Source organism: Polaromonas sp. CF318, assembly GCF_000282655.1.
GTDB lineage: Bacteria > Pseudomonadota > Gammaproteobacteria > Burkholderiales > Burkholderiaceae_C > Polaromonas.
The window spans coordinates 112601-216842 of sequence record NZ_AKIV01000039.1; the positions used below are offsets into that span (position 1 = coordinate 112601).

Annotated in this window: 95 protein-coding genes and 1 tRNA gene (1 of these 96 only partly in view); 50 read left to right on the forward strand and 46 right to left on the reverse strand. The window is 65.4% G+C overall.

Going from position 1 to position 104242, the window contains the following annotated elements:
* The 12 genes from murF to PMI15_RS25065 form a co-directional block, all read left to right on the forward strand.
* Nucleotides 1-469 carry the 3' portion of a UDP-N-acetylmuramoyl-tripeptide--D-alanyl-D-alanine ligase gene (gene murF, locus PMI15_RS05320; protein ID WP_007864779.1) on the forward strand. The gene continues 932 nt to the left of window position 1, outside the view, so the window shows 469 of its 1401 coding nt (coding positions 933-1401); the start codon falls outside the window, past its left edge; it ends in the stop codon at nt 467-469.
* A complete protein-coding gene (gene mraY / locus PMI15_RS05325; protein WP_007864781.1) occupies nt 459-1637 on the forward strand; it encodes a phospho-N-acetylmuramoyl-pentapeptide-transferase in 1179 nt (392 codons plus the stop codon). The genes murF and mraY overlap by 11 nt, the downstream gene beginning before the upstream one ends.
* Nucleotides 1638-1643: 6 nt before the next feature.
* Complete coding sequence (murD, locus tag PMI15_RS05330) at nt 1644-3473, forward strand: UDP-N-acetylmuramoyl-L-alanine--D-glutamate ligase (RefSeq protein ID WP_007864783.1); 1830 nt, start codon at nt 1644-1646, stop codon at nt 3471-3473.
* The gene (gene ftsW / locus PMI15_RS05335) at nt 3470-4726 is read left to right on the forward strand and encodes a putative lipid II flippase FtsW (protein WP_007864784.1); all 1257 of its coding nucleotides are present in this window, start codon (nt 3470-3472) and stop codon (nt 4724-4726) included. The genes murD and ftsW overlap by 4 nt, the downstream gene beginning before the upstream one ends.
* Complete coding sequence (gene murG / locus PMI15_RS05340; protein ID WP_007864785.1) at nt 4723-5805, forward strand: undecaprenyldiphospho-muramoylpentapeptide beta-N-acetylglucosaminyltransferase; 1083 nt, start codon at nt 4723-4725, stop codon at nt 5803-5805. Before ftsW ends, murG begins: the two co-directional genes overlap by 4 nt.
* On the forward strand, nt 5802-7211 hold the full coding sequence (gene murC / locus PMI15_RS05345) for a UDP-N-acetylmuramate--L-alanine ligase (protein WP_007864788.1): 1410 nt from the start codon (nt 5802-5804) through the stop codon (nt 7209-7211). Before murG ends, murC begins: the two co-directional genes overlap by 4 nt.
* Nucleotides 7208-8185, forward strand: coding sequence for a D-alanine--D-alanine ligase (locus tag PMI15_RS05350; protein ID WP_007864791.1), 978 nt, complete (start codon nt 7208-7210; stop codon nt 8183-8185). Before murC ends, PMI15_RS05350 begins: the two co-directional genes overlap by 4 nt.
* Nucleotides 8186-8199: 14 nt before the next feature.
* Nucleotides 8200-8985 (forward strand): cell division protein FtsQ/DivIB, encoded by a 786-nt coding sequence (locus PMI15_RS05355; RefSeq protein WP_007864794.1) that lies wholly within the window; start codon nt 8200-8202, stop codon nt 8983-8985.
* Nucleotides 8986-8989: 4 nt separating this feature from the next.
* The gene (ftsA, locus tag PMI15_RS05360; protein WP_007864797.1) at nt 8990-10219 is read left to right on the forward strand and encodes a cell division protein FtsA; all 1230 of its coding nucleotides are present in this window, start codon (nt 8990-8992) and stop codon (nt 10217-10219) included.
* 149 nt (nt 10220-10368) lie between these two features.
* The gene (gene ftsZ, locus PMI15_RS05365; RefSeq protein ID WP_007864800.1) at nt 10369-11598 is read left to right on the forward strand and encodes a cell division protein FtsZ; all 1230 of its coding nucleotides are present in this window, start codon (nt 10369-10371) and stop codon (nt 11596-11598) included.
* 244 nt (nt 11599-11842) lie between these two features.
* Nucleotides 11843-12766, forward strand: coding sequence for a UDP-3-O-acyl-N-acetylglucosamine deacetylase (gene lpxC, locus PMI15_RS05370; protein WP_007864807.1), 924 nt, complete (start codon nt 11843-11845; stop codon nt 12764-12766).
* Nucleotides 12767-12790: 24 nt separating this feature from the next.
* Entirely contained in the window at nt 12791-12967 is a 177-nt protein-coding gene (locus tag PMI15_RS25065) for a hypothetical protein (protein WP_007864810.1), read from the forward strand.
* A gap of 9 nt (nt 12968-12976) precedes the next feature.
* Here the strand turns inward: PMI15_RS25065 and ruvC are convergent, their stop codons facing one another.
* The 8 genes from ruvC to PMI15_RS05410 form a co-directional block, all read right to left on the reverse strand.
* Entirely contained in the window at nt 12977-13525 is a 549-nt protein-coding gene (ruvC, locus tag PMI15_RS05375; RefSeq protein WP_007864813.1) for a crossover junction endodeoxyribonuclease RuvC, read from the reverse strand.
* A gap of 14 nt (nt 13526-13539) precedes the next feature.
* Nucleotides 13540-14520, reverse strand: a complete 981-nt coding sequence (locus tag PMI15_RS05380) for a phosphatidate cytidylyltransferase (RefSeq protein WP_007864816.1) — start codon at nt 14518-14520, stop codon at nt 13540-13542.
* Nucleotides 14520-15152, reverse strand: coding sequence for a 1-acyl-sn-glycerol-3-phosphate acyltransferase (locus PMI15_RS05385; protein WP_007864817.1), 633 nt, complete (start codon nt 15150-15152; stop codon nt 14520-14522). Before PMI15_RS05385 ends, PMI15_RS05380 begins: the two co-directional genes overlap by 1 nt.
* 22 nt (nt 15153-15174) lie before the next feature.
* Nucleotides 15175-15924 (reverse strand): transglycosylase domain-containing protein, encoded by a 750-nt coding sequence (locus tag PMI15_RS05390; RefSeq protein ID WP_007864820.1) that lies wholly within the window; start codon nt 15922-15924, stop codon nt 15175-15177.
* Complete coding sequence (gene aroE, locus PMI15_RS05395) at nt 15921-16760, reverse strand: shikimate dehydrogenase (RefSeq protein WP_007864822.1); 840 nt, start codon at nt 16758-16760, stop codon at nt 15921-15923. Before aroE ends, PMI15_RS05390 begins: the two co-directional genes overlap by 4 nt.
* Nucleotides 16761-16767: 7 nt before the next feature.
* Complete coding sequence (locus PMI15_RS05400; protein WP_007864825.1) at nt 16768-17616, reverse strand: TonB family protein; 849 nt, start codon at nt 17614-17616, stop codon at nt 16768-16770.
* A gap of 37 nt (nt 17617-17653) precedes the next feature.
* Entirely contained in the window at nt 17654-19714 is a 2061-nt protein-coding gene (locus PMI15_RS05405) for a ribonuclease catalytic domain-containing protein (RefSeq protein WP_007864827.1), read from the reverse strand.
* A 68-nt stretch (nt 19715-19782) separates the two neighbouring features.
* Complete coding sequence (locus PMI15_RS05410; protein WP_007864829.1) at nt 19783-20379, reverse strand: YqiA/YcfP family alpha/beta fold hydrolase; 597 nt, start codon at nt 20377-20379, stop codon at nt 19783-19785.
* Nucleotides 20380-20448: 69 nt separating this feature from the next.
* Between PMI15_RS05410 and rodA the strand changes: the two genes are divergently transcribed.
* The 5 genes from rodA to PMI15_RS05435 all read left to right on the forward strand — a co-directional run bounded on the left by rodA (nt 20449) and on the right by PMI15_RS05435 (nt 25886).
* A complete protein-coding gene (rodA, locus tag PMI15_RS05415) occupies nt 20449-21603 on the forward strand; it encodes a rod shape-determining protein RodA (RefSeq protein WP_007864831.1) in 1155 nt (384 codons plus the stop codon).
* A gap of 13 nt (nt 21604-21616) precedes the next feature.
* A complete protein-coding gene (locus PMI15_RS05420) occupies nt 21617-22498 on the forward strand; it encodes an NAD(P)-dependent oxidoreductase (protein WP_238541077.1) in 882 nt (293 codons plus the stop codon).
* 84 nt (nt 22499-22582) lie between these two features.
* The gene (tldD, locus tag PMI15_RS05425) at nt 22583-24106 is read left to right on the forward strand and encodes a metalloprotease TldD (protein ID WP_007864836.1); all 1524 of its coding nucleotides are present in this window, start codon (nt 22583-22585) and stop codon (nt 24104-24106) included.
* Nucleotides 24107-24357: 251 nt separating this feature from the next.
* Nucleotides 24358-25482 (forward strand): 3-deoxy-7-phosphoheptulonate synthase, encoded by a 1125-nt coding sequence (locus PMI15_RS05430; RefSeq protein ID WP_007864838.1) that lies wholly within the window; start codon nt 24358-24360, stop codon nt 25480-25482.
* Between the two features lie 92 nt (nt 25483-25574).
* A complete protein-coding gene (locus PMI15_RS05435; RefSeq protein ID WP_007864840.1) occupies nt 25575-25886 on the forward strand; it encodes a hypothetical protein in 312 nt (103 codons plus the stop codon).
* 15 nt (nt 25887-25901) lie between these two features.
* On the opposite strand, the gene mpl is transcribed toward PMI15_RS05435, so the two are convergent.
* Nucleotides 25902-27329: a UDP-N-acetylmuramate:L-alanyl-gamma-D-glutamyl-meso-diaminopimelate ligase gene (gene mpl, locus PMI15_RS05440; protein WP_036837569.1), complete on the reverse strand. Its 1428-nt coding sequence runs from the start codon at nt 27327-27329 to the stop codon at nt 25902-25904.
* A gap of 164 nt (nt 27330-27493) precedes the next feature.
* Between mpl and PMI15_RS05445 the strand changes: the two genes are divergently transcribed.
* From PMI15_RS05445 to PMI15_RS05475, 7 genes are all read left to right on the forward strand, one after another.
* Nucleotides 27494-28105 carry a hypothetical protein gene (locus PMI15_RS05445; RefSeq protein WP_036837572.1) on the forward strand — a complete coding sequence of 204 codons (612 nt, stop codon included), beginning with the start codon at nt 27494-27496 and terminating at the stop codon, nt 28103-28105.
* A complete protein-coding gene (locus PMI15_RS05450; RefSeq protein ID WP_238541078.1) occupies nt 28102-28659 on the forward strand; it encodes a TlpA disulfide reductase family protein in 558 nt (185 codons plus the stop codon). The genes PMI15_RS05445 and PMI15_RS05450 overlap by 4 nt, the downstream gene beginning before the upstream one ends.
* A gap of 335 nt (nt 28660-28994) precedes the next feature.
* Entirely contained in the window at nt 28995-29450 is a 456-nt protein-coding gene (gene accB / locus PMI15_RS05455; protein WP_007864853.1) for an acetyl-CoA carboxylase biotin carboxyl carrier protein, read from the forward strand.
* Nucleotides 29451-29492: 42 nt separating this feature from the next.
* Complete coding sequence (accC, locus tag PMI15_RS05460; RefSeq protein ID WP_007864860.1) at nt 29493-30842, forward strand: acetyl-CoA carboxylase biotin carboxylase subunit; 1350 nt, start codon at nt 29493-29495, stop codon at nt 30840-30842.
* A gap of 138 nt (nt 30843-30980) precedes the next feature.
* Nucleotides 30981-31865 (forward strand): 50S ribosomal protein L11 methyltransferase, encoded by an 885-nt coding sequence (gene prmA / locus PMI15_RS05465; protein WP_007864862.1) that lies wholly within the window; start codon nt 30981-30983, stop codon nt 31863-31865.
* Between the two features lie 52 nt (nt 31866-31917).
* A complete protein-coding gene (locus PMI15_RS05470; RefSeq protein ID WP_036837574.1) occupies nt 31918-33039 on the forward strand; it encodes a DUF3426 domain-containing protein in 1122 nt (373 codons plus the stop codon).
* 18 nt (nt 33040-33057) lie between these two features.
* Nucleotides 33058-33960, forward strand: a complete 903-nt coding sequence (locus tag PMI15_RS05475) for a carbohydrate kinase family protein (RefSeq protein ID WP_007864866.1) — start codon at nt 33058-33060, stop codon at nt 33958-33960.
* Nucleotides 33961-33970: 10 nt separating this feature from the next.
* Here PMI15_RS05475 and PMI15_RS05480 read toward each other — a convergent pair whose 3' ends face one another.
* The 9 genes from PMI15_RS05480 to PMI15_RS05520 all read right to left on the reverse strand — a co-directional run bounded on the left by PMI15_RS05480 (nt 33971) and on the right by PMI15_RS05520 (nt 44714).
* The gene (locus tag PMI15_RS05480; protein WP_036837647.1) at nt 33971-34318 is read right to left on the reverse strand and encodes a DUF167 domain-containing protein; all 348 of its coding nucleotides are present in this window, start codon (nt 34316-34318) and stop codon (nt 33971-33973) included.
* A gap of 75 nt (nt 34319-34393) precedes the next feature.
* Nucleotides 34394-34867: a histone H1-like DNA-binding protein gene (locus PMI15_RS24305; protein ID WP_036837576.1), complete on the reverse strand. Its 474-nt coding sequence runs from the start codon at nt 34865-34867 to the stop codon at nt 34394-34396.
* Between the two features lie 196 nt (nt 34868-35063).
* Nucleotides 35064-36290 carry a ribonucleotide-diphosphate reductase subunit beta gene (locus PMI15_RS05490; RefSeq protein WP_007864874.1) on the reverse strand — a complete coding sequence of 409 codons (1227 nt, stop codon included), beginning with the start codon at nt 36288-36290 and terminating at the stop codon, nt 35064-35066.
* Between the two features lie 133 nt (nt 36291-36423).
* Nucleotides 36424-39333 (reverse strand): ribonucleoside-diphosphate reductase subunit alpha, encoded by a 2910-nt coding sequence (locus PMI15_RS05495; RefSeq protein ID WP_007864877.1) that lies wholly within the window; start codon nt 39331-39333, stop codon nt 36424-36426.
* A gap of 442 nt (nt 39334-39775) precedes the next feature.
* Nucleotides 39776-40378 (reverse strand): 1,6-anhydro-N-acetylmuramyl-L-alanine amidase AmpD, encoded by a 603-nt coding sequence (ampD, locus tag PMI15_RS05500; protein ID WP_036837649.1) that lies wholly within the window; start codon nt 40376-40378, stop codon nt 39776-39778.
* The gene (locus tag PMI15_RS05505; protein ID WP_007864892.1) at nt 40365-41822 is read right to left on the reverse strand and encodes a sigma-54 dependent transcriptional regulator; all 1458 of its coding nucleotides are present in this window, start codon (nt 41820-41822) and stop codon (nt 40365-40367) included. The genes ampD and PMI15_RS05505 overlap by 14 nt, the downstream gene beginning before the upstream one ends.
* Before the next feature lie 3 nt (nt 41823-41825).
* Nucleotides 41826-43544: a PAS domain-containing sensor histidine kinase gene (locus tag PMI15_RS05510; RefSeq protein WP_007864895.1), complete on the reverse strand. Its 1719-nt coding sequence runs from the start codon at nt 43542-43544 to the stop codon at nt 41826-41828.
* 124 nt (nt 43545-43668) lie between these two features.
* Nucleotides 43669-43917, reverse strand: a complete 249-nt coding sequence (locus tag PMI15_RS05515) for a PP0621 family protein (RefSeq protein WP_007864897.1) — start codon at nt 43915-43917, stop codon at nt 43669-43671.
* Nucleotides 43914-44714 (reverse strand): inner membrane protein YpjD, encoded by an 801-nt coding sequence (locus PMI15_RS05520; protein ID WP_007864900.1) that lies wholly within the window; start codon nt 44712-44714, stop codon nt 43914-43916. Before PMI15_RS05520 ends, PMI15_RS05515 begins: the two co-directional genes overlap by 4 nt.
* A gap of 113 nt (nt 44715-44827) precedes the next feature.
* Between PMI15_RS05520 and ffh the strand changes: the two genes are divergently transcribed.
* On the forward strand, nt 44828-46186 hold the full coding sequence (ffh, locus tag PMI15_RS05525) for a signal recognition particle protein (protein WP_007864903.1): 1359 nt from the start codon (nt 44828-44830) through the stop codon (nt 46184-46186).
* 61 nt (nt 46187-46247) lie between these two features.
* Here the strand turns inward: ffh and mdoH are convergent, their stop codons facing one another.
* The 9 genes from mdoH to PMI15_RS05570 all read right to left on the reverse strand — a co-directional run bounded on the left by mdoH (nt 46248) and on the right by PMI15_RS05570 (nt 56702).
* Nucleotides 46248-48248, reverse strand: a complete 2001-nt coding sequence (gene mdoH, locus PMI15_RS05530; protein WP_007864906.1) for a glucans biosynthesis glucosyltransferase MdoH — start codon at nt 48246-48248, stop codon at nt 46248-46250.
* Nucleotides 48224-49804, reverse strand: a complete 1581-nt coding sequence (locus PMI15_RS05535) for a glucan biosynthesis protein G (RefSeq protein WP_007864909.1) — start codon at nt 49802-49804, stop codon at nt 48224-48226. The genes mdoH and PMI15_RS05535 overlap by 25 nt, the downstream gene beginning before the upstream one ends.
* Before the next feature lie 228 nt (nt 49805-50032).
* On the reverse strand, nt 50033-51418 hold the full coding sequence (locus PMI15_RS05540) for a sigma 54-interacting transcriptional regulator (RefSeq protein WP_007864912.1): 1386 nt from the start codon (nt 51416-51418) through the stop codon (nt 50033-50035).
* Nucleotides 51415-52092 (reverse strand): hypothetical protein, encoded by a 678-nt coding sequence (locus PMI15_RS05545; RefSeq protein WP_007864915.1) that lies wholly within the window; start codon nt 52090-52092, stop codon nt 51415-51417. The genes PMI15_RS05540 and PMI15_RS05545 overlap by 4 nt, the downstream gene beginning before the upstream one ends.
* On the reverse strand, nt 52079-53497 hold the full coding sequence (locus tag PMI15_RS05550; RefSeq protein WP_007864919.1) for a sensor histidine kinase KdpD: 1419 nt from the start codon (nt 53495-53497) through the stop codon (nt 52079-52081). Before PMI15_RS05550 ends, PMI15_RS05545 begins: the two co-directional genes overlap by 14 nt.
* 29 nt (nt 53498-53526) lie before the next feature.
* Nucleotides 53527-54882 (reverse strand): tRNA (N6-isopentenyl adenosine(37)-C2)-methylthiotransferase MiaB, encoded by a 1356-nt coding sequence (gene miaB, locus PMI15_RS05555; RefSeq protein WP_007864922.1) that lies wholly within the window; start codon nt 54880-54882, stop codon nt 53527-53529.
* A 108-nt stretch (nt 54883-54990) separates the two neighbouring features.
* Nucleotides 54991-55470, reverse strand: a complete 480-nt coding sequence (locus PMI15_RS05560; RefSeq protein ID WP_007864925.1) for a hypothetical protein — start codon at nt 55468-55470, stop codon at nt 54991-54993.
* A 139-nt stretch (nt 55471-55609) separates the two neighbouring features.
* Nucleotides 55610-55686, reverse strand: a tRNA-Met gene (locus PMI15_RS05565).
* A 227-nt stretch (nt 55687-55913) separates the two neighbouring features.
* Nucleotides 55914-56702 carry an enoyl-CoA hydratase gene (locus tag PMI15_RS05570; protein ID WP_007864928.1) on the reverse strand — a complete coding sequence of 263 codons (789 nt, stop codon included), beginning with the start codon at nt 56700-56702 and terminating at the stop codon, nt 55914-55916.
* Nucleotides 56703-56814: 112 nt separating this feature from the next.
* Between PMI15_RS05570 and PMI15_RS05575 the strand changes: the two genes are divergently transcribed.
* Complete coding sequence (locus PMI15_RS05575) at nt 56815-57636, forward strand: enoyl-CoA hydratase-related protein (RefSeq protein ID WP_007864931.1); 822 nt, start codon at nt 56815-56817, stop codon at nt 57634-57636.
* A 3-nt stretch (nt 57637-57639) separates the two neighbouring features.
* Here the strand turns inward: PMI15_RS05575 and PMI15_RS05580 are convergent, their stop codons facing one another.
* The 3 genes from PMI15_RS05580 to PMI15_RS05590 are packed head-to-tail and all read right to left on the reverse strand — an operon-like array spanning nt 57640 to nt 61388.
* Nucleotides 57640-59454, reverse strand: coding sequence for a M61 family metallopeptidase (locus PMI15_RS05580; protein ID WP_007864934.1), 1815 nt, complete (start codon nt 59452-59454; stop codon nt 57640-57642).
* 38 nt (nt 59455-59492) lie between these two features.
* Nucleotides 59493-60212: a DsbC family protein gene (locus tag PMI15_RS05585; RefSeq protein ID WP_007864937.1), complete on the reverse strand. Its 720-nt coding sequence runs from the start codon at nt 60210-60212 to the stop codon at nt 59493-59495.
* 57 nt (nt 60213-60269) lie between these two features.
* Nucleotides 60270-61388: an FAD-dependent monooxygenase gene (locus PMI15_RS05590; protein WP_007864938.1), complete on the reverse strand. Its 1119-nt coding sequence runs from the start codon at nt 61386-61388 to the stop codon at nt 60270-60272.
* Nucleotides 61389-61521: 133 nt separating this feature from the next.
* On the opposite strand from PMI15_RS05590, the gene PMI15_RS05595 reads away from it, so the two are divergent.
* Nucleotides 61522-62406: an MOSC domain-containing protein gene (locus PMI15_RS05595; protein ID WP_007864940.1), complete on the forward strand. Its 885-nt coding sequence runs from the start codon at nt 61522-61524 to the stop codon at nt 62404-62406.
* Here the strand turns inward: PMI15_RS05595 and PMI15_RS05600 are convergent.
* Nucleotides 62391-64214, reverse strand: a complete 1824-nt coding sequence (locus PMI15_RS05600) for a 7TM diverse intracellular signaling domain-containing protein (protein WP_157214539.1) — start codon at nt 64212-64214, stop codon at nt 62391-62393. The genes PMI15_RS05595 and PMI15_RS05600 overlap by 16 nt on opposite strands.
* A gap of 103 nt (nt 64215-64317) precedes the next feature.
* On the opposite strand from PMI15_RS05600, the gene ychF reads away from it, so the two are divergent.
* From ychF to PMI15_RS05615, 3 genes are all read left to right on the forward strand, one after another.
* Nucleotides 64318-65409, forward strand: a complete 1092-nt coding sequence (gene ychF / locus PMI15_RS05605) for a redox-regulated ATPase YchF (protein WP_007864944.1) — start codon at nt 64318-64320, stop codon at nt 65407-65409.
* Between the two features lie 208 nt (nt 65410-65617).
* Nucleotides 65618-65974, forward strand: a complete 357-nt coding sequence (locus PMI15_RS05610) for a RidA family protein (RefSeq protein WP_007864946.1) — start codon at nt 65618-65620, stop codon at nt 65972-65974.
* 34 nt (nt 65975-66008) lie between these two features.
* Nucleotides 66009-66746 carry an rRNA pseudouridine synthase gene (locus tag PMI15_RS05615; protein WP_007864960.1) on the forward strand — a complete coding sequence of 246 codons (738 nt, stop codon included), beginning with the start codon at nt 66009-66011 and terminating at the stop codon, nt 66744-66746.
* 12 nt (nt 66747-66758) lie between these two features.
* Here PMI15_RS05615 and PMI15_RS05620 read toward each other — a convergent pair whose 3' ends face one another.
* Nucleotides 66759-67241: a YqaA family protein gene (locus tag PMI15_RS05620; RefSeq protein ID WP_007864963.1), complete on the reverse strand. Its 483-nt coding sequence runs from the start codon at nt 67239-67241 to the stop codon at nt 66759-66761.
* Nucleotides 67242-67383: 142 nt separating this feature from the next.
* Here PMI15_RS05620 and dusB point away from each other — a divergent pair, with 142 nt between their 5' ends.
* The 3 genes from dusB to purH all read left to right on the forward strand — a co-directional run bounded on the left by dusB (nt 67384) and on the right by purH (nt 70350).
* Complete coding sequence (dusB, locus tag PMI15_RS05625; protein ID WP_007864967.1) at nt 67384-68472, forward strand: tRNA dihydrouridine synthase DusB; 1089 nt, start codon at nt 67384-67386, stop codon at nt 68470-68472.
* Nucleotides 68469-68705 (forward strand): Fis family transcriptional regulator, encoded by a 237-nt coding sequence (locus PMI15_RS05630; RefSeq protein WP_007864972.1) that lies wholly within the window; start codon nt 68469-68471, stop codon nt 68703-68705. Before dusB ends, PMI15_RS05630 begins: the two co-directional genes overlap by 4 nt.
* A gap of 61 nt (nt 68706-68766) precedes the next feature.
* Nucleotides 68767-70350, forward strand: coding sequence for a bifunctional phosphoribosylaminoimidazolecarboxamide formyltransferase/IMP cyclohydrolase (purH, locus tag PMI15_RS05635; RefSeq protein WP_007864974.1), 1584 nt, complete (start codon nt 68767-68769; stop codon nt 70348-70350).
* Between the two features lie 63 nt (nt 70351-70413).
* On the opposite strand, the gene hemL is transcribed toward purH, so the two are convergent.
* Nucleotides 70414-71745 (reverse strand): glutamate-1-semialdehyde 2,1-aminomutase, encoded by a 1332-nt coding sequence (gene hemL, locus PMI15_RS05640; protein WP_007864976.1) that lies wholly within the window; start codon nt 71743-71745, stop codon nt 70414-70416.
* Nucleotides 71726-72694 carry a bifunctional hydroxymethylpyrimidine kinase/phosphomethylpyrimidine kinase gene (locus PMI15_RS05645; RefSeq protein WP_051001919.1) on the reverse strand — a complete coding sequence of 323 codons (969 nt, stop codon included), beginning with the start codon at nt 72692-72694 and terminating at the stop codon, nt 71726-71728. The genes hemL and PMI15_RS05645 overlap by 20 nt, the downstream gene beginning before the upstream one ends.
* Nucleotides 72695-72776: 82 nt before the next feature.
* Here PMI15_RS05645 and PMI15_RS24310 point away from each other — a divergent pair, with 82 nt between their 5' ends.
* From PMI15_RS24310 to PMI15_RS05670, 6 genes are all read left to right on the forward strand, one after another.
* Nucleotides 72777-72950, forward strand: a complete 174-nt coding sequence (locus PMI15_RS24310) for a rubredoxin (RefSeq protein WP_074576308.1) — start codon at nt 72777-72779, stop codon at nt 72948-72950.
* A gap of 74 nt (nt 72951-73024) precedes the next feature.
* Nucleotides 73025-73423: a PleD family two-component system response regulator gene (locus PMI15_RS05650; protein WP_007864980.1), complete on the forward strand. Its 399-nt coding sequence runs from the start codon at nt 73025-73027 to the stop codon at nt 73421-73423.
* Nucleotides 73423-73788: a response regulator transcription factor gene (locus tag PMI15_RS05655; RefSeq protein WP_007864987.1), complete on the forward strand. Its 366-nt coding sequence runs from the start codon at nt 73423-73425 to the stop codon at nt 73786-73788. The genes PMI15_RS05650 and PMI15_RS05655 overlap by 1 nt, the downstream gene beginning before the upstream one ends.
* A 21-nt stretch (nt 73789-73809) precedes the next feature.
* The gene (locus PMI15_RS05660) at nt 73810-74340 is read left to right on the forward strand and encodes a chemotaxis protein CheW (RefSeq protein WP_007864988.1); all 531 of its coding nucleotides are present in this window, start codon (nt 73810-73812) and stop codon (nt 74338-74340) included.
* Between the two features lie 30 nt (nt 74341-74370).
* Entirely contained in the window at nt 74371-76662 is a 2292-nt protein-coding gene (locus PMI15_RS05665) for a methyl-accepting chemotaxis protein (RefSeq protein WP_007864990.1), read from the forward strand.
* A 78-nt stretch (nt 76663-76740) separates the two neighbouring features.
* On the forward strand, nt 76741-82968 hold the full coding sequence (locus tag PMI15_RS05670; protein ID WP_007864992.1) for an Hpt domain-containing protein: 6228 nt from the start codon (nt 76741-76743) through the stop codon (nt 82966-82968).
* A 42-nt stretch (nt 82969-83010) separates the two neighbouring features.
* Here PMI15_RS05670 and PMI15_RS05675 read toward each other — a convergent pair whose 3' ends face one another.
* Entirely contained in the window at nt 83011-84483 is a 1473-nt protein-coding gene (locus PMI15_RS05675) for a deoxyribodipyrimidine photo-lyase (RefSeq protein ID WP_036837665.1), read from the reverse strand.
* A 65-nt stretch (nt 84484-84548) separates the two neighbouring features.
* Between PMI15_RS05675 and PMI15_RS05680 the strand changes: the two genes are divergently transcribed.
* The 6 genes from PMI15_RS05680 (at nt 84549) to PMI15_RS05705 (ending at nt 89174) form a co-directional block, all read left to right on the forward strand.
* The gene (locus PMI15_RS05680) at nt 84549-85136 is read left to right on the forward strand and encodes a YqgE/AlgH family protein (RefSeq protein ID WP_007864998.1); all 588 of its coding nucleotides are present in this window, start codon (nt 84549-84551) and stop codon (nt 85134-85136) included.
* Complete coding sequence (gene ruvX / locus PMI15_RS05685) at nt 85133-85564, forward strand: Holliday junction resolvase RuvX (RefSeq protein WP_007865000.1); 432 nt, start codon at nt 85133-85135, stop codon at nt 85562-85564. The genes PMI15_RS05680 and ruvX overlap by 4 nt, the downstream gene beginning before the upstream one ends.
* The gene (gene pyrR, locus PMI15_RS05690) at nt 85561-86073 is read left to right on the forward strand and encodes a bifunctional pyr operon transcriptional regulator/uracil phosphoribosyltransferase PyrR (protein ID WP_007865001.1); all 513 of its coding nucleotides are present in this window, start codon (nt 85561-85563) and stop codon (nt 86071-86073) included. Before ruvX ends, pyrR begins: the two co-directional genes overlap by 4 nt.
* A 69-nt stretch (nt 86074-86142) precedes the next feature.
* Nucleotides 86143-87105, forward strand: a complete 963-nt coding sequence (locus PMI15_RS05695; protein WP_007865003.1) for an aspartate carbamoyltransferase catalytic subunit — start codon at nt 86143-86145, stop codon at nt 87103-87105.
* A gap of 14 nt (nt 87106-87119) precedes the next feature.
* A complete protein-coding gene (locus PMI15_RS05700; protein WP_007865005.1) occupies nt 87120-88418 on the forward strand; it encodes a dihydroorotase in 1299 nt (432 codons plus the stop codon).
* Nucleotides 88419-88433: 15 nt separating this feature from the next.
* Complete coding sequence (locus tag PMI15_RS05705) at nt 88434-89174, forward strand: 1-acyl-sn-glycerol-3-phosphate acyltransferase (protein ID WP_007865007.1); 741 nt, start codon at nt 88434-88436, stop codon at nt 89172-89174.
* Between the two features lie 14 nt (nt 89175-89188).
* Here the strand turns inward: PMI15_RS05705 and PMI15_RS05710 are convergent, their stop codons facing one another.
* A complete protein-coding gene (locus tag PMI15_RS05710; protein ID WP_007865009.1) occupies nt 89189-90262 on the reverse strand; it encodes an ABC transporter ATP-binding protein in 1074 nt (357 codons plus the stop codon).
* Nucleotides 90263-90371: 109 nt separating this feature from the next.
* Here PMI15_RS05710 and PMI15_RS05715 point away from each other — a divergent pair, with 109 nt between their 5' ends.
* Nucleotides 90372-91991, forward strand: coding sequence for an iron ABC transporter permease (locus PMI15_RS05715; RefSeq protein WP_007865012.1), 1620 nt, complete (start codon nt 90372-90374; stop codon nt 91989-91991).
* Here PMI15_RS05715 and PMI15_RS05720 read toward each other — a convergent pair whose 3' ends face one another.
* A complete protein-coding gene (locus PMI15_RS05720) occupies nt 91992-92390 on the reverse strand; it encodes a 4-oxalocrotonate tautomerase family protein (protein ID WP_007865016.1) in 399 nt (132 codons plus the stop codon). It abuts the gene before it with no gap.
* Between the two features lie 80 nt (nt 92391-92470).
* Nucleotides 92471-92887 (reverse strand): MarR family winged helix-turn-helix transcriptional regulator, encoded by a 417-nt coding sequence (locus PMI15_RS05725; RefSeq protein WP_007865019.1) that lies wholly within the window; start codon nt 92885-92887, stop codon nt 92471-92473.
* Between the two features lie 223 nt (nt 92888-93110).
* Here PMI15_RS05725 and PMI15_RS05730 point away from each other — a divergent pair, with 223 nt between their 5' ends.
* The 3 genes from PMI15_RS05730 to PMI15_RS05740 all read left to right on the forward strand — a co-directional run bounded on the left by PMI15_RS05730 (nt 93111) and on the right by PMI15_RS05740 (nt 95595).
* The gene (locus PMI15_RS05730) at nt 93111-93332 is read left to right on the forward strand and encodes a CsbD family protein (protein ID WP_007865022.1); all 222 of its coding nucleotides are present in this window, start codon (nt 93111-93113) and stop codon (nt 93330-93332) included.
* Nucleotides 93333-93391: 59 nt separating this feature from the next.
* Nucleotides 93392-93964, forward strand: a complete 573-nt coding sequence (locus tag PMI15_RS05735; protein ID WP_007865025.1) for a hypothetical protein — start codon at nt 93392-93394, stop codon at nt 93962-93964.
* Between the two features lie 236 nt (nt 93965-94200).
* Nucleotides 94201-95595, forward strand: a complete 1395-nt coding sequence (locus tag PMI15_RS05740; protein ID WP_007865028.1) for an MFS transporter — start codon at nt 94201-94203, stop codon at nt 95593-95595.
* On the opposite strand, the gene PMI15_RS05745 is transcribed toward PMI15_RS05740, so the two are convergent.
* From PMI15_RS05745 to PMI15_RS05765, 5 genes are read right to left on the reverse strand one after another with little or no spacing between them, the layout of a single operon-like run.
* Nucleotides 95592-96542 carry an ABC transporter ATP-binding protein gene (locus tag PMI15_RS05745; RefSeq protein ID WP_007865031.1) on the reverse strand — a complete coding sequence of 317 codons (951 nt, stop codon included), beginning with the start codon at nt 96540-96542 and terminating at the stop codon, nt 95592-95594. The two genes, PMI15_RS05740 and PMI15_RS05745, sit on opposite strands and share 4 nt — an antisense overlap.
* On the reverse strand, nt 96539-97180 hold the full coding sequence (locus tag PMI15_RS05750; RefSeq protein WP_007865034.1) for an ABC transporter permease: 642 nt from the start codon (nt 97178-97180) through the stop codon (nt 96539-96541). The genes PMI15_RS05745 and PMI15_RS05750 overlap by 4 nt, the downstream gene beginning before the upstream one ends.
* 16 nt (nt 97181-97196) lie before the next feature.
* Nucleotides 97197-97820: an ABC transporter permease gene (locus PMI15_RS05755; protein ID WP_007865037.1), complete on the reverse strand. Its 624-nt coding sequence runs from the start codon at nt 97818-97820 to the stop codon at nt 97197-97199.
* Nucleotides 97817-99337 (reverse strand): histidine ammonia-lyase, encoded by a 1521-nt coding sequence (gene hutH / locus PMI15_RS05760; protein WP_007865038.1) that lies wholly within the window; start codon nt 99335-99337, stop codon nt 97817-97819. The genes PMI15_RS05755 and hutH overlap by 4 nt, the downstream gene beginning before the upstream one ends.
* Before the next feature lie 51 nt (nt 99338-99388).
* Entirely contained in the window at nt 99389-100270 is an 882-nt protein-coding gene (locus PMI15_RS05765; RefSeq protein WP_007865040.1) for a glycine betaine ABC transporter substrate-binding protein, read from the reverse strand.
* Nucleotides 100271-100594: 324 nt separating this feature from the next.
* Between PMI15_RS05765 and PMI15_RS05770 the strand changes: the two genes are divergently transcribed.
* Nucleotides 100595-101557 (forward strand): YeiH family protein, encoded by a 963-nt coding sequence (locus PMI15_RS05770; RefSeq protein ID WP_007865043.1) that lies wholly within the window; start codon nt 100595-100597, stop codon nt 101555-101557.
* A 9-nt stretch (nt 101558-101566) separates the two neighbouring features.
* Here PMI15_RS05770 and PMI15_RS05775 read toward each other — a convergent pair whose 3' ends face one another.
* From PMI15_RS05775 to PMI15_RS05785, 3 genes are read right to left on the reverse strand one after another with little or no spacing between them, the layout of a single operon-like run.
* A complete protein-coding gene (locus PMI15_RS05775; RefSeq protein WP_007865045.1) occupies nt 101567-102376 on the reverse strand; it encodes an ABC transporter ATP-binding protein in 810 nt (269 codons plus the stop codon).
* Nucleotides 102373-103152 carry an ABC transporter permease gene (locus PMI15_RS05780; protein WP_007865047.1) on the reverse strand — a complete coding sequence of 260 codons (780 nt, stop codon included), beginning with the start codon at nt 103150-103152 and terminating at the stop codon, nt 102373-102375. Before PMI15_RS05780 ends, PMI15_RS05775 begins: the two co-directional genes overlap by 4 nt.
* 12 nt (nt 103153-103164) lie before the next feature.
* Nucleotides 103165-104121, reverse strand: a complete 957-nt coding sequence (locus PMI15_RS05785; protein WP_007865053.1) for an ABC transporter substrate-binding protein — start codon at nt 104119-104121, stop codon at nt 103165-103167.
* Nucleotides 104122-104242 lie beyond the last annotated feature (121 nt).

The window sequence follows — 104242 nt, forward strand, 5'->3', positions numbered from 1 at the left end:
TGTGCCGGTCAAGGGCCGTTCACGCGCCATTGCCGTGGCCTTGCCGGGCCGGGTGCTGACGCTGGTCGACGACAGCTACAACGCCAATCCCGATTCCATGCGCGCCGCGCTGGAGGTCCTGGCCGAGCTGCCCGGCCCGCGCCTGATGGTGATGGGCGACATGGGCGAGGTCGGCGACCAGGGGCCGCAGTTCCACGACGAGGCCGGGCGCCATGCGCGCGCGCTGGGCATTGAAAAACTGTTCACCCTGGGCGAGCAGTCGAAGCAGGCCGCGGCCGCTTTCGGCGGCGCGCAGGTTTTCGGCGGCATGGACGAACTCTCCGACGCCGTGCTGGCAGCACTTCCGAACACCGGCAGCGTGCTGGTCAAGGGCTCGCGCTTCATGAAGATGGAGCGTGTGGTCCAGGCCATCACGGCCCACGCAGATCAAACACATTATCAAAACAAGGGAGGGCCCCATGCTGCTTAGCCTGGCCCAGTGGCTCCAGTCGATTTCGCCCGAGTTCGGGTTCTTCAGGGTGTTCCAGTACCTGACCTTCCGCGCCGTCATGGCCGCGCTCACGGCGCTGCTGATAGGCCTGCTCGCCGGTCCCTTTGTGATCCGGCGCCTGGTGTCGCTCAAGATCGGCCAGCCCATACGCCAGTACGCGATGCAGACGCATTTGAGCAAGAGCGGCACGCCCACCATGGGCGGCGTGCTGATCCTGCTGGCCATAGGCATCTCCACATTGTTGTGGTTCGACCTGTCCAACCGCTTTGTCTGGATCGTCCTCATCGTCACGCTGGGCTTTGGCGCCATCGGCTGGGCGGACGACTGGCGCAAAGTGGTGCTCAAGGACCCGGAAGGCATGCGCTCGCGCGAGAAATACCTGTGGCAGTCCCTGATCGGCCTGGTCGCGGCGCTGTACCTGGTGTTCAGCATTTCCGAGAGCTCCAACATGCGCGTGCTCGAGCTGTTCTTCAGCTGGGTGCAGTCGGGCTTTGACGTGAACCTGCCGCCCAAGGCCGGCCTGCTGGTGCCCTTTGTCAAGGAAATCAGCTACCCGCTGGGCGTTTTTGGTTTTGTGATCCTGACCTACCTGGTGATCGTGGGTTCCAGCAACGCCGTCAACCTGACCGACGGCCTGGACGGCCTGGCCATCATGCCGGTGGTCATGGTGGGCTCGGCGCTGGGCGTCTTCGCCTATGTCACCGGCAGCTCGGTCTATTCCAAGTACCTGTTCTTCCCGCACATCCCCGGTTCGGGCGAACTGCTGATCTTCTGCTCGGCCATGGCCGGCGCCGGCCTGGCCTTCCTGTGGTTCAACACGCATCCGGCCCAGGTCTTCATGGGCGACGTGGGCGCGCTGGCCCTGGGCGCCGCGCTGGGCACCATCGCCGTCATCGTGCGACAGGAAATCGTGCTGGCCATCATGGGCGGCATCTTCGTCGTGGAGGCGCTCTCCGTGATGATGCAGGTGACCTGGTTCAAGTACACCAAGAAACGCTACGGCGAAGGCCGGCGCATCCTCAAGATGGCGCCGCTGCACCATCATTTCGAGAAAAGTGGCTGGAAAGAAACCCAGGTGGTGGTCCGTTTCTGGATCATCACCATGCTGCTGTGTCTCATCGGCCTCTCCACCTTGAAGCTCAGGTAAACAGGCATGCGGCATTTACAAGACCAAACCGTATTGATCCTGGGCCTGGGTGCGTCCGGCTTGGCCATGGCGCGCTGGTGCGTGCGCCATGGGGCGCATGTGACGGTCGCCGACACACGCGAGGCGCCCCCCCTGCTGGCCACGCTGCGCGAGGAATTGCCCGGCGTCTCTTTTGTTGGCGGCGCCTTCACACCCGAGCTGGTGCAGGGCACGGCCGTGCGCGCCGTCTACCGCTCGCCCGGCCTGGCGCCCGCGACCATCGCCCCCGTGGCCGACGCCGCGCGCGCCATGGGCCTGCCTGTGGGCGGTGAGCTGGATCTGTTTGCGCGGGCTTTGGCGGATTTGCGCGAGCCGCCGGCCGCCGAGGCTGCTGAACCGGCGGAGGCATCCGCCGAATCGCCTGTATCACCTGATGTGCCAGCCGAAGCGCCCCAGCCTGATGCACCCGATGCGCCTGCCATGCCCGAAGCGGCCGAGGTGGTTGACGAAAGCCCCCCGCCTGTCGAGGCTCCCGAGGTAGCGGATACGCCTGAAGGCGAGGGCGCCCCGGCGGCAGAGGCTTCGGGCGACATACATGAAGCCAGCGTAGCGCTTGCCGCGGACGCCGCACCGGCTTCCGACGAAGCCGGTGAAGAATCGGCGCTGCCCGCGTTGCTGGCATTGGCCCAGGTCGAGCCCGAGCCGGGCTACCGGCCGGCGGTGCTGGCCATCACCGGCACCAACGGCAAGACCACCGTGACTTCGCTGCTGGGCCAGCTGGTACAGCGCGCCGGCAAAACCGTGGCCGTGGCGGGCAATATAGGCCCGACGCTGCTGGACACTCTCTCGGCCCACATGGATGCGCAAACCCTGCCGCAGGTCTGGGTGCTGGAGCTGTCCAGCTTCCAGCTGGCCGATGTGCAGGGCTTCGAGCCGACGGCCGCCGTGGTGCTCAACATCACGCAGGACCACCTCGACTGGCACGGCGACATGGACGCTTACGTCGCGGCCAAAGCCAAGGTGTTCGGCAACAGCACCTTCATGCTGCTCAACCGCGACGACGCGCGCGTGATGGCCATGCTGCCGCCGCCGGTCAAGGTGCGCCTGAAAGCGCCGCAGCTGCGCCCCCATGCCACCTTCGGCGCCGGCGAGCCGCAGCGGCCCGGCGACTACGGCATCGAAACCGTCAACGGCATGACCTGGCTGGTGCGCGCCGCCGAGGCCGACGAAACCATCAAACGCCGCAAGGACGAAGAGGTGGAGCTGCACGTGCAGCGCCTGATGCCCATCGAGGCCCTGCGCATACGCGGGCGGCATAACGCCACCAACGCCCTGGCGGCGCTGGGCCTGGCCGTGGCCGCGGGCTGCACCCTGGCGCCCATGCTGCACGGCCTGCGCGAATACCGCGGCGAGCCGCACCGCGTGGAATCGGTGGCCGTCGTCAAGGACGTCGAGTACTTCGACGACAGCAAGGGCACCAATGTGGGCGCCACCGTGGCGGCGCTGACGGGGCTGGGCCTGGAGCGCAAGCTGGTGCTCATCCTGGGCGGCGAAGGCAAGGGCCAGGATTTCTCGCCGCTGGCCGACCCGGTGCAGCGCCATGTGCGGGCCGTGGTGCTGATAGGGCGCGATGCGCCCCTGATCAAGGAAGTGCTGCCGCGCAACATCCCGACGTTCGACGCCGCGTCGATGGAGGAAGCCGTCACCCTGGCGGCGCAGCAGGCCCAGACCGGCGACGCCGTGCTGATGTCGCCGGCCTGTGCCAGCTTCGACATGTTTGACAACTACGAGCACCGCGCGCGCGTCTTTTGCGATGCGGTGCAGGCGTTGGCCCGCGACCAGGGGGAGGTGCTGTGACGGCTGCCGCGCGCATCTCGGGCTGGTTCTCCGGTTTCGGCAAGGCCGCGGCCGACGTGCTGCCGGTGCGGCTGGGCGGGCAAAGCCTGTCGCGCACGCTGGCGGCGCCGCCCGTGCGCATGGCCGGCTTTGACCAGGCGCTGCTCTGGGTCACGGTGGCCCTGCTGATGTGGGGCCTGGTCATGGTGTATTCGGCTTCCGTGGCCATGCCCGACAACCCCAAGTTCGCGCGCTATGCCCACACCCATTTTGTGGTGCGCCACATGCTGTCGCTGGCCGTTGCCTTCATCGCCGCCGTGCTGGCCTTCCAGGTGCCGCTCGCGACCTGGGAGAAGCTCGCGCCCTGGCTGTTCGTGGTCTCCCTGCTGCTGCTGATCCTGGTGCTGGTGCCTTTCATCGGCAAGGGCGTCAACGGTGCCCGCCGCTGGATCTCGCTGGGCATCATGAATTTCCAGCCCTCGGAACTCGCGAAGTTCGCGGTACTGCTTTATGCGGCCGACTACATGGTGCGCAAGATGGAAGTCAAGGAGCGCTTCTTCCGCGCCGTCATGCCCATGGCGATTGCCATCGCCATCGTCGGCCTGCTGCTGCTGGCCGAGCCCGACATGGGCGCCTTCATGGTGATTTCCGTCATCGCCATGGGCATCCTGTTCCTGGGCGGCGTCAATGCGCGCATGTTTTTTGTCATCGCGGCCGTGGTGGTGGTGGCCTTCAGCCTGATGGTGATGCTCAGCGAATGGCGGCGTGAGCGGATTTTTGCCTACCTCGATCCCTGGAGCGACAAATATTCCATGGGCAAGGGCTACCAGCTCTCGCATTCGCTGATCGCTTTCGGACGCGGCGAGATCTTCGGCGTGGGCCTGGGCGGCAGCATTGAAAAGTTGCACTGGCTGCCCGAGGCGCACACCGACTTCCTGATGGCCGTGATCGGCGAGGAGTTTGGCTTGGCTGGAGTGCTGACGGTGATAGGCCTTTTCATGTGGATGACGCGCCGCATCATGCACATAGGCCGCCAGTCGATCGCGCTGGACCGCCTCTTCGCCGGCCTGGTGGCGCAGGGCGTGGGCATCTGGATGGGTTTCCAGACCTTCATCAACATCGGCGTGAACCTGGGCGCCTTGCCGACCAAGGGCTTGACGCTGCCCTTGATGAGTTACGGCGGCTCGGCCATCTTGATGAACCTGGTCGCACTGGCGGTGGTGCTGCGGATTGACTACGAGAATCGCACCTTGATGAGAGGGGGGCGCGCATGAGCAAGCAGCACTGCGCCCTGGTCATGGCCGGCGGGACCGGCGGCCACATCTTCCCGGGCCTGGCCGTGGCCGAGGCCCTGCGTGAGCGTGGCTGGCGCGTGCACTGGCTGGGCGGCCTGGGCAGCGCAAGCCGTCCCAGCATGGAAAGCCAGCTGGTGCCGCCGCGCGGCTTTGCGTTCGAGCACATCGATTTTTCCGGCGTGCGCGGCAAGGGCCCGGCGACGCTGGTGTTGCTGCCGCTGCGCCTGCTCAAGGCCTTCTGGCAAAGCATACAGGTGGTACGCCGCGTCAAGCCCGACGTGGTGGTGGGTCTGGGCGGCTACATCAGTTTCCCGGCCGGCATGATGAGCGTGCTGCTGGGCAAGCCGCTGGTGCTGCATGAGCAGAATTCGGTCGCCGGCATGGTCAACAAGGTGCTGGCCGGCGTGGCCGACCGCGTGTTCACGGCTTTTCCCAATGTGTTCCGCAAGGGTGAATGGATAGGCAACCCGTTGCGGCCGGCCTTCACGCGCCAGCCCGGCCCGGTCCAGCGATTTGCCGACCGGGGCGGCCCGCTCAAGCTGCTGGTGGTGGGCGGCAGCCTGGGCGCGCGCGGGTTGAATGAACTCGTGCCCAAGGCGCTGGCGCTGATTCCCGCCGGCGAGCGCCCGCAGGTCACGCACCAGAGCGGCGCCCAGCAGATCGACGAGCTGCGCGCCAATTACGCAGCCGCGGGCGTGCAGGCCGAGCTCACGCCTTTTATTGAAGACACCGCGCAGGCTTTTGCCGATGCCGACCTCATCATCTGCCGCGCCGGCGCCAGCACGGTGACCGAGATCGCGGCCGTGGGCGCGGCCGCGATCTTTGTGCCTTTCCCGGCCGCCGTTGACGACCACCAGACCGCCAATGCGAAGTTCCTGGTGGACCAGGGTGGCGGCTGGCTGATCCAGCAGCGCGACCTGACGGCCGACAAGCTGGCCAACATTCTCAAGACCACCGCGCGCTACACCCTTCTGGAGCGCGCGATACAGGCCAAGACCATGCAAAAAACCGATGCCACCGCCCGCGTGGTGGCCGCCTGCGAGGAGTTGGCGAAATGAAGCACGCCATCAAGAACATTCACTTCATAGGCCTGGGCGGCGCCGGCATGTCCGGCATTGCCGAGGTGCTGCACAACCTCGGTTATGCCATCTCCGGTTCCGACCTGTCGGACAGCGCCACCTTGCAGCGCCTGGCAAAACTCGGCATCAAGACTTTTGTCGGCCATGCGGCGGGCAACCTCGCCATGGTCGACGCGGTGGTGACTTCCACCGCGGTGCAGCCTGACAACCCCGAGGTGCTGGCGGCGCGTGAAAAACGCATTCCCGTGGTGCCGCGCGCGCTGATGCTGGCCGAGCTGATGCGCCTCAAGCAGGGCATCGCCATCGCCGGAACGCACGGCAAGACCACCACCACCAGCCTGGTGGCCAGCGTGCTGGCCGAAGGCGGCCTGGACCCGACCTTTGTGATCGGCGGCCGGCTCAACAGCGCGGGCGCCAACGCCAAGCTCGGCTCGGGCGACTACATCGTGGTCGAGGCCGACGAATCGGACGCTTCCTTCCTGAACCTGCTGCCCGTGATGGCCGTCGTCACCAACATCGATGCCGACCACATGGAGACTTACGGCCACGACTTCGGCAACCTCAAAAAGGCCTTTGTCGACTTCCTGCACCGCATGCCTTTTTACGGCACGGCCATCCTGTGCACCGACGACCCCGCCGTGCGCGACATCGTGCCCCAGGTTTCCTGCCCCATCACCAGCTACGGCTTCGGCGAGGACGCGCAGGTGCGCGCCGTCAACGTGCGGGCTGTGGGCGCGCAAATGCATTTCACGGCGCAGCGGCGCAACGGCGTGACCCTGCCCGACCTGGAGGTGGTGCTCAACCTGGCCGGCGAACACAATGTGCTCAATGCGCTGTCGGCGATCGCCATCGCGGTCGAACTCAACGTGCCCGACGCGGCGGTGCAAAAAGCGCTGGCCGATTTCCGCGGCGTGGGCCGGCGCTTCCAGAGCTACGGCGACATGCCGGCCAAGGCCGGCGGGCAGTTCACCGTGATCGAGGACTACGGCCACCACCCGGTCGAGATGGCCGCGACGCTTGCCGCCGCGCGCGGCGCCTTTCCGGGCCGCCGCCTGGTGCTGGCTTTCCAGCCGCACCGCTACACGCGCACGCGCGACTGCTTTGAGGACTTCGTCAAGGTCATAGGCCAGGCTGACGCCGTGCTGCTGTCCGAGGTCTATGCCGCCGGCGAGCCGCCCATCGTCGCGGCCGACGGCCGGTCGCTGGCGCGCGCGCTCCGCGTGGCCGGCAAGGTCGAGCCTGTTTTTGTGGACGAGATCGAGGCCATGCCACAGGCGATTGTGGACAACGCCCTGGGCGGTGACGTGGTGATGTGCATGGGTGCCGGCTCCATAGGCCAGGTGCCCGCCAGGGTGGCTGAGATGCTGGAAGGACTGCGGGCATGAAACAGAACTCCCCCAATTTCGGCAAGGTCGCCGTCCTGATGGGCGGCCAGTCGGCCGAACGCGAAGTCTCGCTGATGTCGGGCAGCGGCGTGCTCAAGGCGCTGCGTTCGCGCGGTGTGGATGCCCATGCCTTCGACCCGGCGGAGCGCGACCTCTCCGAGCTCAAGAAGGACGGCTTTGAGCGCTGCTTCATCGCCTTGCACGGCCGCTTCGGCGAAGACGGCACGGTACAGGGTGCGCTGGAGCTGCTGGGTATTCCCTATACCGGTTCGGGCGTCATGGCCTCCAGCATGGCCATCGACAAGGTCATGACCAAGCGCGTGATGATTTCCGAAGGGCTGCCGACGCCCCAGTACCGTTTGCTGCGCCGCGGCGCCTACGGCGCGGCCGACATCGCCGCCGTGCCCGATGCGCTCGGGCTGCCGCTCATCGTCAAGCCCGCGCGCGAGGGTTCTTCCATAGGCCTGACCAAGGTCACCAGCCGGGACGGCATGGCCGAGGCCGTGGCGCAGGCCGAAAAACTCGATGCCGATGTGCTGTGCGAGCAGTTCATCAGCGGCGACGAAGTGACCTGCCCGGTCCTGGGCACCGGTGCCGGCGCGCATGCGCTGCCGGTGATACGCATCGTCGCGCCGGACGGCAACTACGACTACCAGAACAAGTATTTCACCGACACCACGCAATACCTGGTGCCCTGCGGGCTCCCGGAGGGCGAAGAGGCCGTCATCCAGCAGCTGGTGCTGGACGCTTTCCGCATCCTCAACTGCCGCGGCTGGGCGCGTGCCGACGTGATGATAGACAAGGCCACGCGCAAGCCCTACCTGCTGGAGATCAACACCTCGCCCGGCATGACCGGCCACTCGCTGGTGCCCATGTCCGCGCGCGCGGCCGGCATCTCTTACGAAGACCTGTGCGTTGAGGTGCTCAAGACCGCCACGCTGGACCACCAGAAACAGGGGGGAGGCGCCATTTGAAGCGCAGAACGCCTATGCCCATCGCCATGCCGCTGGACGTCAAGCTCATGAACACCTTTTCGGTGGTCCTGGGCCTGGCGTTTGCCGCCATGGTCGTGGCCCTGGGCGTCGCCTGGGTGTTGCGCCAGTCGCTGTTCAGCCTCAGCGCAATCCGTGTGCAGGGCGATTTGATACACAACAACGCGGTCACGCTGCGTGCCAACGTGGCGCCGCGGCTGGCCGGCAATTTTTTCACGGTGGACCTGGCCGCCACGCGCGCGGTGTTCGAATCCGTGCCCTGGGTGCGGCGGGCGCTGGTGCAGCGCGAATTCCCGAACCGCCTGAAGGTGGTGCTGCAGGAGCACAAGCCGGTGGCCTTCTGGGGCGCCGAAGGCGACGCGCGGCTGGTCAACAATTTTGGCGAGGTGTTTGAAGCCAACCAGGGCGACGTGGAGGCGGAAGACTTGCCGCTGCTGAGCGGCCCGCCCGGGCAGGCGCCCTTGGTGCTGCAGGCCTACCAGACGCTGGGGCCGCTGTTCGACGAGACGGACGCCACGCTGGAGCAGTTGCAGCTCAGCGGCCAGGGCAGTTGGCGCGCGCAGCTCGACAGCGGCGCCGTGATCGAACTCGGCCACGGCTCGCTGCCGGAAATCGAGGCGCGTACGCGCCGCTTTATCGCCACGGTGACGCAGGCGTCGTCGCGCTATGGAAGGGACCTGGAGTCCGCCGACCTGCGCTACGCCAACGGTTATGCGATCAGGCTCAGGGGGGTGACCACGGGCAACCCCGCCGACAAAGAAGACGGAAAGAAAAAAAGGTAAACATATGGCCAAGGAATACAAGGATCTGGTGGTTGGGCTGGACATCGGCACCAGCAAGGTCATGGCCGTGGTGGCCGAGGTCATGCCGGGCGGCGAGCTCAAGCTCGCGGGTCTGGGCATCGCGTCCAGCAACGGCTTGAAGCGCGGCGTGGTGGTCAATATCGACGCCACGGTGCAGAGCATCCAGCAAGCCCTCAAGGAGGCCGAGCTGATGGCCGACTGCAAGATCGCCCGCGTCTATACCGGCATCACGGGCAGCCACATACGCGGCATCAACTCCAGCGGGATGGTGGCGGTCAAGGACAAGGAGGTCACCCAGGCCGACGTGGCGCGCGTGATCGAGACGGCCAAGGCCATCAACATCTCGACCGACCAGCGCCTGCTGCTGGTCGAGCCGCAGGAGTTCGTCATCGACGGCCAGGACGTGCGCGAGCCCATAGGCATGAGCGGCATACGCCTGGAGGCCAAGGTGCACATCGTGACCGGCGCGCAGAGCGCGGCCGAGAACATCATCAAGTGCGTGCGGCGCTGCGGCCTGGAGGTGGACCAGCTGATGCTCAATCCGCTGGCCTCCAGCCTGGCGGTGCTTACGCAGGACGAGCAGGAACTCGGCGTGGCGCTGGTCGACATAGGCGCGGGCACCACCGACGTCGCCATCTTCACCGGCGGCGCCATCCGGCACACCGCGGTGATCCCGATCGCCGGCGACCTGATCACCAGCGACATCGCCATGGCGCTGCGCACGCCCACCAAGGACGCCGAGGACATCAAGGTGGAAAGCGGCTACGCCAAGCAGCTGCTGGCCGACCCCGACACCCAGGTGGAAGTCCCGGGCCTGGGCGACCGCGGCCCGCGCATGCTGAGCAAGCAGGCGCTGGCCGGCGTCATCGAGCCGCGCATCGAGGAAATCTTCTCGCTGGTCCAGCAGGTGATACGCGAGTCGGGCTATGAAGAGGTGCTGTCGTCCGGCATCGTCATCACCGGCGGCAGCGCCGTCATGCCCGGGATGGTGGAGCTCGGCGAGGACATTTTCCTCAAGCCGGTGCGGCGCGGCATACCGCGCTACTCCAGCGCGCTGTCCGACATGGTGGCGCAGGCGCGGGCCTCCACCGTCATGGGCTTGCTCGAAGAAGCCAGGCTGGCCCGCATGCGCGGTTACAAGGTATCGCAGAAGGCGGGCAGCGTGCACAACGCATTCGGCCGCGTCAAAGACTGGTTTGTGGGGAACTTCTGACCATGAAAACCTATTCCACTTTTATCGGCAGGCCTTCACGTTGCATGCACTCGGGCGGAGCGGATCCCCCTGCGTGAGACAGCCGTGTCAACCATAAATACAAATTTCCAATTATTGGCAACTGCAGTTTATTGATTAGGAGGCTCCCAATGAGCATCGAAATGATTGAAATCGAAGAATTCAACCAGGGCACACAGATCAAGGTGATCGGTGTGGGCGGCGGCGGCGGCAATGCCGTCGGGCACATGATCGAATGCGGCGTGCAAGGCGTCGAATTCATCTGCGCCAACACGGACGCGCAGGCGCTCAGCCGCGGCAGCGCGCACAAGACCATCCAGCTGGGCAGCAGCGGCCTGGGCGCGGGCAGCAAGCCCGACAAGGGCCGCGAAGCGGCCGAAGTGGCGGCGGATGACATTCGCAGCGCGATCGACGGCGCGCACATGCTGTTCATCACCGCCGGCATGGGCGGCGGCACGGGCACCGGCGCGGCGCCGGTGATCGCGCGCATCGCCAAGGAGATGGGCATCCTGACGGTCGGCGTGGTAACCAAGCCCTTCGAGTTCGAAGGCGGCCGCCGCATGACCAATGCCGACCTGGGCCTGGCCGAGCTCGAAGCCAATGTCGACTCGCTGATCGTGGTGCTCAACGAGAAGCTGCTCGAAGTGCTCGGCGACGACGTGACGCAGGACGAGGCTTTCGCGCATGCCAACGACGTGCTGAAAAACGCCGTGGGCGGCATTGCCGAAATCATCAACGTGCCCGGCCACGTGAACGTCGACTTCGAGGACGTGCGCACCGTGATGGGTGAGCCCGGCAAGGCCATGATGGGCACGGCCAAGGCCAACGGCCCTGATCGCGCGCGCATCGCCGCCGAGCAGGCCGTGGCCTGCCCGCTGCTCGAAGGCATCGACCTGTCCGGCGCCAAGGGCGTGCTGGTGCTGATCTCGGCGGCCAAGGGCTCGCTCAAGCTGAGCGAATCCAAGCTCGCGATGAACACCATCCGCGCTTACGCCTCGCCCGACGCGCACGTGATCTACGGCACGGCCTATGACGACGAACTGGGCGACGAGATTCGCGTGACCGTGGTCGCGACGGGTCTGTCGCGCCAGGGTGTGCGCCGCCATGCGCCGCCGTTGCAGGTGCTGCGTACCGGTACGGATAACGTGCCTTTCAACGTGCCTACGCTGAACACCACGGCCGGCGCCGGCGGCGCGACGCAGATGACGACGGGATCGGCCCAGCCCGATTACGGCAACATGGCTGTGCCTAGCGTGTGGCGTACGAATCGGACGCAGGCTGCGGCGAAGGTGGATGCTTTGGCATCGGGTGGGATGGACGACTTCGAGATCCCTGCCTTCCTCCGCAAACAAGCCGACTAATCGATGTAAAGCTACTGCGCGGGCCGATCTTGCGCTTGCGGTGCTTGCCGTACCTGGGTACGGCTCCGCTCCTCAGCGCAACCTCGACCCGCTCGCTACGCTTTCCATTCGATTAGTCTCGTTTGGGTAGTGGCGCGGGCGCTCGTCGCTGGGCTCGCCGGGCCGGGCCCAATGCACTCTCCCTATGCCCGGCATTGCTATCCCCTACCCTTGAAATGGCCTTGCGCCAACTAAAATAGACAGCATGCTTGCCCAAAGAACCCTTAAATCCCTGACCAAAGCCGTGGGCGTGGGCCTGCATAGCGGGCAGCGGGTGGAATTGACCTTGCGCCCCGCGGCGCCGGATACGGGCATTGTGTTTCGCCGCGTCGATCTGCCGCAGCCGGTGGACATTGCGATTTCGGCGCAGTCGGTGACGGATACGCGGCTGGCATCGACGATTTCCAGCGGCAGCGCCAAGGTGCACACGGTGGAGCATCTGATGTCGGCCTGCGCGGGCCTGGGCATTGACAACCTCTACGTCGACATCACGGCCGAAGAAGTGCCCATCCTGGATGGCTCGGCTTCGTCCTTTGTATTTTTGCTGCAGTCGGCCGGCATCGAGTTGCAGGCCGCGCCCAAGCGTTTTATCCGTGTGATCAAGCCGGTGGAAGTGCGCGAAGGCGAGGGCGCCAGCACCAAGTGGGCACGCCTGTCGCCTTATGAAGGCTACAAGCTCAGTTTTGAAATTGATTTCGACCACCCGGCGGTGGACTCCACCGGCCAGCGCGTGGAATTCGACATGGGCTCGGGCGCCTACTCGCGCGACATCGCGCGGGCCCGCACCTTCGGCTTCACCAAGGACGTGGAGATGATGCGCGCCAACGGCCTGGCCCTGGGCGGCGGGCTGGACAACGCCATCGTGATGGACGACTACAAGGTGCTCAACAGCGACGGCCTGCGCTACAACGACGAGTTCGTGAAGCACAAGATCCTCGACGCCATGGGCGACCTGTACCTGCTGGGCAAACCGCTGCTGGCCGCCTACAGCGCGTTCCGCTCCGGCCATGCGATGAACAACAAGCTGCTGCGCGAGCTGCTGGCGCACAAGGACGCCTACGAAGTTGTCACCTTTGAAGACGAGAAAAAAGCACCCCGGGGTTTCGCCACACTGGCGCGCGCCTGGTAGGGGCAGCACAGCCCGGGGCCGTCCATGCTGCTGTTCCGCTGGCTCATCCTGCTGTTCTTGCTGGCCGCCGTGGTGGCCTTCATGTTTTACGCGGGCACCGGGCAGGCGCGCTACAAGCGCTTCGGGCTCATCATCCTCAAGTGGACGCTGATTGCCGCTTTCGGTTTTTTCGCGGTGCTGGTGCTTGAGCGCATCGCGTAGCGCAACCCTTCAGCGGCTGCGCCCGCCGCGGTAATTTCCCGTCATCTTTGCGCCCGTGCCGCCGGCCTGGGCCAACCGGGCCATGGCGCTGCCCACATGGGCATGGGTGATGGCCAGGCCCAGCGCGTCGGCCGCGTCCTTGCCGGGCAGCGAAGGCAGCTTGAGCAGGCGCATCACCATTTCCTGCACCTCGGCCTTGCCGGCCTTGCCGTAGCCGGCCACGGCTTTCTTGAGCTGCAAGGCGGTGTATTCGGCCACGGACAATTCGCGCGAGACCAGTGCGGTGATGCAGGCGCCGCGCGCCTGGCCCAGCAGCAGGGTGGCCTGCGGGTTGACGTTGACAAAAATGATTTCGACCGAAGCCGCGTCGGGCTGGTAGCGCTCCACCACCTCGCACACGCCCTCGAACAGCACCTTGAGCCGGCCGGGCAGGTCGGCGCGCTCCAGGTGGGTGGTCTTGATGGTGCCGCTGGCCACGTATCGAAGCTGGGGCCCGTCCACGTCGACCACGCCGAAGCCGGAGGTCTGAAGGCCTGGGTCTATGCCTAGGATGCGCATGGCAACGGCCGGGCCTAGAGGCCGAAATACCAGCGGACCGAATGGAAGAAGATGGGCGCGCCGAAGCACAGCGCATCGACCCGGTCCAGCAGGCCGCTGGCGCCTGTCACACCCACGCCGCGTTTGCCCCAGTTGGGAATGCCGCGGTCGCGCTTGAGGGCTTTCATCACGAGGTGGCCCAGCGAGCCCGATACGCAGGCGATAAAGGCCATGGCCACGGCCTGGGCCGGCTTGAAGGGCGTGAGGCCCGCGAGCAGGCCGCCCAGCAGGCTGGCCGCCACGACGGCGATCAGCCAGCTGGTCCAGTTGAAGCTCTTGCTCACATTGGGCGCGCTGGGCGGGCGTTGCAGCCTGCGGCCGACCAGGTATTCCACGATCATGCAGCTTTGCACCACGAACACGAGGAAAAACACCAGGAAGGCGTTCTTGCCTTCATAGTTGGGAAACTTCAGCAGCATCAGGGCCGGCACGTGGCTGATGCCGTAGACGCAGACCATGATGCCCCACTGCAGCTTGGCGTTGCGCTCCAGGAAGCGCTGCGGGTCGTCGGCCAGCGCGCTGACCACCGGAATCGCCAGGAAGACGTAGACGGGGATGAACACGGTGACCAGGTCGAAACGCCGCGTGATGACCAGCGCGAACTGCACCGGCAGCACCACGAAGAAGGCCAGCACCAGGCTGCGGTGGTCGCCCTGGCGTGTGGGCGAGAGCGTGATGAACTCGCGCAGCGCGAAGAACGCGACCAGCCCGAACAGCACGGTGGCCACGGTCTCGCCCAGCGTCCAGCCTATCCAGAACACCGTGGACATCAGCCAGGAGGTACGCAGGACGCCGTTGAATTCCTTGAGCTTCTGGCTGTGCAGGTCGTCCTCATGGGTGTCCTTGAGCGACATCACGAAGGCGGCCACGCTGATGGCGGCCAGGATGCCGAAGACCAGCACGAACAGCAGGCCGACCTGCTGCGAGGGTGAGAGGTTGCGCAGAAAGGTATTCATCAGGAATCCCGCAGGTCCATCACGGCCTGGCGCGCGCGGGCCAGGAATTCGCCGCGGTCTTCACCATCGCCCAGGGCAATCGGCGCGCCGAAGGTGACCGAGCACAGGATGGGGACCGGCACGACCTCGCCCTTGGGCATGACGCGCTGCACGTTGTTGATCCAGGCCGGCACCAGCACCACGCCGGGGAACTTGAGCGCCAGGTTGTAGAGGCCGGCCTTGAATTTTTGCGGCTCCTCGTGGTTGCCGCGTGTGCCTTCCGGGAACAGGATGATGGAGTCGCCGTGGGCCAGTGCCTCGACCAGCGGCTCCAGCGGGTCCTGGTCGCCGGTCTTGGCGCGGTCCACATAAATTGCGTTGAACACCGCCGTGGTGATCCATTTCTTGAACGGGGTTTTGGTCCAGTAGTCCTTGGCCGCGATGGGCCGCGTGATGCTGCGCAGTTCTTCGGGCAGGGCGGCCCACATCAGCACCAGGTCGGCGTGGCTCTGGTGGTTGGCGAAATAGATGCGCTGCTCGGCCTTGGGCGGGCAGCCTTGCCAGCGCGCCTGCGCGCCGGTCAGCGTGCGGATCAGGCCCAGCAGGAACAGGCCCATGAGCTTGGCCAGCAGGGGAGAGAGCTTGTCGTTCATGGGCTGCTTGTCTTTGTGCGCCTCAAGGCAGTTCCACGCCGCCCATGCGGGCCGCGATGGTGCCGGCGCGCGAGGCCAGGTAGCCTGAGCCCGGCCGGGTTTCAAAGTACTTGGGCCGCGGCAGCATCACGGCCAGGCGCGCGGCCTCGTAGGCGCTCAGCCTGGCCGCGGGCTTGCGGTAGTAATGCTGGGCAGCCGCCTCGGCGCCGAAAATGCCCTCACCCCATTCCACGCTGTTGAGGTAGATCTCCAGGATGCGCTCCTTGCCCAGCAGCGCTTCCAGCAGCAGGGTCAGCACCAGCTCCTGGCCCTTGCGCAGCAGCGTGCGCTCGCCCGACAAAAACAGGTTTTTGGCCAGCTGCTGCGTGATGGTGGAGCCGCCCACGATCTTCACGGGTTTGGCTGGCGTGGCCGCCGCTTTGGCGGGCGCCAGCCGGCTGGCCGATTGCGCGGCGCGCTGTTCGGCCTTGGCATTTTTATCCCAGGCTTTTTCCAGCGCCTCCATGTCCACACCGTCGTGCTCGGCAAAGCTGGCGTCTTCGGAGGCGATGACCGCGCGCTTGAGGTTGTCGGGCAGCTCGCTGTAGGGCACCCATTGCTGCCGCCACTTCAGGGTGCCGGTATTGCGCGCGACCAGGTAGGCTTCCGAGCGCTGGAAGGCGGTGGACTCCGGGTCCACCACGACCATCACGGCGATGCGCGCCACAAAAAAAAGCTGCAAGGCCAGGCCGGCCAGCAGGCCCAGGCCGACCAGCCTGAGGAGAGCCTTCATGCCAGCAGAGCCCGCATTTCCCGCAGCACCTGCGCCGAGGGCGGACGCACCTTGCGCCACAGCTCGAAGGCCTCGGCGGCCTGCTCGACCAGCATGCCCAGGCCGTCGCGCGGCACGGCGCCGTTGTCGCGGGCCCAGGCCATGAAGCCGGCGGCGGCGGGGCCGTACATCATGTCGCAGGCCAGCGCGCCGGGCTTGAGTACACCGGCGGCGACCGGCACGCCGGCGCCGGCCAGGCTGCTCGCGCTGGCGTTGATGACCACGTCGAAACTGCCTTGCAAGTCCTGCAGATCTTCCGTGAGAAGTTCTGTTTTTTCGAGCAGGCCTTGCATCGAGGGATGCGCCTTGTGATGCGCCACCAGCGCGTCCGCCTTGGCCCGCGTGCGGTTGACCAGCACCAGCCGGCGCGGCGCGGCCGCCAGCAGCGGCGCCAGCGCACCGGCGCCCGCGCCGCCCGCGCCTATCAGCAGCACGTCGCGCCCGGCCAGCGAAACGCCGGCGTTGTTCTGGATATCGTTGACCAGGCCCACGCCGTCGGTGTTGTCGGCATGGACGGCGCTGCCCTGCAGCAGCAAGGTGTTGGCCGCCTGCGCCAGCTGCGCCCGGTCGCTGCGCGTGGTGGCGGCCTCAAAAGCATCAAGCTTGAAGGGCACGGTGACATTGCAGCCTTTGACGCCGTCCTGCAGCAGTTGCGCCAGGGTGGCTGCGAAGGATTCCATCGGCACCAGCAGGCGTTCATAGCGCAGGGACTGCCCGGTCAGCTCGGCAAAGCGGGCGTGGATCAGCGGCGACTTGCTGTGAGCGATCGGGTTGCCCAGGACGTAGTACTGATCCATGGGAACCCTAGCGGCTTGTGAGTTTGGTTTCCAGCGTGTCGTCGCGCGTGAACTTGAAGCGCGACACCACGACGATCTGGTCGGCCTTGCGGCGCATGGCTTCATTGAAGCGGCCGAAAGGCCCGGTGCCGCGCACAATGCTTTGGGCACGCCGGTCCAGCGTCAGGTTGCCCGAGGTCTGCACCACTTCCGTGTCCAGCACGGTGCCGTCGAAGTTCACGGTGACGATCATGGTGAGCTCGCCGTACAGTTTTTTGCCCGCCTGTTCGGGGAAGTTGACGGTGCCCCTGTCCTCGATTCTGCGGCGCAGTTCGTCGTAATAGACAGCGTAGACCTCTTCGCGCGTGGCCGGGCTGATGTAGCGCTTTTTGGGCCGCGCGTTTTCTTCGTTGATGCGGCGCTCGATCTCGGCCAGGATCTTGACCAGCGCCTTGCGTTTCTCCTCGCGCTCGGCCTGGGCCGGACTGTTGGCGGGCTGGGTCAGGTCGGGCGGCGGCATGGAGGCCAGCTGTTTCTTGATCTGCGCCAGCAGCTGGGTTTGCTGCTCCTGCAGCGACTCGACCTTGCGCTGCGCGTCTTCAGTGGCGTCGCCAAGCTCCATCAGGGCCGAAGGCGGCAGGGGCGAGGTGGCCCGGCCTTTTTCGGCCTCGCCGCCGCCGGCCAGCGAGGCTTGCGCGATCGCCTTGGCGAAATCGGGCTTTTCATTGGACTTGGCGTTGACCAGGATCACCTCCAGCGGGGTGTCCTGGAACACGCGGTTAAAGCGCTCGGGGTCGACAAAACGCACCGTCAGCAGCACCGCGTGCACGGCGATGGACACGCCCAGGGCGATTTGCAGTGTGCTGGGGGATTTCACAGAGGTAGATTATCGGGCTTTATGCGCGAAATCCGGGTCAACCAGCCACCGGAGCCGCGGCGGCGGCGTCGGTTTGTGGCTCATTGACATCGACCGCGATCGAGATCGGGCCGGCGGCCATCTCGGTCTCGCCGTCGTCCTCACCGAGCGGGTCCGGCGATTCGTCAAGTTCCACGTCCAGCCGCTCGGTGACCGTGCCCGACACGTCCAGCGTGATCTCGTCGATCTCACCCAGCCGCACGCGCACTTTCGCGCCGCGCGGCAGGCCCTGCGCGCCCACGGCCGCCAGCACCAGCGGCAGCTCGTCGGCGCGCACCAGGTTGTCCTTGAAGGCGGTGGCCGTCAGCTCGGTGATGCCGTTTTGCTGCAGGTATTTGAGGGTCCAGTAGCGCTCTATGCCGGCCTGGAAACCGTTGTAGGCGCTATAGGCGGCGTCAAAACCCGAGATGATGGAAAACAGCTCGGCATCCTTGGGTTTGAAGGGTGCGGCCAGCGCGGCCGTGCGGCCGTGGCGCGCGCAGGCGATGATCTGCCACTGGTTGACCAGGTCGGTGTAGCGGCGCAGCGGCGAGGTGCTCCAGGCATAACTCTTGACGCCTATGCCCGCATGCGGCAAGGCCTTGGTGCCCATGCGCACCTTCACGCCCGGCGCCAGGCTGGCCTGGCTGCGGTAGATGCCGGGCACGCCGTGCTCGGCCAGCCACTGGCCCCAGGTGCTGTTGGCCAGGATCATGGCCTCGGCCACGATCAGGTCCAGCGGCGCGCCGCGCTGGCGTGTGCTGATGCTGACGGCCTCGTCGCCTTGGGGTTCGCCGCCCGTGGGGTTGTCCAGGCGGAAGTTGTAGTCGGGCCGGTTGAAGTTCTCGGGCTTGCCGCGCACGATTTCGCGCTGCGCCTTCAGGTGTTTGGCCAGCCGGTGCAGGAACGTGAGCTCCACGCCCCATGGCACGCCGGTGGGCGGGCTGCTTTGCGCCGCTTCAAAAAAAGCTTCGGTAAAAGTGCTGTCCAGCATGTCGTGGCGCAGGTTGCTGGCGATGGGCACCTGTTCGAGCCGCGTGACGCTTTCCTTGATCTCCAGCGTGGCTTCGTCGAGGGTGAGGTAGAGCGACAGGGCCGGGCAGTTGCGGCCTTCCTGCAGCGTGTAGCTTTTGACGATCTCGTCGGGCAGCATGGTCAGCTTGTAGCCCGGCATGTAGACGGTGGACAGCCGCGCGCGGCCTACCGCGTCGATGGGGCTGCCGGGCAGCACGGCCAGGCCGGGCGCGGCGATGTGTATGCCCAGGGTGACAGTGCCGCTGCCCAGGCCCTGCACCGACAGCGCATCGTCGATCTCGGTGGTGGCCGAGTCGTCGATGGAGAAGGCCTTGACGTCGGCCAGCGGCAGCTCGTCCTTGACCTCGGGCGCCTGCAGCGCCGGAAAGCCCGTGCCCTTGGGAAAGTTCTCGAACAGGAAACGCTTCCAGTGGAACTGGTAGGGCGAGGCGATGGCGCCGGCTTTTTGCAGCAGGTCCAGCGGCGCGGTGTGCGTGGCGCGCGAGGCCTCGACCACGGCCTTGTACTCGGCGCTGTTTTTGTCGGGCTTGAACAGGATTTTGTAGAGCTGCTCGCGCACCGGTGCCGGGCATTCGCCGCGGCCGAGTTCTTCCGCCCAGGCGGTGATCTGCGCCGCCACCTGTTTTTTCTTCTCGATGGCGGCCAGCGCCTGCTGCAGGATGTCGGCGGGCGCCTTCTTGAAGCGGCCCTTGCCGGCGCGGCGGAAGTAGTGCGGCGCGTCGTAGAGACGGAACAGCGCGGCGGCTTGCTGCTCCAGCGTGGCGGGTTTGCCGTCGGCGCTGAAATAGTCGCGGGCCAGGTCGGCAAAGCCGAATTCGCCTTCACCGGCGAACTCCCAGGCCAGGTCCAGTTCGATGTCGGTGCTCAGTTTCTGCCCGGCGGCCATGAGTTCGGCGGGCGAGGGCTTCTCGAATTTCAGCAGGGCATTGACGCCCTTGACCTTCACGCGCTTGCCCGAGTCGAGCTCGACCTGCAGCGAGGCATCGCTTTCGGACAAAATGCGGCCGGCCAGAAACTTGCCGGCTTCTTCAAACAATACAAACAAAACGGGATCCCTTTGGTGTCTTTGATGACTTGCACCTAGTGTAATCAGCCCCCGTTCAGGGCCGGCGTTCAGGCCAGGGCGAGGAAATCGAGGATTTCGGGCACATGCGTGTCGAAGTCGCTCAGCGCGTGGTCGCCGCCTTCGAGGATGCGCAACCGGCTGCCCGCATAGCGGGCCGCCATTTCGCGCCAGTCCAGCACCTCGTCGCCCTTGGCGATGATGGCCAGGTAGTTTTCGGGCGCTTTCAGCGGCCCGGTGTGCTGGACTTTCAGCTCATCGACAAAACGCGGTTCAAAGAAAAAGTGCTGGTCCGGGTCGTGCCAGGTGGTTTGCTCGCCGATATAGCGGGCCAGGTCGCGCGCCGGCTCCACGGCCGGGTTGAGCAGCACGGCCTTGCAGCCCATGCGCTCGGCCACGGCGGTGGCGTAAAAACCGCCCAGCGAGGAGCCGACCACGGCCAGGCTTTGGTAGCCGGCTTGCCGTGGCCAGCCGGCGATTTCGTCCATGACCCCGCCCAGCGCAGCCTCGGGCGAAGGCGGCAACTGCGGGCACCACCAGTGGACGGCGGGATGGCGCTGCCGCACGATGGCCGCCATTTTCTGGGCCTTCATGGACTGCGGCGAAGAGCGAAAGCCGTGCAGGTAGAGCAGGTGGGTGGTGCGCATGCCGCCATGGTAGACGGGAGCCCACGGTCTTTGGCTCCGGGCCGCGGGCCCTGGCGGATAATCCCCGGCATGGCTGCCGTTTTCGACAAACCCTCTCTTTACCAGCGAACTTTGCCCCTGCTGCAGGGTTTTGACGGCCTGCTGGCGTTTGCCGTCTTCCTGCTGGCCTGCGCGGGCCTCTTGATCATGTACTCCTCCGGCTACGACCACGGCAGCCGCTTTGTCGACCACGGCCGCAACATGCTGATCGCCGGGGCCATCATGTTCGTGGTGGCGCAGGTGCCGCCTCAGCGCCTGATGGCCTTTGCCGTGCCGCTCTACATCGTGGGCGTGACCCTGCTGGTGGCCGTCGCGGTGTTCGGCGTGACCAAAAAAGGCGCCAGGCGCTGGCTCAACGTGGGCGTGGTGATACAGCCCAGCGAAATCCTCAAGATCGCCATGCCGCTGATGCTGGCCTGGTGGTTCCAGAAGCGCGAGGGCCAGCTGCGCCCGCTGGACTTCGTGGCCGCCGTGCTGCTGCTGGCCATGCCGGTGGGCCTGATCATGAAGCAGCCCGACCTGGGCACCTCGCTGCTGGTGCTGGCGGCCGGCCTGGCGGTGATTTTTTTCGCGGGCCTGAGCTGGAAGCTGATCCTGCCGCCGGTGCTGCTGGGCCTGGTCGGCGTGTTCCTGGTGGTCTGGTTCGAACCGCAGATTTGCGCCGACGGCGTGCGCTGGCCCATATTGCACGACTACCAGCAGCAGCGCATCTGCACCTTGCTGGACCCGTCGCGCGACCCGCTGGGCAAGGGCTTTCACATCATCCAGGGCATGATCGCGATCGGCTCGGGCGGCATCACCGGCAAGGGCTTCATGGCCGGCACGCAGACCCACCTGGAGTTCATTCCCGAGCGCACCACCGACTTCATCTTCGCCGCCTATTCCGAGGAGTTCGGCCTGCTGGGCAACCTGCTGCTGATCGCCGGTTTCATCTTCCTGATCCTGCGCGGGCTGGCCATCGCGCTGGAGGCCTCGACCCTGTTCGCGCGCCTGCTGGCGGGGGCCCTGACCATGATTTTTTTCACCTATGCCTTCGTCAACATGGGCATGGTCAGCGGCATCCTGCCGGTGGTGGGCGTACCCCTGCCTTTTATCAGCTACGGCGGCACCGCCATGGTGACCCTGGGCCTGGCCATAGGCATGCTGATGTCCATCGCCAAGGCCAAGCGCCTGGTGCAGTCCTGAAGAGGCCGGGTTCTTGAACGCCCGCATGGTGACCGTGATCGGCGTGGGCAATATGGGCGGCGGCATGGCGGCCAACCTGCTGGCCAAGGGCTGGGATGTCCAGGTCTGCGACATCGACGCCGCCAAGGTCGCGGCCATGGTGCAAGGGGGCGCGACGGCGATTGCCAGTCCCGCGGACGCCGCGGCGGACTCCCAGGCTTTTATCGTCTGCGTGGTCGACGCAGCGCAAACCGAAGACGTGCTGTTTGGCGGGCGGGGCCTGGTCCGCATGCTGCGGCCCGGCCATGCCGTGATGCTGTGCCCGACCATCGCGCCGCAGGACGTCGAATCCTTCGCCGCCCGGCTGGCCGAACGCGGCGTGCACACATTGGACGCCCCCATGTCGGGCGGCCCGGCCCGGGCGCGCGACGGTTCCATGAGCCTGATGCTGGCCTGCACCGGCGAGGTGTATGCCCGGCAGGCCGGCTTGCTAAGGGACTTGTCGGCCAAGGTGTTTCACATCAGCGAAAAACCCGGTGACGGCGCCCGCACCAAGCTGGTCAACAACCTGCTGGCGGGCATCAACCTGGTGGGTGCGGCCGAGGCGCTGGCCCTGGCCGGGCGCCTGGGGCTGGATCTGGCGAAAACCCTGGATGTGATCGAGCAGTCCAGCGGGCAGAGTTGGATAGGCTCGGACCGCATGCGCCGCGCGATTGCCGGCGACTACGCGCCGCGCGCGCATGTGACGCTGCTCGAAAAAGACACGCGGCTGGCCGTGGCGGCGGCCCGCGCGGCCGGATTTGAAGGCCCGCTGGGCGAACGCGCCAGCCGGGTCTTTGCCGAGGCCCATCTGGCCGGGCTGGCGGCCGAGGACGATGCCGCGCTGTTCAAGCATCTGGACAGCAAGGGCGGCTAGGCGGGTTTTTCGCCCCGTTTTCCCTTGCCTGCGGGCAAAACCCCGCCGCCCCCGGCGCAGAGGCAGACTGCCTACAATGGCCGCATGACCTCACTTCGCTCCACCCCCGCCTCCGCCCCCAACAAGTCCACGGTCTCCTCGGCCGCCCGACCTACGGTGGAGTCAACCTCGGGGAGGCTGGAGATCGCGCAAAAGCTGCTGCTGACGCCTTTCGGCCTCACGCAGGCGCACCTGGGCCGCGCGCTCGGTGAAATCACCTCCCACGGCGCGGACGACGCCGACCTGTATTTCCAGTACACCCGCAGCGAAGGCTGGAGCCTGGAAGAAGGCATCGTGAAGACCGGCTCTTTCAGCATTGACCAGGGCGTGGGCGTGCGTGCCGTCAGCGGTGAAAAAACCGCGTTTGCCTATTCCGACGACATTTCCGAAGCCTCGCTGCTGGACGCGGCGCGCACGGTGCGCAGCATTGCCGCCGGCGGCAAAAGCGCCCGCGTCAAGACGCCGGCCGGCCGCATCGCCGGCAGCCGCTCGCTGTACCAGGGGCTGGACCCCATCGCCACGCTGGACAGCACCGCCAAGGTCCAACTGCTGGAAAAGGTGGAAAAACTCGCCAAGGCCAAGGACCCGCGCATCGTGCAGGTCATGGCCGGCCTGGCCAGCGAGTACGACGTGGTCATGGTGGCGCGCGCCGACGGCACGCTGGCCGCCGACGTGCGTCCGCTGGTGCGCCTGAGCGTGACGGTGATCGCCGAGCAGAAAGGCCGGCGCGAAGTCGGCTCGGGCGGCGGCGGCGGCCGCTTCGGCCTGGCCTATTTTGACGACGCGCAGATCGCCGAATACGTGAACGACGCGGTGAAAGCCGCCCTGACCAACCTTGACGCGCGCCCCGCGCCGGCCGGCGAGATGACGGTGGTGCTGGGGTCTGGCTGGCCCGGCATCCTGCTGCACGAAGCCATAGGCCACGGCCTGGAGGGCGACTTCAACCGCAAGGGTTCCAGCGCGTTTTCCGGGCGCATAGGCCAGCGCGTGGCGGCCAAGGGCGTCACGGTGCTGGACGACGGCACGATCGCCGACCGCCGCGGCTCACTCAACGTCGACGACGAGGGCAACGCCAGCCAGCGCAATGTGCTGATCGAGGACGGCATTTTGAAGGGCTACATCCAGGATTCGCTGAACGCCCGCCTGATGAAGGTCAAGCCCACCGGCAACGGCCGGCGCGAAAGCTACGCCCACGTGCCCATGCCGCGCATGACCAACACCTATATGCTGGGCGGCGACAAGCAGCCCGAGGAAATCGTGGCCAGCATCAAGAAGGGCCTGTACGCCACCAACTTCGGCGGCGGCCAGGTCGACATCACTTCGGGCAAGTTCGTGTTTTCGGCCAGTGAGGCCTTCTGGGTCGAAAACGGCAAGATCCTGTATCCCGTCAAGGGCGCGACGATTGTCGGCAACGGCCCAGACGCGCTGACCCGCGTCACCATGATGGGCAACGATATGGCCCTGGACAGCGGCGTGGGCACCTGCGGCAAGGAAGGCCAGAGCGTTCCGGTCGGCGTCGGCCAGCCGACCCTGCGCATCGACGGCCTGACGGTGGGCGGAACGGCCTGAACCGGCCGTTTTCAGGGCTTTCCCGGACCTGTGCTACATTCCAGCTTATGAATTCCGGCAAGTTTTATTTTGCTTACTTTTGGTTCTCCAGCGCTTTTGGCGGTAGAGAGATCAAGGCGTGACCCGATAAAACGCACCGAATCTCCAAAAACCGCCGGCTCCCGGCGGTTTTTTTTTGCCTCATTTGTTTGCTGAATGTTTGTACTGAAACCCGAATTGCCCGACTGACACCCAAGAAAAGGAAGATTGCGATGAATGCCAAAGCCACCTCCGCCAGCGACAACTGGTATGCGACCGTCGAAAAGACCAGCCAGACCGACGACGAACGCATCAAGGACATCACCGTGCTACCCCCTCCCGAGCATCTCATCCGCTTCTTTCCCATCCGCGGCACCGCCGTCGAGACGCTGATCAGCAAGACCCGCAAGGGCATCCACAACATCATCCAGGGCAAGGACGACCGCCTGCTGGTGGTCATCGGCCCCTGTTCCATCCACGATCCCGCGGCGGCGCTGGAGTACGCCCGCAAGCTGCTCGAGCAGCGCAAGAAGTACGAAGGCACGCTGGAAATCGTGATGCGCGTCTACTTCGAAAAGCCGCGCACCACCGTGGGCTGGAAGGGCCTGATCAACGACCCTTACCTCGATGAAACCTTCCGCATCGACGAAGGCCTGCGCATCGCACGCCAGCTGCTGATCGACATCAACCGCCTTGGCCTGCCGGCCGGCAGCGAATTCCTGGACGTGATCTCGCCCCAGTACATCGGAGACCTGATCTCCTGGGGCGCCATCGGCGCGCGCACCACCGAAAGCCAGGTGCACCGCGAATTGGCCTCGGGCCTGTCGGCGCCCATAGGCTTCAAGAACGGCACCGACGGCAACATCCGCATTGCCACCGACGCCATCCAGGCGGCGGCGCGCGGCCACCATTTCCTGTCGGTGCACAAAAACGGCCAGGTCGCCATCGTGCAGACCAACGGCAACAAGGACTGCCATGTGATCCTGCGCGGCGGCAAGACGCCCAATTACGACGCGGCCAGCGTCGCGGCGGCCTGCAAGGAGCTGGAAGCCTCCAAGCTGCCGGCCACGCTGATGGTGGACTGCAGCCACGCCAACAGCTCCAAGCAGCACGAAAAGCAGGTCGAGGTGGCGCGCGATATCGCGGGCCAGGTGGCCGGCGGTTCGCGCCATGTGTTCGGCCTGATGGTGGAAAGCCACCTCAACGCCGGCGCGCAGAAATTCACCCCCGGCAAGGACGACGCAAAAGCGCTGGACTACGGCAAGAGCATCACCGACGCCTGCCTGGGCTGGAACGATTCGATGGATGTGCTGGAAATCCTGTCGGCCGCCGTGCTCAAGCGCCGCGCCAATAAATAAGCGAATAAGGGCCATCGGCCGCTTGCGGGTTTGTGCGAATAGCCGCGCTACCCGCAAGTCGCCGACCATGGGTGCCTGACCAGGAGCACATCATGCGCAGCGAAGTCACCGTGAGCTTCAAGGACAGCCCGCCCGTGCGGCTGGATCTCAACGAAGTGCAGCCCATGCCGCACGATGTGGCACGCTGGTGGCTGGACGACCAGTTCACGCAGATGGGCTGCGAGCCGCTGCGGCCCACGGGCAAGCTGCTGACCGCCGACAAGGTCGTGGTGGTGGCCCAGGCCGCCGGACCGGCGAAATTCGCCGAGGCCAAATGGGCGCAGGAGTTTGCCCGCGCGGCCAGTGCGGCGCTGGCCAAGCCGGTGATTCACATCGACGTCGCGACGCTCACTATTAGTTATTAGTAAGAATCCCGGTGCTCAGGCCTTGAGCGCCTCCAGCAATTTGGCGTGAATCCCGCCAAAGCCCCCGTTGCTCATGCACAGCAGATGGTCGCCCGGCCGGGCTGCGGCCTTGACCTGGTCCAGCAGTTGGTCAATGGTGCCGGCGACCTGGGCTCGTTCGCCCATGGGGGCCAGCGCGGCGCGCGCGTCCCAGTCCAGCCCACCCGCGTGGCAGAAGGCCAGGTCAGCCTGCTCCAGGCTCCAGGGCAACTGTGCCGTCATGGCGCCCAGTTTCATGGTGTTGCTGCGCGGCTCGAAGATGGCGAGTATGCGTTCGCCGCCCCGGCCGGCGCTTTGCAGCTGGCGGCGCAGGCCGTCCACCGTGGTGTGGATGGCGGTGGGGTGGTGGGCGAAGTCGTCATACACCGTGATGTCGCCGCCCTTGCGCGGGATCACGCCGCGCACTTCCATGCGGCGCTTGACGTTCTGGAACTCCGCCAGCGCCAGCGCCGCGGCCTCGGGCGCCACGCCCACGTGCTCGGCCGCCGCGATGGCCGCCAGGGCATTGAGCTGGTTGTGCACGCCGCTGATGCCCCACTTCACATGGGCCACGGCCTCGCCGGCCTTGAGCACATGAAAGTCATGCGGCTCGCCATGGGCGGTAAAGCCGGCTTTATTCAGCAGGCCGTTGCCGAAGAGCAGCTGCTCACTCCAGCAACCCTGGGCCAGCACGCGTTGCAGGCTGGCCTCGGCCGCGTTGACGACCACCCGGCCCTGCGAGGGCACGGTGCGTACCAGGTGGTGGAACTGCCGCTCTATGGCCGCCAGGTCGTCAAAGATGTCGGCATGGTCGAACTCCAGGTTGTTCAGCACGGCGGTGCGTGGCCGGTAGTGCACGAACTTGCTGCGCTTGTCGAAAAACGCCGTGTCGTATTCATCGGCCTCGATCACAAAGGTGTTGCCCTCGCCCAGGCGGGCCGAAACGCCGAAATTGAGCGGTACGCCGCCGACCAGGAAACCCGGCTGCAGCCCGGCATGCTCCAGGATCCAGGCCAGCATGGCCGTGGTGGTGGTCTTGCCGTGCGTGCCGGCCACGGCCAGCACGTGGCGCGGGCCGGTCGCATGGTGGGTGGGATGGTGCAGCACATGGCCCGACAGCCACTGCGGGCCGCTGGTATAGGGCTTGCCGCTGTTCAAGATGGCTTCCATGAGCGGGTATTTGGGCGTCCCGTCGGCCAGCCGGGCGCGCGAGATCACGTTACCGACCACGAACACATCGGGCTCGAAGGCCATCTGGTCGGCGCCGTAGCCCTCGATCAGTTCTATGCCCAGGCCGCGCAGCTGGTCGCTCATGGGCGGGTAAACGCCTGTGTCGCAGCCCGTGACCTTGTGCCCCGCCTCCCGCGCCAGGGCGGCCAGGCCGCCCATGAAAGTGCCGCAGATTCCCAGAATATGTATGTGCATGGGGCTGTATTCTAGGAGGCCGGGTTTCGCGGGCCCGGCCCCGCCGGGACGGCCGGCCGAAGGCGGCGGTGAACTTTGCGCCGCATCGGGAGCCTAACCGGGGCACAATCGTTTCGCCGCTCTTTTTCTTCTCTTCTCTCTTCTGGCTCCCGGGCCTGCCGACCTTGACCCCACACACCCTCAAATCCGAAATTGCCGCCACGGCCGCCGCGCTGGTGGTGGAAGACGGGCTGGAATACGGCCCGGCCAAGCGCCGCGCCGTCAAGCAGATGGCGCTGCCGGCCCGCACCGAGCTGCCCGGCAACGACGAACTCGAGGACGCGGTGCGCGAATACATCGCGCTGTTTTGCGCCGACACCCAGCCGGCCGAGCTTGCGGCGCTGCGTGAGCTGGCCCTGGTCTGGATGGAGCGCCTGGCGCAGTTCCGGCCCCATCTGGGCGGTGCCGTCTGGCATGGCACGGCCACGCGGCTGTCCGATATCTATATCCAGCTTTTCTGCGATGACCCCAAATCGGCCGAAATCGCGCTGATTGAGCACAATGTGGACTACGAGCCGCGCACCGTGACCGGTTTTACCGGCGACAGCGTGGAAGCGCTCAGCCTGCGAAGTGTGTGCAAACCTTTGAATGAAACTGTGGGTGTGCACCTGATGGTTTACGACCACGACGACCTGCGCGGTGCCTTGAGGCCCGATACCAAGGGCCGAACGCCCCGGGGCGACATCGCCGCCGTGCAAAAATTATTGATCCCCCAAGCCGGAGCTCCAAACACGTGAATCGCAGAAACATGCTTTATGGCGCAGCCGCCGCCGCGGCCGGCCTGGCCGGCGCCGGCGTTGCCTGGTGGGAGTTTCAGCCGCATCGGGTGGTGCCCGGGCAGGCTGAAACGGCGGTGGTGGGCGCGGCTGGCAACGCCTCCGACGCCTTCTGGCGCCTCAGTTTTGACACGCCGGATGGCAAGAACCTGTCCATGAGCAGTTTTCGCGGCAAGCTCCTGCTGGTCAATTTCTGGGCCACCTGGTGCCCGCCCTGTGTCGAGGAACTGCCTTTATTGGATTATTTCTACCAGGAAAACCGCGATAAAAACCTGCAAATCGTGGGTTTGGCCGTCGATCAGCCCACTGCGGTACGGACCTGGCTGCAAACCAAGCCCCTGCATTTCCCGGTGGGTATGGCCGGGCTGGGTGGGACGGAGCTCAGCAAATCGCTGGGCAACCTCGCCGGCAGCCTGCCGTTCACGGCGGTGTTCAGCGCCTCGGGAGAGCTGCTGCACCGCAAGATTGGCAAGGTCCTGCCTGAAGACCTCGCGCAGTGGGCCAGGCTGGTCTAGAAGGCCGATACGGGTTTTTGCACGAAAACCCGGCCAACCTGCAGCAATACGCTTCTAACAGCATTGTCTGAAGGGGATTTAGGGAAATCGAGGCCAACCGCCAGACGGTTTGGAATGGCCTCCGGCTTGATGTACACTCTGCGCTTTCCCGGGGAATGCCGCCTGGTTCCTCCCCGCAGTAGTTAACTGATAAGCGCTTTAAAGCGTAAAAGCAGAAAGTAAGTGAAAAAAGAAGGAAGATCGGTGGCCGCGTCAAGTGCGCCCTGTTTCCGGCCTTTCAGTCAAAAGCTGCGCCGAGATCCCGCGCCAGCATCTACCGTCGTTGGAGAGAACCCATGGATTTAAGAAAACTCAAAACCCTGATCGACCTCGTCTCGGAGTCCAACGTGTCCGAGCTGGAAATCACCGAAGCCGAAGGCAAGGTACGTATCGTCAAATCCAGCGGCGCTCCCGTCGTGATGCAGCAGCCGGTTGCCATGGTAGCAGCTCCCGCAGCGGCCCCGGCTGCCGGCGCGCCGGCGGCTCCGGCCCCCGAGGCGGCGCCCGCGGCCCCGGCCGGCCACGCCGTCAAGTCGCCCATGGTGGGCACTTTCTACCGCTCGGCCAGCCCCGGCGCCAAGCCCTTTGTCGAACTCGGCAGCGTGGTCAAGGAAGGCGAGACCATCTGCATCATCGAGGCCATGAAGATCCTCAACGAGATCGAAGCCGACAAGTCGGGCACGGTCACCAAGATTCTTTCGGAAAACGGCCAGGCTGTCGAATACGGCCAACCCCTCTTCATCATTGAATAAGCGGGGCGCAGCGCCTCCTTTTCAAACCAGGCTTACCGACGCATGTTCAAAAAAATTCTGATCGCCAACCGCGGGGAGATCGCTTTGCGCATCCAGCGCGCCTGCCGCGAACTCGGTGTGAAGGCCGTGATGGTCTATTCCGAGGCCGACCGCGAAGCGAAATACATCAAGCTGGCGGACGAGTCGGTCTGCATAGGCCCGGCGCCCTCCAAGGACAGCTACCTCAACATGCCGGCCATCATCTCGGCGGCCGAGGTGACGGATGCCGAAGCCATACACCCCGGCTACGGCTTCCTGAGCGAAAACGCCGATTTTGCCGAGCGGGTCGAGAAAAGCGGTTTCAAGTTCATAGGCCCCTCGCCCGAGTCCATCCGCATCATGGGCGACAAGGTTTCGGCCAAGCAGACCATGATCAAGGCCGGCGTGCCCTGCGTGCCCGGCTCGGAAGGCGCCTTGCCTGATGACCCGGTCATCATCAAGCGCACCGCCAAGCAGATTGGTTACCCCGTCATCATCAAGGCGGCCGGCGGCGGCGGCGGGCGCGGCATGCGCGTGGTGCATACCGAGGCAGCCCTGCTACACGCGGTGCAGACCACCAAGGCCGAAGCCGGCGCGGCTTTCGGCAATCCCGAGGTCTACATGGAGAAATTCCTGCAGAACCCGCGGCACATCGAAATCCAGATCCTGGCCGACCAGCACAAAAATGCGGTCTGGCTGGGCGAGCGCGACTGTTCCATGCAGCGGCGCCACCAGAAAGTCATGGAAGAGGCGCCGGCACCCGGCATTCCACGCAAGCTGATCGAGCGCATCGGCGAGCGCTGCGTCGCGGCTGTCAAGAAGATAGGCTATCGCGGCGCGGGCACTTTCGAGTTTCTCTACGAAAACGGCGAGTTCTATTTCATCGAAATGAACACCCGCGTGCAGGTGGAGCACCCCGTCACCGAGTGGATCACCGGCGTGGACATCGTGCGCACCCAGATCATGGTGGCGGCCGGCGAAAAACTGCCTTTTGCCCAGCGCGACATCGAACTCAAGGGCCATTCCATCGAATGCCGCATCAACGCGGAAGACCCCTACAAGTTCATTCCCTCGCCGGGCCGCATCACGACCTGGCACACCCCGGGCGGGCCGGGCGTGCGGGTGGACTCCCACATTTACGCCAACTACTTCGTGCCGCCCAACTACGACTCCATGATCGGCAAGATCATCGTCCACGGCGACACGCGCGAGCAGGCCCTGGCCCGCATGAGCACGGCGCTGGCCGAGACCGTGGTCGAAGGCATCAACACCAACATCCCGCTGCACCGCGAACTGATGGTGGACGCCAAGTTCATGGACGGCGGCACCAACATCCACTATTTAGAAGAGTGGTTGTCCAAACGTGAGAGGTGAGCCCCCACGCTCTCCCACTGCGTGTGGGTCGCTGCCCCCCGAGGGGGCCACCCGCCTGCGGTCTGGCAAAGCCAGTCCCGCGGCTCATGCTTGAATGGGTTGCCGCGGGCCCTGTATCCAACTTTCCCTGGATAAATCATGTTTGAACTGATCCTGCTGGCTCCTGTCGACGAGGTCGAGACGCTCAGCGAAGCGCTGGACGCGCTCGACGCGCTCAGCGTGTCGGTGGAAGACGCCGACGCGCAGACGCCGGCGGAGCAGGCCTTGTTCGGCGAGCCCGACATGCCGCCGCCCAAGGCGGGCTGGGAACGCTCCCGCATTGTTTCGCTGTTTGCCACCGAGGCCCTGGCGCGCGACGCGGCCGGCGTGCTGGCGGCGCAGGACTTTTTCGCGGGCTGCCGCGTCGTCGCCGTCCAGCCCGTGCCCGAGCAGGACTGGGTGCGCCTGACCCAGTCGCAGTTCGCGCCCGTGGACATCACCCCCGAATTCTGGGTCGTGCCGACCTGGCACGAGCCGCCGGCCGAGGCCAAACAGGTGATTCGCCTGGACCCGGGCCTGGCTTTCGGCACGGGCACGCACCCGACCACCCGCATGTGCCTGCGCTGGATCGCAGGCCGCACCGGGCAAGACCTGGGCCGCGTGCTCGACTACGGTTGCGGCTCAGGCATCCTCGCCATAGGCGCTGCGAAGTTCGGCGCGGTCGACATCGACGCCGTTGACATCGACCCGGCCGCCGTCGAATCGACGCTGGCCAATGCCGAGGCCAATCATGTGGCGCTCAAGGCCGGCCTGCCCGAGACCGCGTCCGGTCAGTACCGCACCGTGCTGGCCAACATCCTGGCCACGCCGCTCAAGGTGCTGGCGCCGCTGCTGTGCGCCCATGTCGAGAAAGGCGGGCACCTGGTGCTCGCCGGCATCCTGGAGCGCCAGGCCGACGAGCTCAAGCAAGCCTACGCTCCCTATTGCCAACTCAAGGTGCATGATGCGCAAGAGGGCTGGATCCTGATGACCGCCGGCTTCTAGGCCGTCCGGCAGGGCGTCAACGTGGGTCGCCACCCCTACAATACAGCGCTAAATGAGCCTGATTACGCGCTGTCCCGCATGCGGCACGATGTTCAAAGTCGTGACCGACCAACTCAAAGTCTCACAAGGCTGGGTGCGATGCGGCCATTGCGCTGAAGTGTTCGATGCGTCAGCCCATCTGCTGCCGCGCGATATGTCCTCGCTGACAGCGCCCGCGCCTGCGGCCACGCTGACCGCCGCCCCCGAGCCCCCGCCACCGGAATTCGACCGTCCCACCGAGCCCCAAAGCCTGCCCTCGGCGGACCCGCCGGTGGAGCCGGCCCGGCAGGAATGGGCGCCGGCCCGCTCGTTTGCCGACAGGATGCCGCTGCGGCCTTCCAGCCCCGGCAGGGATGAAGCCCAGGACAGCGCCACCGACTTTGATCCCGTGCGCTGGAAGCAGGCGAAGCAGGAACGCCAGCTCGATCCGCTGGAGCTGCCCGCCGAATCGCTGCCCGAGGCGCCCTTGCCGCGCCAGCCGGCCATGGTTCACCAGACCGTCGAGGACGATTCCAGCTTCGCATACTCGGATGTGGATTCCGGCATGCCGGGGCGGCCGATGGAGCACGACGTGTCGTTTGTGCGGGATGCCCGGCGCAAGGCCTTCTGGCGAAAACCGCTGACGCGCCTGTCGCTCTCCCTGCTGTCGCTGCTGCTGTTGGCCACGCTGGCGGCCCAGTGGGCTGTCCAGCAAAGGGATATGCTGGCCGCGCTGGAGCCTCGGCTGCTTCCGGCGCTGCAGGCCTTGTGCGGTCCGCTGCGCTGTGAAATCCGCCCGCCTCGCCATATTGAGGCGCTGGTGATCGACAGCTCCACCTTCAACCGCATCGCCCCCGACGCCTACCGCCTGAGCTTCACCCTCAAGAACACCGGCGTGGCGGCGCTGGAAATGCCCTCGCTGGAAGTGACCCTGACCGACACCCAGGACCAGGCTGTGGTGCGCCGCGTCCTGGCGCCGGCCCAGTTCGGCGCGAAGGCCGTGACGCTGGCAGCCCAATCCGAACTGGCGGGGCTGGTCATCATGAAAGTCTCGGGGGATGCGGCTGCCGCATCGTCCCCTTCCTCCTCTTCTTCCGCTTCGGCGGCCGCACCCCTGCGGGTGGCGGGCTACCGTGTCCTGGCTTTTTATCCCTGATTGAAACGAGAAAACTCAATGTCCGCTGTTATCTGTGGCTCCCTGGCGTTTGACACCATCATGACTTTCGAGGGGCGCTTTTCCGAGCAGATCCTGCCCGACCAGCTGCATATCCTCAATGTGTCCTTCCTGGTGCCGGCGCTGCGCCGCGAATTCGGCGGTTGCGCCGGCAACATCGCCTACAGCCTGCGGCAGCTGGGCGGTACCGCCCTGCCCATGGCGACGGTCGGCAGCGACGGCGCCGAGTATGTGGAGCGCATGAAGACGCTGGGCATCAGCACCGAGTTCGTGCGCCAGGTCGGCGACACCTACACCGCGCAGGCCATGATCATGACCGACCGCGACAACAACCAGATCACGGCTTTCCATCCCGGCGCGATGATGCAAGCCCATGTGACCCGCATCGCGGCGCGTGGGGACATCAAGCTGGGCATCATTTCGCCCGACGGGCGCGATGCCATGCTGCAGCATGCCGAGCAGTTCAAGGCCGCCGGCATTCCTTTTGTGTTCGATCCGGGCCAGGGCCTGCCCATGTTCGACGGCAAGGAACTCGCGCATTTCGTCGAACTGGCGACCTGGGTGACGGTGAATGACTACGAGGCCAAGATGCTCTGCGACCGCACCGGCTTGTCCTGCGCCGAATTGTCGCGGCGCGTGCAGGGCCTGGTGGTGACTTTGGGCGCCGAAGGCTGCGAGGTCTGGATAGACGGCGAAAAAACCCTGGTGCCGCCTGTGAAGGCCGAGACCGTGGTGGACCCGACCGGCTGCGGTGACGCCTTTCGCGGGGCGCTGCTGTTCGGCCTGGAGCAAGGCTGGCCGCTGGTGCGCTGCGCCGCGCTGGGCAACCGGGTCGGCGCGCTCAAGATCGCGACGCGCGGCGGCCAGAACTACACGCTGTCGGCCGAGCAGCTCGCGGCTTAAGGGGCGTCGATCAGGCGGGTGGGCCGTCTTTACCTAGCGCTTTCGCCAGTTCATCCCAGGCGGCCCAGTCGGCCGCCGCGGCGTTCACGCGCAGCTGTTTGCGCCTGGAGGTCTCCCCGCGCGCCAGCGTGACCGCCTGCTGCGGAATACCGAGGCAGCCGGCCAGCCATTTCACGAGTGCCTGGTTGGCCTTGCCGTCCACCGGCGGCGCCTGCAGCCGCAGGCGCAGCGCCTGCTGGCCGGCTTCGCCGTGCAGGCCCACGGCCTGGGTTTTGGCGGCATTCGGCACCACGTGCACGTCGACCAGCACGTCGCCGTTCTTTTCCATCCGCAGAAAGGCAAGGTCAGGCAGTGGCATGGGCGGGGTGATGGGGGGCATGAAAAAAGCCCGACATCTTTCGATATCGGGCTCTAAGCAGAATTACCTTACTGCTTACGGCTTGCTGGCTGTCGGAAACGGCCAGGCAGCTTGCGGGTTCAGAGTAGTCTGAGCCGCAGGGGCAGCCGCTGCAGCAGGTGCTTTCGCAGCTTTGGCAGCAGGTTTTTTCGCGGCTTTCTTCGCAGCGGGCTTTTTCGCTGCTTTCTTGGCGGCAGGCTTCTTCGCAGCGGCTTTCTTGGCCGCTGGTTTCTTCGCTACCTTTTTCGCGGCCTTCTTGGCTGCTGGCTTTTTCGCTGCGGCTTTCTTCGCCGCTGGCTTCTTGGCCGCTACCTTCTTGGCTGCTGGCTTTTTCGCTGGCGATTTTTTCGCAGCTGGCTTCTTGGCCGCTACTTTTTTCGCTGGAGCTTTTTTAGCCGGAGCTTTTTTCGCTGCTACTTTTTTAGCAGGAGCCTTCTTAGCTGCTGCCTTTTTAGCAGGAGCCTTCTTCGGAGCAGCTTTTTTAGCCGCAGTTTTTTTCGCAGTTGCCATAGTTTTCTCCTTGATCACGTTGCAAAGAGCACTTCACGGTTGGAGTACGTAAAGCGATTCACGGCGTTGGGCCCCGGATAAACCGGTCCCAGCGCCGCGAACACAGGAGCAAAGCCCAGCGCGCACTCTGCGGTGCTGTCGTTGGTCGTTGCAATTCTAGAAATCATTGTCGGCTTGTGTTGCGCGTCTTGTTCAATCAATCCCAGGAAAGGGCACCACCGGACTGGTACTCGATCACGCGGGTTTCAAAGAAGTTGCGTTCTTTTTTCAGGTCGATCATTTCGCTCATCCACGGGAATGGATTCTCCTCGTTGGGGAAGAGAGTTTCAAGTCCGATCTGCGTGGCGCGGCGATTGGCGATGTAGCGCAGGTAGCCCTTGAACATGGAAGCGTTCAGGCCGAGCACGCCGCGCGGCATGGTGTCCTCGGCGTAGCGGTATTCCAGTTCGACGGCTTTCATGAACAGGGCCTTGATCTCGGCCTTGAACTCCGCCGTCCAGAGGTGCGGGTTCTCCAGCTTGAGCTGGTTGATCAGGTCGATGCCGAAATTGCAGTGCATGGACTCGTCGCGCAGGATGTACTGGTACTGCTCGGCGGCGCCGGTCATCTTGTTCTGGCGGCCCAAGGCGAGGATCTGCGTGAAGCCGACGTAGAAGAAGAGGCCTTCCATCAGGCAGGCGAAGACGATCAGCGACTTGAGCAGGGTCTGGTCGGCCTCGGGCGTGCCGGTCTTGAAGTGCGGGTTGGAGATGACTTCAATGAAAGGGATCAGGAACTGGTCCTTGTCCTTGATGGACTGGACTTCGTTATAGGCGTTGAAGATCTCGCTTTCGTCCAGGCCCAGCGACTCGGTGATGTACTGGTAGGCATGGGTGTGGATGGCTTCCTCGAATGCCTGGCGCAGCAGGAACTGGCGGCACTCGGGCGCCGTGATGTGGCGGTAGGTGCCCAGCACGATGTTGTTGGCGGCCAGCGAGTCGGCGGTCACGAAGAAACCCAGATTGCGCTTGACCAGGCGGCGTTCGTCCTCGGTCAGGCCGTTCGGGTCTTTCCAGAGCGCGATGTCGCGCGTCATGTTCACCTCCTGCGGCATCCAGTGGTTGGCGCAGGTGGCGAGGTATTTTTCCCAGGCCCATTTGTATTTGAAGGGCACCAGCTGGTTGACGTCGGTCTGGCCGTTGATGATGCGCTTGTCGGAAGCTTTGACGCGCTGCGCCTTGGCGGGTTCGGCGGAGACAGGAGCCGAAGGGGCCGCAGCTTGCGCAGGTGTGAAGGCGCCGTCGTTGAGCATGCGCACTTGCGCCTGGGGTTGCTCGGCGGCGTTAAAAGAAAGAGGCGGAAGTTCCATCGAGCGGCCTTCGGGCGAGCCGCTGTTCTGAGGTGTTTGCAACGATGGTTTGACTTCTTCGTCCCAGGTCAACATAGAGGTTTCCAATACTGTGGGATTATGAAAGCAGCGATACAAAATGAAAAGTGTTCATTCACATCGCTACAAAATTGTGTTGCTCATATACATCGAATCGTGCGGCCGGGTGGCCGCGCGATCCGGTGTTTTTTTATTGGCAGGCCTCGCATCCCGGGTCATCGATCGCGCAGAACTTGATGTCGGTGGCGGGCGTCGCATTCATCTGAGCCTGCGCCGCGGCGGCCGCCGCTTCGAGTGCGCTCATGCCGCTGCTGGCGGGCGCGGAGCCGGATGACACCGAGTTCATCTTGCCCGCGGTCACGGTCGATTTCTCGGCGTGCGTCGCGCTCTGGGTGCGCAGGTAGTACGTGGTCTTGAGGCCGCGCAACCAGGCCAGCTTGTAGGTGTCGTCCAGCTTCTTGCCCGAGGCACCTGCCATATAGATATTGAGCGACTGCGCCTGGTCTATCCATTTCTGGCGGCGCGCCGCGGCTTCCACGATCCAGGAGGTCTCGATTTCAAACGCCGTGGCGTACAGCGCCTTGACGTCCTGGGGCACGCGGTCGATGGGGCGCAGGGAGCCGTCAAAGTGCTTGAGGTCCACCACCATCACGTCGTCCCACAGGTTCAGGCGCTTGAGGTCGCGCACCAGGTAGTGGTTGATGACCGTGAATTCGCCGGACAGGTTGGACTTGACCGAGAGGTTGCCGAAGCAGGGCTCGATGCAGGCATCCACGCCGATGATGTTGGAGATGGTCGCGGTCGGGGCGATGGCGACGCAGTTGGAGTTGCGCATGCCGTCCTTGGCGATCTTCTTGCGCAGGGCTTCCCAGTCCAGGGTGGCGGAACGGTCGATCTCGACATAGCCGCCGCGCTGCTCGGCCAGCATGTCCAGCGTGTCCAGCGGCAGCACGCCCTTGTCCCAGAGCGAGCCCTTGTAGCTGGCGTACTTGCCGCGCTCTTTGGCCAGTTCGGTGGAGGCCCAGTAGGCGTGGTAGCAGACGGCTTCCATGGACTTGTCGGCAAACTCGACGGCTTCCTGGGAGGCGTACGGTACGCGCAGCTCATACAGGCAATCCTGGAAACCCATGATGCCCAGGCCCACGGGGCGGTGGCGCATGTTGGAGTCGCGGGCCTTCTTGACGGCGTAGTAATTGATATCGATCACGTTGTCCAGCATGCGCATGGCCGTGGTGATGGTCTTCTTGAGCTTCTCGTGGTCGACCGCGCCGTCCTTCAGGTGCTGGACCAGGTTGACGGAGCCGAGGTTGCAGACGGCGGTTTCGGTATCGCTGGTGTTGAGCGTGATCTCGGTGCACAGGTTGGAGGAGTGCACGACGCCGGCGTGCTGCTGCGGCGAGCGCACGTTGCAGGCGTCCTTGAAGGTGATCCAGGGGTGGCCGGTTTCAAACAGCATGGACAGCATCTTGCGCCACATGTCGGTGGCCTGGACCTTGCGGGACGGCTTGATCTCGCCGCGCTCGGCCTTGGCTTCGTAGGCGGTGTAGATTTTCTCGAAGTCCTTGCCGAACTTGTCGTGCAGGTCGGGCGTGTCGGACGGCGAGAACAGGGTCCAGCTGCCTTTTTCCATCACGCGGCGCATGAACAGATCGGGAATCCAGTTGGCGGTGTTCATGTCGTGCGTGCGGCGGCGGTCGTCGCCGGTGTTCTTGCGCAGTTCCAGGAACTCTTCAATATCCAGGTGCCAGGTTTCCAGGTAGGCGCAGACAGCGCCCTTGCGCTTGCCGCCCTGGTTGACGGCGACCGCCGTGTCGTTGACGACTTTCAGGAAAGGCACCACGCCTTGCGACTCGCCGTTGGTGCCCTTGATATGGGCGCCCAGGGCGCGCACGGGCGTCCAGTCGTTGCCCAGGCCGCCGGCGAATTTGGACAACAGGGCGTTTTCCTTGATGGCGTCGTAGATGCCGCCCAGGTCGTCGGCGACCGTGGTCAGGTAGCAGGACGACAGCTGCGAGCGCAGGGTGCCGGCGTTGAACAGGGTGGGCGTGCTCGACATGAAGTCGAAGGACGACAGGATCTCGTAGAACTCGATGGCGCGCTCTTCGCGGTCGATTTCGTTGAGCGACAGGCCCATGGCCACGCGCATGAAGAAAGCCTGGGGCAGCTCGATTCGCTGCTTGCGCACGTGCAGGAAATATCGGTCAAACAGGGTCTGCAGGCCGAGGTAGTCGAACTTCAGGTCGCGCTCGGGCTTGAGCGCGGCGCCCAGGCGGGCCAGGTCGAACTGCTGCAGCTTTTCGTCGAGCAGCTCGTTTTGCACGCCCTTTGCGATGAACTGCGGGAAGTATTCGGCATAGCGCACGGCCATGTCCGCCTGGGTGACTTCCTCGCCCAGCACTTCGCGGCGGATGGTGTGCATCAGCAGGCGCGCGGTGGCGTAGGTGTAATCGGGGTCTTTTTCAATCAGGGTTCGCGCCGCCAGGATGGAGGCCTTGTAGACCTCGTCGATGGGAACGCCGTCGTAGAGGTTGCGCATGGTTTCCGCGACGATGGGGTCCGGCTTGACGTCGGCGCCCAGGTTGGCGCAGGACGCTTCGATCAGGGCCTGCAGGTTGCGGATGTCCAGGGCGACGCGATTGCCGCGGTCGGTCACGTGGATCAGGGGGGCCGCGGGCGTCTGGGTTTGCGGCTGGCGCGCGCGCTCCTGCGTGCGCTTTTCGCGGTACAGCACGTAGGCGCGGGCAATCTCGTGATGGCCGCCGCGCATCAGGCCGAGCTCGACCTGGTCCTGCACGTCTTCTATATGAAAGGTACCGCCGCCCGGACGCGAGCGCATCAGGGCGCGGATCACCGCCTGGGTCAGGCCGTCGACCGTTTCGCGCACGCTCGCCGATGCCGCGCCCTGCGTTCCGTGAACGGCCAGGAAGGCCTTCATCATGGCCACGGCGATCTTGTTGGGTTCAAACGGCACCACGCCGCCGTTGCGGCGGATGATCTGGTAGTGGGCAAGCGGATTGGACTGGGTGCTGGGTTCGCTGGCTGCCGGGTTGCCGGCGGCCAGACCGGGTGTTGCGGGCACTGCGTGCTGTGCTGTTTGCATGACTTCCTCTTTGCTTTGTTTTATGACTGGCTGATGTGCTGTTGCGGGCAATCCGTTTGGCGGGAGCGGTTCAAAAACATGAACCAATTTCTCACCGCCGGGGCCCGAATTACATCAATCTTGAATTAGGGCTTAGGCACTATACCTAGGGTATTGGGGGAATACAAGCCACTACAGGTAGTGTACCGCCGAGTTTATGGACCGTTACGTTTTGTGGCTTTTTCATTCCACTTCGGACCGCTCGCCTAAGGCCTTTGTATTCGTGCCGCTCATCTCGCGCAAAGCCTGATTTCATCAGGCCTGCGAGCGCTCCGCATCGCTGCGGCGCGCCTTGTCGCGGGCTTGGTCCGCCAACACAAGCCCATGTTAGCGCGGTAAAAATACCGGGAAATTTTCGGCGGCAAAGCGCACCACACTGGTGTGGTTTTGTGCCGCGTACCGTTCAAACAGTTTCGGGAAAATACCTAGCCGGCAAGGCCAGCGAGTCCTGCAGCAAGGGCCAGTCGAAACCCGGGCCAGGGTCCTGCTTGCGGCCCGGCGCGATGTGTTCGTGCCCCGCGATGTGGGCGATGGGATAGGCCTGGAGCAGCGCGGCGCACAGCCCGGCCAGGGTCTCATATTGCGGAGCTTCGAAAACGCCGCCTTCCAGGCCTTCGAGCTCAATGCCGATGGAGTCGTCGTTGCAGTTGTCGCGTCCGCGGTACTTCGATTCCCCGGCATGCCAGGCGCGGTCGCCGCAGCCGACAAACTGCCACAGGGCGCCTGAGCGGGCAATGAAGAAATGCGACGACACCTGCAGGCCGCGTATGCCCCGGAAGTAAGCGTGGGCTTCCCAATCGAGCTGGTTGGTGAAGAGCCGCTGCACGTTGCCGTTGCCGAATTCACCGGGCGGCAGGCTGATGGAGTGAATCACCACGAGGTCGATTTGCGCGCCCTCGGGCCGCGGGCCGAAATTGGGCGATGCCAGCGCGCGCGCATAGCGGTACCAGCCGTCCCGCCACAGAGGGGGCGGGGCGCCGGCACCCCGGCCTTCAGGCGGGGTCATCGGCGGCGTCGAGTCCATCGGCAGGGTCTTCGTTGCCCGGCGTCACGATATTGAGGCGGGCAATGCGGTAGCGGATCTGGCGCAGGCTCAGGCCCAGCCTGGCGGCGGCCGCGGTGCGGTTGAAACCGTTTTCCAGCAGCACCTTCGTGAGGATGCTGCGCTCCTGCCTGTCCAGGTAATCCTGCAGGTTTTCCGGAATGGCGACTTGTTCTTCGGCCGGCGCGTCGAAATGCAGCTCGCTGCCGTCGCCAAGCGCCACCGCCCGGTGCAGGGTGTTTTCGAGTTCGCGGACGTTGCCGTTGAAGGGCAGGGCGCGAAGCTGGCCCAGCACGGAGTCGGTCAGATCGGGTACGGGAAAGCCCGACTCCTGGCAGATCCTGGCGAGCAGGGCTTTGCACAGGTCGGGCAGGTCTTCGCGGCGCTCGCGCAGGGCCGGCACGTGAATCTCGATCACATTGAGCCGGTAATACAGGTCCTGGCGGAAAGTCCCCGCCTGGACTTCGGCCACCAGGTCCTTGTGGGTGGCGCTGACGATGCGCACGTCCACCGGGTCCTCCTGGGCGGAGCCCAGCGGGCGCACGGTGCGCTCCTGGATGGCCCGCAAAAGCTTGGACTGCATGGCCAGCGGCAGGTCGCCGATTTCGTCGAGAAACAGGGTCCCGCCTTTGGCCGCCTGGAAGTAACCCTGCCGATCCTGCGCCGAGCCGGTGTAGGCACCCTTGCGCGCGCCGAAGAACTCCGCCTCCAGGAGGTTTTCCGGGATGGCGCTGCAGTTGACGGCCACAAACGGGCCCGCCGCGCGGTGGCTGCAGCCGTGCACGGCGCGCGCCACCAGTTCCTTGCCGGTGCCTGATTCACCCTGGATCAGCACAGGCGCCATGCTGCCGGCCACCTTGACGATGCGCGACTTGACGGCGCGCATGACGGCCGATTCACCGACCAGCTTCTGCAGGATCAGCGGGGTATCGGCGGCCATCGGCAGGGGCAGCGACAAAGGCGCGATGCCGGTGTCGGGCGTGCCGCGCTGGGCTTTTTCGGAGGCCGGCGCCGGATGCTTGGCGCCCTGCACGGCCGATGCCACCACACTGCGGAACTGTTTGAGATCGACCGGCTTGGTGAGGTAGTCAAAGGCGCCGGCCTTCAGGGCCTCGACCGCGTTTTCGGCGGAACCGTGCGCGGTGATGACCACGCAGCGCTCGCTGCGCTGCTGGCTCACCATGTCGCGCAGCAGCTCCAGGCCCAGGCCGTCCGGCAAGCGCATGTCGGTGATGACCGCGTCAAACCGGTTTTCGCTGAGCTGCTGACGGGCCTGCAGCAGATCGCCGGCGGCTTCCACCCGGTAACCCTCCCTGAGCAGGGTCAGCTCATAGAGGGTGCGCAGGTCCGGCTCGTCATCGATGACGAGGATGCGGGCTTGCTGGGGAACGGGGGCTTGCATGCTCATGTGTCAGAGGGGCATTGTGGCAAAAGAAGACGAGGGCGTGTTCGGGGATTGCGCGGAGGGCCTGAACATGACGAAAAATTCGTTGCCCTCGGTGCCTTCGCGCTGCACGCGCTGGTAGCCGATCATGGCGCCGTAGCGTTCGCACAGCTCGCGGCAGATATACAGGCCCAGCCCGCTGGAGCGGCTTTCCGAGGAGAAAAAAGGCTCGAACAGGTGGGTCTGCACGGTCTGTTCCAGCGGCTGGCCGTCGCTCCAGACGGACAGGCGCGCTTGCCCCGGCGCCACGTTCTGGGTCGCGACCTCGATCGCGCCGGCGGAATCGCTGGCGTAGCGCAAGGCGTTGTCCAGCAGGTTGATCATCAGGCGCCGCAAATGCTCGGGCTCAAAAACCACGACGGCGTTGTCCGAGGTCGCCGTAATGCGCGTGCGCGCAACGGCCGCGGTCTGCCCCGTCCAGTCGGAGGTGATTTTCTGGACGGTGTCATCGAGCGGCAGGGTGGTGGTTTGCGGTGAAGGCAACTGGGCCTGGGCCCGCGAAATATTCAGCACCTCGTCGACAATCCGGGCCAGACGCTGCGCGTTTTGCCTGACCATGGCGGTGAGTTGGCGGTGCCCCGCGTCCTGCAAGTCCTCCTCGAGCAGTGCATTGGCCTGCGAAATGGCTGCCAGCGGGTTGCGGATCTCATGGGCCACAGCGGCCGACATGCGGCCCATGGCCGCCATTTTTTCGGTCCGCACCCGCGCTTCCATTTCGCGCAGGTCTTCCAGGAACATCACGCACAGGCTCTCATGCGTGCCGTTCGGCGATGCGGCCAGCCGCGTGCGCACGTGCAGCCGCCGGGTGTTGCCGCCCGCATTGTCCAGGCTGACGTCCGCTTCCTGCGGCGATTGCGCAGCGAAGGTGCGGTGCGTCAGTTCGGCAAGAGGTTGCCAGGCGGCTTCCGTGGCCAGGATGAAGGGGGCGCTGCGCGCTGCATCGCCGGCCGCCAGCAGGCGCCGGGAAGCCGGATTGGCCGAGCGCACGATGCCGTTGACGTCGACCACCAGCACGCCGTCGGCCAGGGCTTCAATGACCAGTTCATTCACCTGGGTTTGCATGCGCGCGGCCGACTGGCTGCGTTTGGCCAGTTGCTCTTCCCTGGCCAGGCGCAGGGCCAGGTGGTTGGCGAGCAGCGCGACGAGGAAGAAGCCGGAGCTGCTCAAGCCCGCCTGCAGGAAACGCGCGTTGGCGTCGCCCACCCCTTGCAGCGAGTTCCACCAGGCATCGGCCAGCAGCAGCAGCGTCACGCTTGAGGCGGTTCCGAAGGCCAGCAGGATAGGGCCGAGGATAGAGGACAGCAGCACGGGCAGCGCGAACAGCGGGGTGTAATTGATGCCGCTGGACTGCAGGAAGTTCAGCGCCGAGAAGGCGATGACGTCCACGCCTATGGTCAGCACCCATTGGGCGTCGAAGGTGCTGCCGGGCGGCCGCGGCCGCGACCAGAGCCGCACGGCCAGGGTGGCGCACAGGTAGGCGATGCAGGTCGCGATGGACCAGTGGTTGGTGATGTTGCCCAGCACGTAGATAAAAGCCTGCAGGACGACCAGCACGGCGGCGATGGCGACGCGCGCCGTCATGAAAACATGCCACAGGCGGCCGAAGGAGCCCGGCCCGGACGTGACTTCCCAATTGCCCGAGCTTTTGTCGCCGCCGGTTTCAAACCAATGGGAGGGCGTGCTCATGTAGGGCCTGTGAACACTGTGTTTGCAAGATGCGTTGCGCTCCTCACCCAGACTCCCGTCTGGGATTCGCCGCGCGCTTTGATTGGCGCCGTTTTTACCCTATTCGCATTTGTAAACATAGTGTTCACAAGGCCTGTTCGGCTTGGCGCCGGTGCGCGTCGCTGCAGTAAACGCCTTTGTTGCCGATCAGCGCTTCAGTTTTCGGCAAATGCACGCCGCACACCTCGCAGGCGACGATTTCAGTGACGGCGGTTCCCTGTTTTTGCGGGGCAGGTTGGCGGGCGGGCGCGGCGTCACCTCGTTCCGTTTCCCGGTTGTGCCGCCAGATCCAGAACACCACCAGCACCAAGCCCATGACCAGCAAGTACTTCATGCCCGCCTCAAGATGACTTCAAGCACAAAGCGCGAACCGGCGTAGCCCAGCAGCAACAGGCCGGAGCCCAGGTACAGCACATGCACCGCCTTGCGGCCGCGCCAGCCGAGGCGCGCCCGGCCAATCAGCAGGCCGGCAAAGGTCAGCCAGGCCAGCACCGAGAACACGGTTTTGTGGTTCCACTTCCAGGCCAGGCCCGGCCCGTAAAGCGTTTCGGCGAACAACCAGCCCACGAACAGCGTGGCCGACAGCAGCACAAAGCCGGCCTCCACGAAGCGAAAGGTCAGGCGCTCCAGCGTGAGCAGGGGCACGCCGGCGTCGGTTTGCGCGGCCAGCCGGATGGAGCGCTCGGAGCGCGTCATGAGCCAGCCGTGCACCACCGCCGCGGCAAACAGTCCGTAGGACGCGATGCCCAGGGCCCAGTGCAGCGGCAGCCAGGGCGATGCGATGGCGTGGTAGGTGGTGCCGGGGAAAATGGCCGTCAGGATAACCGCCACGCTGCCCAGGCCCGCCAGCGCCCAGTGCGCCTGAAGCTGCGGAAACAGGCGGCTTTCAATTGCGTACACCGTGAGCACCAGCCAGACGGTCATGGACAGCGCGGGCGCGAAGCCGAAGCGGGGCGGCTCCCCCAGCAGGCCGTCGGCCAGCGCCAGCGCGTGCAGCAGCCAGGCGGCCAGCAGCAGGCCGCGCACGGTGCCGGCGCCCAGGCGCGGCGCGGCCAGCGCCAGGACGGCATAGGCGACAGCGGCGCCTGCCGCTGCCGCAAGACCCCACCAGTCGCTCAAAGCTAAAATCATGGCTAGAGTTTAGCCTTTACTGCTTTCCCGACGGCTTTCCCCGCCGGCCTCCTGGCAGCTTTTGGCCGCCTTCCCTTTCCCACCTAACCGCTCCACGCCCGTGGCGCCTTCCCATGGCCTCAGCCCTCACCGACAAGTTATCCCGCCTCGTCAAGGAAATGCGAGGCCAGGCCCGCATCACCGAATCCAATGTGCAGGACATGCTGCGCGAAGTGCGCATGGCCCTGCTGGAAGCCGACGTGGCCTTGCCGGTGGTGCGCGACTTCATCGCCAGGGTCAAGGAAAAGGCGCTGGGCCAGGAGGTGATGGGCTCGCTCTCGCCGGGCCAGGCGCTGGTCGGCATCGTCAACAAGGAGCTCGCCGCCACCATGGGCGAGGGTGTGAGCGACATCAACCTGGCGGCGCAGCCGCCGGCGGTCATCTTGATGGCCGGCCTGCAGGGTGCGGGTAAAACGACCACGACGGCCAAGCTGGCCAAGCACCTGATCGAAAAGCGCAAGAAAAAAGTCCTGACGGTGTCGGGCGACGTCTACCGGCCGGCGGCCATCGAGCAGCTCAAGACGGTCACCAAACAGGCCGGCGCCGAATGGTTTCCCAGCACGCCCGAACAGAAACCGGCCGACATCGCCCGCGCGGCCATCGACTACGCCCGCAAGCACTTCTTTGACGTGCTGCTGGTCGACACGGCTGGCCGGCTGGCCATTGACGAAGCCCTGATGGCCGAAATCAAGGAGCTGCACGCCATCCTGAACCCGGTCGAGACCCTGTTCGTCGTCGATGCCATGCAGGGCCAGGACGCGGTCAACACCGCCAAGGCCTTCAAGGAGGCGCTGCCGCTGACCGGCATCATCCTGACCAAGACCGACGGCGACTCGCGCGGCGGCGCGGCGCTCAGCGTGCGGCAGGTCACCGGCGCGCCCATCAAGTTTTCAGGCACCAGCGAAAAGATTGACGGCCTGGAGGTGTTCGACGCCGAGCGCCATGCGGGACGTATCCTGGGCATGGGCGACATCGTGGCGCTGGTCGAGCAGGTCGCCGCTGGCGTGGACGTGGCCGCGGCGCAAAAGCTGGCCGCCAAGATCAAGTCGGGCGACGGCTTTGACCTCAACGACTTTCTCGGCCAGCTGCAGCAGATGAAGAACATGGGCGGCCTGTCCAGCCTGCTGGACAAGCTGCCGGCGCAGATGACCGCCAAGGCCGGCCAGGTCGACATGGACAAGGCCGAGAGAGACATCAAGCGCAAGGAAGGCATCATCCAGAGCATGACGCCACTGGAGCGCCGCAAGCCCGAACTCATCAAGGCCACGCGCAAGCGCCGCATCGCCGCGGGATCAGGCGTGCACGTTCAGGAAGTCAACCGGCTGCTCAACGAATTCGAGCAGATGCAGGGCATGATGAAGAAGATGAAGGGCAGCGGCATGATGAAGATGATGAAGCGCATGGGCGGCATGAAAGGCATGCCCAAATTCTGAAAAGCCCAAGCCCATGAAAAAAGCCGCTTCAAGCGGCTTTTTTCATGGGCTGCTCAGGGCCTCAGGCCGCCTTCAGTCGCGGCTGGGCCAGCCGGCTCGCATGCAGCCAGGCGCGGCGCAGCACCGCGGGGGAGCGGGTCTCTTCCGGAATGAGCAGATAGTTCTGCGCGCGCAGGGCGGTGCCCACGCCGACCTTGCTGGTGATCACCGTCATCGGGATGGACAGCAGCAGCGGCAGGCCCACCGGGATCAGCCAGACCAGCGCGCGTGCGTCGATCACGGCAATGCCGACGGCCAGCAGCGCGATCACGCCCGACATGGGCGCCAGTTGCGCCAGCGCATGGCGCCACGGCACGGCGGCCGCTTCGCGCGGGGGCGATTTCCATTCGAGCTTCAGGCCCGTCAGCGCCACCACCACGAACAGCGAGTGCGCCAGCATGCGGATGGGGGCCTGCAGCAGGGCGATCAGGGTTTCCAGCAGCGCGCTGCGCAGCAGGCTTGCGGTGCCGCCGTAGGACTGCTGCTGGCGGTTGATCAGCACGGCGGCGATGCCCAGGATGCGCGGCAGGAACAGCATGCACAGCGTCCAGGCCCACAGCGACATCAGCTCGCCCGGCAGCAGGGTCCAGTCGGCGATCATGGGCGAGCCCGACAGCCACAGCGCGGTGCCCAGGGTCAGAAAGCACAGCCACAGCGGCGCCGAGAGATACGCCATGGCGCCGGTGCCGAACATGGAGCGGTGCACCGGGTGGATGCCGGGCTCGGCGATCAGGCGCGAGTTCTGCAGGTTGCCCTGGCACCAGCGGCGGTCGCGCTGCAGTTCGGCGAGCAGGTCGGGCGGCTGCTGTTCATAGCTGCCGACCAGGTCGCCCACCAGCCAGACGTGATAGCCGGCGCGGCGCATCAGCGCGGCCTCGACGAAATCGTGCGACATGATGCTGCCGGCCATGCCGCCCGTGCCCGGGATGTGGGCCAGCGCGCAGTGTTTCATGAAGGGTTCTATGCGGATGATGGCGTTGTGGCCCCAATAGTGCGACTCGCCCATCTGCCAGAACTGCATGCCCAGCGTGAACAGGCGCCCCGTCACGCGCGAAGCGAACTGCTGCGCGCGCGCATGCAGGGTTACGTGGCCTATGGCCTGGGTGGCGGTCTGGATGATGCCGGCCCTGGGGTTGGCTTCCATCAGCTTGACCATGGAGACCAGGCAGTCGCCGCTCATCACGCTGTCGGCGTCCAGCACCACCATGTAGCGGTAGTCCTTGCCCCAGCGGCGGCAGAAGTCGGCCACGTTGCCGGCCTTGCGGTCGGTGCGGCGTTTGCGCAGGCGGTAGTAGACCTCGATCTGCGGCTGGTCGGGGTGGCCGGCCAGCTGGGTGCGCAGGTCTTCCCAGGCGGCGCGCTCGGCCTGGATGATGGCCGGGTTGTTGCTGTCGGACAGTACGAAAACGTCGAAGCTCTGCACGTGGCCCGTCATGGCGACCGACTCGCAGGTGGCGCGCAAGCCGGCGAACACGGTGCGCACGTCTTCGTTGCAGATGGGCATGATGATGGCGGTGCGCGTGGAGGCGTCCAGCGGGTAGTGCTGGACTTTCCTGGCCGACAGCGCGTGCCTGTCGCCGAAGAGGGTGACGTAAAAACCCATCATCGCGGTCATGAAGCCGGTCACCACCCAGGCCGACAGCAGCGCGAACAGGCTGATCTGGCCATACTGCAGCCAGGCGTTGTCGTAATCGGGCTGCATGTCGGCGAAGATGCTGGTCGCCAGCACCGTGCTGACCAGCGTGAGCAGCAGGAACACCGCGCGGCGGCGCCTGGCCGCGCGCTGCCAGGGCTCGGGCCGGGCGGCGGGCAGCGGGCGCAAAGCCGCAGGGCCGTGGGCCTTGAACACCGACACCAAGGGCAGCAAAAGCGCGGTCGCCAGGCTGTTCCAGAAGCCGCGCCAGGGCCGCGGCACCATGGAGCCGCGGTTCAGCGGCGGTGCCGTGACCGAATTCGGATGACGTTCCTCGCGCAGCAGGCTGCGCGAGCCGGACGGTATCAGGGTGTGATCAGGTTGGTCCATGTTTCGCTTACGGTGTGGTTGTCGTGTTTGAGGAAGGCGCGCAGCTCAAGGGGCTGGGCCGGGTTCAGCCGCTGCACGCGCAGCGCCATGCGCCATGCGCCGGTGGCGGGGTTTTTGTAGGCAAGGCTTTCGAGCACACGGCCGTTGGCATTGGCGCTGGAAACCGCTTCGACCTTGGCGTCCTCGGGCAGGGCGTCCAGCGCGGGGCCTGCAAAGTCGATGACGAACTGGGCCTGGCCTGTGAGGTCGGTGCCCGGTTTTGAAAAGCCGAAGCCGCGGCGCGATTGCGCGGCCCAGCCGTTGGGCGGCAGCTGCTGGTTCTTGCCCTGCCAGCTGATTTGCCAGGCGATATCCAGCGACTGGCCGGGCACCGGCATTTTTTCGGGCACCCAGTAGGCCGCGACGTTGTCATGCGTCTCGTCGGGCGTGTTGAATTGCAGCAGCTCGACGCGGCCGGGACCCCAGTCGCCGACAGGCGTGACCCAGGCGCCGGGCCGCAGCTCATAGCGCGCTTCGGTGTCCTCGTAGCTGCTGAAGCTGCGGTCGCGCTGCATCAGGCCGAAACCCTTGAGCGATTTCATGGCGAAAGAGGTCGTCACCGTGGCCGACGGGTTTTGCAGCGGCCGCCACAGCCATTCACCGTCGCCGGTGGCCATCATCAGGCCGTCGGAGTCGTGCACTTCCGGGCGAAAGTCGCCGGGCCGAGGCTGGTTTTCACCGGAGAAAAACATGCTGGTCAATGGCGCGATGCCCAGGGTGGCGACCGGCGCGTTGTTGCCGCTGGTGGCGGCAGGGCGCATGAAAATGCGCGCCTGCACCTGGGTGGTGGTCTGCTCGCCGGGCGTGATGTCGAAGCGGTAGGCACCCGTCACGCGCTCCGAATCCATCAGCGCGTAGACCGTCAGCTGTTTGGCGTCGCCGGCGGGTTTTTCGAGCCAGAAATCGGTAAAGCGCGGAAACTCTTCCTTGCCGCCGCCCGCCGTGTCCACGGCCAGGCCGCGTGCCGAAAGCCCGTAGCGCTGGCCCGCGCCCAGGGCCCGGAAATACGTGGCGCCGGTGAACACCACCAACTCGTCCTTGTAGGTGGGCGAATTGAGGTTGCTGAAAAAACGCACGCCGCCATGGCCCAGGTCGCCCCAGGTCTCGGGTGACAATTTGTTTTTTCCGAAATTGAAGCTTGCCGGGTCGTAGGGCAGGGGCTTCACGCCCGCTGTCGTGATTTCGTGAATGCGCACCGAATCGCCGTGCCGGCCAACGTGGAAAAAGTTCGCTTCATAAGGCAGTTTGTCGGCGCGCCACAGCGTGCTGGCAGCGTTGAATCGGATGTCGCGATAGTTGTCGTAGGCCATCTTGGCCAGTTCAACGGGCACAACGTGGGAGGCTTCGCGCCACGGCGTTTGCGAGCGCTGGCGGGCCATGGCGGCCACATCGTCGAGGGTGAAAGCCTGGGCCTGCGCCGCCATGAACAGCAGCGCCGCCAGGCCGGCGCCGGCCGCAAAGCGGGTTGGGCGCCGGGCCGGGAAACCGCTTTGGAGAGACTGAAAAAGGGCTGGCATGCCATGACTAGGGCAAACCCTGTGCCAACCTGAAAAATCTGTTTTAAATCAACAGCTTAAATGTGATACCTCACTTAACAAGATGTAATCCGACTCAAAAGCGCCCGGAATCGCTGTTTTTGTCGCCAGTGAGCGACAACTTCCGGAGATGGTTCGGATAACTTGTTTTAAATCAAGGGCTTACGGGTGTCGCTGGCCAGCGACGGCTTGGAGCGGGCGGCGACAAGCTTAGCTTGCCGGGCCGGAATTCTCGGCCTTGAAGTGGCCCGGCGTGAGGCCGTGTTTTTGCATCAGCCGGTAAAACTCGGTGCGGTTGCGGTCGGCCAGCCGGGCCGCGTCCGCCACGTTGCCGTCCGTCAGCTTGAGCAGGCCCACCAGGTAGTCGCGCTCGAAACGCTGCCTCGCCTCGGCGAACGTGAGCACCTGCACGCTCGGTGAGCGCAGGGCCCGCTGGACCAGCGCCAGCGGCACCAGCGGTGTGGTCGACAGCGCACAGACCTGCTCCACCACGTTGTAGAGCTGCCGCACATTGCCCGGCCAGGCGGCCGTGGTCAGGGCCTTGAGGGCCTCGGGCGCGAAGCCGCTCAGGCGTTTGTCGTACTTGGCGGCCAGCTTCAGCAGGAAGTGGTTGGCCAGCAGGGGAATGTCCTCGCGGCGCTCCGACAGCGGCGGCAGGGTCAGCGTGACGACGTTGAGCCGGTAATAGAGATCGGCGCGGAACTGGCCCTCGGCCATGGCGGCGTCCAGGTCGCGGTGGGTGGCCGAGATGATGCGCACGTCCACCGGAATCGACTGGCTGGAGCCCAGCGGCCGCACCACGCGCTCCTGCAGCACGCGCAGCAGCTTGATCTGCAGGGCGGGTGGCATGTCACCGATTTCGTCGAGCAGCAGCGTGCCGCCGTCCGCCGCCTGGAACAGGCCCTTGTGGTTGGCCACCGCGTCGGTGAAGGCGCCCTTGACGTGGCCGAAAAGCTCGGACTCGAGCAGGGCCTCGGGGATGGCGCCGCAGTTCACCGCGACAAAGGGCTTGCTGGCGCGCGGGCCGGCTTGGTGGATGGCCTGGGCCAGCAGTTCCTTGCCGGTGCCGCTCTCGCCGCGCAGCAGCACGCTGGCGTCGGACTGCGCCACCATGCGCGCCTCGGCCAGGGCCTCGGCCATGCGGCTGGAGCGGCTGATGATCTGGCTCTGCCAGGCTTCGGGGCTGCCGCGTTTGGCCGCGCTGGCGGGCGCGCTCAAGGCCAGCGCCTGGGCGATCTTGTCGAGCAGGCCCTTGCCGTCAAACGGCTTGGTGAGGTAGGTAAACACGCCGCGCTCGGTGGCCTCCACCGCGTCAGGAATGGTGCCGTGCGCAGTCAGCAGGATCACCGGCAGCGAAGGATGCTGCCGGCGGATCTCGTCGAACAGCGCCAGGCCGTCCTTGCCGGGCAGGCGCACGTCGCTGAGCACCAGCTGCGGCCGTTCGATGTGAAGCTGGGTCAGTGCCGCTTCGGCCGAGGTGGCGGTCGTGACGCGGTAGCCCGCCGCGGTGAGCCGCATGGTGAGCAGGCGCAGCATGTCCGCATCGTCGTCCACGACGAGCAGGTGGGGCGAAATGGCGTTGCCGATGTCGTTCATGGCGCGGCGGGGCGTGGCCTGCTGGCGGCGGGCGCCGAGGTCGGCGCTGCGGGGGGGCGGCTGGTGAGGCTGCGTTCAATCGCCTTGAGCGCTTCCAGCCGTTCGTTGGTCTGGTCCAGCCGGCGCTGCACGTCGCGCAGTTGCTGGTTCTGCTTTTCCAGCTGTTCCTCAAGCCGGCGCTGGTCGCTGTAGCGCGACGCCAGCAAGCGGGCCAATGGGTGCAGCGCCTGGGCGTCGGCATTGCCGAGCACGCGCGCAAGCAGTTCCTGGGCGCGTATCAGCTCGGGCAGTTGGCGCAACTGGCTCAGCACCAGCGACAGCTGGAGCTGGGCTTCGGGACTGGCGGCGTCGCCGAGCCGGCCGGCTTCCTGGGTGAGTTCGGCCGGCGGCATGACGCGCACGCGTTCGGCGTAGGCCAGCATGCGCAGCGTCATGCCGCTGGCAAATACCACCGCTTCGGGAAGCGGCGCGGGTTGGCCGGCGCCGGCGCGCGTGGTCTCGGCGGCGGAGGCCGCGGCCCGGGCGGGCTGAACGGCCGCGGTGTCGGTGCCGCGCTCCGGGGCGCGGCCGCCGCTGCCGCACGCGGCGAGCAAGGCCGACGCCATCAGGGCCGGCAACCAGCCGTGCAGGCGTGAGGCAAGCGCAGAGGAGGAAAAGTCACTACTTGGAAACATGGGGAAGCTCTATTCTGAAGTGTGCACCAGGCTGGTCGGGCATCAGGGTGATGCTTCCGCCGTGTGCGGCTATGTATTCATGCACGATGGACAAGCCGATACCGCTGCCGCGGACCACGTCGGCCGGCTGGCGTTCACCGCGGTAAAAGGGCTCGAAAATCCGTTCCCGGTCGGCCATCGCCACGCCCACGCCCTGGTCGTGGACGTCGATGCGCACAAAGCCCCGCATGGGGCTCAGCTCCAGCCGGATCATGCCTTTGGCCGGAGAGTAGCGGATGGCGTTGGACAGCAGGTTGGCCAGCGCGGTGCCGATTTTCTCGCCGTCTATCTCCATCACCAGCGGCTCGCCCACGACGGTGACCGTCAGCTCGCGCGCACGCCACTGCAGGCGCTGCGCGTAGACCTGCTCCTCCATGAGCTGCAGCAGGTCCACGTTTTGCCGATGCAGCTGGCGCGCCTCGAAGGCCGCGGTGTTAAAGCGCAGCAGGTCCTCGATCTGGCTTTGCAGGACGCCGGTGTTGTGCTTCAGGATCTGCGCGATCTCGCGCTGGTCGTTGCTCAGCGCGCCGGCTACGCCGTCTTCCAGCAGCGATACGCCTTCGCGCAGCGAGGCCAGCGGTGTCTTGAGCTCGTGGGAAATGTGGCGCAGAAAGCGCGACTTGTCGGCGTCCAGCTCGACCAGCCGCAGGCGCAGCCAGTTCAGCCGCTGCCCGACCAGCGCCAGGTCGGCCGGCCCCTGGATGGCGATCACCTGGCCAAGCCGGTTTTCGCCCAGGCCCACGATGGCGTTTTCCAGGCGGCGCAGCGGCAGCGTGAACCACACACCGAAGGCCAGGGCCATGGCGACCGCCAGCACGATGGCCCAGGTCACCTGCTGCGTCAGGCGTTGCCGGCTGGCCTCCAGCTTGCCCTCCAGCGATTTGTTGCGCTGCTGGATGGCTTGCTGCACCTGCACCGCGATGGCGGCGTTGATGCCTTCCAGTTCGCGGAACTCCTGCGCCAGCTGGCGCTCGCGGTCCAGCGCGGTGTCGGACGGGCCGGTCAGCAAGCCGGCAATCGTCTGCAGGTGGGAGCGCCACTGCCGGGCCCTGACGGCGGGAATGTCCTCGCGCGCCAGTGTCGCCAGGATGTCGCCGGCTTCCTTCAGTTCTTCGGCGAAACGCTCCCTGAGCACCCGGTCGTCGAGCACCACCGACTGCCGCGAGGTGCGCTCCATGGAGACGCTGCGCTCGCTGAGCGACTGCGCCGCGCGGCTGAGGTCCAACGCCCGGGCGGCATTGTCGCGGCTTTGCAGCGAGAGCTCCTCCAGGGTGAACAGCGCCCGCAGCGAGGCGGCGCCCAGCAGCGCGGCAATCAGCAGGAAAGCGATCACCAGCAGTTGCCGGAACGAAAATCGCTGCAGCATGCGCGTCGGGTGTTGGAGCAAAGGCGGCCTCAGGCCGCGACGGGGACGTCCCGCGTCAGGACTTCGCCGCGCAGCGAACGCTGTGTCGCCTGGGTGATGGTGATGTCCAGCATCTGGCCGATCAGCCGCGGCTGGCCCTTGAAGTTGACCACGCGGTTGCATTCCGTGCGGCCCATGAGTTCGGTCGGGTCCTTGCGCGAGGCGCCCTCCACCAAAATGCGCTGCACCGTGCCCTGGCGGCTGGCGCTGATGGCGCGCACGCTGTCGTCGAGGGTGGCCTGCAGGTGCTGCAGCCGCCGCAGCTTGACTTCGTGCGGCGTGTCGTCGTGCAGCGCGGCGGCGGGTGTTCCGGGACGCGGGCTGTAGATGAAGCTGAAGGAGGTGTCGTAGCCGATCTCGTCGATCAGCTTCATGAGCTTGTTGAAGTCGTCCTCGGTTTCGCCGGGAAAGCCGACGATGAAGTCGCTGCTCATGGCCAGGTCGGGGCGGATGGCGCGAAGCTTGCGCACGGTGCTCTTGTACTCCATGGCGGTGTAGCCGCGCTTCATCGCCATCAGGATGCGGTCGGAGCCGTGCTGCACCGGCAGGTGCAGGTGGTTCACCAGCTTGGGCAGCCTGGCGTAGGCGTCGATCAGGCTTTGCGTGAACTCGTTGGGGTGGCTGGTCACGTAGCGGATGCGCTCAATCCCCGGAATGTCGGACACGTATTCAAGCAGCGTCGCGAAATCGGCGATCTCGGCGCCGGATTTCTTATCCATGCCCATAGGGCCGCGGTAGGCGTTGACGTTCTGCCCGAGCAGGGTGACTTCCTTGACGCCCTGGTCGGCCAGGCCGGCAACCTCGACCAGCACGTCCTCAAAAGGCCGCGAGACCTCTTCGCCGCGGGTATAGGGCACCACGCAGTAGCTGCAGTATTTGGAGCAGCCTTCCATGATGCTCACGAAGGCGCTGGCGCCCTCGACGCGCGCCGGCGGCAGGTGGTCGAATTTCTCGATCTCGGGGAAACTGATGTCGACTTGCGGCTTGCCCAGGCGGGCCCGGCTGGCCAGCATCTGCGGCAGGCGGTGCAGGGTTTGGGGGCCGAAGACCACGTCGACGTAAGGCGCGCGCTGGATGATGGCCGCGCCTTCCTGGCTCGCCACGCAGCCGCCCACGCCGATCAGCACGCCTTTTTCCTTGAGGTGCTTGACGCGGCCCAGGTCGCTGAAGACCTTTTCCTGCGCCTTTTCACGCACCGAGCAGGTGTTGAACAAAATCAGGTCGGCCTGCTCCATGTCCTGTGTGGGCTCGTAGCCCTCGGCGGCGCGCAGCACGTCGGACATCTTGTCCGAGTCGTACTCGTTCATCTGGCAACCGAAGGTTTTGATAAAGACTTTTTTACTCATGATCTGCTGGCGCCTGGCCGTAGGATTCGCTGTTAAACGGGGGGTGCCCGGGGCCCAGTGAAGAAAGGGGAAATGCCGTGGAGACGGCGAATGCCCGGGCTGGGGAACTCAGCGCTTGTAGGCGGGCAACTGGTCGTACGGCGTCTTGCCGTTGTCCGCCGGCGCCTTGGTGGTGCTGTCGGTGGTGAAGTTGAACAGCGCGGCGGTGCCGCCCGGCCGTTTTTCCTTGGCCTCTTCCGCGTTGAGGATCCAGACTTCATGCACCAGACCGGTGTTGTCGCGCACGTAGTTCACCAGCAAGGGCTTGTTCAGCAGGGGCGCGGACAGCGTGAACTGGTTATTGGCATCGCGTATGCGCGCGCCCACGGAGAGCCGTTCCCGCTTGCCGTCCATGGAAATCACCGGCGGCGCCAGCACCACCATTTCGCCGCGGACGGCTTTGGCCGGGAACTGCCTGACGCTGGGTTTGACGGCTTCGGTGGACGAAGTGGCCTGGACCGCCTGGGTGCTCTGGTCGGTCTGGGCCAGGGCGGCAGAGGCGGCCAGCGCCAGGAGGAAGGGAGTCAGACGGAAGTTGCAGCGGTTCATGGTATGTGTCCAGAGGCTGTTGAATATCAAAAGGATAGCAAAGAATGGCCGAAGCGCGCCATAAAAGACTCGCAAAGGCCCAGAACACAAAGAACAAAGCCCCAGGGGAGGGGACCCTCTGGGGCTTTGAAAGCATTCTTGGTGGTCGTAGGTGGACTTGAACCACCGACATCAGCATTATGAATGCTGCGCTCTAACCAACTGAGCTATACGACCGAAACCCAAGATTATAACTATAAAAACACCCCCGTCCAGGCTCACTGCGTGTAGCCTGTTTCCCCCTCGAGGGGCGGCGCCTGCGGTCTGGCAAAGCCAGTCCCGCGGTGGATATAGCCCCCACGCTTTTCACTTCGTGTAATGCGCTGCCCCCCCCGAGGGGGCCACCCGCCTGCGGCCCGGCAAAGCCGGTTCCGCGGCTCATGCTGGGTTTTCCCGGCCTATTTTTAGCGGTGTTTGAAGACAGGCTTTCGTTTGTTCACGAAGGCGTCCATGCCTTCTTTCTGGTCTTCGGTGGCGAACAGGGCGTGGAACAGGCGCCGCTCAAACATCACGCCGTCGCTGAGGCTGCTTTCAAAGGCGCGGTTGACGGCTTCCTTGGCGGCCATGAGGCTGGGCTGGCCGAAACCGCAGATCATGAGGGCGGCGCCCAGGGCCTCGTCCATCAGCTTGTCCAGCGGCACCACGCGGCTCACCAGGCCCGAACGCTCGGCCTCCTGGGCGTCCATCATGCGGCCGGTCAGGGCCAGGTCCATGGCCTTGGATTTGCCCACCGCGCGCGGCAGGCGCTGCGTGCCGCCGGCGCCGGGGATGATGCCCAGCTTGATCTCGGGCTGGCCGAAGCGGGCGTTGTCGGCGGCGATGATGAAGTCGCACATCATGGCCAGCTCGCAGCCACCGCCCAGGGCGAAGCCGCTGACGGCGGCGATCACCGGCTTGCGCACGCTGCGAATCTGCTCCCAGTTGCGGCTGATGTAGTCCTTGTTGTAGACGTCGGCAAAGGTGTAAGTGGCCATGGCGCCTATGTCGGCGCCGGCCGCAAAGGCCTTTTCGCTGCCGGTCAGGATGATGCAGCCTATGCCCTCGTCGGCGTCAAAGCCCTTGAGCGCCCGGCCCAGCTCGTCCATCAGCTGGTCGTTCAGGGCGTTGAGCTGCTTGGGCCGGTTCAGCGTGACGATGGCGACCTTGCGGCCGTCCGGGCCCTCGGTGCGGGTTTCAATGGTTTCGTAGGTCATGAAAGAGGTCCTTTGCCGGGAATACGAGGAAATGCTGGGGCAATGATGCCATGAGCCGGGACTGTGCCTCGCCCCGCCGCGGGTGCTAGATTCGGGGCAGGAGAGCCCCGCCATGACCGATTCCTCTTCCCTCGCCGGCACCGCCGAACCCGCTGTTTTGTACGCCACGCAAGGCGCCGTGGCCGTCGTCACGCTGAACCGCCCGCAGGCGCTCAACAGTTTTACGCGGCAAATGCACCGCGAGCTCTGGGCCGCGCTGGACCGGGCCGAGGCCGACACGCAAGTGCGCGCCCTGGTGGTCACCGGCGCCGGCCGCGGCTTTTGCGCCGGCGCCGACCTCGCGGAGTTTGATTTCGCGCCGGGCCCCCATCGCGTCGAACGCGCCGATCCGGGTCCGCTGATCGACCAGGCCTTCAACCCCACGGCGCGCCGGCTGCTGGGGCTGCGCATGCCCACGGTGGCCGCCGTCAACGGCGTGGCCGCAGGGGCAGGTGCTTCGCTGGCCATGAGCTGCGACATGGCGGTGGCCGCGCCCGGGGCCAGCTTTATCCAGGCCTTCAGCAAGATAGGCCTGGTGCCCGATGCGGGCAGCAGCTGGCTGCTGGTGCAAAAGCTGGGGCTGGCCCGTGCCATGGGTCTGGCGTTCACGGGCGACAAGCTGCCGGCGGCGCAGGCCATGGAATGGGGCTTGATCTGGGAGGTGGCGGACGACCCGCTGGCCGCCGCCATGGCTCTGGCGCAGCGGCTGGCCGCGCTGCCGACGCGGGCCCTGGTGGCGACACGGCAACTGATGCGCGAGGGTGTCACGCGCACTTTGCATCAGCAGCTGGATGCGGAGCGCGACATGCAGTCGGCCCTGGGCCGCACGCACGATTATTTTGAAGGCGTGGCCGCTTTCCTGGAAAAGCGGCCCGCGGTTTTCAAGGGCGAATAGGCCTCAGCCCTTGGGCCCCAGCCACTGGTCCATCAGCGCCGCGTCCTGCACCGCCAGGCGCCAGGTGGTCAGCGCGGGCGGCATGGCCAGCTCCAGCCGCATCAGGCGCTTGTCGCGCGACACCAGGGCGATGACTTTTTTGGCGTCGCCGGCGTAGTGCGTGAGGTCGTCGAGCCGGCTCATGCGCCAGCCGCCGTCCATGCCCCGCGCCGCGGCTTTGGTGGCGGGCTCCAGCCCCAGCCATTCATCGCCGGCCGCGAAGCCGGCCCGCTCGGCGGCACCGCCGCGCAGCACCGTCTTGATCTGCACCACACCCTGGCTTTCGCCCACGCGCAGGCCCAGCCGGTGGGCCAGCTGGGCGGGCTCTTCGAGCACCGCCACGCCGTGCTGCTGCAGCAGTGCCTTGAGCGGCAACTCGTCCCGCCCGTGGACCCAGCGGGCGAGTTCCGCCGCGTAGGGCCTGTGCCCGGCCGCCGCGAGTTCTTCCACGAAATCGGCCTCGCGCATGGGACCGGCCTTGCAGCGCAGCCAGAGGGCGCGCATCACGTCGTCCAGCGTGCCGGCTTTGGCGCGCCGGTGCTCCCTGGCCTCGCCGCGCAGCGTGAGGTCAAAGCACAGCGCCACCAATGAACCCTTGGTGTAGTAGCTCACCGTGGCGTTGGGCGTGTTTTCATCCTGCCGGTAGTACTTCACCCAGGCATCGAAGCTGGCCTCGGCCACCGACTGCACCAGCCGGCCCGGGGTCTGCATGACCTGGTTCATGGTCTTGTTGAGCAGCTTGAGGTAGCCGGCGTTGTCCAGCAGGCCGGCGCGGCGCAGGAAGAGGTCGTCGTAATAGCTGGTGAAGCCCTCGAAAAACCACAGCATCCGGGTGTAGTTTTCCCTGGTGTAGTTGTAGTTTTCAAACTCCGCGGGCCGCAGGCGCTTGACGTTCCAGGTGTGGAAGTACTCATGGCTGATCAGGCCGCGCAGCGTGGTGTAGCCCTCGGTGCTGCGGGCTTCACCCAGGCGCGGCAGGTCCTGGCGCTTGCAGATCAGCGCGGTGGAGTTGCGGTGCTCCAGCCCGCCGTAGCCGTCGTCGACGGCATTGAGCATGAACAGGTAATTGCGGAAGGGCGTTTTTTTGGCGCCGTGCCAGAAGCGGATCTCGGTTTCGCAGATTTTTTGCGTGTCGGCCAGCAGCCTGGCGCCGTCGAAACTCGCCGTGGCGCCCGCCACCACCACGCGGTGCGGCACGCCGCGCGCCGTGAAGCTACCGCTCCAGAAGGCACCCATTTCCACCGGGCAATCGACCAGCTCGTCGTAGTCGGCCGCCACATAGCTGCCAAAGCCCTGTTTATTGGTGTCGCGCGGCGCCAGGCCCGTGGCCAGCGACCAGCCTTTGAGCGACTTGGGCGCCGGGACCTCCAGCAGGTGTTCGGCCTTTTCCCGGCCCTGCACTCTCAGGCACAGGCTGGTGCCGTTGAAGAAACCACGGTTCGCATCCAGCCAGGCGGTGCGCACCGAGTTGTCGTTGGCATACACCTCGTAGCGCAGCACCAGCGGCCTGGCCGGCGAACATTGAACCTGCCAGCTGCATTTGTCCAGCTGTTCCACGGGTAGCGGCGTAGTGCCCGCTTGCCGGGCCTCGAGCTTTTGCAGGTTTTTGGAGAATTCCCGCACCAGGTAGCTGCCGGGAATCCAGACGGGCAATGAAACCCGCTGCAGCGCGTCAGGCTGGGCGATGGTGAGGGTGACGCGAAAGAGATGGGCGTGAAGGTCGCCGATTTCGACGCGGTAGTGAACAGGGGGGCGGGTATTTCGTGTGGGGCCTGGCATCTTGCGCACAGAATACCCCAGGTTCCGCCCCGGCGGTCTTAGCGCGGTTTTGCGGCGGCCAGTTGCTGCTCGACCTGTTGCGCATTGATGGCGCCGGGGACGCGCGAGCCGTCCTCAAAAAACAGCGTGGGCGTGCCGGTGATCTTGTGTTTCCTGCCCAGGGCCAGGTTGCGTTCCAACGCGGAGGTGTCGCAGCTGCCCTTGGCCACCGGCTGATCGCGCACCATCAGGTCCAGCCAGGCCTTGCCCTGGTCCTTGGCGCACCAGATGTTTTTGGCCTTGTCGGTGGAGTCCTGGCTCAGGATGGGAAAAAGAAACATGTAAACGGTGATGTCGTTGACTTTTTGCAGGTCGCGCTCGAAGCGTTTGCAATAACCGCAATTGGGGTCTTCAAATACCGCCAGCTTGCGCTTGCCGTTGCCGCGCACGATGGTGAAGGCATCCTTGACGGGCAGGGCGGCAAAGTCGATGGCGCTGAGTTTTTCCACGCGCTCTTCGGTCAGGTTGCGTTTGGCTCGCACGTCGATGAGGTTGCCCTGGATCAGGAAGTTGCCTTCGGCGTCGGTGTAGAAAATATCGCTCTCGTTGATCCGGACCTCATAGAGACCGTTGATGGGTGTCTTGCTGATTTCATCGATTTTGGCGAAAGCGGGCATTCTCTCCGCCAGGTTCTTTCGGATCGCGGCTTCCTGTGCAAAGGCGGAGCCCAGGCTGCAGGCCAGCAGGCCCAGCACGGTGATGGTTTTCATAGTTCTCATGGTCATTCCCGGTGTTTCGGCTTTTTTCGGCCGGCCCATTTCACAAAATTTGACAGCTCACAGACCCGCGGCCTGCCGCGTCAGCCAGTTTTTCAGGAAACCGCTGCGTTCAAAGCCCTTCATACCCCAATTACGCAAAGCCTGCCAGCGCCCGTCGGTCTGCGCAAAAAGCCCATGCAGACCGTCAGTCACCGCACCCATGGCCGCGACGTCGGCCTTGCGGGCCCTTTCGTAGCGGCGCAGCAATTTTTCGTCACCCAGCCCGCGCCAGTATTCGCGCTGCGCCAGCACTCCGGCCAGGCAGGCCGCGTCGGCCAGCCCCAGGTTCAGGCCCTGGCCCGCCAGCGGGTGCACTGTATGCGCCGCATCGCCCGCCAGCGCCCAGCCCGGACCCACCCAATGCCCGGCGCTTGACAGCGACAGCGGCCAGCTGGCCCGTTCGCTGGTCAGCCGCAGGCTACCGGCTTCCCGGCCGCACACGGCCTCCAGGGCCTTGCAGAATTCTTCAGGCGACAGTTTTTCCAGCGCACCGGCGCGTTCCACAGAGACTGACCACACCAGCGCCGCCAAGTTCCCCTGGCCGCCGGATAAGGGCAGCAAAGCCACGATATCGCCGCCGGTAAACCACTGGCGCGCCACGCCGTCGTGGGGTGTGCCCAGCTCCAGCCGGGCGGCAATGGCTTTTTGCGGGTAGGGCTTGACCGTCCAGTTGACGGGGCGCAACTGGCCGAATTCGTCGCGGCTGGCGCTTTTCTGGCCTTCGCAGATCACCTGGAGCGCGGCTTTGGCCGGCTCGGCCACGGTTTCAATCTGCGGCTGGTAGCGCACCGCCTGGACCAGTTGCTGCTCGAGCGCCGGGACGTCCACAATCCAGGCCAGCGCGTCCTGGCCCACGCTGCGAGCGGTGAAATCCAGCTTGCCGCCGTCGTCGCCCCAGACCTGCATTTCCAGCACCGGCGTGGCAAAGGCCGCTTCAGGCCAGGCGCGCAAGGCTTCGAGCACGCCGCGCGAGGCGCTGTTCAGGGCATAGGCGCGCACATCGGCGGGTTGTGTGCCCGCGGCTTTTTCAGGGCGGGCGACCAGCGCCACGCGCAAACGCTCGCGCGCCAGCAACAGGGCCAGCGTGCGGCCCACCACGCCGTCGCCGCGAATACAGACATCAAAAGTCTTGGACATGCCCCATTTTAGAAGGCAGTGCAAAATCGGCGTTCCGGGCCAGCCCTTTTCCGCAACATCCCGCGCTTTCCCGCATTCACAAGGATTTGACGACGTGAGCCACGCATTGAACGACACACCGGCGAGCCCCGCCATGGCCGATGCTGCTTTTGACCTGAACGCGGTGATCTCGCGCCTGTATGTGTACCCGGTCAAATCCTGCGCCGGCGTGCAGGTGCAGGAGGCCCTGCTGACCGAGACCGGGCTGGAATTCGACCGCGCATGGATGGTGGTGGACGACAAGGGGCATTTCCTCACGCAGCGCGAATTGCCGCGCATGGCGCTGATCAAGCCGCAGCTCAGGTACCACGACATGGTGCTGCGCGCGCCCGGCATGCTGGCCCTGCATATCGCCCTGGACCAGGTCGAGGAGCCGGTGCGCGTGAAGGTCTGGAAGGACGAGGTCCAGGCTTACGACATGGGCCCTATCGCCGCCCAGTGGTTCAGCGACTTCCTGGGCCGCACGGCGCGCCTGGTGCGCTTCGACCCCGAACACAAGCGGATTTGCAACACCGAGTGGACCGGCGGCCTGGAGGCGCTCAACCAGTTCAGCGACGGCTATTCGCTGCTGGTGCTCAGTGAAGCCTCGCTGGCGCAATTCAATGAAAAACTCGCGGCCGCGGGCGTGGCCGCCGTGGGCATGGAGCGCTTTCGCCCCAACATCGTGCTGGGCGATGCGGCCGGCGACCCCGGCCTGGCGCCGCATGACGAGGACCGCGTCGACCTGTTGCAGATCGCGACGCAGCAGGGCCCGGCGCAGCTCAAGCCCGTCAAGCCCTGCCCGCGCTGCCCGATTCCCAATATCGACCCGACCACGGCGACCAGCAGCCCCGAGGTGGGTGACATGCTGCAGACCTACCGGCAGGATCCGCGCGTCAACGGCGCGCTGACCTTCGGCATGAATGCCATCGTGCTGGCCGGCATCGACCACCAGCTCAAGGTGGGCCAGGCCGTGGGTGCCAGCTACCGGTTTGAATGACTTTTGACCGCCCGCAGCGGCGCATGGGCCGCGTGGGGCGTGTCGGCTGCCGCGACCGCTTGCGGCGCCTGGGGCCCGGAATCATCGGCGCCGTCAAAGCCTGAGTCGGTCGCCAGCGGCATGGGATGGGTCAGTTCCGGTTCCAGGAAACGGATGGGTCGGCGGGTGCGGGCCGCCATGCTGTGCAGCAGGTCGGCCAGCGCGGCCGCGATCTCTTCGTGGCTTCCCATGCGCTCGCTAAAGAGCACGCCCGCGACATGGAACTGCAGCACCACCTCCGGTTTCAGGCCTTTGAGCGGCATGAGGCCGGCGGCGATCAGGCGTGCCGCCAGGTCGGTGACGGGCGCACGCGATGAAACGCCTTCGAGGATCAGGCCGAAACGGGCCTCTTCGATGCGCCCTACCGTGTTGACGTCGCGCAGGATGCGGCGCAGCTTGATGACGCTGCGCAGCAGGCTCTGCTCGGCCACGGCCGTGCCCCAGGTCTTCTTGATGTAGCGGTAGTTGACCAATTCGATGTAGACCACCGCGGCCGGCTCCCTGTAGCGCTGTGCCCGGCCCACCACCTGTTTGAAGCGGTCGTGGAAAAGGTGGGCGGCCAGCAGGCCGGTGAGCGCGTCCTGGCTGGACATGGCCTGCTCCCGCGCTTCCACCGCGTGGCGTTCGCGCGAACGCATGTTCAGCGCCACCAGCAGCAGGGGCACTTCAATCGCCAGCGCCGCCATCAAGCCGTATTGGGAGAGCCAGGAAGCCGAAAACAAACCGAGGATGCTGGTGACGGTCATGAGCGTCACCAGCCCCAGCGGGACGAAGGCCGCCAGCACCCAGAAGCCGACGACGTCCTGGCGCCGCCACGTCATGTAGGCCCGGCTGATCCCCATGACAACCACCGCGACCAGGTAAGCGCTGATGAGGCGCACGCCCAGGCCGCGCTCCAGGACGAGATAGAGCAGGGCCAGCGGCACGCCGGCCGCGCCGGTCCAATAGGCAAGGCGCTCAAACCACCTGTGGCGCGAACCTGCGCCGCACAGATGGTGCACCACCAGCAGCGCCGAGCCGCCGCCCAGGATGGCCAGGCAGCCCTGTGCCATGTTGTTCCAGGCGCTGAAGTTGCTCCACAGCAAATGGCCGGCCACACCGGTCCAGGCCGCCACCACCAGCGCCATGATGGACGCGTAAACGGCATACCAGCCATAGGCCTTGTCGCGGTAGACCCAGCTCTGGACCGCGCAGGCGACGATCAGCAGTACCAATGCGCCGAACACGACGCCGATGGCCAGGTATTCCAGCTGAAGCCGCTGCGCCAGGCTGCTGCGCGTGCTGACCTGGACCGGAATGCTGACTTCCGTCTGGTGCTGTATGCGCACATAGACGTCATGTACGCCGTCGTTCGGCAGGTTGAGCTCGAACTGCCCGTAGCGGCCGGGTTCGGGCCAGCTGGAGACCGCCAGGGTGTCCCCGGCGGTCTGGGAGGTCCAGCCGCCCGTTGCGCTGGTGCGCTGGTACACGGTCACCAGGTCCAGCAGGGGCAGGGGAAAGGCCAGCAGCCAGCTCTGGCGCGAGCCGGAAGACCTGGCAAAGCGGTAATGCAGCCACAGCGCCGCCTGGGGGCCGAGCGAATGAATGGTGTCCGCGGCCGGCGGTACGAAGGCCGCGCCTGCTTTGCTCCCGCCGGCGATTTGTTCAATGCTGGCCTGGCCGCTGGCGTCTATCCACATGAGGCCGCTGGTGCGCGCATCCATGATCGGATTCGCGTCGCTCAGGGCCATGACCGGCTGGGCCTGCGCCGGCCCTGTCTGCAGCAGCAAAGACCCGCCCAGCAAAAGGGTGGCGAAGGCCTGCCGCAAAGCACCCCAATCCCGGCCGAGCGCGCATCGAATACACTTCTCAGCCTGTTTTTGAAGGTTTCTCATGAGTTTGAAGTGCGGCATTGTAGGCTTGCCTAACGTCGGAAAATCCACCCTTTTCAATGCGTTGACCAAAGCGGGGATCGCGGCCGAGAACTACCCTTTTTGCACCATAGAGCCGAATGTCGGCATTGTGGAAGTGCCCGATCCGAGGTTGTCCCAATTGGCGGAGATCGTCAAGCCCGAGCGCATTGTTCCGGCCATCGTCGAGTTTGTGGACATCGCCGGCCTGGTGGCGGGCGCCAGCACGGGCGAAGGCCTGGGCAACAAGTTTCTGGCCCATATCCGGGAAACCGATGCCACCATCAATGTGGTGCGCTGCTTTGAAGACGACAACGTCGTGCATGTGGCGGGCAAGGTGGACCCGATCTCCGACATCGAGGTCATCCAGACGGAACTCTGCCTGGCCGACCTGGCCGCCGTCGAAAAGGCCCTGCAGCGCGTGACCAAGGTCGCGCGCTCAGGCGACAAGGAGTCCGCCAAGCTGGTCGTCATCCTCGAAAAATGCCAGGCTGCGCTCAACGAGGGCAAGCCGGTGCGCACCCTGGACTTCAGCAAGGAAGAGCTGCCGCTGCTCAAGCAGTTCTTCCTGATCACCGCCAAGCCCGCCATGTTTGTGGCCAATGTGGCCGAGGACGGCTTTGACAACAACCCGCTGCTGGACCGCCTGAAGGCTTACGCCGAAGCGCAGAAGGCGCCCGTGGTGGCGATCTGCGCCAAGATGGAGGCCGAAATGGCCGACATGGAAGAGGAAGACAAAAAGATGTTCCTCGCCGAGATCGGCCAGGATGAGCCGGGCCTGAACCGCCTGATCCTGGCGGCCTACAAGCTGCTGGGCCTGCAGACCTACTTCACCGCGGGTGTCAAGGAAGTGCGGGCCTGGACCATCCATGTCGGCGACACCGGCCCTCAAGCGGCCGGCGTGATCCACACCGATTTTGAGAAGGGCTATATCCGCGCCCAGACCATCGCGTTTGCCGATTACATCGCCTACAAGGGCGAGCAGGGCGCCAAGGATGCCGGCAAGATGCGCAGCGAAGGCAAGGAATACGTCGTCAAGGACGGCGACGTGATGAACTTCCTGTTCAGCAGCTGAGCGGCGAGGCTGCCGGCGTGCACCGGCAGCGCACGGCTTGATAAAGCCCCGCCGCCGGCGGCGTGCTGCAAGTCGCGCCACAATGCATGGGACGGCCCGCGCCGCAACATGCCCGCGTGGCTGTTTGAATCTGGCGCCCGGCGGCGCCGTCACCGGCTTGCTGAGCAGGCCGACCCCCCGTTAAACACTTGCTTTGAAAGAGAACACCATGTCCATCCAGCGCATCGAAACCGGCCCCCGCATGTCCCAGGCCGTCGTCCACAACAAAACCGTTTACCTCGCGGGCCAGGTGGCCGGCGATGACGCCGGCCCCGGCGTGTACGAACAGACCCGCAGCATCCTGGCCAATATCGATCGCTTGCTGGCGGCCGCCGGCAGCGACAAGTCGCGCCTGCTGAGCGCCACCATCTGGCTGACCGACATGGACAGTTTCGGCGAAATGAACCGCGCCTGGGAAGCCTGGGTGGTGCCGGGCGCCACGCCGGCGCGCGCCACGGTCATGAGCCCGCGCCTGGCGGCGGCCAAGTACCACGTGGAGATCGGCGTGGTGGCGGCGCAAGCCTGATCCTCCATCCACACGCCATGACGGCCCCGCCGCGATGACAGAACCCGTTCGCCTCGCCAAGCGCCTGGCTGAAATGCTGTCCTGCTCGCGCCGCGAGGCCGAGCAGTACATCGAGGGCGGCTGGGTGAGCGTGGACGGCGTGACGGTTGAAGAGCCGCAGTTCCGCGTGCTGGGCCAGGCCATCGTTCTCGACAAGGATGCCAGCCTGCTGGCGTTGACGCCGGTGACCTTGCTGCTGCACAAACCGCCCGGCTATGAGGCCGGACAGGACGGCAGCGCGGCGTCCCTGGCGGCATTGCTGTCGCCTGCCACGCAATCACCCGGCGACAGCTCCGGCATCCGACCGCTCAAAAAACATTTCTCGTCGGTGGAGCTGGTGACGCCGCTGGCCACGCCGGCCAGCGGGCTGGTGGTGCTGACGCAGGACTGGCGCGTGACACGCAAGCTGCGTGAAGACGCCCGTGTGATGGAGCATGAAGTCGTCGTCGATGTAGCGGGCGACATCAAGCCCGGCGGGCTGGAGCGGCTCAACCGTGTGGACCACGGCTTTACCTACAACGGCGCGCTGCTGCCGCCGGCCAAGGTGAGCTGGCAAAGCGAAACCCGCTTGCGTTTTGCCCTCAAGGGCGAAGTGCCGGGGCAGATCGCCTATATGTGCGAGAGCGTAGGCCTCACGGTGCAAGGCATGAAGCGGCTGCGCATAGGCCGTGTGGCGATGAGCCAGCTGCAGCCCGGCCAGTGGCGCTATTTGCTGCCGCACGAGCGCTTCTGAGCTTCTGATTTCCTAACCGGTCACCACGCCCGGAAATGCCCAGATGAGGCTGCCCGTCATCAGGAAGTAGCGCGCAAATTTCCCCACCGCCATGTAAGCCAGGCAAGGCCAGAACGGAAACTTGAGCCAGCCCGCGACCGCGCACAGCGGGTCGCCCACCACCGGCAGCCAGGCCAGCAGGCAGGCCTTGGGCCCCAGCTTTTCCAGCCAGCGTATCGCGCGGCCATGGTGCGAGGAATGTTTGTACTTGTCCACCACCTTGTGGGCGCCATAGCCCATCCACCAGTCGAGCGCGCCGCCCAGCGTGTTGCCTGCGGTGGCGACCAGCACGGCCGGCCAGAACATGGCGGGATTGAGTTTGACCAGCCCGAAGACCACGGGCTCAGAGCCCAGCGGCAGCAAGGTGGCCGAAATGAAAGACACCACAAAGACCGTGCTCAGTCCGTACTCGGGCAAGGCCAAAATTTCTATCAGGCGGTGAATCCAGGCTTCCATATATGCATTCGAGTATAGGCAGGGCGGGGCACCCCGGCTTGTCGGGAAGACACTTACAAGTCCGTGTGCAAATTTCAATTGCTGAAATTTTGGGCAGGTACAATCGTGCCTCCTTTTTCAGCAAGCCCCCGTCCTCCATCCCATGAACATCGGCCCTTACGCTTTGGCAAACAACCTGTTTGTCGCGCCCATGGCCGGCGTGACGGACCGGCCGTTCCGCCAGCTCAGCAAGAAGCTGGGCGCGGGCTACGCCGTCAGCGAGATGGTGACCTCGCGCAAGGACCTGTGGGACAGCCTGAAGACCTCGCGCCGCGCCAACCATGAAGGCGAGGCCGCTCCCATCGCCGTGCAGATTGCCGGCACCGACGCGCAGATGATGGCCGAAGCCGCCGCCTACAACATAGACCGCGGCGCGCAGATCATCGACATCAACATGGGTTGCCCGGCCAAAAAGGTCTGCAACAAGTGGGCCGGCTCGGCCCTGATGCAGGACGAAACCCTGGCGCTGCAGATCGTGGAGGCCGTGGTCGCCGCATGCGCGCCGCAAGGGGTTCCGGTCACGCTCAAGATGCGCACCGGTTGGTGCCAGGCTGAAAAGAATGCGCTGGCGATCGCCCGCGCCGCCGAGAACGCCGGTGTGCAAATGGTCACCGTGCACGGCCGCACGCGCGAGCAGGGCTACAAGGGCGCGGCCGAATACGACACCATTGCTGCGGTGAAGGCCGCCTTGCGCATTCCGGTGGTGGCCAACGGTGACATCGACAGCCCCGAGAAAGCCCGGGACGTGCTGGCCCGCACCGGCGCCGATGCCGTGATGATTGGCCGCGCGGCCCAGGGCCGGCCCTGGATTTTCCGCGAGGTGGCGCATTTCCTGGCCACAGGCACGCATCTTGCGCCGCCTTTGGTGGCCGAGGTGGAGCGCCTGCTGGTCGACCATTTGCGCGACCACTACGATTTGTACGGTGAATTCACCGGCGTGCGCACCGCGCGCAAGCACATCGGCTGGTACGTGAAGTCCTTGCCCGGCGGCGAGGCCTTTCGCGCGCGCATGAATTTGCTGGAGGACTGCGACGCCCAACTGCGCGCGGTCAGCGTTTTTTTTGAGGGGCTGGGCACGCAGATGGACCGGATTCCGGCCGCTGCTGCCGCGGCCGGCGAAGATGTCGAAGAGGGCGTGCCAGTGCAGGCACGGGCGAACAAAGATAAAAATCAGGAAGAAGCTGCTGCATGAGCAAGAAACACATCGAAGAGTGCGTACGCACCAGTCTGGAAGGCTATTTCAAGGACCTGCGCGGCACCGAGCCCGACGGCATGTACGACATGATGGTCAAGGTGGTGGAAAAGCCCCTGCTGGAGGTCGTCATGCAGCATGCCGAGCAAAACCAGTCGCGCGCCGCCGAATGGCTGGGCCTGAACCGCAACACCCTGCGCAAAAAGCTGGTCGAGCACAAGCTCATCAAATAACAATTCCCGCCGCCCGGACCTTTCCGGGCTTTCGAACCGGCTCCCTTTTGAGAACACCACCATGAACGCACTGATTTCCGTTTCCGACAAAACCGGCATCCTCGAATTCGCACAGGCGCTGCACGCCCTCGGCATCAAGCTGCTGTCCACCGGCGGCACGGCCAAGCTGCTGGCCGACGCCGGCCTGCCGGTGACCGAAGTTGCCGACCACACCGGCTTTCCCGAAATGCTGGACGGCCGCGTCAAGACCCTGCACCCCAAGATCCACGGCGGCCTGCTGGCCCGGCGCGATGTGCCCGAGCACATGGCGGCGCTGAAAACCCACGGCATAGACACCATAGACCTGCTGGTGGTCAACCTTTACCCCTTTGAATCCACCGTGGCCAAGCCCGGCTGCACGCTGGAAGACGCGATCGAGAACATCGACATCGGCGGCCCGGCCATGGTGCGTTCCGCCGCCAAGAACTGGAAGGACGTCGGCGTGCTGACCGACGCCTCGCAGTACGCGGGCGTGCTCGCTGAACTGAAAGCCGGCGGCAAGCTCAGCGACAAGACCAAATTCGCCCTCTCGGTGGCCGCCTTCAACCGCATCAGCCAGTACGACGGCGCCATCAGCGACTACCTCTCCGGCATCCAGGCCGACGGCAGCCACGGGATGTTCCCCGGCCAGGCCAACGGCCGCTTCATCAAGGTGCAGGACCTGCGCTACGGTGAAAACTCGCACCAGCAGGCGGCGCTGTACCGCGACCTGTATCCCGCGCCCGGTTCGCTGGTCACGGCCAAACAGCTGCAGGGCAAGGAGCTCTCGTACAACAATATCGCCGACGCCGACGCCGCCTGGGAATGCGTCAAGAGCTTCGACCTCATCAAGGACGGCGCCGCCTGCGTGATCGTCAAGCACGCCAACCCCTGCGGCGTGGCCGTCGGCAAGGACGGCCTGGAGGCCTACAGCAAGGCCTTCAAGACCGATCCGACTTCGGCCTTCGGCGGCATCATCGCCCTGAACTGCCCTCTCGACGAGCGCGCCGCGCAGCAGATCTCCAAACAGTTTGTCGAAGTGCTGATGGCGCCGGCCTTCACGCCCGAGGCGCTGGAAGTTTTCAAGAGCAAGGTCAATGTGCGCATCCTGCAGATCGACCTGCCGCCCGGCGGTGACACCGCCTGGAAGCAGGGCCGCAACCTGATGGACGTCAAGCGCGTGGGTTCGGGCCTCTTGATGCAGACCGCCGACAACCATGAGCTGGCCATAGGCGACCTCAAGGTCGTCAGCAAGCTGCAGCCAACGCAGGAGCAACTGCACGACATGCTGTTCGCCTGGAAGGTCGCGAAATACGTCAAGTCCAACGCCATCGTGTTCTGCGCCGACGGCATGACCCTGGGCGTGGGCGCCGGCCAGATGAGCCGCATCGACTCGGCCCGCATCGCCTCCATCAAGGCCGCCAACGGAGGCCTGACGCTGCAGGGCTCGGCGGTCGCGAGCGACGCCTTCTTCCCCTTCCGCGACGGCCTCGACGTGGTGGTGGACGCCGGCGCGACCTGCGTGATCCAGCCCGGCGGCAGCATGCGGGATGATGAAGTTATCGCGGCAGCCAATGAGCGCGAGGTGGTAATGGTGCTGACCGGGGTTCGGCACTTCCGGCACTGATTTGGAGGAGACCCGGCTTCCAATCCAGATCTCGCCTTCGCCGCCAGGAGCGGCGCAATCGGTTCAACCCGCTGCGAAAAACTTCGCTGCAGCATCCACCGTGGCGTCGATATCCGCCATCGTGTGCGCTGAACTGACAAAGCCCGCTTCATACAGCGCAGGCGCGTAGTACACCCCGCTGTCCAGCATCGCATGGAAGAAGCGGTTGAACGACGGCCCGTCGGTGGTCATGACCGTGGCGTAGTTCTGCGGCAATTGCCCCATCAGGAAAAAGCCGAACATTCCGCCTTCGCTGTCGCCGCAAAACGGCACGCCGGCCTTGGCGGCCGCCTGTGTGAGGCCTGTGACCAGGTTGCGGGTGCGTTCGCTGAGCGCCTCGTAGAAGCCGGGCCTGGCGATCTCGCGCAGGGTTGCCAGGCCGCAGGCGGTGGCGACCGGGTTGCCTGAGAGTGTGCCGGCCTGGTAGACCGGGCCCAGTGGCGCGAGCTGCTCCATCACGGCGCGGGTGCCGCCAAAGGCCGCCAGCGGCATGCCGCCGCCTATGACCTTGCCCATGACCGTCATGTCGGGTTTGAAGCCGGGAATGGCGCGGGCATAGACGCTTTGCGCGCCACCCAGGGCCACGCGAAAACCGGTCATGACTTCGTCGAACACCAGTAACGCGCCGTGCTGTGTGCACAGTTCGCGGCAGCGTTTCATGAAAGGCAGGCTGGCGCGCACGAAGTTCATGTTGCCGGCGATGGGCTCAATCATCAGGCAGGCGATGTCCTTGCCGTGCAGGGCAAAGGCCTCTTCGAGCTGGGCCAGGTGGTTGTATTCGAGGACCAGGGTGTGCTGCACCACTTCGGGCGGCACGCCGGCGCTGGTCGGGTTGCCGAAGGTGGCCAGGCCCGAGCCGGCCTTGACCAGCAGGGCGTCGGCATGGCCGTGGTAGCAGCCCTCGAACTTGATGATCTTGCTGCGCCCGGTGGCGCCGCGCGCCAGGCGGATGGCGCTCATGGCCGCTTCCGTGCCCGAACTGACCAGCCGCACCATTTCGAGCGAAGGCACGAGCCGCACGATTTCTTCGGCCAGCTCGACCTCGCGCTCGGTGGGCGCGCCGTAGGAAAAGCCCTCCAGCGCGGCTTTTTGCACGGCTTCGAGCACCGCCGGGTGGCCGTGGCCCAGGATCATGGGACCCCAGGAGCCGATGTAGTCGATGTAGCGTTTGCCGTCGGCATCCCAGAAGTAGGCGCCCTGCGCGCGCTGCACGAAACGCGGCGTGCCGCCCACGGCCTTGAAGGCCCGGACCGGGGAATTGACCCCGCCGGGGATCAGTTTTTTGGCGCGTTCAAAGAGGGCGTCGTTGCGGGAGGCTGCCTGGGGCGTTGCGGGCTTAGTGTTTGGTGGTTCCATTGGGGGGCAGGTCAAGAGAGGGTTTGGACGTCAGCTCGACGTCGTCGTTGGCATCGCCCGCTTCGTCCCCGGCTTCGTCTTCGGGGTCGACGTCGGCCTGCGCCCAGAACAGGCGGTCCGGCACGATATTGCCCATGCCGGGGTGAAAACCGGCGTCCAGGCTATGGTCCAGGAAGGTCAGGGCTTCGGCGGTGGCCGCCTGCAGGTCGTGGCCGTTGGCCAGCAGGGCCGAGAGCGCGGCGGACAGGGTGTCGCCGGCACCGGCGAACACGGCCTCGAAGCGTTCGAATTTTTCGCTGTAAAGCACCGCCTGCGGCGTGGCCAGCACGTTGTCGATGAACTGGTCGGGCATGGGGACGCCGGTGACAAGGGTATAGGGCACGCCGAGGTCGGCGGCGGCTTTGGCGATGTCGCGGGCCGAGGGGTTGCGCTCGCCCGGCCAGTCCGGCAGCAGCCAGCGCCACAGGCTGCTGTGGTTACCGACCAACACCGTGGTTTGCGGCAGCATCAGCTCGCGAAAGGCGTCCAAATAGCTGTCAATCTCGCTTTCTTCCCACCAGGAGAGATTGGGCATGTAGGCGATCAGCGGCACATCGGCATAATCCGAGGCGATTTCGGCGATGGTGGAGATGTTTTCGGGGCTGCCGACAAAGCCGACCTTGATGGCCGATACCGGCATGTCTTCCAGCGCCGAGCGGGCCTGGTCTGTTACAGCTTCTTCATCGAAGGCGAAGTGGTCGAAGATTTCGGCCGTGTCGCGCACATAAGCGCCTGTTACAACCGCCAGCGCATGCGCGCCGGCCGAGGTGATGGAGGCGATATCCGCCGTCAGCCCGCCGGCTCCGCTGGGGTCGTTGGCATTGAATGTCATGACGCAGGCCGGTGATGCGTCGGTGTCCTCGATTTGGAGCTGTCGGCTATCCAGTTGAGGTGTTTTGGGGTTTGCCATAGGCTGCGATTTTGCCTTGTACGCGAATAAGCAACGCCGCCTCGATACAATTGTTGCATTCTATTCGAAGGCAACTTAAGCTGTGACTCAATCAACGACGTGGATGTGTTTAATTTGTGGCTGGATTTACGACGAAGCTGCCGGCGCGCCCGAACATGGCATTGCTCCCGGGACGCCATGGGCCCAAGTGCCCATGAACTGGACCTGCCCCGAATGCGGCGCGCGCAAGGAAGACTTTGAAATGGTTCAGATCTAAATGTCCGGATACCAGCCTGGACAATCGCAGGCCGGCGCCAGCCGCCGGTGCCTGCAACATGAGGAGCATAGGCAGTGAGCATTCCCAGTTCCGGACTGAAGGTTTTGGTCATCGATGACAGCAACACCATCCGGCGTAGCGCCGAGATATTCCTGAAGCAGGGCGGGCATGAAGTGCTGTTGGCCGAGGATGGGTTTGATGCCCTTTCCAAAGTCAACGACTACGAGCCCCACCTGATCTTCTGCGACATCTTGATGCCCCGCCTCGACGGCTATCAAACCTGTGCGATTATCAAGCGCAATGTGAAGTTTTCCAACGTTCCCATTGTGATGCTGTCCTCCAAGGACGGCGTTTTCGACAAGGCGCGCGGTCGCATGGTGGGCTCTCAAGACTACCTGACCAAGCCTTTTACCAAAGATCAGCTGCTGCAGACCGTTCAGGAACTCGGCAGCGCCAAACAAGGAGTAGTGTGATGGCAATCAAGAAAATACTGGTAGTTGACGACTCCAAAACCGAATTGATGTTTCTGACCGATTTGCTGGTCAAGAACGGTTTCACGGTCAAAACTGCTGAAAATGCGGAAGATGCGTTCAGGCGCCTCGCAGAAGACAAACCCGAGCTGATCCTCATGGATGTGGTCATGCCGGGCCAGAACGGCTTCCAGCTCACGCGCGCCATCACGCGCGACCCGCTGTACTCCGATATCCCCATCATGATGTGCACCAGCAAGAACCAGGAAACCGACCGGGTCTGGGGCATGCGCCAGGGCGCCCGCGACTACATCACCAAACCGGTGGATGCGGATGAGCTGATGGCCAAAATCAAGGCCCTCGGCTGATTTACGGCGTAAAACCAAAGCATGGCGAACAGACAAGCCCTTAGAGAACTACAAACCCGGCTGGCCGACAGGTTGCAGATTGCGCGCACGCAAGGCGTTGCCGCGTCCTGGCTGGCCGTGGAAGCGGGCGGGAAAAAATACCTCTTTCCCCTGAGCCAGTCCGGTGAAATTTTCCCCTGGGTCAACACACAGCCTGTTCCGTACACGCAAAACTGGTTCGCCGGCGTTGCCAATCTGCGGGGCGGCCTGTTCGGCGTGGTGGACCTCGCCAGCTACGTGAGCGGCCAGGCACCTCCCCCCAAAAATGAACTCGCACGCACCGACTCCCGTCTTGTGGCGCTCAACAGCGCGCTGGAAGTCAATTGCGCGCTGCTGATCGACAAGCTCTCCGGGCTGCGCAACCAGGACGCGTTCAGCGATTTCTCCGAAAAAGCGCCCGACGCGCCCGATTTCTTTGGCAACCAGTATGTCGACCTTAACGGCGCGACCTGGCAGGAAATCAACCTTCAGTTGCTTGCACAGCAAGCGCATTTTTTGACGATAGGCGCATAGCGCACACTGTTTCTCCCCGGAAGGCTCACCATGTCTGTTATTGAAAATATCCAGAAGCTGTTTAAAACAAAGTCCGTCCAGCCCGAGGACAGCATGGACATGGCTTCCGTCGGTACGCCGGACCCCCTGGCGACCGGCGCCATGGATGAAGCCTCCCTGCAGACCGCCGCGGTGCGGCAGGCGGACGGCAATGATGATGCGTTTGGCTCCAGCCGCATGGCGAGCGCCGAGGAATCGGCGTCCGTCGCCAATCCCGAGCTCCTGAGCCTGCCCCTGCTGGGCCGCAAGACCATGGGCCAGCACCAGCGGATTCTGGTGTTTTTCCTGGCGGTGTCGGTGGCAGTGCTGGGTACGGTGACCTTCCTGGCGCTGAATCAGGCGGACAAAGTGGCTCAGCAGGTGGCGGCAACCGGCCAGTCCCTGATGCAGTCGCAGCGTCTGGCGAAATCGGTATCTCAGGCGCTGGTGGGTAGTGCCCAGGCCTTCCCCGACGTGCGCGAAAGCTCCGACGTGCTGGCCAAAACCGTGCGCGGCCTGAAGGCCGGCGAAGACAGCCTGCGCCTGGCGCCGGTGAGCGAAGACCTGCAGCCCGACGTGGAAAAGGTCACCCCCTTCATGGAACGCGCCGAAAAGAACGCCAAGACCGTGATGGGACAGCAAAACATTCTGACCCAGGTGGGTAACGCCCTGCGCACGATTAACCGCCAGTCTTCGGACCTGCTGGAAATCGCCGAAACCGTGTCCTCGCTCAAGCTTCAGCAGAATGCGGCGCCTGCCGAAATTTCCGCCTCCGGCCAGCTGGTGATGTTGACGCAGCGTATCGGTAAATCCGCCAATGAGTTCCTGACCATGGAAGGCGTGAGCCCCGAGGCCGTGTTCCTGCTGGGCAAGGATTTGAACTCCTTCAAGGAAATCGCCCAGGGCCTGCAGGAAGGTAGCCCCGAGCTGCGCCTGGCCGGCTCCAAGGACCCGCAAACCCGTGAACGCCTCGAAGCCTTGATGGCGCTTTACGAGCAGACGCGTGTGCAGGCCGGCGCCATTCTGGGCAACTTGCAGGGCCTGGTGTCCGCCCGTGAAGCGCAATCCTCCATCATTGCCGACAGCGAGCCGCTGCGCCGGGGCCTGGAAGACCTGCAGAGCAAATTGTCCTCGCAGACCGGCCTGGGCGCCACCGCGCTGACGACCCTGGTGGTTGCCGCCGTCTTTGCACTGCTGTGCGCTGCGGGACTGGCCAAACTGCAGGTGGAGGACAGCAAGCAGCGCCAGGCCGTTGCCGAAACCCAGCGGCAGGAAGCGAAGGGCCAGGAGCAGGACGCCAAGCGCGTCAACGACGCCAACCAGGCCGCTATTTTGCGTTTGATGAATGAGTTGCAGACAGTGGCTGAAGGCGATTTGACGCAGGAAGCCACCGTGACCGAGGACATCACCGGCGCTATCGCCGACTCGGTGAACTACACGGTGGAAGAGTTGCGTCAGCTGGTGGGTAACGTGCAGAACACGGCAACACGCGTGGCGCAAACGACGGCCCAGGTGGAAAGCACCTCCACCGAACTGCTGGCGGCCTCCACCGAACAGCTGCGCGAGATTCGCGAAACCGGCCAGTCGGTGCTCGACATGGCGTCCCGAATCAATGAAGTGTCCACGCAGGCGCAGGAATCTTCCCAGGTGGCGCGCCAATCGCTGACCGCCGCAGAATCCGGCCTGCAGGCCGTGCAGAACGCCATCGGCGGTATGAACTCCATCCGCGACCAGATCCAGGAAACCTCCAAGCGGATCAAACGGCTGGGTGAATCGTCCCAGGAGATTGGTGAAATTACCGAACTGATCTCGGACATTACCGAACAGACCAACGTGCTGGCGCTGAACGCGGCCATCCAGGCGGCGTCAGCCGGTGAAGCCGGACGAGGCTTCTCGGTGGTTGCGGAAGAAGTGCAGCGACTGGCTGAACGCTCCGCGGACGCCACGCGCCAGATTTCGGCCCTGGTGAAAGCCATTCAGACCGACACCCAGGATGCGGTGGCCGCTATGGAACGCTCCACGCAGGGTGTGGTGGAAGGGGCCAAACTGTCCGACAACGCGGGTACCGCGCTGACCGAGATTGACCAGGTGTCACGCCGCCTCGCTGACCTGATTGAGCAGATTTCCAACTCCGCCTCCCGCGAAGCCGCTTCGGCCAACGTGGTGGCCGGCAACATCCAGCACATTTTCGCGGTGACGGAGCAAACCGGAGAAGGTACCCGTTCCACGGCGCAGCAGGTGCGCGATCTTTCCCGCATGGCTGAAGAGCTGCGCCAGTCGGTGTCCCGATTCAAGATCGCCTGATGCCGATGCGAGTTTGCCCGTCGTGCGCTGACCGCCGCCTTAGCCTCTGACACTGATTCCAGAACCGGCCCGCTATTTATGCAATCCAACGTCCCGAACTCAACCGCTGCCGAGCTCGATCTTGCCGTCAACGACCTAGGCCCTCTCGCATGGGTGCTTGACGAACTTCGCAAGTCGCTCGATGGCGCTGCCAAGGCGCTCAAGCGTTTCGTGCGGGATGCCGAAGCCGCTCGCGGCTCCGACCTCGCGGCCGTGGATGCCAGCCAGTTGCGGATTGCCCGCCAGCAACTGCACCAGGCGGTGGGCGCGCTCGAGATGGTCGGCCTGGCCGGCCCCGCGCTGGTGCTGCGCGCGATGGAAGCGGCGGTGCAGAAGTTCGTGCAGCAGCCCGAGCAATGCAGCCAGGAAGCCGCCGGCAAGATTGAACGGGCCAGCTTTGCCCTGACCGAATACCTCGAGGGTGTGCTGGCCGACAAGCCGATCTCGGCGGTGTCCCTGTTCCCCCAATACCGCGACGTGCAGGAGTTGCTGCGTGCCGACCGCATCCATCCCGCGGACCTGTGGTCTTTCGAATGGCGCTGGCTGGAGCCCGAACTGACGGGCACCAGCGAGCCGCGCAACTACGACGACAGCGCGCGCGCCGTGCTGGACCAGTCGGTGCTGCAGATCATGAAGGGCAAGGCGCCGCAAGCCGCCAAAAGCCTCAAGGAACTCAGCCTCGGATTCGCGGCCCGGCAGGCCGACCGCCAGCCCCGCATTTTCTGGAAGGTAGCCGCGGCTTACTTTGAAGCGGTCGCCAACGATCTGCTCGGCTCGGACCTGTACGTCAAGCGCGCCGCTTCCCGTGTCCTGATGCAGTACGCCTCGCTGGCCAAAGGCGACACCTCCGTTTCCGAGCGCCTGGCGCAGGACCTGCTGTTTTTCTGCTCGCAGGCGGTCTCCGCGCGTGCCAGCGACACGCCGGTGCTGTCGGCCGTGCGCTCCGCCTACGGCCTGAACCGCTTCAAGCCTGTCGACTACGAACTTATCCAGTTCGGGCGCTTCGACCCGGCCCTGCTGGCCCAGGCGCGCAAGCGCATCACCTCGGCCAAGGAAACCTGGTCGGCGCTGTCCGCCGGCGACGCCAACAAATTCAAATCGGTCAGCGACCAGTTCAGCCTGGTGACCGATTCCCTGCTCAAGCTCCATCCGCCCAGTGAGCCACTGGCGCAAGCCCTGAGCCGGGCCGTCGAAACTGTGGTGCGCTCGGGCCAGGCCCCCGGCATTGAACTGGCCATGGAAGTGGCCACTTCGGTGCTGTACCTGGAAGCCGCGTTTGACGACCTGGACCCCAACGATCCGCAACTGGCGGTGCGCACGGCCAATCTCGCGGAACGCCTGGAGGGCGTGCGGGCAGGCGGGCAACCCCAGCCGCTGGAAGGCTGGATGGAAGAGCTGTACCGCCGCGTCAGCGACAAGCAGACCATGGGCAGCGTGGTCGGTGAATTGCGCGTCTCCCTCGGCGAACTCGAAAAATCGCTGGACGTGTTTTTCCGCAATCCGCAGGACAAGGTGACGCTGCAGGCGGTTCCCGGGCAGCTGTCACAGATGCGCGGCGTGCTGTCCGTGCTGGGCCTGGATCAGGCCTCGCACGCGGTGCTGCGCATGCGCGACAGCGTCGAGCAGATGTTGGTCACAGAAATCGACGAACAGCAGGCGCGCGCCGCGGGTACGTTTGAACACCTGGGCAACAACCTGGGCGCCCTGAGCTTTCTGATCGACATGCTGAACTACCAGCCCGCGCTGGCGAAGAAGCTGTTTGTCTACGACGACCAGAAGGGCGAGCTCCGGCCGCTCATGGGGCGTGTGCAGAATGCGGCAAGCGCTGCTTCGGCCGTCACCGTCGGCGGCGACATGCTGTCCCAGGAAGTCATCGCCGTGGTGCAGGATGCCGGCCAGGGCGAAGCCGACGCAAGCCTCACCATCAAGCTCGACGCGCTGGCGACCCATGCGGCGCTGGCCGAACAGCCCGCCCTGGCGCAAACCGCCCGCGAGGCCGCCGTGGCCGTGTCCACGAGTGATACCGATGCCGCCGCCACCGCGCTCACGACGCTGGCGTTCACCGTGGCGCCGGCACCGGCCGCGCCTGAACCCGCGGCCGAATCCGACGACTTTGAAGAAGACGACCTGCGCGACATCTTCCTGGAGGAAGCGCGCGAGGTGATAGGCAACGGCCGGGAAGCCCTGGCCGCGCTGGCCACCGACCCGGCCGACGTTTCGCAGCTCACCGTGCTGCGGCGCGCTTTCCACACCCTCAAGGGCAGCTCGCGCATGGTGGGGCTCAACGAGTTCGGCGAAGCCGCCTGGTCGCTGGAGCAGATGCTCAACACCTGGCTGGCCGACCAGAAGGCCACCACCGACGAATTCAGGGCCCTTTCCACCGAAGCCATGGGCGGCTTCGCCGACTGGATCGCCGACATCGCCGCCAACAAGGACGGCGCCTGGTCAGCATCGGTCTTCCGCGCCAGCGCTGATGCCATGCGTACCGAAGGCCGCTACAGCCCCCTGGTGCTGGGCGCCAAGGCGGCTGTGGCCGCGCCCGCCGCCGCCCCACCAGCCGCTGTCGCCGATACGGCTCCCGCCGCGGAGCCTGCCGCCACCGAGGCCTTCTCCCTGCCCGACTTCGAACTGGACGCCGGTGCGCCCGAAGCCGCAAGCGCGGCGCCCGCCGAGGCGACGGCACCTCTCACCGATCTGGATTTTGACCTGGTGTTTGGCGACGCCGCCCCGGCCAAGCCCGCCGAACCTGCGGCCGAGATTGCGGGCATTGATTTCGACAGCCTGTCGGCGATTTCCGGTGATGCCGGTGTGCCGGCGCAGCCCGTTGCGGCAGCCGATGCCGCGACGGTGATCGAGCTGGACAGCGCGGAAGCCATAGAGCTGTCCGACGCCGATTTTGACAAGCACTTCCATGCCGAAGCGGCCGAGCCCGTCAAAGCCGATCTGGCCGACGACCTGAACTTCGACTTCTCGGCTACGCCGCCGCAGGCCGCCGCGGTGAGCGAACCCGCTCCCGGCCAGCCGCAGGTCGAGGCGCTTGATGCCCTGGACCGCGTCGAGGCCACCGACAGCGCGATGTCGGTCGACGGCGATGAACAGGTCAAGGTCATAGGCACTTTGCGCATCAGCATCCCGCTCTACAACGTCTACCTCAACGAGGCCGACGAATGGTCGCGCCGGCTGGTCACGGAAGTGGCCGAATGGTCGCTGGAGCGCAACCAGCCGGTCAGCGATTCCACCGTGGCCTTGGCGCATTCCCTGGCCGGCAGCTCCGCCACGGTCGGGTTCGACGCCTTGTCCGAAATGGCCCGCGCGCTGGAACAGGCCTTGCAGCAATCCCGCGCGCATCACCGCAATGGCGCCGCCAAGTACGGCCAGGTGTTTGTGGATGCGGCGGAAGACATACGCCGGCTGCTGCATCAGTTTGCCGCCGGCTTCCTCAAGGAGCCGGATGCCGGTGTTCTTGATCGCCTCAAGCAGCTCGATTTCTCCGACTCGGTCCTGCCGCCAGGCACCGACTTCTCTGAGTACGATTTCGAGTCCGAGTCCGTCCTGCCCCAGGAGCCGGCCGTGGAGCCCGAGCCCGTGCCGGAACCTGAGCCCGAGCCGGTGGTGATGCAAGTCGTTGAGGAAGCGCCGCTTATCGAGGTGCCAGCACCTGCTCCCGCACCGACACCGGCACCAGCGCCCGTGCAGGCCGCGCCCGTGCCGCCGCCCGTCGGGTTTGCCGCGCCTCCCGTGGCCGTCGCACCTCCGGTGCGCTTGGCCACGCCGGCGCCCGCGACCCAGGGTTTCGAGGACGAAGAGGACGAGGAAATCGACGCCGTCGATGCCATCGACCCCGACCTGTTCCCGATTTTTGAGGAAGAAGGCGCTGAACTCATGCCCCAGCTGGGCGGCGCGCTGCGGCAGTGGTCCGCTCGGCCCGACAACCAGGGCGCGCGCATGGAGGTGCTGCGCGCACTCCACACGCTCAAGGGCAGCGCCCGGCTCGCCGGCGCCCTGCGCCTCGGTGAAATGGCGCACCGGATTGAATCCGAAATCGAGTTCCTCGGCTCCGACGCCGCGGCCTCGGCGGAGTTCGACGCCCTGATCAACCGTTTTGACGCGATGGAAGCCGCGTTCGAAGCGCTGCGCAACGCCGATGCGGCCGCCGCCGCCGCCCCCGTGCAGCTGGCTCCCCTTGCCGCTGCGCAGCCCGAGCCCGTCTCCGCGCCGGTGCAAGCCGCCACGGGGCCCGATGCCCCCGAAGCCGCTGCGCAAAGCCCCGCGCCGGCGACTGCCGCCGCTGGCGGCTCCCGCAAGCTCTCCGTGCCAGCGCCTCAGGCCATGGCCATGCAGCCCTTGCGGCAAGCGGCCAACGCCTCGATACGCGTGCGCTCCCAGCTGCTGGACCGCATGGTCAACCAGGCCGGTGAGGTCATGATCACGCGTTCGCGCCTGGAAGCCGAACTCAGCCAGCTGCGCGGCTCCCTGAACGACATGAGCGGTAACTTGAACCGCTTGCGCCAGCAGCTACGCGACATCGAACTGCAGGCCGAAACCCAGATGCAGTCGCGCCTGGCACAGGCCAAAGAGGCCCAGGCCGGGTTCGACCCGCTCGAGTTCGACCGTTTCACGCGTGTGCAGGAGCTGACGCGCATGATGGCCGAATCCGTGAACGACGTGGCGACCGTGCAGCGCACCTTGCAGCGCACGGTGGAAGCCACCGAGGACGACCTGATCGCCCAGGCCCGCCAGACCCGCGAGTTGCAGCGCGACCTGCTGCGCACGCGCATGGTGGAGTTTGAAGGCATCTCCGAACGCCTCTACCGCGTGGTGCGCCAGGCCTCCAAGGAAACCGGCAAGCAGGTGAAGCTGGACCTGCTGGGCGGCACCATCGAGATGGACCGCGGCATGCTGGACCGCATGACCCCTGCCTTCGAACACCTGCTGCGCAACTGCGTGGCCCACGGCATTGAAAGCACCGAGGTTCGCACCAATGCCGGCAAGGACCCGGTCGGCGTGATCACCGTCCACTTGCGCCAGGAAGGCAATGACGTGTCGGTCGACTTCAGCGATGACGGCGCCGGCCTGGACCTGCGCCGCATCCGCGAAAAAGCCGTCAGCCTCGGCATGATCGCGCCGGATCAGGCCATTGAAGACAGCGACGCCGCCAACCTGATTTTTATGCCCGGTTTCTCCACCGCGGCCCAGGTGACCGAACTGGCCGGCCGCGGCATCGGCATGGACGTGGTCCGCTCCGAGGTCAACTCGCTGGGCGGTCGGATTGAAACCTCCACTGTGGCGGGCAAAGGCACCCACTTCAAGCTGGTGCTGCCGCTGACCACGGCCGTGACGCAGGTGGTGATGATCCGCGCCGGCAACCTCTCGGTGGGCGTGCCCGCCAACGTGGTGGAAACCGTGCGCCGCGCCTCCGCCAAGGAGCTGCAGCAGGCCTACAACACCGGCACGCTGGAGATTGCCGGCGAAACCATGCCTTTCTTCTGGTCGGGCGCCTTGCTGCAGGCATCGCAGCACAGCGGCGAAGTCCAGGGCAAGACCACGCCTGTCGTGGTTTTCCGAAGCGCCGCGCAGCGTATTGCCCTGCACGTCGATGAAGTTCTGGGCAACCAGGAAGTTGTGGTGAAGAATCTCGGGCCGCAGCTGTCGCGCCTGCCCGGCCTGGCCGGCATGTCCGTGCTGGCTTCCGGCGCGGTGGTGCTGATCTACAACCCGGTGGCACTGGCTTCGGTGTACGGCCAGCAGGCCCGCGCCTGGAGCACCGACCGCGCCGAGCCGCATATGCTCGAAGGATCGGGTGCCACGGCGGCAAGCACCGCCACGGGCACCGGTGCCGGCGGCGTCGCGAAAGCACCGGCCGCCATGCCTGCCGCACCGCAGATTCCGCTGATTCTTGTGGTCGACGACTCCATCACGGTCCGCCGCGTCACGCAGCGCCTGCTGCAGCGTGAAGGCTACCGCGTTACCCTGGCGGCCGACGGCCTGCAAGCGCTGGAACGCCTGCAGGAAGAACGGCCGGCGGTGGTGCTGTCGGACATTGAAATGCCGCGCATGGACGGCTTCGACCTGGCGCGCAACATCCGCGGCGACGTGCGCCTGAACAACCTGCCCATCATCATGATCACTTCGCGCATTGCTGAAAAGCATCGCGAACACGCCAAGGAACTCGGCGTCGACCACTACCTGGGCAAGCCGTTCTCGGAAGAAGAGCTGATGAGCCTGGTGCGGCACTACTGCGCCGCCGAAACGGCAATCTCCGCCTGACCTTGCAGCCGCTCTCCGCGCGGGAGCGGCGTGAACAGGTTCTTAGGCTTTTTTCACCACCGCATAGCGCTGCAGCGTCAGCGCCCGAGCCTCGTCGTGCTGCACGATGGGCCACGGGTAGTCCTTCCCCATCACCACGCCAGCGGCCGCCAGTTCCAGCGGTTTGGCCAGCCAGGGGCTGTGGATGGCCGCAGCGGGCAGCTTGGCCAGCGCCGGCACGTAACGGCGGATAAAGCTGCCGTCGGCATCGAACTTCTCGCTCTGGCTGACCGGATTGAAGATCCGGAAATAGGGCTGCGCGTCGCAGCCTGTGCTGGCCGCCCACTGCCAGCCGCCGTTGTTGGCCGAGAGATCGAAATCATTGAGTTTTTCAGCGAAGTAGCGTTCGCCCCGGCGCCAGTCGATTCCCAGGTCCTTCACGAGGAAACTCGCCGTCACCATGCGCAGGCGATTGTGCATATAACCGGTCTGGTTGATCTGTGCCATTGCGGCGTCGACCAGCGGGTAGCCGGTTCGGCCCTCGCACCAGGCCAGGAACAGTGTGTCGGCACCGGCACCGCTTTCCCAGCGGATCGCGTCGTATTCGGTCTTGAACGCGCCGTGCACCGCATGCGGGAAGTTGCTGAGGATCTGCGCATAAAAATCTCGCCAGATCAATTCACTGAGCCAGGTCGCGGCGCCTTCGCTGTCACGGTGTTCAGGGCCCAGTGCCGCGGCTGCCAGGCGTCGGATCGACACCGTGCCAAAGCGCAGGTGCACGCCCAGGTAGCTGGGACCCTTGATCGCCGGAAAGTCGCGCGCCGCCTTATAGTTCGCCACGCGGCCTTTGAACTCCTCAAAAAGCCCTTCCCCGCCTTCGCTGCCGGTCGGTATCTTGAGTGCCGAGAGATTGGTTTTTTCAAAACCGAGCTCGGCCAACGAGGGGATGGCGCGCTTTCTATCGGGGACAGCCGCCAGCGCCGCGCCGTAGCGCTCCACCGGGTAAGGCTTGAGGTAAAAATCGTCCACCTTCCTGAGCCAGGCGTTCTTGTAGGGCGTGAACACGGTGTAGGGCTTGCCCGCCAGCGTCAAGACTTCCTGGCGCTCAAAGATGACATGGTCCTTGAAGCTGTGAAAGGCCACGCCCCGGCTTTCCAGCGCGGCCTGCACGGCGGCGTCGCGTGCCAGGGACTGGGGTTCGTCATCATGGTTGGCAAAAACCGCATCGACCGCCCATTCGGCGGCCAGCCGCGGCACGGCCTCGGCGGCGTGCCCATGCACCACGATGAGGCCTGCATCGGGATTGCCGTGTGCCGCGCCCAGCCGCTGCAGCTGGCCGTCCAGGCTCAGCACAGAGCCGTGTATGAACTCCACGCGGCGGTCGGCGCGGGGCAGGGCGTCCAGGATGTCCCGGTCAAACACAAAAACGCAAAACACCTGCTTACAAGCTTTCAGCGCGTGGTGCAGCGCGGCGTTGTCCTGGGCCCGCAGGTCGCGCCTGAACCACATCAGGCCGGCGCGGTATTTCTTTTGCATGCTGAGATGGTAGCGAAAGCGCCCCAAGCCCACGCCGCGGCCTTCCATGCGCGTAAAATCCGCGTATGGCCACGGATTCCGCATCGATCAACCTCACGCACCACTTCCTCATCGCCATGCCGGGGATGGACGACGAAGCGTTTGCCAAGAGCGTGGTTTACATGTGCGAACACAGCGACCGCGGCGCGCTGGGACTGGTCATCAACAAGCCCAGCGACATCAACCTCAAAAACCTGTTCGACAAGGTCGAGCTGCCGCTGCGCCGCGACGACCTCACGCAGGCCCCGGTATTCCAGGGTGGCCCGGTCCAGACCGAGCGCGGTTTTGTGCTCCACGAATCCATGATGCCCGGCAATGAATCGGTCTATGCCTCGACCATGACGATTCCCGGCGGCCTTGAAATGACCACCTCCAAGGACGTGCTGGAAGCGCTGTCCACGGGCGCCGGCCCGCGCCGGGTGTTTGTCTCGCTCGGTTATTCGGCCTGGGGCGAAGGCCAGCTCGAATCGGAAATCTCCGACAACAGCTGGCTCACCGTCGCCGCCGACGTCGGCGTGATCTTCGACACACCGGTCGAGCAGCGCTACGACAAGGCGCTGATGCTGCTGGGCTTGCAGAGCTGGATGCTCTCTCCCGAGGCCGGTCACGCATGAGCCTGGCGGCCATGCCTTCCCGGGCCGCAAAGGCCTCCCCCAATCTTCACACCTTTCTGGCTTTCGACTTCGGTCTCAAGCGCACCGGCGTGGCCACCGGCAATGTGCTCACGCGCACCGCGTCGCCGCAGGCCACCATCGCGGCCGAGGGCGGCGACGCCCGCCTCAAGGCCGTCGAGGCGCGCATCAAGGAGTGGCAGCCCGACGCGCTGGTGGTCGGCATTCCCTTTCATCCCGATGGGGCCAGCCACGAAAATACCGTGCGCGCGCAGAAATTTGCCCGCCAGCTTCGCGGCCGCTTCGGCCTGCAGGTTTTCGAGGTCGATGAACGCTACAGCACCACCGAGGCCCTGGCCGGCGGCGCGCATGACGCCGACGCGGCTTCGGCCTGCATCATCCTCGAGCAATTTTTAAGGAGTCTTCCATGAGCAGCCTGACATTGGACGCTGAGGCGCTGTACAGCGACCTGTTGCGCGGCATGCGCCAGCAGCTGGCATCCTATCCCCAGCCGCCCATGCTGGTCGGCGTGGCCTCGGGCGGCGCCTGGCTGGCGCAGCGCCTGCAAAAAGACCTGGGCCTGGCCGGCGAGGCCGGCATCCTGTCGTCCTCCATGCACCGCGACGATTTTTCGCAGCGCGGCCTGGCCTCCAGCGGGCAGACCCTGCTGCCGTTTGACGTCAACGGCGCCCACCTGATCGTGGTCGACGACGTGCTCTACACGGGCCGAACCATACGCGCGGTGCTCAACGAGCTGTTCGACTACGGCCGGCCGGCCAGCGTCAAGCTGGTGGTGCTGGTGGACCGCGGCGGGCGCGAACTGCCGGTGCAGCCCGACCTCGCGGTGGCGCGGGTGGCCCTGCCGGCCTCGCAGTCGCTGGAACTGGCGCGCGCCGAGGACGGCAAGTTCAGCTTCCAGGTGCAGGACCACCAGGCCTAGCCCCAAGCCCGAAGATCGAAGATCCAAGAACAAAACGAGACCCATAAGAGAACAAGAGGAGTCCACACCGTGCTGTACCGACGAAACCCACAACTCAACAAGAACGGCGAGCTGATCCACCTGCTGTCCATCGAAGGCCTGCCCAAGGCCACGCTGACGCAAATCCTCGACACGGCCGCCAACTTCGTCAGCGTCAACAACCGCGAGGTCAAAAAGGTTCCGCTGCTGCGCGGCAAGAGCGTCTTCAACCTGTTCTTCGAAAACTCCACGCGCACCCGCACCACCTTTGAAATCGCCGCCACGCGGCTGTCGGCCGACGTCATCAACCTGGACATCGCGCGGTCCTCGGCCTCCAAGGGCGAGTCGCTGCTGGACACCATCGCCAACCTGAGCGCCATGGCGGCCGACCTCTTCGTGGTGCGCCACAGCGAATCGGGCGCGCCCTACCTGATCGCCCAGCACGTGGCCCCGCATGTGCACGTGATCAACGCCGGCGACGGCCGCCACGCGCATCCCACGCAGGGCCTGCTGGACATGTACACCATCAGGCACTACAAAAAAGACTTCAGCAAGCTCACGGTCGCCATCGTCGGCGACGTGCTGCACTCGCGCGTGGCGCGCTCCGACATCCACGCGCTGACCACGCTGGGCTGCCCCGAGGTGCGCGTGGTCGGCCCCAAGACCCTGGTGCCGGCCGATATGGCGCAGATGGGCGTGCGCGTCTGCAACACGCTCGAAGAAGGCATCAAGGGTGCCGACGTGATCATCATGCTGCGCTTGCAGAACGAACGCATGTCGGGCGCGCTGCTGCCCAGCAGCCAGGAGTTTTTCAAGAGCTTCGGCCTGACCCCCGAGAAACTGCAGCTGGCCAAGCCCGATGCCATCGTGATGCACCCCGGGCCCATCAACCGCGGCGTGGAAATCGACTCGGCCGTGGTCGACGGCACGCAGAGCGTGATCCTGCCGCAAGTGACTTTCGGCATCGCGGTCCGCATGGCGGTCATGGGCATAGTCGCCGGAAACGAAGCCTGAGCGGAGAAAAAAGAATGAAGATACTCATCAAGAACGGCCGCGTCATCGACCCGGGCTCGAACTTCGACGAAACCTGCGACGTGGCGATTGCCGCGGGCCGCATCGTCTCGCTTAAAAGCACGCCCGCCGATTTCGCACCCAACAAGACGATTGACGCCACGGGCTGCATCGTGGCGCCCGGCCTGGTTGATCTTTCGGCCCGGCTGCGCGAGCCCGGCCATGAGCATGAGGGCATGCTCGAAAGCGAACTGGCCGCGGCCGTGGCCGGCGGGGTGACCAGCCTGGTCTGCCCACCCGACACCGACCCGGTGCTCGACGAGCCCGGCCTGGTGGAGATGCTCAAGTTCCGCGCTGAAAAGCTGCACCAGTCGCGCGTGTTCCCGCTGGGCGCGCTGACGCGGGCACTCAAGGGCGAGACGCTGACCGAGATGGTCGAACTGACCGAGGCCGGCTGCGTGGGCTTCAGCCAGGCCGAGGTGCCGCTGGCCAACACCCAGGTCATGATGCGCGCGCTGCAGTACGCCGCCACCTTCGGCTACACCGTCTGGCTGCGGCCGCAGGAGCTCTACCTGGGCCAGGGAGTGGCCGCCAGCGGCGCGCTGGCCACGCGCCTGGGCCTGAGCGGCGTGTCCGTCGCCGCCGAGACGATTGCGCTGCACACGATTTTTGAACTGATGCGTGCCACCGGCGCGCGCGTGCACCTGTGCCGCATCAGCAGCGCCGCGGGCGTGGCGCTGGTCGCCAAGGCCAAGGCCGAAGGCCTGGCCGTGAGCTGCGACGTCAGCATCAACAGCCTGCACCTGACCGACGTGGATATCGGCTACTTCGACAGCCGCATGCGCCTGGACCCGCCGCTGCGCCAGCAGCGCGACCGAGATGCGATACGTCAGGGCCTGGCCGACGGCACCGTAGACGCGCTGGTGTCCGACCACACGCCGGTCGACGAAGACGCCAAGACCCTGCCCTTTGCCGAGGCCGAACCCGGTGCCACCGGGCTGGAGCTGCTGCTGGGCCTGGCCTGCAAGTGGGGCGCCGACAGCCAGGCCGGCCTGGTCCGCGCGCTGGCCGTGCTGACCAGCGAGCCCGCGCGCGTGCTGGGCGACGCGCTGGGCACGCTGCAGGGCAGCTCGGGCCGTCTCGTCAAGGGTGGCGTGGCCGATATCTGCGTGTTCGACCCAAAGGGCGAATGGACGGTGGAGCCGGCCACGCTGCGCAGCCAGGGCAAACATACACCGTTTAGCGGCCACCAGATGCCCGTGCGCGTGCGTTGGACAGTGGTGGGCGGGCAGCTCGCCTTTGAAGCCTCGCACTGAGGCGCGCGCAAGCCCATGAGATGGCTCCGTTTCTGCTGGACGCTGCTGCGCGCCACTGTGCACGCGGTGCAAGGCTTCTGGACGATCAAGACCGTGTTCCCCAAGCTGGAGCAGGCCGACCGGGAAGCGCGTGTGCAGGTGTGGGCCGGGGCCATGCTGCGCATCGTCGGCATCGAGCTGGTGGTCAAGGGCAAGCCGCCCGCCGGCGGCCCGGTGCTGCTGGTGGCCAACCATATTTCGTGGCTGGACATCCTGGTGATGCATGCCTCGCGCCACTGCCGGTTTGTCTCCAAGGCGGACGTGCGCGGCTGGCCCTTTGTGCGCACCCTGTCCGACGGCGCCGGCTCCCTGTACATCGAGCGCGAGTCGCGCCGGGATGCGCACCGGGTGGTCACGCAAATGGCCGAACGCCTGCAGGCTGGTGACATCCTTGCGGTGTTTCCCGAAGGCACGACGGGTGACGGCATCACGCTCAAGCACTTTCACGCCAACCTGATCCAGGCTGCCATAGAAGCCTCGGTGCCTGTGCAGCCGCTCGCGCTGAAATTCATCGACGCGGCCAGCGGCGCCGTCAGTTTTGCACCCAGCTATGTGGACGACGAAACCCTGGCCGGCTCGATCTGGCGCACGCTCACGGCGCCGCCGCTCAAGGCGGTGGTGGTCTTTGGCGAGCCGCAGCCGCCGCAGGGTCAGACCCGGCGCGCCTGGGCGCAGACGCTGCGCGAAGATATCGAAAGCCTGCGCCAGCAGGCTTGAGGCACAGGTTTGGCCTAGGAGCCGGTTTCGCGCGGGAAAGTCACCACGTGGTCGACCTCGGCGCGTATGCCTATCCATTCACCGATCGCGTGGTTGTGGTGTGAAGGCACATGCGCCATCACCGTCTCGCCCGTCTGCAGCTGGAGGGTGTACAAAAATTCCGAGCCGCGAAAGGCCTTGCGCAGGATCTGCGCCTTGACCGGCGCGTTGTCGTCATGCACGATGTCGTCGGCCCGCAGCAGCACGTCGCACAGGCCGTCGGCATAGGCGCCCGGCAGGGGGCATTCCAGCATGTCCGTGAGGTCGCCGAGCGCGGTGTGCACCACCACGTCCTCGCCGCGCTGCTCGATGTGGGCTTGCGCGAATACGCCGTGGCCTATGAAGTCGGCCACAAAGCGGGTGGCGGGGCGGTGGTACAGCGCATAAGCGTCATCCCACTGGTGCAGGCTGCCCTGATGCATCACGCCGATGCGGTCGCCGATCGCGAAGGCCTCGAGCTGGTCGTGCGTGACAAACAGCGCCGTCGCCCCGGCGGCCTTCAGGATGCCGCGCACCTCGTGCGCCAGGCGCTCGCGCAGGTCCACGTCCAGGTTGGAAAAAGGCTCGTCCAGCAGCAGCAAACGCGGCTGCGGCGCCAGGGCCCGCGCCAGCGCCACACGCTGCTGCTGGCCGCCTGAAAGTTCATGCGGGAAACGCTTGTGCACATTGCCCAGGCCGACAAGCTCCAACACCTCGCCGGCGCGCTGCTGCCGCTGGGCGGCGGGCAGGTGGGTGAGGCCGAAAGCCACGTTGTGGGCCGCGTCGAGATGCGGAAACAGGGCGTAATCCTGGAACACCATGCCGATGCGGCGCGATTCGGCCGGTACATGGACACCAGCGCTGCTGACGAGCTGCCGGGCCAGCGTGATGCTGCCGGCATTGGCATGCTCCAGGCCCGCGACGGCCCTCAGCAGCGTGGTTTTGCCGCAGCCCGAGGGGCCGATCAGGACGCCGATCTCTCCCGCCTGGAGGCTGAAGGACACGCCGTCGACCGCGGGTTTTGAACGGCCGGCATAGTGCACGCCCAGCTGGGAGATATCCAGAAACATGGGCTCGATTGTAGATGCTTACAATTCTCATTTGCAGTGACCGCTGCAACACCATGGCGCGCGCAGCGAGGGGAGGCCTCTTTCTGCAGAGGCCTTTTTACGGGTTCACATGTTGCGCCGCCTGATTTCCACTGTTCCTTCCGTCGTGCTCTTTCTGTTGGTGGCCTTGCTCACGCTGCCGGTCGTGGCCGTAGGGCTCTCCTGGCTGCAGTTCGATGCCCAGGCGCAGTCCATCCTGGTCCAGATGCTGCAGACGGTGCTGCCCGACTACACCGTCACCTCCCTGCTGCTGTGCCTCAGCGTGGCTTTCGGCGTCGCGGTGGTGGGCATGGCGACGGCCAGCGCGGTGACGCTGTTCGAGTTTCCGGGGCGCCGGGTGTTTGAATGGGCGCTGCTGCTGCCGCTGGCCATGCCGGCCTATGTGCTGGCCTATGCCTACACCGACTTCCTCCAGTACGCCGGCCCGCTGCAGAGCTGGTTGCGCGCGTCATTCGGCCTGCAGGGCCGGCTGTTGCCCGAAGTGCGCAGCCTGGGCGGTGCGGTGCTGGTGTTCACCGTGGCGCTCTACCCCTACGTCTATCTGCTGGCGCGCACGGCCTTGTCGGAGCGCGCCGTGCACCTGATGGAAGCGGCCCGGCTGCTGGGCGCGCCGCTGTCGCGCCGCATACGCGGTGTGGCCTTGCCGCTGGCGCGCCCGGCCGTGGCCGCCGGCGTGGCGCTGGCGCTCATGGAAACGCTGGCCGACTTCGGTGTCTCCAGCTATTTCGGCATACAGACCTTTACCGCCGGTATTTACAAGGCCTGGCTGTCCATGGACAACCGCATCGCCGCCGCGCAGCTGGCCACGGTGCTGCTGTTTTTTGTCGCACTGCTGCTGTGGGTGGAGCACGGCGCGCAAAAACGCATGCGCTTTGCCACCGGCCGCGGCGCGCGCGCCGGCGCACAGGACGCGGCGCCGGTACAGCTGCGGGGGGCTCGTGCCCTGTCGGCCTGGCTGGTGTGCGCCGTGCCGATCGCGCTGGGTTTCGTGCTGCCCGTGCTCTTCATGCTGCGCCCGCTCATCCTGGGTTGGGACAATCTCTTGTGGGACAAGTTCTTCGGCTGGGCCCTCAACAGCGTCTGGCTCGCGGGCCTGAGCGCGTTGCTGGCCACGGCCCTGGCGTTCGGCCTGGCCTTTGCGGTGCGCCGCAAGCCGCATGTGCTCACGCGTGCGGCGCTGCAACTGGCCAGCCTTGGTTATGCGGTGCCCGGCGCGGTCATCGTGGTCGGCCTGCTGCTGCCCGTGGGCTGGCTGCAGGCGGCCGCGCCGCAAACCGCCGTGGGCTACTGGGTCACGGCCACCGTGCTGGGGATTGTCTGGGCCTACCTGGTGCGTTTCAGCGCCGTGGCACTGCAGAGCCTGCAAAGCGGTTATTCACGCATTCCCGCGAGCTTTGACGACAGCGCGCGCATGCTGGGAACGCCCGGCCTGGGCATACTCGCGCGCGTGCACTGGCCGCTGCTCAAGCGCTCGGTCGCGGCGGCCGGCCTGCTGGTGTTTGTCGACGTCATGAAGGAGCTGCCCGCCACGCTGGTGCTGCGGCCCTTTAACAGCGACACCCTGGCCGTCGTCACGTACCAGCTTGCGCGCGACGAGCGGCTCGGCGAAGCCGCCTTGCCCGCGCTGGCCCTGGTGCTGGTGGGCCTGCTGCCCGTCGCGCTGCTGAGCCGCACGCTGCGTTCCAAGTGATCAGACTTTGGCCTTGATGTAGCGGTATTCCTGCGTCAGGCCGCCAAAGCCGTAGGCCTCCGCGCGCACGTCGTGCACGTAGATGTAGCTTTCCTCGTGCACATTGCCCAGCAGCTTGCTGAAGGCGGCAAAGGCCTCGGCCACGTACTGCGCCTTCTCGTCCTTGGTGTTGGTGCCGTCCACCACCTTGATGTCGAAATAAAAACTGTTCTTGCCCTGGCTGGCCAGCGTGCTGCCGCCCACGATCCAGTGCTCGGGCGACACGAAGTCGATCGCGATGGCGGTGAGTTCGCGCTTCTTGCGCAGGATGCGCGTGGTCAGCTCCAGCAGGGTTTCGGCGATGGCGTTCGTCAGTTGGGGGCTGGCGGGCTGGCTGACTTTGACGTTGAGGATGGGCATGTGACTTCTCCGGTGGGTTAAAGGTAATTAGTTAGCTACGCAACTATATGGGCAAAAAAAAGGAAACATGAAGGAATGGCTTATTTGAGCGCGGAAGACACGCTCCTGACGCGGGCTACGGTTTCATCGAAGTTCTCCTTTCCGATCTGTTGCTGGATGCGGCGCGTCACCTCGCCGCTGGCCTTGTTGATGCCGGCATGCAGGGCCTCGGCCTGCGCCGTGGGAAACACCGCCCAGTGCCGGCCGTCGGATTCCAGGCTCCTGCGCTCCACCAGCCCCAGCGCCTGCAGGCCGTCGAGCAGGCGCGTGGCCGTGGGGCGCGAGATCGTCAGTTCGTCGGCGATCTCGTGCTGCGGCATGCCGGGCTGCTTGAGTACCAGGCGCAGCATGAAACCCTGGGAGGGTGTGACGCCGAAAGGCTTGAAGGCCAGCGTCCACTCCTTGTCGACCAGGCGGGCCAGCGCGGTGGTATTGAAATAAAGGCAGTGGTCAAACATGGAAGGCATCGTAGCAGAAATTAATTAGCTATGCAACTACATAACAAGCCCAGGGCCGCAAGGGTGCCGCAACAGGGCTGTAAGCATGAACCTACGCCCATCGAATACGCGGGCCTACGGCGGCCGCGCGGGATAGCTCCTAAGGTGAATCCATGCCGCCCGTTGCCTGCAAGCGTGCTTGCGGACCCCGGGTGAATTCGTCAACCCTTTCGAGGAGAAAGCCATGAACCAGGAACGCATGCAAGGCAATTGGCGCCAGTTCAAGGGCAAGGTCAAGGAGCAGTGGGGCAAGCTGACCGATGACGACCTTGAGGTGATCGCCGGCAAGCGCGAACAGCTGCTCGGCAAGATTCAGGAGCGCCATGGCATCAGCAAGGAGGAAGCCGAAAGACAGGTTGCCGTGTGGAAAAACCGCAACCCGACGGATTTCTTCGAGCGCTACTGAGCCGCCTTGCTCTTACCCGAAACCACCATAACGATCCACACCATCCCAAGGAGTTACCCATGAAGACCAGACTGTTGATGCTGACCGCCGTGATGTCCTGCGCTTTCGCCGGCAACGTCATGGCGCTGACCAAGGAAGAGTACAAGGCCCAGGAAGACCGCATCTCGGCCGACTACAAGGCCAGCCGCGACAAATGCGGCACGCTGAAGGACAACGCCAAGGACATCTGCATTTCGGAAGCCAAGGGCGTTGAGAAGGTCGCCAAGGCCGAACTCGAAGCGCAGTACAAGCCCAGCCCGCGCAACACCGAAAAAGTCGCCTTCGCCAAGGCCGATGCCGCTTACGACACGGCCAAGGAAAAATGCGACGACCAGAAGGGCAACGCCAAGGACGTCTGCATCAAGGACGCCAAGGCCACCCATGTGAAGGCCAAGGAAGACGCCAAGGTGGTGAAGACCTCGGCCGACACCAGCAAGGACAAGAGCGAAAAAATGGCCGATACCCGCAAGGAGGCCAACTCCGAAAAACGCGATGCGGAGTACAAGGCCGCCAAGGAGCGTTGCGACGCGCTGACTGGCGCGGCCAAGGACGGCTGCCAGAATGACGCCAAGGCCAAGTACGGCATGAAGTAATGCGGGGCCGCGCCAGCGGCACTCGCGGGCGCACTCGCCCACAGGCAAATCCCGGCCCTGCTTGCAGGCCGGGATTTGTCGCATCTGGCGTGCCTTTGCTACCCGGCCTGCGGCTTTCCCAAGCAAGGCGCTGGGACAAGGGCGCCGCCCCCGGCCCGCTTGGGGCCGCGCTCCTAGAATAGACGCTTCGCGGCGGCCGAGTTTCCCTTGCCGCCCGCCCTCTACCAAAGGCCTCAATGCTTGTTCAGGATGGTTTGCCCGCGGGCCAGCGATTGCCTGCGCTGCTGGTCATCATTCTCGGCATCGTCATGGCGGTGCTCGACGGCACCATCGTCAACCTGGCGCTGCCCGACATCACGCGCGAGCTCAACGCCACGCCCGCGCAATCCATCTGGGTCATCAACGCCTACCAGGTCGCCACGCTGGCTTTGCTGTTGCCCCTGGCCACGCTGGGCGACATCGTCGGCTACCGCCGCGTCTACCTGGTGGGCCTGTCGGTGTTCACGCTGGCCTCGGCCGCCTGCGCCATGGCCGACTCGCTGACCACGCTGGCGCTGGCCCGCGTGCTGCAGGGCCTGGGCGCGGCCGGCCTCATGAGCGTGAACACGGCGCTGGTGCGACTCATCTACCCCAAGCATCTGCTGGGCCGCGGCATCGCGATCAACTCGCTGGTGGTGGCCACGGCCTCGGTGGCCGGGCCCTCGATCGCGGCGGGCATTCTTTCGGTGGCTTCCTGGCCCTGGCTGTTCGCGCTCAACGTGCCTTTCGGCTTGCTGTCGCTGTGGCTGGGCCGCAAAGCCCTGCCCGACAACCCGTCCAGGGCCGAGGGCTTGCGCCTCGCCCCGCTCGACGTGCTGCTCAACGCGCTGATGTTCGGCCTGGTGTTCCTCGGCGTCGACGGCCTGGGCGTGCGCGCCGAGGCCGTGCCGGGCGGCGCGCCCGCCGCTTCGCTGTGGCTGCCGCTGGCCGAACTGGCCGCCGGCATTGTGGTCGGCGTGATCTATGTGCGGCGCCAGCTGGCCCAGCCGTTGCCGTTGTTCCCGCTGGATTTGCTGCGCATTCCCGTGTTCGCACTGTCCATGGGCACATCGATTGGCGCTTTCTGCGCGCAGACCCTGGCCTATGTGAGCCTGCCTTTCCTGCTGCTGGGCAACTACGGCTTCAGCCACCTGCAGGCCGGCCTGCTGCTGACGGCCTGGCCGCTGGCCATTGTGGTGGCGTCGCCGGTGGTGGGGCGGCTCATAGGGCGCTATTCGGGTGGCCTGCTGGGCAGCATAGGCATGGCCTTGCTGGCACTGGGCCTGGCCCTGCTGGCGGTGCTGCCGCCGCATCCATCGCAGCTTGACATCGTCTGGCGCATGGCGCTGTGCGGCGTGGGCTACGCCCTGTTCCAGTCACCCAACAACCACACTATCATCACCTCGGCGCCGCCGCACCGCAGCGGCGGCGCCAGCGGCATGCTGGGCACGGCGCGCCTGACCGGCCAGACCCTGGGCGCGGTGCTGCTGGCGATGATTTTTGCGATGTTCGACCCGCAGGGCGGCCATGGCTCCTTTGTGGCGCTGTGGCTGGCGGCCGGCTTCGCGGCCCTGGCCGGCGTCTGCAGCGGCCTCAGGATGCGCCAGGCTTAAGTGCGCGCGACCGCGGCAGCCTGCTGAATGCTTTGCAGCGTGACGCGCCCCAGGGGCTGGCCCTGTTCGTCCACAATCGCGGCCTCGTTCGCGCCCGCGTCCAGCATGGCCGACAGGGCATCGCGCAGCGGCGTTGCGGCCGGCAGGCGCGGCGCGCCGGCGGCGGGCGTGCCGCTTTCCACATAGGGGCCGGCCGTCAGCAGGGCCAGCCGCTTGAGCGATCGGTCGCCGCCCACAAAGGCCTCGACAAAAGCATCGGCCGGATGCGAAAGGATGCGCTCCGGCGTGTCGTACTGCACCACCTTGCCGCTGCGCAGGATGGCGATGCGCGAGCCCATGCGAATGGCCTCGTCGATGTCATGCGTGACAAACACAATGGTCTTTCCGAGCTCGCGCAGTATGCGCAAAAACTCGTCCTGCAGGCGCGCCCGCGTGATCGGGTCTATGGCGCCGAAGGGCTCGTCCATCAGCATCACCGGCGGGTCCGCCGCCAGCGCCCGCGCCACGCCCACGCGCTGCTTCTGCCCGCCCGAGAGCTCGCGCGGAAAGCGGTTGCGGTAGACAGACGGGTCCATGTGTACCAGCGCCAGCAGCTCGTCCACACGCTTTGCGATGCGGGCCGAATCCCAGCCCAGCATCCTGGGCACGGTGGCCACGTTTTCGGCCAAAGTCATGTGCGGGAACAGGCCCACCTGCTGGATCACATAGCCTATGGAGCGGCGCAGTTCCACCGCGTCTATCTTGGTGACGTCGCGCCCGCCCACCTCGATGCGGCCCGAGTCGGGCTCAACCATGCGGTTGATCATGCGCATGGTGGTGGTCTTGCCGCAGCCCGAGGGGCCAATCAGCACGCAGATTTCGCCGGTATTGACGGTCAGCGACAGCCCGTCGACGGCCGACTGGGCGCTGCCGCCGAAGGACTTGGTGAGGCGGTCCAGTGTGATCATGCGCGAAGCCCTTGCGGAGTCATGCGGCGCTGCAACGCGCCAAAAAGAAAATCGGTGCCCAGCGCCAGCAGCGCCACCGGGATGGCACCCACCAGCAGCTGCGGAACGGCCATCATGGCGATGCCGGCGGTGATGAAGTCGCCCAGCCCGCCGCCGCCAATAAAGGCGGCCAGCACGGCGCCCGAAATGATCTGCACCGCCGCCGTACGCAGGCCGGCGAAGATCACCGGCATGGCCATGGGCAGCTCGACCCGCCACAGCAGGGCGGTGCGTGTCATGCCCATGCCAATGGCTGCGTCAACCGCGTCGGCATCCACGCCGCGCATGCCGACGATGGTGTGCGTCACGATGGGCGGCAGCGCGATCAGCGTGAGGGCGAAGAGAGCGGGCGCAAAGCCGGTTCCCAGTACCGGCATCACCAGTGCCAGCACGGCGAGCGAGGGCAGGGTGCGCCCGACGTTGGCGGCGTTGACGACAGCCAGCGACAAGCCGTGTCTGCGCGCCACTGCAATGCCGGCCGGGATGCAGACCAGCGCGGCGATCAGCAGCGCCGAGGCCGACAGCGCGATGTGCACCCCCAGCGCGCGGTAAAACTGCGCGGGGTGCGACAGGACATAGTTCCAGGCGTCGGCAAGCATCAGGGCCTCTTGGTGTTCAGGCTGCGCGCCGGTTTTTAAGCCGCCGCTCAAGCAGGGCCAGGCTCAGGTCAACGATGACGGAGAGCAGGCAGACCGTCAGCGCGCCGGTCCAGATCTTGGCCGGGTGGTCGCTCGCGATGCCGTTGAAGATCAGCGTGCCCAGCCCGCCCGCATTCACGTAGGCGGCCACCACCGTCACGCTGATCACGGTCACGGCCGAGACGCGCAGGCCGGCCACGATCAGCGGCAGGGCCAGCGGCAGCTCTATGCGCCGCATGATCTGCGCCTTGTTCATGCCCATGCCGCGCGCCGCGTCGATGATGTCGGCCGGCACCTCGCGTATGCCGGTGGCCACGCTGCGGATCAAGATCATCAGCGAAAAGGCCACCATGGTGATGATGGCGTTGGCGCGGCCGAGGCCCACCACGGGAATCAGGAAGGCCAGGAAGGCCAGCGTCGGAATCGTGTACAAAAGGCCTGAGACCGTCATCACCGTGCCGTAGAGCTTTTCACGCCGCGCGGCCACGATCCCGATCACCAGCGAGATGGCGAAAGCGATGGCCAGGGCCGTCAGCGAGATCGCCACGTGCTCCCACAGCGCGTGCAGCACATCGGGCCAGTTGCGAAGGAGCCAGTTCATGCGCCCACTGCCTTGGCGCTCTCGGGGCCGAACACGCCCGCGGCGACGGCGCTCTGGATGCGGTCTATGTCCGGGCCCAGCGGGCGGTCTTGGTCCAGCATGGGAACCAGCTTGCGCACCTGTTCAAAGCTGCGCCGCGTGCCTTCGCCCATCTGGCCGGGCTTGAGTTCGCGCAGATCCACCGACTGGGCCGCGACCAGCAGCTCGATGGCGATCAGGTAGCGCAGGCGCTCCACCAGTTCACCGAGTTTTTCGGCCACGCCCAGCGCCATGCAGGCATGGTCTTCCAGCGCTTCGGACACCGGCAGGTAATCGAGCGAGCCGGGGTTGGCGCGCAGCCGCACCTCGGCCCAGAGCGCGGTCAGGGTTTTTTGCACCGTCGCAAAACCCGAATGGGCCGGGCCGTGGCGCGTGAGCTGCAAGGGCAGGCCGGTCAGCCCCGGCGACATAAAACGCTGGCTGCGCGACACCGACATGCTGGCCGCTTGTGCCAGCGCGATCGCCGAGGCGTCCAGCGCCAATGCCAGGGCCGGCACGTGGAAGTTGCCGTTGGAAAGCATCACGCCCTGTTCGGTGAGCACCAGGGGGCTGTCGGCCGCGCTGTTGAGTTCGATCTCGACCTGCGCGCAGGCCGCGTCCACCATGTCGCGCGCGGCGCCATGCACCTGCGGCACCACGCGCAGGGACACCGGGTCCTGCACGCGGCGCGCGGCATCCGGCTCCAGCAGCGCGCTGCCCTTGAGAAGCTCGCGCAGCCGGCGCGCCACTTCCACCTGGCCGGCGGCGGGGCGGGCCGCCACCGCAGCGGGGTGCAGCGGCGACAGGTTGGCCCGGAAACCTTCATAACCGAGCGCCACGGCGGCCAGCCAGGCGTCCAGCGCCACCTGGGCCTCATGCAGCACGATCGCAGCCCGTGCGGTGGTCGCCGCGTTGGAGCTGATCAGCGCCAAGCCGTCCTTGGCGCCCAGGCTCACGGGCTGCAGGCCCGCGCGTTCCAGCGCGGCGGCGCCATCCACTACTTCACCGCGCACCTCGGCCTGGCCCTCGCCGAACAGCGGCAAGGCCAGGTGCGAAAGCTGGGGAAGGTCGGCCACGCCTATGGAGCCGAAGCGCGGCACCACCGGATGCACCTGGAAATTCAGCAGGTTGATGCAGGCGTCCAGCACCGCCGGCGAGACACCCGAGCCGCCGCGCGACAGGCCGGCGATGCGCGCGAACTGCATGGCGCGCACGGACGTTTTGTCATAGGCCGGACCCACGGCCACGGCCCGGGCGCGCACGGCGCGGCGCTGGTAATCCTCAAGGTCGCCTTCGGCCAGCACGGCACCGGTATTGGCGCCCAGTGCGGAATTGAGGCCGTAGATCGCCTGGCCCGAGGTGGCCAGGCGCATCACCAGCTCACGCGCCGCAACCACACGTTCGCGCGCCCGGGGCGCCAGCGAAACGGGCTCGCCGCTGCGCGCCACGCGGACCAGGTCGTTGATGCCCAGCCATTGTTCCCCGACCGCTACTGTCATGGCGTACGAACTTTCACGGTGATGCTGCGGGGAGTGTGAAAGAAAGAAGGCTTACTTGACCAGTCCCTTGGACTTCAGGAAGTCGCGGGCCACGTCCTTGGGCTCGAGCTTGTCGCCGTCAACCTGGTAGTTCATCTGGGCCATGGAAGCCTCGTCGAGCAGGGCGCTCACGCGGTTCAGCACTTCACCGATCTTGGGGTTGGCATCCAGCACTTCCTTGCGGATCACCGGCACCACAAAATACGGCGGCCACAGGCTCTTGTCGTCGCGCAGGCGCTTGAGCTTCATCGCGCTGATCATGCCGTCGGTGGAGTAGCCGTTGACGACCTGGATCTGGTCGTTCTTGAGCGCCTGGTAGCGCAGGCCTATGGCCATCTGCAGGTCTTCGCCGAAGACCATTTCGTACTTGGCCTTCAGGCCCGGCAGGCCGTCCTTGCGGTCGCGGAACTCGGGGCCGGCGCCAACCTTCAGGTCCTTGGCGGCCTTGGCCAGGTCGGACAGGGTTTCCAGCTTGAGCTTTTGCGCGGTGTCGGCGCGTACCACCATCACATAGCTGTTGTTCAGGTTGGACTGGTTGAGCAGCACAAAGCCCATCTTGGCGTAGGCGTCCTTGACCTTGTCGTACACGGCCTTGGCGTCCGTCATGGGTTCCTGTTTGAGCACCGCCAGCAGCATGGTGCCGGTGTACTCAGGGTAGAAGTCGATCTGCTTTTCTTCCATCGCCTTCTGGGCGATCAGCGTGCCACCCAGGTTGAGTTTTTTCTCGGTCTTGATGCCCGCGGCGTCCAGCGCCTGCGCGTAGATTTCGGCGAGCACGAACTGCTCGGTGAAGTTTTTGGAGCCGACGCGCACGGCCTGCTGGGCGTGGGAGGCGAGCGGTGCGAAGGCGGCCAGCGCGAATGCGGACAGGGCCAAAAGTTTGCTGATCTTCATGGTGATCTCCGGAGGGGTTGCGGCGAAACTGAAACAAGGAATCTTCTGGCCTGTTGCATGCACATCCCGTGCCTGAAAAGCACGCCATCTTGGTGCCTTCCATGCCTCAACTTGTATATACAACCTAATAATAGTAGCATATGGAAATAGTGCGTGCAAGACGGAAAATCACCGGGTGATAGCCGTTTCCCGCATAAGCCAGACAACAGCCGGAAGCCTTGCCGCCGGCATTTTTTTGCCCCATTCCCGGTCTCAGCCCCGGCTCTATCCCCAGTGTCTTTTCTTCCTTCCGTTTCCCTTCTGAAAGCCAGCGTGCCTGGCGCCATGGTGTGTGTGGTCATCGCGCTGGCGGCGACCTTTCTGTCCGAGCACTACGGCGGGCCCCAGCTGCTGTATGCGCTGCTGATAGGCCTGGCCTTCCACTTCCTCAACAGCAATCCCAAGGTCAAGACCGGCGTGGATTTTTGCGGTCGCACCCTGCTGCGCGTGGGCGTGGCCCTGCTGGGCGCGCGCATCACGCTGACGCAGGTGGCCAAGCTGGGCGTGGGGACGGCGCTGGTCATCGTGGCGGCGGTGGTGCTGACCATCGGCTTCGGCCTGCTGCTGGCGAAATGGCTGAAGCGCCCGCGCGAGCAGGGCGTGCTTTCGGGCGGCGCGGTCGCCATCTGCGGTGCCTCCGCCGCGCTGGCGATTTCCTCGGTGCTGCCGCAGACCAAGGAGAACGAGCGTTTCACGCTGCTGGCCGTGGTCGGTGTCACGGTGCTCTCCACGCTGAGCATGATTCTTTACCCCTTTGCCTTGAAGCTCATAGGCCTGGCGCCCGCGCAGGGCGGCATCTTTCTGGGCGGCACCATCCACGACGTGGCGCAGGTGGTGGCGGCCGGCATGATGCTGGGCCCCGAGGTCGGCGACACGGCCACCGTGGTCAAGCTGTTCCGTGTGATGCTGCTGATGCCCATCGTGCTGCTGATCGCCATCAGCTACCGCAAGCATCCCGACGCCAAGGCGGTGGACGAGGAAGTGCCGCTGGTGCCCGGCTTCCTGCTGGCCTTTATCGTGCTGGTGCTGCTGGCCACCATAGGCGCTTTCACGCCGGCCATGACCCAGGCCGCCAGCGACGCCTCGCGCTGGCTGCTGGTCACCGCCATCGCGGCGGCCGGCATCAAGACCAGTTTTGAAGACCTCATGAAGCTGGGCTGGCAGCCCGTGGCCATGCTGGTGGGCGAGACAATCTTTATCGCCGCGCTGGTGCTGGGCGCGGTGATGGCGCTGCGGCTAGGCTTGTAGGCCTGCGCCTCAGGCGGCCGGAGCCTGCAGCCCCGCCGCGCGGTGCACTTCCACGCGGATTTCTTCAGTGAGCCGTGCCTTGAGCTCCGTGAACACCGGTGTGGTCTTGACCGAGTAATGGCGCGGGTGCGCCAGCGGCACGGCGATGTCGCACTTGATGCGGCCCGGCCGCGCGCTCATCACCACCACACGGCTGCCCATAAAGATGGCTTCGTCGATGTCGTGCGTCACAAACAGCACGTTTTTTTGCTCGGCCTCCCAGATGCCCTGCAGCAGCTCCTGCATCAGCTCGCGCGTCTGGTGGTCCAGCGCGCCGAAGGGCTCGTCCATCAGCAGGATGCGCGGGTTGTTGGCCAGGGCCCGCGCCAGCGCGGTACGCTGCTGCATGCCGCCTGAGAGCTGCTTGGGGAAGTGGTTTTCAAAACCCTGCAGGCCCACCTTTTTGATGAACTGGTGGGCGATGTCCAGCTGCGCGTCCAGCGCCATGCCTTTTTCGCGCAGGCCGAAGCAGACGTTTTGCAGGATGCTGAGCCAGGGGAACAGCGTGTAGCTCTGGAACACCATGCCGCGGTCGGCGCCCGGGCCGGCGATGGGCTTGCCGTCCAGCACAATGCTGCCGCTGGTGGGCGTGTCCAGCCCGGCCACCATGCGCAACAGGGTGGACTTGCCGCAGCCCGAGGGGCCGAGGATGGTGATGAAGTCGTTTTCCGCAACGTTCAAATCGGTGGCCTGCAAAGCCACCGTGCCTGGGCCCTTGTTGGCGGCGAAGGTTTTGGACAGCTGGGTGACGGTCAGGATCGGGGTGGAAGAGGAAGTCATCGGCCTAACTGAGCCCAGGGAAAAAGTTTTCGGTTCAGCGCTTTAAATGCCAGGTCGGTGACCAGCCCAAACACACCAATCACGATGATGCCGAAGATGATCTGGTCGGTCGCCAGCAGCGCCTGGCTGTCGGTGATCATGTGGCCTATACCGCTGGACGCGCCTATCAGCTCCGCGACGATCACATAGGTCCAGGCCCAGCCCAGCACCATGCGCAGGGTCTCGGCGATTTCGGGCGCGGCGCTGGGCAGCAGCACGCGCACCACGATGCCGCGGTCGGCCGCGCCCAGGGTGTAAGCCGCCTCCACCAGGTCGCGCCGGGTGTTGCCCACACTCACGGCAATCATCAGCACCAGCTGGAAAAAGGAGCCGATAAAAATCACCGAGAGTTTTTGCGCTTCGCCAATGCCGGCCCAGAGGATCAGCAGCGGAATGAAGGCCGATGCCGGCAGGTAGCGCGCGAAGCTCACAAAGGGCTCAAAGAAAGCCTCAACCGGTTTGTAGGCGCCCATCATCACGCCCAGCGGCACGGCCAGCAAGGCGGCAATCGCAAAACCGCCCAGCACCCGCCAGACCGTCATGCCGATGTCCTTGATGAAACCCTGGTTCACCAACAGGTCGTAGCCCGACCTCACCATGGTGATGGGGTCGGCCAGAAAGGTCTTGGAGACATAGCCGCCCAGCGTGAAGACGGCCCACACGACAAAGAACAGAACGAAGAAGCTGACACCCAGCGCGATGCGCGCGCCGGGCGAGACGGGTTGCAGGGGCCGCATGCGTTTTCTGGCTTATTTCAAGAAACGGGTGTCGGCCAGCTTGGTCATATCGGGCAGCGACTTGATGATGCCCGCTTCCAGCAACAGATCGGCGGCTTCCTTGCTGAAGGCGGCGTGTTCGCCGGCAAAGAATTTCTGGTTGGCGGCGCGGTCCTGCCAGCGCAGGTATTTGGACGACGCCTCAAAGGCTTCGCCGCTCTGCTTCACGTCGGCGCCCATGATCTCGAAGCTTTTCTTGGGCTCTTTCTGGATCATCTCGACGGCGTCGAAATAGCTGTCGGCCAGGGCCTTGGCGGCCTTGGGGTTTTCAGCCAGGAACTTGGGCGTGCAGCCGAAGGTGTCCATCACCATGGGGTAGTCCAGCGTGGTGGCGAGTATCTTGCCGGCCTCCGGTTTGGCGCGCACCGCGCCCAGGTAGGGCTCGTAAGTCATCGCGGCGTCTATGCCGTCGGTGCCCGCGATCATGGCATTGGCCGCGGCCTGCGGTTCGAGGTTGACGACCTTCACGTCCTTGGTGCTCATGCCGTTCTTTTTCAGCATCCAGGCCAGGGCGAAGTAAGGCGAGGTGCCGGGTGCGCTGGCGGCCACGGTCTTGCCCTTGAGGTCGGTGATCTTGGTGATGGCGGGTTTCACCACCATGCCGTCGGCGCCGTAGCTTTTGTCGAGCTGGAAGATCTGCGTGGTGGCCACGCCGTTGGCGTTCCACACCACCCAGGTTTCCACCGTGGTCGCGGCGCACTGCACGTCACCCGAGGCTATCGCGAGGTGGCGGTCTTTTTGCGGGATCTTCTTGATGGACACGTCCAGCCCGTTTTTCTTGAAGATGCCGGCTTCCTTGGCCAGGGTCAGCGGGGCAAAACCCGTCCAACCCGAAATGCCGACGGCGACCTTGGTCTCCTGCGCGCGGGCGGCGCCCATGGTGAGAGCTGCCACGCCGGCCAGCATCGAAAGGACGAGTTGTTTCTTCATGAAGGTGCTCCAGTGAGTTAACGGATGAATCGCAGAACCTGTTTACGGCCTAAACGGGGCCGCGTTGGGGTGCAATCGGGATGAGTGGGCCGACCGGGCACGCCGCATGGGCTAATGCCCA

What these genes read in the sequence shown, in the direction of transcription:
- mraY (WP_007864781.1), top strand. Translation starts at nt 459, where the DNA reads ATGCTGCTTAGCCTGGCCCAGTGGCTCCAGTCGATTTCGCCCGAGTTC.
- murD (WP_007864783.1), top strand. Translation starts at nt 1,644, where the DNA reads ATGCGGCATTTACAAGACCAAACCGTATTGATCCTGGGCCTGGGTGCG.
- murG (WP_007864785.1), top strand. Translation starts at nt 4,723, where the DNA reads ATGAGCAAGCAGCACTGCGCCCTGGTCATGGCCGGCGGGACCGGCGGC.
- murC (WP_007864788.1), top strand. Translation starts at nt 5,802, where the DNA reads ATGAAGCACGCCATCAAGAACATTCACTTCATAGGCCTGGGCGGCGCC.
- PMI15_RS05350 (WP_007864791.1), top strand. Translation starts at nt 7,208, where the DNA reads ATGAAACAGAACTCCCCCAATTTCGGCAAGGTCGCCGTCCTGATGGGC.
- PMI15_RS05355 (WP_007864794.1), top strand. Translation starts at nt 8,200, where the DNA reads ATGCCCATCGCCATGCCGCTGGACGTCAAGCTCATGAACACCTTTTCG.
- ftsA (WP_007864797.1), top strand. Translation starts at nt 8,990, where the DNA reads ATGGCCAAGGAATACAAGGATCTGGTGGTTGGGCTGGACATCGGCACC.
- ftsZ (WP_007864800.1), top strand. Translation starts at nt 10,369, where the DNA reads ATGAGCATCGAAATGATTGAAATCGAAGAATTCAACCAGGGCACACAG.
- lpxC (WP_007864807.1), top strand. Translation starts at nt 11,843, where the DNA reads ATGCTTGCCCAAAGAACCCTTAAATCCCTGACCAAAGCCGTGGGCGTG.
- PMI15_RS25065 (WP_007864810.1), top strand. Translation starts at nt 12,791, where the DNA reads ATGCTGCTGTTCCGCTGGCTCATCCTGCTGTTCTTGCTGGCCGCCGTG.
- ruvC (WP_007864813.1), bottom strand. Translation starts at nt 13,525, where the DNA reads ATGCGCATCCTAGGCATAGACCCAGGCCTTCAGACCTCCGGCTTCGGC.
- PMI15_RS05380 (WP_007864816.1), bottom strand. Translation starts at nt 14,520, where the DNA reads ATGAATACCTTTCTGCGCAACCTCTCACCCTCGCAGCAGGTCGGCCTG.
- PMI15_RS05385 (WP_007864817.1), bottom strand. Translation starts at nt 15,152, where the DNA reads ATGAACGACAAGCTCTCTCCCCTGCTGGCCAAGCTCATGGGCCTGTTC.
- PMI15_RS05390 (WP_007864820.1), bottom strand. Translation starts at nt 15,924, where the DNA reads ATGAAGGCTCTCCTCAGGCTGGTCGGCCTGGGCCTGCTGGCCGGCCTG.
- aroE (WP_007864822.1), bottom strand. Translation starts at nt 16,760, where the DNA reads ATGGATCAGTACTACGTCCTGGGCAACCCGATCGCTCACAGCAAGTCG.
- PMI15_RS05410 (WP_007864829.1), bottom strand. Translation starts at nt 20,379, where the DNA reads ATGCGCACCACCCACCTGCTCTACCTGCACGGCTTTCGCTCTTCGCCG.
- rodA (WP_007864831.1), top strand. Translation starts at nt 20,449, where the DNA reads ATGGCTGCCGTTTTCGACAAACCCTCTCTTTACCAGCGAACTTTGCCC.
- tldD (WP_007864836.1), top strand. Translation starts at nt 22,583, where the DNA reads ATGACCTCACTTCGCTCCACCCCCGCCTCCGCCCCCAACAAGTCCACG.
- PMI15_RS05430 (WP_007864838.1), top strand. Translation starts at nt 24,358, where the DNA reads ATGAATGCCAAAGCCACCTCCGCCAGCGACAACTGGTATGCGACCGTC.
- PMI15_RS05435 (WP_007864840.1), top strand. Translation starts at nt 25,575, where the DNA reads ATGCGCAGCGAAGTCACCGTGAGCTTCAAGGACAGCCCGCCCGTGCGG.
- mpl (WP_036837569.1), bottom strand. Translation starts at nt 27,329, where the DNA reads ATGCACATACATATTCTGGGAATCTGCGGCACTTTCATGGGCGGCCTG.
- accB (WP_007864853.1), top strand. Translation starts at nt 28,995, where the DNA reads ATGGATTTAAGAAAACTCAAAACCCTGATCGACCTCGTCTCGGAGTCC.
- accC (WP_007864860.1), top strand. Translation starts at nt 29,493, where the DNA reads ATGTTCAAAAAAATTCTGATCGCCAACCGCGGGGAGATCGCTTTGCGC.
- prmA (WP_007864862.1), top strand. Translation starts at nt 30,981, where the DNA reads ATGTTTGAACTGATCCTGCTGGCTCCTGTCGACGAGGTCGAGACGCTC.
- PMI15_RS05470 (WP_036837574.1), top strand. Translation starts at nt 31,918, where the DNA reads ATGAGCCTGATTACGCGCTGTCCCGCATGCGGCACGATGTTCAAAGTC.
- PMI15_RS05475 (WP_007864866.1), top strand. Translation starts at nt 33,058, where the DNA reads ATGTCCGCTGTTATCTGTGGCTCCCTGGCGTTTGACACCATCATGACT.
- PMI15_RS05480 (WP_036837647.1), bottom strand. Translation starts at nt 34,318, where the DNA reads ATGCCACTGCCTGACCTTGCCTTTCTGCGGATGGAAAAGAACGGCGAC.
- PMI15_RS24305 (WP_036837576.1), bottom strand. Translation starts at nt 34,867, where the DNA reads ATGGCAACTGCGAAAAAAACTGCGGCTAAAAAAGCTGCTCCGAAGAAG.
- PMI15_RS05490 (WP_007864874.1), bottom strand. Translation starts at nt 36,290, where the DNA reads ATGTTGACCTGGGACGAAGAAGTCAAACCATCGTTGCAAACACCTCAG.
- PMI15_RS05495 (WP_007864877.1), bottom strand. Translation starts at nt 39,333, where the DNA reads ATGCAAACAGCACAGCACGCAGTGCCCGCAACACCCGGTCTGGCCGCC.
- ampD (WP_036837649.1), bottom strand. Translation starts at nt 40,378, where the DNA reads ATGACCCCGCCTGAAGGCCGGGGTGCCGGCGCCCCGCCCCCTCTGTGG.
- PMI15_RS05505 (WP_007864892.1), bottom strand. Translation starts at nt 41,822, where the DNA reads ATGAGCATGCAAGCCCCCGTTCCCCAGCAAGCCCGCATCCTCGTCATC.
- PMI15_RS05510 (WP_007864895.1), bottom strand. Translation starts at nt 43,544, where the DNA reads ATGAGCACGCCCTCCCATTGGTTTGAAACCGGCGGCGACAAAAGCTCG.
- PMI15_RS05515 (WP_007864897.1), bottom strand. Translation starts at nt 43,917, where the DNA reads ATGAAGTACTTGCTGGTCATGGGCTTGGTGCTGGTGGTGTTCTGGATC.
- PMI15_RS05520 (WP_007864900.1), bottom strand. Translation starts at nt 44,714, where the DNA reads ATGATTTTAGCTTTGAGCGACTGGTGGGGTCTTGCGGCAGCGGCAGGC.
- ffh (WP_007864903.1), top strand. Translation starts at nt 44,828, where the DNA reads ATGGCCTCAGCCCTCACCGACAAGTTATCCCGCCTCGTCAAGGAAATG.
- mdoH (WP_007864906.1), bottom strand. Translation starts at nt 48,248, where the DNA reads ATGGACCAACCTGATCACACCCTGATACCGTCCGGCTCGCGCAGCCTG.
- PMI15_RS05535 (WP_007864909.1), bottom strand. Translation starts at nt 49,804, where the DNA reads ATGCCAGCCCTTTTTCAGTCTCTCCAAAGCGGTTTCCCGGCCCGGCGC.
- PMI15_RS05540 (WP_007864912.1), bottom strand. Translation starts at nt 51,418, where the DNA reads ATGAACGACATCGGCAACGCCATTTCGCCCCACCTGCTCGTCGTGGAC.
- PMI15_RS05545 (WP_007864915.1), bottom strand. Translation starts at nt 52,092, where the DNA reads ATGTTTCCAAGTAGTGACTTTTCCTCCTCTGCGCTTGCCTCACGCCTG.
- PMI15_RS05550 (WP_007864919.1), bottom strand. Translation starts at nt 53,497, where the DNA reads ATGCTGCAGCGATTTTCGTTCCGGCAACTGCTGGTGATCGCTTTCCTG.
- miaB (WP_007864922.1), bottom strand. Translation starts at nt 54,882, where the DNA reads ATGAGTAAAAAAGTCTTTATCAAAACCTTCGGTTGCCAGATGAACGAG.
- PMI15_RS05560 (WP_007864925.1), bottom strand. Translation starts at nt 55,470, where the DNA reads ATGAACCGCTGCAACTTCCGTCTGACTCCCTTCCTCCTGGCGCTGGCC.
- PMI15_RS05570 (WP_007864928.1), bottom strand. Translation starts at nt 56,702, where the DNA reads ATGACCTACGAAACCATTGAAACCCGCACCGAGGGCCCGGACGGCCGC.
- PMI15_RS05575 (WP_007864931.1), top strand. Translation starts at nt 56,815, where the DNA reads ATGACCGATTCCTCTTCCCTCGCCGGCACCGCCGAACCCGCTGTTTTG.
- PMI15_RS05580 (WP_007864934.1), bottom strand. Translation starts at nt 59,454, where the DNA reads ATGCCAGGCCCCACACGAAATACCCGCCCCCCTGTTCACTACCGCGTC.
- PMI15_RS05585 (WP_007864937.1), bottom strand. Translation starts at nt 60,212, where the DNA reads ATGAGAACTATGAAAACCATCACCGTGCTGGGCCTGCTGGCCTGCAGC.
- PMI15_RS05590 (WP_007864938.1), bottom strand. Translation starts at nt 61,388, where the DNA reads ATGTCCAAGACTTTTGATGTCTGTATTCGCGGCGACGGCGTGGTGGGC.
- PMI15_RS05595 (WP_007864940.1), top strand. Translation starts at nt 61,522, where the DNA reads ATGGCCGATGCTGCTTTTGACCTGAACGCGGTGATCTCGCGCCTGTAT.
- ychF (WP_007864944.1), top strand. Translation starts at nt 64,318, where the DNA reads ATGAGTTTGAAGTGCGGCATTGTAGGCTTGCCTAACGTCGGAAAATCC.
- PMI15_RS05610 (WP_007864946.1), top strand. Translation starts at nt 65,618, where the DNA reads ATGTCCATCCAGCGCATCGAAACCGGCCCCCGCATGTCCCAGGCCGTC.
- PMI15_RS05615 (WP_007864960.1), top strand. Translation starts at nt 66,009, where the DNA reads ATGACAGAACCCGTTCGCCTCGCCAAGCGCCTGGCTGAAATGCTGTCC.
- PMI15_RS05620 (WP_007864963.1), bottom strand. Translation starts at nt 67,241, where the DNA reads ATGGAAGCCTGGATTCACCGCCTGATAGAAATTTTGGCCTTGCCCGAG.
- dusB (WP_007864967.1), top strand. Translation starts at nt 67,384, where the DNA reads ATGAACATCGGCCCTTACGCTTTGGCAAACAACCTGTTTGTCGCGCCC.
- PMI15_RS05630 (WP_007864972.1), top strand. Translation starts at nt 68,469, where the DNA reads ATGAGCAAGAAACACATCGAAGAGTGCGTACGCACCAGTCTGGAAGGC.
- purH (WP_007864974.1), top strand. Translation starts at nt 68,767, where the DNA reads ATGAACGCACTGATTTCCGTTTCCGACAAAACCGGCATCCTCGAATTC.
- hemL (WP_007864976.1), bottom strand. Translation starts at nt 71,745, where the DNA reads ATGGAACCACCAAACACTAAGCCCGCAACGCCCCAGGCAGCCTCCCGC.
- PMI15_RS05645 (WP_051001919.1), bottom strand. Translation starts at nt 72,694, where the DNA reads ATGGCAAACCCCAAAACACCTCAACTGGATAGCCGACAGCTCCAAATC.
- PMI15_RS05655 (WP_007864987.1), top strand. Translation starts at nt 73,423, where the DNA reads ATGGCAATCAAGAAAATACTGGTAGTTGACGACTCCAAAACCGAATTG.
- PMI15_RS05660 (WP_007864988.1), top strand. Translation starts at nt 73,810, where the DNA reads ATGGCGAACAGACAAGCCCTTAGAGAACTACAAACCCGGCTGGCCGAC.
- PMI15_RS05665 (WP_007864990.1), top strand. Translation starts at nt 74,371, where the DNA reads ATGTCTGTTATTGAAAATATCCAGAAGCTGTTTAAAACAAAGTCCGTC.
- PMI15_RS05670 (WP_007864992.1), top strand. Translation starts at nt 76,741, where the DNA reads ATGCAATCCAACGTCCCGAACTCAACCGCTGCCGAGCTCGATCTTGCC.
- PMI15_RS05675 (WP_036837665.1), bottom strand. Translation starts at nt 84,483, where the DNA reads ATGCAAAAGAAATACCGCGCCGGCCTGATGTGGTTCAGGCGCGACCTG.
- PMI15_RS05680 (WP_007864998.1), top strand. Translation starts at nt 84,549, where the DNA reads ATGGCCACGGATTCCGCATCGATCAACCTCACGCACCACTTCCTCATC.
- ruvX (WP_007865000.1), top strand. Translation starts at nt 85,133, where the DNA reads ATGAGCCTGGCGGCCATGCCTTCCCGGGCCGCAAAGGCCTCCCCCAAT.
- pyrR (WP_007865001.1), top strand. Translation starts at nt 85,561, where the DNA reads ATGAGCAGCCTGACATTGGACGCTGAGGCGCTGTACAGCGACCTGTTG.
- PMI15_RS05700 (WP_007865005.1), top strand. Translation starts at nt 87,120, where the DNA reads ATGAAGATACTCATCAAGAACGGCCGCGTCATCGACCCGGGCTCGAAC.
- PMI15_RS05705 (WP_007865007.1), top strand. Translation starts at nt 88,434, where the DNA reads ATGAGATGGCTCCGTTTCTGCTGGACGCTGCTGCGCGCCACTGTGCAC.
- PMI15_RS05710 (WP_007865009.1), bottom strand. Translation starts at nt 90,262, where the DNA reads ATGTTTCTGGATATCTCCCAGCTGGGCGTGCACTATGCCGGCCGTTCA.
- PMI15_RS05715 (WP_007865012.1), top strand. Translation starts at nt 90,372, where the DNA reads ATGTTGCGCCGCCTGATTTCCACTGTTCCTTCCGTCGTGCTCTTTCTG.
- PMI15_RS05720 (WP_007865016.1), bottom strand. Translation starts at nt 92,390, where the DNA reads ATGCCCATCCTCAACGTCAAAGTCAGCCAGCCCGCCAGCCCCCAACTG.
- PMI15_RS05725 (WP_007865019.1), bottom strand. Translation starts at nt 92,887, where the DNA reads ATGTTTGACCACTGCCTTTATTTCAATACCACCGCGCTGGCCCGCCTG.
- PMI15_RS05730 (WP_007865022.1), top strand. Translation starts at nt 93,111, where the DNA reads ATGAACCAGGAACGCATGCAAGGCAATTGGCGCCAGTTCAAGGGCAAG.
- PMI15_RS05735 (WP_007865025.1), top strand. Translation starts at nt 93,392, where the DNA reads ATGAAGACCAGACTGTTGATGCTGACCGCCGTGATGTCCTGCGCTTTC.
- PMI15_RS05740 (WP_007865028.1), top strand. Translation starts at nt 94,201, where the DNA reads ATGCTTGTTCAGGATGGTTTGCCCGCGGGCCAGCGATTGCCTGCGCTG.
- PMI15_RS05745 (WP_007865031.1), bottom strand. Translation starts at nt 96,542, where the DNA reads ATGATCACACTGGACCGCCTCACCAAGTCCTTCGGCGGCAGCGCCCAG.
- PMI15_RS05750 (WP_007865034.1), bottom strand. Translation starts at nt 97,180, where the DNA reads ATGCTTGCCGACGCCTGGAACTATGTCCTGTCGCACCCCGCGCAGTTT.
- PMI15_RS05755 (WP_007865037.1), bottom strand. Translation starts at nt 97,820, where the DNA reads ATGAACTGGCTCCTTCGCAACTGGCCCGATGTGCTGCACGCGCTGTGG.
- hutH (WP_007865038.1), bottom strand. Translation starts at nt 99,337, where the DNA reads ATGACAGTAGCGGTCGGGGAACAATGGCTGGGCATCAACGACCTGGTC.
- PMI15_RS05765 (WP_007865040.1), bottom strand. Translation starts at nt 100,270, where the DNA reads ATGAAGATCAGCAAACTTTTGGCCCTGTCCGCATTCGCGCTGGCCGCC.
- PMI15_RS05770 (WP_007865043.1), top strand. Translation starts at nt 100,595, where the DNA reads ATGGTGTGTGTGGTCATCGCGCTGGCGGCGACCTTTCTGTCCGAGCAC.
- PMI15_RS05775 (WP_007865045.1), bottom strand. Translation starts at nt 102,376, where the DNA reads ATGACTTCCTCTTCCACCCCGATCCTGACCGTCACCCAGCTGTCCAAA.
- PMI15_RS05780 (WP_007865047.1), bottom strand. Translation starts at nt 103,152, where the DNA reads ATGCGGCCCCTGCAACCCGTCTCGCCCGGCGCGCGCATCGCGCTGGGT.
- PMI15_RS05785 (WP_007865053.1), bottom strand. Translation starts at nt 104,121, where the DNA reads ATGAAGAAACAACTCGTCCTTTCGATGCTGGCCGGCGTGGCAGCTCTC.